The sequence below is a fragment of the Microscilla marina ATCC 23134 genome (assembly GCF_000169175.1).
GTDB classification, from domain to species: Bacteria; Bacteroidota; Bacteroidia; order Cytophagales; family Microscillaceae; genus Microscilla; species Microscilla marina.
In genome coordinates, this window is sequence record NZ_AAWS01000010.1 from 115,343 (window position 1) to 230,685 (window position 115,343).

The following is a 115,343-nucleotide window of genomic DNA, read 5'->3' on the forward strand; positions in this document are numbered from 1 at the left end:
CACTAACAACATAGATCTTAAAATCTTGAATTCAGATGTGTTTTTGCCTGAAAGCCCTGACCAGTGGGTGCCCATGCGTTGTATTTACAAAGCACCTGATGCTGGTGTAGAAGGCTACGATGTGAATCAGATCAATTTATGTATAGAAAACATTTCGGCTACTGCCAATGGTAATGACTTTGGTATAGACTTTATCTCGTTTCGTGAATGTACCAACTCCACCGACCCACAGGTAAGAAGTGTGTTGCAAAGTACTAACTGTGAGTTGACAGGTAACCCTACTGTACTGGGTATTCCTTTGAACATTCGTTTGATAGAGCTCAACGGAATATTGAGAGGTAATAAGGTGTTTTTAGATTGGATTACCTTAAGTGAGCAAGGAGCTGCACGTTTTGAAATAGAGAGGGCGGTTGCCGGAGGTGAGTTTAAAACCTTGGCAAATATCAATGCCAAAGGCTACTCTGATACACCTACTCCTTATAATTATGTAGATACCGACTTACCTTTAGGACAGCAAGTGGTATTTTATCGTTTAAAAGCATTTACTGTAAATAATACTTTTGGCTATAGCCCAATTGTAAAAGTGAGCATAGATGCCTTAAACGACATGAAACTCAAGCTAATTCCTAACCCTGCTACTACCAGTTCAGATAATGCTGTACTGCAGTTTGAGTCTCCAAAACTGGGGGAGGCTACCGTATCAATCTCTAGTATTATGGGAGTACAAACTAATAAATTTACTGTGCAAACCAATGCTGGTTTAAATCGTGTAGTACTTCCTGTTAAAAACCTGAAAGCGGGCATCTATATTATTCGGGTTACTCAGGGTTCGTTGATAGCCTCTAAAAAACTAGTGGTAAACCGATAACAACACTTTATTTATAATACATTACCAAAGCCAGGCTTTATGAAGCCTGGCTTTTTGTATATAAAAATAAATGTAAATTTGCCATGATTTCATAACACTACACCTGATTTACAGATAAAAGAAACGGGATAAAATATGCTCACAGATTATTGGGTAATTGCTTTATTATTGTCACAGTTAAGCTCTTTTGTATTATTAGCCGGAGCCGCTTTACTCAGTAGCCAGATCATTAAACGGTGGTCTGTAAACGGTTTCAGTGAGGAGCAACTCATGCTGGAGCGCAGAAGCTACTTGGTAGGCTCTATTGTACAGTTTGTGCTTATATTTCAGGTAGCAGCTCTGTTGATGTTTCTCAATGTTGCCAACCATCACCTAACAGGCGTAATCAAAGGTGCCATGTGTGCCGATGGAGTTTTAGGGGTGAATAGTTATGGCAAACCTTTATTATATATCAAAATGGGAGCAATGCTATTGTACATTGCTTATTTGTTACTAAATTATTTAGACAACAGTGAACCTACCTACCCTCTTACCCCAATAAAGTATTGGTTGATTTATCCTGTATTTTTGCTACTGGGAGTAGAGCTGGTTTATACCGTGTTATTTTTCTATCATATAAAACCTGATGTAATTGCTACCTGTTGTAGTGTTACTTTTGTTGCTCAAAGTGGTAAAACAGGTTATTTTACTTTATTTGGCAACGACTTTACATCATCTTGGTTGTGGGTATTTGGGGTGAGTGGTGCAGGGCTAACCACTATTTTGCTAACTAGTAAGCGCTTGGCTTGGCTAAACCTTATATTGGGTTTTGCCTTTATTACTTCAGGCATCTATAGCCTCAAGCAGTTTTTTGTAAAGTACATTTATGGTTTACCGTCACATAATTGTTTGTATGATATATTTTGGGCAAAGCACTACCTGATCGGATATGTCTTTTTTGGTGGATATTACCTGCTGGCTGGGGCATTGCTTGGGGCGTTTCTGTTGCAAATATTTAAGCCAAGACTACACCAGCAACACGCAAGCTTAGCACGTAAGATGCGTTGGGTGAGTATACTCACTACCATTATTTTAATTCTACTTCCTGTATATTATTGGTGGAAGTGGGACGGAACACTTTAAAAATAACTACCCGATGAACTTATTATATATTCATGGTTTAGACAGTAGTCCACGCCCCGACAAAGTGGCTGTGTTACAAAGCATTGCCGACAATGTGTGGGCTCCTCAGTTAAATTACCGAGAAAATCCACATACCTTTACCTACTTACTCGATGGAGCTAAAAAACGTGAGATAAACTATATTGTAGGTAGTTCGGCAGGAGGTTTTATGGGGTATTGGTTGGCGCCTCATTTGCAATGTAAAGCTTTATTGTTTAATCCTGCACTGGCTTTTCAGTCAATAATTCAACAAATAGTTACCCCAACTACTGTTGCGTCTTTTCAGCCATTTTATTCTATCATACTAGGAGGGCAAGACGATGTGATACCACCACAAACTACCCTTGACTTTTTAGTTGAGCATAACTCTCCGGCACAGTACCAGTTAGACCAAATAGATAGCCTTGGGCATCAAATAGATATGCAAACCTATGAGTATGCCTGTTACAAATACATTGTTAAATAATTGGTCAATTGGAAAAGGCAACATCTACTTCTTTATTATCATTAGTTGTGGTTTATCGCAATCGTGATATTACACGAGTAAAAAAATGTTTGGAGTCGTTGGCTTGGCAAACTAACCAAAACTTTGAGTTAATTTTTTTAGATTATGGTAGTAGCGACAAGTATAGCATGCAAGTACAGCATTTGGTAAATTCATTCTCTTTTGTTCAGTATTTTTATACGGATACAAGAGGCATGTTTTGGAATCGTTCGCGGGCACTCAATACAGGCATGAAGTATACAAAGGGTACTTATATTGTTACTATAGATATCGACCTTATTTTTTCACCTGACTTTATTGAGGTTACTTATTCTGCCCTTTCAGCTACCCACTATATAAGATATAGCTATTATTACTTACCAAAAAAATTTAAACAACACCATTTATTATTTGATGACACTGTTTGCCTGTGGAAAACCCTCAAAAAAACCTCTGATGTAACCAACTATGGAGTGTTGGGATTTCAAAAAGAAGCTTTTGAAAAAATAGGAGGGTACGATGATTTTTACAAGCTATGGGGGCTCGAAGACATAGATTTTGCTCGCCAACTAGAACAAGTAGGCGTGGTTTCAAAGGGTTTTCTTCAAAACCTGCTTATTTACCATCAATGGCATCCAAAGTCTAAGAAAGCGTTGCCCAACGGTTGGTATGATCAAATGTATAAGTACTATAAAGCAAAAAAAACTGCTGAATCAGGCACATATGCCAGGACAAGCTTGTACCACACTAAAAATCGTGTGGCACTGCATTTAGCGAAAAAAACAGGTGTTGCCAACCAACTTATTTTTGAGTTTATGTATCCCAAAGAGCAGGCTTTTGTGAGTTTTTTGTACCAGTTTAATAAATTGGCCGCAGGAGAGGCTTTAGTGGTAAGCCAAACTTTTAATCTAATTAAAAATAATAGGACAACCTGGGCAAGTAAATTTTTGCATCGTATGAATCAAATGCTTTCTAAAATAGGTGTTTCATATAGGTGGGTCGATATGGCAACATACAATTTAGAAGTGATAACCAAGCAGGAGGTGAGAGATTTTTTATTTTATTTCTTGATCAACCATCAACCTCAAGTTTTAGATTATTACTTTAACCACGAGGCTGCCAATGATCACTTATGTTTGGTAGTGGTTAAGAAGTAACTCAATAGACTAATGAGGAGTACCTAAGTTTATTTCAGCGTTATCACCAATGTTTAGGCTTTGGTTTAAACCTGTAAGTGATGTATCATTGCCAATGATAGAGCTTTCTAAAATTACATCTTTCAACTGGCTAAATGAGCCAATAATAGTGTTTTTTACTATAGTGTGCTCCATAATGGTATTGTCACCAATGGCCACGTTAGGCCCTATAATAGAGTGATGTATCTGGCAGTTTTCGCCTATACTTACTGGGGGGATAATAATAGTCTTGGGGTATTCTGGATATTTTTTATTTCTATACTCACTTAAGTTCAGCAATATAGCATTTGCCTCAAGCAACGTTTCTTTTTTACCACAATCAAACCAATTGTCTACCTGAATAGTATCTATACGTTCATCTTGATTAATCATTTGCATTAGAGCATCTGTCAAGTGAATCTCATTGTTAGTGCGTATGTCATTTTCTATCAAATGCTGTATAGCATTTAATAAAGTCATGGTATTGGTAATCTTGTAAATACCCACTAGTGCAAGGTTTGATTTAGGAATGCGTGGCTTTTCAACCAGCCGTTTAATTCTTCCTTCTTTGTTGGTTTCTACAATACCAAAATTTAGTGGATTACTTACTTTTTTTACTCCAACAATAGAGTGGGGTGACTTGAAAATCGCTTCCAGGTTTACATTGGCTATAGTATCACCCAATACAATCAACACTTCTTTTTCATCTTTGATATGTTCACGGCTAATCCATATCGCATGGGCAGAGCCTTCTCTGGGTTCCTGTACCACAAAGTCCATAGTAATGCGATCGCCATATTCGTGCAATAAAAAAGACTCGATTTTGTCACCTAAATATCCTAAAACAAAAATAAACTCCTTTATACCACCTTCTATAAGTTGATCAACTATGTGTGCAAGCATGGGCTTGCCTGCAATAGGTACCAGTGTTTTAGGTTGTGTGTGTGTATGTGGGCGAAGTTTAGCTCCTATGCCAGCAACAGGTATAACCACCTTCATAGATAAGAGTAATTTATAAAGTTTAAAATATTATTATGTTTTCTCCAAAAAATCAACTATTATGCATTAATGAATAAGGAAAGGCGAGAAAAACTTAACAAACGTATTTTCAACTAATTATTAGTTTAAAACAAGCACAAAGTTAAACATTTAATTGATTCATGGTAGTAACCATAAGTAAAATACTAACTAACAAAAAATGAACTTGTCTGTTTTGTTATACTAATCAAACTTTTACATAGAAAATACCAAATGTTTTTTCTTTATTACATACTTTTGACAATCAACACTCACTTATACAATGTATCAGGGGTGACTCAATTTATAACATCAATTATTTGTTTTAGAAATTATATAAGTGTAGAGTAATTGTGAAATTTTAACTTCAAGCTTCTTTCTTTAAGATCGCAAAACATATAACATCAGATTAAAAATAATTTCAAATTATTTCTTAATATTACAAAAAGTTTGTACCTGTATTGTCTTGTGAATAGCAAACAAAGTGAGTTACAAAACTCTATCTTTGACTACTAAATTGTACTACCATATTTAAAATGAAGTTTGTTTCTTGAGGTAAAGTCAAAAAGCAAAAATCATCGAAATACCAGGTCAGGGATTTAGTGTGCTAGTTAAGTCAATTACATACTCAAATCATACAAGCAAGAAGAGTTTCATCAATAAAAAAATCATAAATGTTCACTACTTACACTTGTGTAACAATATGCGCGAATTATTATGCAAGAGATTGAAATAACACAGTTACGCACATTGGTCGACATAGTAAAAAAGAACTATGACTACGACTTTTCTAATTATGCAATGTCTTCTTTCCGAAGGCGCATTCAGCGGATCATAGAACTGTACAAGTTTTCGTCAATAGAGGCTCTCTGTGAAAGACTATCAACGGGCGATGAGAAATTCTTTCATGATTTTTTATCTGAAATCACTGTCAATGTTACAGAAATGTTTCGTGACCCTTCGTTTTGGAGAGAACTACGCGACAATGTGATTCCTAACATTTTGTTGAACAACAAAAACATTAGCATTTGGCATGCGGGTTGTTCTTCAGGAGAAGAAGTCTTTTCGATGGCTATTTTGCTTAAGGAAATGGATTTGTTAGACCGTGCCCGGATTGTAGCTACTGACATAGACACTGCCATCTTAGAGAAAGCCGGTCAGGGAGCCTACTCCTTGAAAAACATGGAGCTTAATCAAAAAAACTACATTCGCTTTCAAGGCAATTTTAGTTTAGACAAGTACTACAAAGAAGAGAACAACAAAGCTGTAATGGACAAATCCTTGGTTGAGGGGGTACAGTTTAAGGCACATAACCTCGTAGAGGGTGCCTCATTTTCTAAATTTGACCTCATTCTGTGCCGTAATGTGATGATTTATTTCAATCAGACATTGCAAAATCAGGTACTGAAAATGTTTCACGAAAGCTTATACAAGTACAGTTACTTAGTAGTTGGTTCAAAAGAATCCTTGATTTGGTGTGAAATAGCCAACAAATTTATAGTAGTAAGTAACGAGGAAAAAATTTATAAAAAAGTAAAAGATTAAATTGCTCTTAACAGAAGACTACACTTTACGTATCTTATGACTCATTTCAATATAACAAAAACATATAAGGCAATTGTCATAGGTGGGTCGGCTGGAAGCTTTCAGGTAATAAGTAAAATCTTGAGTAGTTTGCCTAAAGATTTTGATATTCCTATCATGATGTGTTTACACCGATTGCGTCATGTGCGCAATGGGTTTGTAGAAGCACTGAATATTAAAAGTAATATCAAAATAGAAGAACCTTACGACAAGGAAACTATTAAAAGGGGGAAAATTTATCTGGCACCAGCAAATTATCATCTTTGTGTAGAATTAGGCAACACTTTTGCTTTATCAACCGAAGAACTCATCAATAATTCGCGACCTTCAATTGATATGATGCTGCAGACAGCAGCTTATGCTTACCGCGATAAACTGGTTGGCATATTGTTGTCTGGTGCAAATAAAGACGGCGCACTTGGTATGAAAAAAATTCATGATAGGGGAGGGCTAACTTTGGTACAAGACCCCAAAGAATGTCTGATTGACACAATGCCAAGCTCTGCTATAAAAATTACAGAAATAGATCATGTGCTGAGTGTGAATCGGATTATTGACTTTTTACTTGAGTTACACAAAACTTGTAAAATTGCTTAATTACTAATGATTGCATGAAATCGGTTTTCAGAATAATAGGTGGGGTTATGGTTGTCTCCTTTATTGTAGGAGTAATTCTTTTAGTGAATTATTACTTCAGTTGGATGAGTGACCTGAAAAGCGACTTACAACTTGTTGACGACGAACAAAAGAAGACGCTTGGTAAAGCTATGGGGAAACTCATGATTATGATATGCGTAGAAATTACGCTAGGCTTTCTGGCATTTCTCTTCTTTTTGTTAGGAGGGAGAGATTCTACACAAATTGTAAGTTTTTCCAATAATCAAGGAAACCAATACTCATCCGATCAAGATGGTGTAGACAATATCACCAAAAGCCATACATCTGTGAAAAGTATTCAAGAGGTAGGGGCTATTCTGGAACAACACTTTGATTTACAACATAAAAAAATGGAAAAAGTTCTTTGGACAGTTGCTAATGACTTGGAAGCTGTTCAGGGAGCTATATTCTTGACCAAGCAAAAAGAAAGTGAATTAAAAGTAATAGAGCTTTTTGCGGGTTATGCTTACTATTTGCCCGAAAGTAAAGTCCTTACTTATGAATTTGGTGAAGGACTTGCTGGTCAGGTAGCTAAAGATGGTAGACTGGTGAATATTTCTTCTATTCCAGAAGGGTATATATCAGTAATTTCAGGATTAGGAAAATCATCTCCTACCAATCTGATTTTAGTGCCTATCAAAAACGAACAAGAAAAAGTACTTGGGGTAATTGAAATTGCTTCTTTCCAAAGTTTTAATCAAAAAGATGAACTCTTTTTAAAAGAAGTGGCACTACTTTTGGCAAACGAAATAGAAACGAATAAAATAACTGCTTAATCAATATAAACAAGCCTAAAGACTAACATTGAGTTTTAAGTTATGTTTAAAAAACTAAAAATAGGTACTAAAATTACTGCGTTGGTTATTGGAGTGGTGCTTGCCTCTGTGATTGTGGTGAGTATTATTGCTTATAACCTGAGTAAGGGCTCCATCAACAGTCGTTATGCTGAGGCAATCAATGTAGTAGCCAACCTTAAAGCTCAAAAGATCGAGACCTTTTTCGATAATATCAAAAACGAAATACAGTTTGGAAAAGAACTTCAGGTTGTACAACAAAAAATACTTGCCGAAGCCAACCTTTCTCAAAAAGACTCCTCCATTACTACCGAGAAAAAAGAAGCACTCAATACTCAACTCAACATCATTGTAAACAATATCATCGGTTATAAAGATGTAAAAAACGTTTATTTGACAGATAACACAGGGAGCCTGTTGTATCAAGCCGAAGACAGAGGGCAAAACATTGACTCCATACTACGTGGTTTTGGTACCGACGTAATGCGAGGTACCAGTCAAGGCGGCGTTTTGTTTAGTGGAGTAAGTCAAAAAAATAGAACTCTATACGCGCTTGCCCAAGTAGATGGAGCAGATGCCCGCAATGCCAATATAGGCAAGATTATTTATGAAATTAATCTGAACTATATCTACAATCTTGTAAAAGACTCGACAGGGTTGGGTTCAACAGGAGAAACCATGTTGGTGCAAAAAGACAGAAACTATGCAACCTTCTTGAGCCCTTCACGTCATAAGTCTGGTTTAGAAAAAATTAGAATAGGAAGCCGTACTGGTATTCCTGCTCAGCGCTCAATTCGTGATAAAAATACAAAAAAATCAGAAGTCACATTAGACTATAGTGGAGAAGAGGTATTGGCCACTTGGCGTAATATTAAATCCATTGATTGGGGGGTTACTGTAAAAGTTGACCAAAAGGAGGTAAACGAACCTACTGACAAGTTGTTTGAGACTTTCTTGATTGTGGGAGCAGTTATTACACTACTGTCAATTGTAATAGGTTTTGCTTTCTCACGTTTTCTTATCCGTCCACTATTGGTGTTGAAAGATACAATCAACCTGTTAGCAAAAGGTATTCTACCTGACAAACTAAGACAGTCAACTACTGATGAAATAGGAGAAATGACTGTACAGTTAAATGAGTTGGTAGGTACATTGAAGAAAACAGCTGACTTTGCCAGGCAGATTGGAGAAGGAGATTACCAAGCTAACTTTAAACCCGTAAGCGACAAAGATACTCTTGGTATAGCTTTGCTTACCATGCGTGATAGCATTCAACAATCGGCACACCGTGACGACGAGCGTAACTGGATTGTAACTGGTTTGGCTGAAATCGGTGATATTCTGGGAGGGGTAAGTGGTATTACAGAACTTGGAGAGCAAGTGATTGCTTATATAGCCAAAAAAATAAGTGCAGTTCAAGGAGCTTTTTATACTGTAAACGATGAAGACCCAGAAGATGTGTTCCTTGAAATGAATGCAAGTTATGCCTATAATAAAAAGAAATATTTAAATGTTAAGTTCAAGTTTGCTGAAGGTCTGGTAGGGCAAGCTGCTATAGAGCAAGCCACTATTTTAAGAACCGAAGTTCCAGACGACTATGTAACGATCACTTCTGGATTGTTAGGCGACCGTAAACCTAAATCTATATTACTTACTCCTTTGATTACTGATGATGGAAATGGAGAGAAAGTATATGGAGTACTCGAGTTTGCGGGCTTTGAAAAGTTTAATCAACGTGAAGTCAACTTTGTAAAAGAAGTAAGTGACTTAATTGCACGAGCGGTATTTAATATCAAAGTACGTGAAACAACAGAGCGCCACCTGAAAGATGAAATGAAAATGCGTGGAGAGCTGCTGGATAAAACCAAGGCTTTGCAACAAAGTGCAGAAATAACAGAAGCTACTGCCGAAGCATTAAGAAAGAGTAAGGCTGAGCTTGAGATAAAAGTAGACGAAGTACAACAGGCAAGTAATAGAACACGTCTGTTACTTGAAAATGCTTCTGAGGTAATTACCATTTACGATGAAGATAAAACTGTAAAGTATATCAGTCCTTCGGTAGAGAAGATTTTGGGCTATTCGCAGAACGAGATGATTGGTGTAAAAGACATTAAATATGTACACCGTAAGGGAGTTCTTGCCGTAGAACAAATGTTTGAAAAACTAATTGCAAATCCTTATGAACAAGAAACCATTCAGTTTAGTTATGCTACCAAGCAGCTGGATGAAAATGGTGATAAAATATGGATTTGGTTGGAAGCAACCGGCACCAACTTACTTTCTGACCCGGCAATTAATGGAATTGTGGTAAATGCACGGGATATTACAGAAAGAAGAAGGGCTGAATCAGAGCAGCGAATGAGAGGACAAATGCAAGCATTATCCGAAAATTCGCCTGACTTGATTACACGTATTAATAAAGAAGGAAGGGTATTTTATATCAACCCTATCATTGAGACATATACAGGGAAAAGCAAAGATGAATACTTGCAAAAACACCTCTCTGATATTGATTTGAATGAAGAGATCATTAGTTCTTGGCGTAATATATTAGATGAAGTACGTAATAAAAACAAGAAAATAAATATGGATGTTGAGTTCCCGTCTATTATGGGTAAACGAAACATGCTGATTAATGCCATTCCTGAATACAATGATCAACACAACATCGAGTCTGTACTACTGGTATCGCATGATATTACTGAGCGTAAGATTATCGAGTTAGATATTCAAAACAAAAATAAGAAAATTACAGAAAGTATTAACTATGCCAAGCGTATCCAAGAAGCCATTCTGCCGGATACAAGGTATATACAACAATATTTAGAAGAATCATTTATTATGTATCGCCCACGCGATGTGGTTTCTGGTGATTTTCCTTGGTTTTTAGAGAAAAATGGCGATATTTATTTAGCCGCAGTAGATTGTACAGGACACGGTGTTCCAGGAGCATTAATCTCTTTGATTGGTTATTTCTTGCTCAACAATATAGTAAAAGAAGAAGGCGGAGGAAGCCCAGCCGAAATTCTTGACCTATTAGACGAAGGAGTAACTAGAACACTTAAACAAAACGAAAGTAACAATTCTACACAAGATGGAATGGATATAGCCCTTTGTAAAATTAATAAGGAGAAAAATCAACTTGAATATGCAGGGGCTCATCGACCATTGTACTTTACATCTAAAAATGAATTGTACGAAATAAAAGGTAATAAATTCCCTATTGGAGGCGCCCAGTACAAGAATAGAGTTAGGTTTACAAATACAACCATAAACTACGAAGAAGGTGACTATTTCTTTTTGTTTTCAGACGGTTTCCCTGATCAGTTTGGCGGACCCAAAAATAAAAAATTCTCTCCTAGAAGAATTAGGGAAATTATAAAAAATAATGCTAATTTGGGATTAAGTCAAGTGGAAAGAGTGATGGATGACGAATTTGACAAATGGAAAGCAAATAATAAACAAACAGATGATGTATTGATGATAGGCATCAAATTCTAGACGTGATTTTTAGAAGATTTCGAGAAGAATTGTTACATTTAAAAGTATATTATCAACCTCACATACTGCAAAGTTGAAGTGGGTTTCAAACTAACTTGATATTATAAGATAGTCTTAAAAAAAATTATTAACATAAAGACTTATGAAGTATATCTATGAGTTACATAAGACGATGGTGGAGCGGAGCCTAATATTGGTTTATGAAGGGGAATTTACTCAAGAAATTACCAAATCTGTGCTGGCTATGGCCGAAAGAAATATGGATGCCATCGGTGAAACTTCTAATATCAAAAGAAAAGTCTTCAACGTAATGGTAGAGTGTCTTCAGAATATTGTAAAACACGCAGAAGACTCAGAGGAGGAAGAAGAGATAGAATTACCAAATGGTAGTGCAGTCTTTATGATTGGTCAAGAAGAAGATAAATACATCGTTACGTCTGGAAATCCGGTGGTAAATGCCAAAGTAGAAATACTGCAAACCAAACTGGAACACATTAATAGCTTAGACAAAGATGGGCTAAAGACTTTATATAAGGAGATTATCAAAAAAGGACGCGAACAAGGCGAAGGAGGAAAAGGGCTTACCCAAAAAGGTGGCGCTGGCTTGGGTTTTGTAGACATGGCCAGAAAGTCTGGGCAAAAATTGCACTTCGATTTTGAACCCATTGACGACCACTTTTCATTCTTCTCACTGAAGACAATCATTAGCAGAAATAAAGAAGAAAAAAAGTAGATTAGCTACTGATTTTCATTATTATTGCCAATAATTTACAGTGCTTTGAATAGTACCCTCATTCTCTCTTTATGAGTATAAAAGCACTTAGTTTATAGATAAAAATTAATCAAAATAATAGTAATTCATACGAATATGGAAGTTATAAACCAAGATGGTACTGAGGATACTCCAAAAATAATCTTAGATAAGAACAATGGCATTTTTGAGATCTCTGGACGATCTTTACCAGAAGACTCAGCTGAATTCTATCAACCGATATTAGATTGGCTTGATCAATATGGAGCAGACCCTAACCCAGAAACGGTTTTTATTTTCAAGCTAGAATACTTCAATACTGCTTCATCAAAGTTGATCTTGGATATTTTATCTAAACTGGAAACAATTGAAAGTACCACTATTAATTGGTATTTTCATGAAGATGACGAAGATATGGAAGAAGCTGGAACAGAGTTTTCTGAGTTGGTAGAAGTGCCTTTTGATTTTAAAACTTATTAATTAAAATATCATTAGGGAAAATAACCTTATTTTCCCTAACCTTTCTATGGGCACTCTTTGCTCGTATGTGTTAGTAGCAGAAACATCTGTAACCTAACAAAAAATAATTTTCACCGGACTAATTCTAAAAATCATCCATACTGGGTAGTAATTTGATATGAGTGAAAAAATATTAGAAGCCCTTACACGCCTTTTTGGTATCATCACAAAGCAAGATGGTGGAGCCAGAAAAGGAGAGCGCGATTTTGTTGTTAGCTATTTTAGGCAAGAACTGGATCAAGACTCTGTTGAGGCATACACTAAATTGTATGATGATGTTTCTAATTACCCAAATCCTGGTTTTGATAAAATCAAAATGAGGGAGATGGTAAGAATATTAAGATATTGCCGGGATATTAATAAAGAATTAGCCCAACCTCAAAAAATAATTATTCTTGTAAAGTTACTCGAATTGGTAGCTTCTGATGGTAACTTTACAGACCAACGAAAAGAGATTATTAGTACTGTATCAGATGCTTTTAATCTAAAAAGTGATTATAAACTCATCGAAAGTTTTGTAATCAAACCCACTGCGTCCATTCCAGAGCTTAACTCTCCTAATATTCTTGTAGTAAGCAGTAGTGATAAACTGACCAATCCTGAGGCAAAACACATCTTGTCAGAAAAGCTGCAGGGAGAAATTATGATTTTGAGAATTTCCCTGGAAGAAGGAGACGCTACTTACTTTGTAAAATATACTGGTGCAGAAGATGTAAAACTCAACGGTTTTACAATGAAAACCAATCAAGTATACTTATACTCTACTGGTAGTAATATCAAAACTCCCTTTGGCACTACGCTTTATTATAGCGATGTACAAGGTAAGTTTCTGCAAACACTTCAGGATACTAAACTTTCTTTTACAGCAAAAAATCTTGAGTTTCGTTTTCCCAACGGTACCATAGGTGTACAAGACATTACCATATCAGAACCACAAGGAAAGCTCATGGGAATTATGGGAGGTAGTGGAGCAGGTAAAACCACCCTCTTAAACGTCCTGTCTGGTATTGAAAAACCTTCTAAAGGTCATTTATATATCAATGGCGTTGACTTACATGAGAACAAAAGCGAAATAGAAGGAGTCATTGGTTATATAGCACAAGATGACCTTTTGATTGAAGAGCTTACTGTATATCAAAACTTATATTTTAATGGAAAGCTTTGTTTCAAAGATTTAAACAAAGAAGAGCTTCATAAAAGGGTAATGGATACCCTGAAAAGCCTAGGTTTAGATCATATTGCCTCGTTGAAGGTAGGAAGCGTTTTGAATAAAAAAATTAGTGGTGGACAGCGTAAAAGGCTGAACATAGCACTTGAACTTATTCGGGAGCCTTCAGTATTGTTTGTTGATGAACCCACCTCTGGTCTGTCATCTAAAGACTCTGAAAATGTAATAGATTTATTAAAAGAGCTTACCCTGAAAGGAAAGCTTATTTTTGTGATAATTCACCAACCATCTTTAGACATTTACAAAATGTTTGATAAGATGATTATCATGGATAAAGGAGGCTATCCTATTTATTATGGCAACCCGATTGAAGCTGTATCTTATTTCCGAAGAGCAACCAATCAGGTAGACAATGAAACAGCCAATATCAACCCTGAGGAAGTCTTTAATATTATAGAAGATGAAGTAGTTGATGAATTTGGGCGATATACTGGTAAGAGAAAAATCAACTCTAAACAGTGGAATATAAGGTATAGGGATAAATTTGAACCTGTTCCAGAAACAGAGGTGGTACACGAAAAGCCCCCTGCGTCTTTGAATGTACCTAATATATTCAAGCAGTCGGTCATTTTCACCACTCGTGATTTTTTAGCAAAGATTAGTAATACTCAATATTTGTTAATAAACCTGCTTGAAGCACCCGTACTGGCATTTTTATTAGCTTATGTTATTCGTTTTCAAAATGGACCTGATGGCAGCTACATCTTCCAGCATAACGACAACGTTCCTGGGTATGTTCTTATTTGTATTATCATATCGCTGTTTATGGGGCTCACTGTGAGTGCCGAAGAAATAATAAAAGACAGGAAAATTCAAAAGAGAGAGGCTTTTCTGAACTTAAGCAGGTTTAGTTATTTGTCTTCAAAAATTATTATTCTATTCTTATTATCAGCCATTCAAAGTTTTTTGTTTGTGTTGATAGGAAACTCAATTTTAGAGGTGCACGGCGAACTTGTCAATTATTGGGTGGTGCTGTTTTCTGCGTCTTGTTTTGCCAATGTATTAGGGTTAAATATTTCTTCAACCTTTAATTCAGTCATTACGATCTACATTACTATTCCTATACTTCTCATACCCCAACTTATATTGAGTGGACTGATATTTCATTATGATAAGATGAACGCCGACATAGCAGACAAAGGGGTGGTGCCTTTTGTGGCAGACATCATGATTTCGCGGTGGGCTTATGAAGCCATTGCTGTGAATCAATATAAATCCAATCCTTTTGAGGTTGATTACTATGATTATGAAAAAACAGAAAAAAGATATTCTTACCTAAGTAGTTTGTGGGGACCCACAATGGAGCAAATTGTCTATAGAATTGCTGATAACACTGAGGTAGAGAAAAAAAATGACTCTATTAATCAGAAGATTCAAGACGATCTAGAGCTGTTAAAGGCAGAAATAGAAGCTGATAAAGAGTTTAAAGCCAAATACCTGAAAGGGGTAAACTTGGACAAAGACTTGACTCCTAAAGGGTATAACCGTAAAGTAGCAGACAAGATCAAAGTATACCTTGATTCATTGATGGATGTATCAAATAGGAAAATGATCAAGGTAAGCCGTGAGAAAGAGACGAAAGAAATTGAAATGGAAAAAGACTATGAAAATTATAAAATAACTGAGTATAGAAAGAAATACTTCAATGATCAATTGTATAGAGCTGTTACTATACCAGCAAAACCATTGGAGCATATTTTGGAATATAAAGGTAGGTTATTACGACAAAAAAATGCAGTTTACAAAGACCCTACACCTACTGCCTGGTATGATTACAGAGCGCATTTTTATGCTCCTCGCAAACACTTTGCTGGCAAGTATTTTGATACGTACTACTTTAACATTGCTGTAATCTGGCTTTTGACATTTATGATGTATATTACTCTTTACTTTAATTTCTTTAAGAAATTTTTAGACTCTTTGGGAAAGCTTAGATTGTATTTCGGATTCTTTGGTAGTTTAAAAAGTTTATTTAGAAAAAGTAAAATACAAAAGAAAGATTAGTCCTGTTTGGTGAGATTTTTGTAAAATTGTATCGAACTGAAAATAAAGTATTTAAAATAATTTAACCTGTTGAAAATGAAATCGTTACTGTATCCTCATATGAAAACAAAAGGTATAAGCATAGTTCTGATTTTATTTGTATTTCTTGTGGCTTGTGATGGAGGGAAGAAAAAGAAAAAGAAAGATCCTGAGACTGCAAAAGATACTACTAAAACTGAAGCTACAACTAAAAAGAATGCGCATCCAAAATTATCGAGGGAAGTATTGAGTGATATTGTAAAGTCTATACCTTCGCCTCTTGAAATCTCATTTCTTATCAAGGACTTAGGGATACAGTATGACAAAAAACTGTTGAACTCGGCAGATAACATTTCCAGTTATAACACTAACTATAAGAAAGCGTTGAACCTGGGAATTTATAGTACTGACCTTGGGTATGCCAATATCTATGAGCAAACTCAAGATGCTCTTTATTACTTAAACTCAGTAAAGGAAATGGCAGATGGGTTAAATATTGGTCAGTTCTTTGATTTTAAAACAATCAAAAGGTTAGCCACTAAAAGTAACAACTTAGACTCATTACTTTTGGAGACCAATACCAACCTTGAAAAAATCAATGACCATTTACAAGATATAGGTCGTGCCGACTTAACAATCCTTATTTTAACTGGAGGTTGGTTAGAGTCTTTATACATTACGTGCGAAATTGCCAAGAAATCGCCTAATGAGTTATTAAACAACCGTATTGGTGAGCAAAAAATTATCTTAGAGCAGTTGCTTCTTTTACTGTCATTCTATGAGGAATTGCCCAATGTAAAGAATTTAATTGTAGACTTAAATAAGTTACAAAAGATATATGAAAACGTGAAAATAGATTTTCAGTACAACGATCCTACAACTACTACCAAAAAAGATGAGGATAACAATGAAATCTTAATTGTAGATGATAATACTTCTACTAAGATTAATTTCACTGCCGATGATCTAAACAAAATATTACAAACATCAAAAGAGATTAGAGGTAAGATTATTAACTAAAATATTTTTTGATACATATAAAATACTCAGTCTTGTTTATAAGAGACTGAGTATTTTTTTTGCCCTTATTGTAACTCTTACATAACAAGTAGGCAGACAATAAATATCAATCATTGTACTACAAAAACATAAATAAATGGACGGGTCTGTTATGTGGCGAAAAATTGGTAAATTGATCCAAAAATCCATATAATTACAATAGTTATTATCAAATATCGTTTTTGTAAGAGATTTGATTAGTGCTTTTTGTTACAATAAATAATTAAACCTAAATCATCTTAGTTTTTTTGGCTGTATAAAGTATGTTAATTTTGACATATTTTATGGAGATGATTTAAACATAAACTAAAATAATGTCAGTGTTATGAATAAAGTTATTATTTCTCACCTTACAAAAAAGCTTTTTTTGGGAACCTTCTTAATACTTTTGGGAGTGAATGTACAAGCTCAAAAAAACAACGGCGAAATACTGGGTAATATCATGCCTTCTCCAGTAGAGCTATCTGCGTTGATAAAAGATGTAGGAGCAAGCTATGATAAGTCTATTCTGAACTCTTCGGATAAAGCAGAAGGATATAGCAGCAAATATGCACGAGCACTTAATCTTGGGGTATACAGTACTGACTTGGGTTATGCTGCTATATACAAAGAAAATACTGATGCATTTATGTATCTGAACAGTGTGAGAAAAATTGCAGAGTCTTTAGGTATAGGTAAGTATATCGATTATGCAAATATCACGAAACTAGCCTTGGAAAATGATTTAAATGCGCTATTAGATGAAACCACTCGTACTTTTGAGGAGATCAATAAGCACTTTCAAAAAAATGGACAAGATGAGTTATCGGTAGCTATGTTAGCTGGTGGCTGGATTGAGTCTTTATATTTAACTTGTGAAATAGCAAAAAAGAAACAAAGTAAAGTATTAGATGTTAGAATAGCAGAGCAACAGTTAGTCTTGAGTCAGTTGTTACCTATTTTGAGAAAATATAAAAGCTCAGATATGAAAGCTTTGACTTATGACTTGACAAGTTTACAGAAACTTTATAAAAATCTTAAAATAGATTACAAAGAAGGTGAAGTTACAACAAAAGAAGTAAACGGTGAATTGATTGTTCAGGAAAGTACTACCAGTAGTATTAAAATTAACCCAAATGATTTGAAGAAGATTTTGGATATGACTGGTAAAATCCGGGCAAAAATTGTAAAGTAACCTTAAGGTTTGCCAGGCAAACGAAAAATATAACCACAACTAAAGCAAATAGCCTCAACATTGGGCTAATTGCACTTTTGAGCTCTCTTATAAGAGTAATGTATGAAAAACTTATACAGATGAAGAAAACACTTTACATTGTAGTACTTTGTTTATTGACAACACCTTTTGGGTGGTCACAAAAAACAGAGAAGACAGACGTATTGAATAAAATGATACAGTCGTTTCCTTCCCCTGTGGAGGTGTCAAGTATCATAAAAAAAGCAGGGTTAAAATACAATGAAAAATTGTTGAATGCTGCGGCTAATAAAAACAAGTATCAAGGCGACTTTAAAAAAGCACTGAATCTTGGCATATACAGTACCGACTTAGGATACATTAATATTTATCAGAATAACCAGAATGCCTTTAGCTACCTGAGTGCTGTAAAAACAATGGCTGATGGCTTAAAACTAGGCAAACATATTGACCTTGGCGCTATTACTACCCTGGCACTTGAGAACAACCTCAATGCATTGTTGGCTGAGACAAGTGGTACATTTGAAAAAATGAATAATGATTTGTGGGAGCAAAAAAAAGCCAATTTGTCAGCTTTGATACTTACAGGAGGGTGGTTAGAAACATTATACTTGACTTGTGCAGTAGCACGCAAAAAACCAAATGCAGCTAAAGCTTTTGAAATAAAAGAGTTAAATGAGCAAATTGCCCAGCAAAAAATTATTTTAGATCAACTCTTAGAAATACTTAAAAAATATAGCAAAGGGGATGAAACAAAGAAATTGATTGGGGAATTAAAAGATTTGCGTAAATTGTTTAATAACTTTAAATTGAAGGGAGGAACTACTGTAAAAACAGTATATAAAGCTGAACGTATGGGTAAACTCAACGTATTGGTGTACTCTTCAAAAAGACAGAAAACAGAGTTTAAAATAGATGCGAAAGATTTAGAGAAGATTTATACTAAATCGAAAGCGATACGCAAGAAAATAGTAAGTTAAATTAATAGCAATCTGAGGCTGAATGATGAAACAACTACTTTGGGGCATAGTATTCTTTGTAGGGTTAAGTAGCCAATCCGTATTTGCACAAAAGTGCAATATGAAGCAATTTAAAGATAAATGTGTGACAGCTTTGCAACGACAAAGAGGGTACACTTTTTTAAAAAGCTACCCCCTCGATGGACAAGGAGGAGTAAAAAAGAAAATTAAATATTCATATATACTTAGTAGGGGCAATACTTACTTGCTTACAATGGCAAACCGACGAGCCGATGCCAAAGGAATCTCTGTGACAATTACTACTTCCAGTGGCAAAACGCTTCTATCGAGTTATGATGAGAGTAAAAAGAAATTTCACGCAGTGGTCGGTTTTAAACCAAAGGTAACAGGTATTTATTACTTTACTTTTGAGTTTCAAAACACCAGAAATTATTGTGCTGCCAGTGTACTAGGATTTAAGAGGTAAGGCAAAATTGTATTAAAAAATATACAAGCGGTTGTTGTGTTTTGAGCACAGCAACTGCTTTTTTTGTTCGAGTACAAATAACCCCATACATAATATGATTAATAACTATCACATGAAGGTAGAGCGTACCGCTCAATATAGTACTTATGGTATACTCACTAGCCAAACTGAAAATATATGGTGGGTTTGTCACGGATATGGACAGTTGGCCCGTTATTTTCTCAAAAAATTTGAAGTATTGAATCCGCAAAAAAATTTTGTAATAGCACCAGAGGCATTGTCACATTTTTATCTAAAGGGGCATCAGCGGGTAGGTGCTAGTTGGATGACTAAAGAAGACCGTTTGCATGAAATTGAGGATTATTTATCTTATTTAAATACATTATATGAACAAGTTTGTCAACAAGATGCCTTTCCAAAAAAAGCGAAATCCTTAGTATTGGGTTTTTCTCAAGGTGTAGCTACTGCAGTAAGGTGGGTATACGACCAGAAAATAAGTTTTGATCATTTGGTGATGTGGGCAGGAGGATTTCCACCAGATGTAGACTTTTCTAAAACTCAAACAGTGCTGGCAAACAAATCATTGTCGTTTGTATACGGTTTACAGGATGAATTAATTACCACAAAACAGTTTGAAACAGAGAGGCAACGTATGCTTGAAAAGCAAATTTCACCAAAGGTGGTCACTTTTGAAGGCAAACACGAACTCAATGGTGAAATTTTACAACGTATGATTGAATAATCACCTCAGTTTTTTTTATTGACAATTGTTGCCGAAGCTTGAGCGGTGGGTAAGATTAATAAGTCGGCAATATTGACATGTGCAGGGCGAGTGACCATAAAGAGAATAGTTTCGGCAATATCTGTAGCAGTAAGTGGTTGATAGCCCTGATAAGTCTTTTTTGCTTTTTCGTCATCCCCTTTAAAACGAACCTTTGAAAACTCAGTTTCTACCAGACCAGGGTTAATGGCAGACACTCTTATGCCGTGTTTGTGCAAATCCATCCTCATTCCTTTATTAATAGCATCTACCGCGTGTTTAGAAGCACAGTATACATTTCCGTTGGGGTATGCTTCTTTGCCTGCCAGGGAGCCCACATGTACCACATGTCCTGTTTTTCTGTTTACCATTTGCGGTATAATTGCCTTGGTTACATAAAGTAAGCCTTTTATGTTGATATCAATCATCGCATCCCAGTCGCTCACGTCACCGTCTTGGATAGGAGCCAAGCCATGGGCATTACCTGCATTATTTACCAGTATATCTATATTTTGCCAACTTTTAGGCAAGGAGCCAATGGCCTTATTTACTTCTTGTTGATTACTTACATCAAATGTGAGCGTATAGACATTTACCTTGGTTTGTAGTTCATCTGCCAGTTCTTCAAGCCGATCTTGTCTTCGTCCACAAATTATTACGTCAAATTTATAATCAGCAAAAACCTCTGCTGTAGCTTTTCCTATACCTGAACTCGCCCCAGTAACGAGAGCTACTTTATTTGTCATAAAAAATAGGTTTAAAAAGTTGATTACTTTGAATATGCATTTGGTTGATTAGTGTAGATAGGGTGGTCAAAGTTGCAAAAAAAAGCAAGAAACTCATAGTAATCAAACAACTATGAGTTTCTTGCGCTATATATTCTCTATAAATAAAATCAGTTTTATTCAAAATGTAGGTACAGCGTTACATTATGAGTACTGAGCCTCTGTAAAGGAGTACTTAGGCGGTTGTTATCTTGAATAAGGATATTGCCAAGCCCATGTGAAAACCTTATTTCAGGAGAGAAACGGAAGAATGAAAAATACACATCAAACCCAAATCCATATTCGATAGAAATGTTGGTATTAGCCACACGTAATATTTCTTTATCTTCGGCTTTTTGGGCTGATACTGAGAAAGCAGGTTTTACCCCAGCTACCAAATACATACCTTTGGTTCCTCTGAGTTGAGAACGGTATTTAAGCAAGAGAGGTACTTCTACCATATTGGTGGCAACCACGGCAGTGGTGCTGCTCGAATCGGCAAATAAGTAGTCTATGTTTCGTTCGTAAATACTATAAGTAGGCAGTAAGCGAATCCCCCAGGTTCGATTAAGGTTAAAATTCATTACAAAACCCAGCGATAACCCAATAGAGTTTTTTGGGGTTACTAATAATGACGTATTACTGGATGTATCGGCCGAAGTACCAAGGGCATTCGAATGTTCGCCAATGTATTTGGTGCTACCTGCGCCAATAAAAAAACCATAGTTTAAGAATTTCATTTGTTTTTTATTACGCGATCTACCAGTAATGGCACGAGAGCCTGCATTACGGCTATTTTTTTTGTAGCTATTGCTATATACACTTCGGGTTGCCCTATTTTTTTTTGTTTGAGCAAATGAGTGCTGACCAGATAATAAAAAAGCAAGCGTAAAGCAACAATAAACTATTTGGTTCCGGTGTATATTGAGCTTATGCCAAATGTTAGAGGTATGCATTTTGTATGATTAAATCCAGTATTATTAAGAATATTCACGAACTCTTTACCATAAGGAAAAGCGTGTACAGATTCGGGCAAGTAAGTATAAGCTGCCTGGTCTTTTGAGACAATCTTTCCAATTAATGGCAAAATGTATTTGAAATAGAAACTGTAAATTTGCTTAAAAGGAAAACTGGTAGGTTTTGAAAATTCCAGAATAACTACTTTGCCACCAGGTTTGGTTACTCGGTAGATATCCTGAAGACCTTTTTCCAGATTTTCGAAGTTTCTTACTCCAAAAGAAACGATTACAGCATCAAAATAATTGTCTTCAAACGCCAGTTTTTCAGAATCTCCCAACTCAAGACTGATCACATTCTCCAGACCTTTCTTTTTAATTTTTTGTTTGCCTACTTCCAACATACCAGCCGATATGTCTACTCCTGTTACTTTGGTAGGTTTTGCTTTGAGGGCAGCAATGGCAAAATCACCTGTGCCAGTGGCAACATCAAGTATGTGAGAGGGTTTATGAGGTTTTAAAAGTTTGATGGCTCGTTTACGCCAGTATATATCTATACCTAAGCTAAGGAAGTGGTTTAAAAAATCGTATTTGGGAGAGATATTGTCAAACATTTTGGCTACTTGAGCCTTCTTATTATTTTTATCTTCTTTATAAGGAACTACTTCAACCTTGTTCATATAAAAAGTTATTTCAATTGAATTACAAAGAACCGGAATTTTTAAATCAAAACACAACCTTTAATAGAATTGTTAAAAATCCGAAGGAGAATTTTGGAGAAATATAATTGTAGTAGCCGAAACACCCCCATATTGTGTGTTTATGAGGGTGTTAATAGTATTTTTCAAACAATTTCTTCGTGAGGAATAAACTTAAAAGGAAGGTTAGTAAAAGAACTAAAGTAGGTTCCAAGGTCTTTCATATCCTCATCGTCTGACTCAAAAGACCATACTACATTTACCTGGTGACCTTTAGCCTGAATAGACTCAAATATCTTAAGTATACGAGAGACCATAGCTGAGGTACTGGTGTTGATGTATAAAAAAGTAAAGGTGAGATGGTGCTTTTTTGCCGTTGGGTTTTGCCCATACTGCTCAAGTGTTTGTGCTATTGGGTTATAAAAACCTTGGGTATCTTCTGGAATGGATAAACCCTTGAACTCAAAAAGCCCTTTTGCAAAATCAAACTCTACTCTTGGAGTAGTATCCGTCTCTTCTATAACAACGTTTTTCATAATGGATTTTTTTCACTATACACTTGTAAACTGTTTGTTGTTAGACAAGTACACAAAAGTACAAATTACAACCTAAAAAACTAAATTATAATTTGGGTTTTGTAAATAGGTTAATGGTATGGTTTTCAAAAGATTGTACAATGATTTTAGTTGAAAAGTTGTGAGAATAAATTTATTTCTGAAAAGGATGTAAGATTATGCCAGAAATAAATGTTTTCGAACTCTTTTACCTAAGATAACCATTAATATTGAGTTTGTTCAACTTATTATTTACTTTTTTGCTTATACTATATGTGTTTAGAATTTTATCATATCTCAAATAACTAAAAATAAAAATGTTTACTGTACAACAAATCACCAAGCATCTGGAAGACTTTGCTCCAAGGGTATACCAAGAGAGCTATGACAATTCGGGACTGATTGTAGGTGATCCAGCAATGAAAGTAACAGGTGTACTGGTATCGTTAGATACAGTGGAAACTGTGGTAGATGAGGCGATTAAACGGGGGTGTAATATGATTGTAGCACACCATCCTATTGTTTTTAAAGGACTGAAAAAGTTTAATGGGCGCAATTATGTAGAGCGAACGGTGATCAAAGCTATTAAGCACGACATTGCTATTTATGCTATTCATACCAATCTTGATAATGTAACAGGAGGGGTAAACTTTAAAATAGCAGAAAAGTTAAACTTGGAAAAGGTGCAAATTCTTGCTCCTAAAAAACAAAACCAAATGAAACTCACGGTATTTGTGCCACCAAGTAATGTAAATGCTTTGATAGATGCATTGAGTAAGGCTGGGGCAGGGCAAATAGGTGATTATGACCATTGTAGTTTCAGAGCTACTGGTATGGGTACTTTCAGGGGTAATAAAAATACTAATCCCACCATAGGGGTGAAGGAACAACTGGAAGAAGTGAAAGAAGAACGCCTTGAAATGATTTTTCCAGCTTATTTGGAGGGTAAAATAGTGCGTACTTTGCAAAAGCATCACCCTTACGAGGAAGTAGCCTATTACTTACAATTACTCGAAAACACCAATTTAGCAATAGGTGCTGGAGTGGTGGGTTATTTACCCGAAGCTTTGTCTGGCGAAGCATTTCTGCAGTATTTGAAAGAATGTATGGAGTTAAAATGTATCCGTCATACTCACTTAATTGATACACCTATTCAAAAAGTAGCCTTATGTGGAGGTTCAGGTAGCTTTTTGCTGCGCTCAGCCATGGCACAAAGGGCTGATGTTTTTATCACGGCTGACTATAAATACCATGAGTTTTTTGATGCCGAAGGGAAAATTCTGATTGCTGACATAGGGCATTATGAAAGTGAGAAGTACACTAGTGAATTGCTAAGAGATTATTTGAAACCTGCTTTTGAAGCACTTAATATTTATATTACTGAAAATAATACAAACCCAATTCACTATTTTTATTAAAATATAGCAGAATTAGTAGGTTTTTATCTTAAAATTTTACGAATATTGTGGTTTTGTTATTGATACATCAATATAACCCTATCAACAATTCACGAATTTCATGGAAAGGACAGTATCGCAAAAGTTAACGGCACTTCTCAAAATGCAATCTATCGATTCTAAAATGGACGAGTTAAAGAAAATGCGAGGGGATTTACCAGAAGAAGTACAAGATTTAGAAGACGAGATTGCAGGGTATGAGACCCGTATCGATAAGTTCAATAGAGAAATCAAAGGTTGGGAAGACGAAATATCTGCCAAAAAGCAACGAAAAAAGGACGCTGATAAACTGATTTTGAAGTACAAAGATCAGCAAATGAACGTTCGTAATAACCGTGAGTACGATGCTTTGAGCAAAGAGGTTGAGTCTGAAGAACTTGAAATACAATTGGCAGATAAGAAAATAAAGGAAGCTAAAACCAAAATTGAAAGCAAAAAAGGGGAGGTTGATAAAACCAAACAAATATTGGATGAGCGTCAGAAAGACTTAGCTGGTAAGAAAGAAGAACTTGACAGTTTGTTAAATGAAAGTCAGGACGAAGAAACCAAATTATTAAAAGACCGTGAAAAACAATCTAAAAATATTGAAGATAGATTGATGCGCTCTTATAATAAGATCAGAAAAAACGCGATCAATGGACTTGCCGTAGTATCAGTAAAAAGAGACGCTTGTGGTGGTTGTTTCAATGTGGTTCCCCCACAAAGACAAGCAGAGATCAGAGAGCGTAAGAAAATTATTGTTTGTGAGCACTGTGGTAGAATATTGGCAGATGTAGAGGAAGTAATAGTAGAAGAAAAGCCAAAGAAAACCACGCGCCGTAAAAAAGCTGCGAAGTAAGAAACATCATTTGCTTATAAGATATAATCCTCCCTAACCCATATAAGGTTAGGGTTTTTTTATGCCCTAAATATACCAAGCTGTACCAGTTTATACCTAAAGCAGTACGGTTTAGATGGTTGTTTCTCTTATTTTTATTATCTTGATAGGGATGAAAACTGCCAAAAGAAGATTGTTGATTTCTATGATTGTGGGTTTAAATTTATTCAATGCTACAGTGATATATAAGCTATGGTGGGCAGAGCTACAGCAAGTAAAAAATACTAAGAAAAAAAAGTCAACACAACCTACGAAGGTAAAGTCTCATTTAGCTACAGATACTGCCATACGTGCGCAAGTGTTTATGCCTATCAAAGGGCGTTCCTATAAACTAAGTACTGTTGCCATGCAAAAATTACAGGATTATCGGATACGACAACGAAAGTTGGCAATGAGGTACCCTGGACTTATTTTTTTTAATGGCGATACTGCCAAAAAAGAGGTAGCACTTACGTTTGACGATGGTCCTGATGGACAAATAACGCTTCAAGTGTTAAAGGTATTGGCAAAGTATAAGGTAAAAGGCAGTTTCTTTTTTGTAGGTAACTATGTACAAAAGTATCCACAAATTGCTCGACAGGCATACAAACAAGGACACTTGATTTTGAATCATAGCCATACGCATCAATCATATATAAACAAAAGCAAGCAATGGATCAAACAAGATTTATTGGCCGCAGAAAATGCCATAGCTCAAGCCATTGGCAGGCGTCCTGCAATGTTTCGTCCCCCGTATGGCGACATAGATTCGGTAATCATAGGAGAGGTACACGCAAATAAATATAAAGGTATTATTTGGTCGTATGACACCCTCGATTGGACAGGAATAGTAAAAGACTCTATAGCTCAAGGAGTGAAGAGTGGCATACGTTCAGGAGAAATTGTTTTAATGCATAGTCGCCAAGGTACTATGCCTACTGCTCAGGCATTACCCGATATTATAATGTATTTGCAGGATGCAGGGTATGCGATTGTGAGTTTAGATAAAATGCTAAAGGTAAAAGCATATAAATAGGTGTGCATAAAGAGATTTTTTGTAAAAAAAGGACATTTTGCAGAATTTTTACGCCCTCATAGATTATTTTTTGCCTAAAAATGTTTTAATTAGAGATAGCAGATTATGACACCATTACATATTTATGCCAAATCAGAAAATAGTTTTTTTGAACCTGCTGATTTGTGTGCTGTTATTTTGGAAAGGCGTGCAGGCACAGGCACCGCAAAAAATTACGCATCAGCAAACTTCAGTATCGTTTAATAGCAATACTTTGTATTTTTTTGAAGACACTCAAGGTGCACTTGATTTTACACAAGTCAAGCAACGGGCTTTTGTGCCTGTGAAGCATCCAGGTAATAGCTTTGGCGTTTCAAAATCAGTATTTTGGTTTCGTTTTCATTTACAAAATCACCATCCTACCCAAAAAAAATGGTTACTAAAGGTTGCACACCCCTTGTTAGATCATCTTACGTTGTATTACAAAGCAAATGAAAAGTGGCAAAAGTTATCTTTAGGTGATAAAAAAAACTTTGCTCAAAGACCCATTGATAGCCGTTATTTTGTGATCCCGTTACAGCTCAATAGTACCAAACGGCAAACTTACTACTTAAGGGTTCAAAGCGAAAGTACTATACAAGTACCCCTGACATTATATATACCCAAAGCATTTTATAAGCAGCAAAGCAATGAGCAGTTTTTGTATGGCATGTATTTCGGAATATTGTTGGTGATGGCACTGTACAATTTACCTATATTTTTAAGCACCAAAGACCAGTCATACCTGCTGTATGTATTGTTTATATTTGCCACTGGGTTGTTCAATGCCGCACTTGAAGGGTATACTTTTCAGCATTTATGGCCAAACCAAGTGTGGTGGGGGAGCGTTAGTGTGATTTTTTTTGGAGGCGTATCAGGCATGTGTTTATTTTGGTATACTAGTGTGTTCTTAAATACAAGAAAGTATGCCCCACGTTTGCGAAAAATGCTATTAGGAGCTGGGGTCTTGTATGGGTGTACCAGTTTACTTTCGTTGTTCAGTGTAATACTGTCTACTCAAGTATTGCCTTTGCTTTATGTATTTAGTTTGCCTACCATTCTATATAGTGCTATTGTATGTTATAAGAGAGGAATGGTAGCCGCAAGGTTTTTCTTACTCGCCTGGACATTGGTGGTATTAAGCGTAGTGATCTATAGCTTATCAATTACTGGTCTGTTACCATCCAACTTATTTACGCATCACCTCCCCGAAGTTTCATTAGTAGTAGCTATTATATTATTGTCATTAGCTTTGGCAGACCGTTATCGCCAATACAAGCGAGAAAAAGAGCAAGTGAGTAACCGTATTTTAGAACTACAAAGTCAAACCAATGAATATCTCGAAACAAAAGTAAAAGAGCGTACTCGTGAACTGCACAAGAAAGGGGAAGAAATAGCTACCCAAAACGAAGAACTTAAACAGCAGCAAGAAGAGATTGTTGCCCAGAGTGAGTTTATTGCTGAAACCAATGTCCAGCTTAAAAAAGAAAGCAAGAAAACCAAAGAAAGTATCCAGGCTGCTCAAGCAATTCAAAATGCTATATTGCCAGGAAGAACTCGCCTGCAAGAGTTGTTTGATGATCATTTGTTTGTACTTTATCAGCCTAAAGACATTGTTTCTGGAGATTTTTATTGGGTAAATAAGGTAAAAGAGCAGCCACAAGTAGAAAACTTATTGGCAGAGGCAAAAGTACACGGGCAAGAAGGCAAGTTTCCTTCGACTGTCAAGCCCTTGCAGTATACAGAAGCCACCTTTGTAGCTGTGGTAGACTGTACTGGACATGGTATTCCTGGGGCTTTCATGAGTATGATTGGTAATTCTTTATTGAATGAAATTGTCAATGAAATGCAAATTTATGAGACCAACCTAATTTTAGACAAGCTGCACGAGAAATTGGTAGGGGGGCTTAACCAAGAAGAGGATGCCACGATGGATCAAGGAATGGATGTGTGTTTGTGCAAATGCGAAAAAATGCTGGATGAAACCACCAAGGTTACTTTTACTGGATCTAAACGCCCATTGTATTATATAAAAGATGGTAAACTGGGAGAGTTGAGGGGAGACCGTACCCCGATTGGAGGGTGGAGTTTTCGGGCAAGGAAAAAATTTAATGCCAACACCTTGTACCTCAACTCTGGTGACATGCTGTACCTTACTACAGACGGTTACATAGATTTGCCCAACCGTAAGCGCAAAAGTTTTGGTACACGTCGTCTTAAAGTGATGTTTGAAGCCAACGCCCATTTACCTGTTGACCAACAAAAAGAAACATTCACTCAGGTAATGAAAGAGTTTTTGTTAAACTCTGAACAAAGAGATGACATTACCATAGTAGGGCTTAAGGTATAAAAGACCAGTGTTTATGGAGCAAGTACCAAGGCATCAACTACACCATAAAGAACAAGGAGGGCTCAAGATAGAAGATATTGCTTATTCCAACCCTTATGATTATACTCAGCTACATCGCCACGACTATTATGAAGTCTTATTGATTAGGCAAGGAGGAGGAAGACAAGTGATTGACTTTGAAGAAAGTAAGCTCCAGTCGTTGAGCGCATACATAGTGTTTCCAGGACAAGTACATTTGCTTCAGCGTGCTTCTGGTGCCAAAGGTAGCGTAGTGCAGTTTACCCAAGAGGTGTTATTTGAGTCGTTACCATTGTATAATATAGAATCTATCATAGCACAGCCCGCTGTTTTTGAAGAATTACATACTGTGCTTCATTTGCTCCAGCAAGCATTAGCCTTGCAAGACCCGGTGTCGCAGCAAGTAGCCAGGCACTACCTACACATTTTATTATGGAAAATGATCCAGGCACAACCCCTCAGTACTACTCCAGCCAAAACTCCTGCTTTGTTAAAACAGTTTCTAAGCGTGCTTGAACAACACATTACTCAAAGCAAAGCTGTCAAACAATATGCTGAATGGCTGGCTGTTTCGCCACGTAAGCTAAACGAAATGTGTAAAAGTCATTGGGGCAAAACGGGCTTACAAGTGATTCATGAGCACTTGTTGTTAGAAATTAAGCGCTTGCTCATGACACAAAGTTTGTCACACAAAGAAATTGCCTATTTGTTAGAGTTTGACAGCCCGGCAGCGTTTAGTGGCTTTGTCAAGCGAAAAACCAATCATACACCCACTGATTTACAAGCACAACTTGAACAAATTTATAAGTGATTTACCCTTTTTTGTAAGCTGCACATGTAGTATATTTTATACATTTGTTTTCAAACAACAATACAAGCAATGAACAACCAAGAGTTTAGAAAAAACGCCCACCAATTGGTAGACTGGATGGCTGACTATTTCGAAAACATAGAACAGCATCCTGTCAAGTCGCAAGTAGTACCCCGCCAGGTATACGATAGTTTGCCCAATGAATTACCCTTGAAAGGCGAAAGTTTTGCCGATATTTTTAAAGATTTTGAAGAGAAGATTATTCCAGGAATGACGCATTGGCAACACCCTTCGTTTTTTGCTTATTTTCCAGCCAATGGCAGCTTTCCTTCGTTGCTGGCAGAAATGCTCATGTCTGCTCTGGGAGCCCAATGTATGATCTGGGAAACTTCGCCAGCTGCTGCTGAGTTGGAAGAAAAAATGATGCATTGGCTTAAGCAGTTGATGGGGATACCAATGCATTTCGAGGGAGTAATTCAAGACACAGCATCTACCGCCACTTTGTGTGCCATACTCACTGCTCGTGAATACTATACCGATTACCAAATAAATATACGAGGTTTTCGGGCAGAGAAATTTACCATATATTGCTCTGAGCATACCCATTCATCTATAGACAAAGCCGTAAAAATAGCCGGCGTAGGAAGTGCTCATTTGCGTAAAGTAGCAGTAGACGATACATTTGCTTTGCGTCCTGAGTCACTCGAATCACTTATTCAGCAAGACATTGCTCAAGGGTACACCCCACTTTGTGCAATTGCTGCAGTAGGTACTACCAGCTCTACTGCAGTAGACCCAGTGCAAGCAATGGGAACTATTTGTAAAAAGTACAATGTATGGTTGCATGTAGATGCGGCTTATGTAGGAACCGCTACTATGCTGCCCGAAAAACGATGGACAATTGATGGATTAGAAATGGCTGACTCTTACGTGTTTAATCCTCACAAGTGGATGTTTACCAATTTTGATTGTACAGCATATTTTGTCAAAAGCAAAGAAGCACTTATTAGAACTTTTGAAATAATGCCCGAATATTTGAAAACTAAGTCTGATGGGCAGAAAATCAATAATTACCGTGACTGGGGGGTACCTTTAGGGCGTCGTTTTCGTGCGTTGAAATTATGGTTTGTAATGCGTTCGTTTGGAGTAGAGGGGTTGCAACAAAAAATAAGAGGGCATATTCAGCTGGCGCAAGATTTGACCGAAATAATCAAACAACGAGAGGATTTTGAGATTTTGGCACCAGTAGAATTTAACTTAATATGTTTTCGTTATAGCCCGGCAAACACAAGCGAAGAAACTTTGAATCAAATCAATGCGCAAATCTTGCATGCCATCAACGACTCAGGAAAGGCTTACCTGACTCACACCAAGCTTAATGGCAGATATACTTTACGTTTAGTAATAGGACAAACCAATGTGACTAAGAAACATGTAGAGGCGGTATGGGCGCTTATTTTGGCTGAGGTAGCTAAAATACAGACGGCTTCTTTGGTATAATGTGTCACCTTTATCTATATGAAAGAATATCGAATGCTGGTTAATGAAAGTGGTTGGGTATACCTTACTGTCAGTAAATTAATCAGCGTTTGAATCGGGCGACCAAGCCTTTTAGTTTCTTAAAACTTCATAAAATAAGTGCCAATGATATGACTTTCGGGCAGTAGCCCCCAATGACGCGAGTCTTGGGTGTTGTGGCGGTTGTCGCCCAACATAAAGTAATAGTTTTGTTTGAAAGTATATACTTTAAATTCCTGCCCATCAATTACTAGCTTATCTGTGTAAACCTCTACTTTTTTATTTCCCTCATAATGTTGGATGAGTTTACCGTACAACAATAGGTTTTTAGCATTGATAGGCAGTCGCATTCCTTGACGAGGAATTTTTAGCGGACCGAAGTGATCAGCATTCCAGGCAATGTCTTGGTGGTAAGGGTATACAGCCGGGTCAAAACTACCTACTGTTTTACGCTGCACAGTGGTTTGAATGTTGGCATTCTTGAAATCTTGCTTTATTTTTTGAATAAGAGCAGGGCGGGTATGTACCAAAAAGTTTTTATCCATATAGCCTTGTTCTGGCATCATTCTGTTGACAAGCAACGATTTTTTAGGAATAGCCACATTGCTTACCATTTTATATAAATATTGTGTTTTTGGAGGAGCAACCTGTTTGCGACCGTTTACAAATACTTCGCTGTTGCTTATTTTTATTTGCTCACCACTAACGGCTGCACACCTTGCTACAGCGATGTTTTTGGGTGATGTATTCAAGCTTCCCGATTTTTTTGGTAAACGAAAAACTGTAATGTCGTCTCGTTGAATAACCGGGAAAAATGTATAAACTAAAAAGCTGCTCTTGGCAGTCAAAGTTCCTTCCATCGAGGAGGTAGGTACTACTACTTGTTTTAATGCATACAGGGCAAAAGCAGCAGTGATTATCACTACCACAAGTAGAAACATGAAAAAACGTCTCATAATCTTGTAATTCCTTGAGTTACTAAACGTCAAAATTTATGTTTTTCTGAATAGCCTTACGAAATTTCTCTGGCTTATGAATGTAGGTAAACTTAGTGGCTGCCCCTCCCGAACCAGTAATTTCGATATGCCCAAAGTCTAATAACCTTGCGGTCAGCGTTTGGTCTACCTCTACTGCTTCTATTTGGGTGAGCATCATAGAAGTGGTTTTTCGGCGAAATACACCTTCTTGAACAAACACTCGTTGGTTGGTTACTACAAACTCTGATGTATGATGATGGATATATTCTTTCAGAAAACTGATAAGTCCTATACCAGCTGTAATGAGTCCCAGGTACAATATATAGTCAGAAAAATCGCCCAGATTGAGCTTCTTTTGTAATGTCATGAGGGCTAGTATACCACCAAATATAATGACTAGAGACGGTGATATGAAGTATAACCAGTGTAAGTGAGTTCTGAAAATCACCTTTTCCTTAGCAAGTAAATTCTGTTTTATGCCCATGGTGTTTAGCTGTAACTATTGTGTGATGAATAAGCCTATGTATAGTGAGAGTTAAAAAAGCCTGTGAATTAGAGGCTTTCAATGAAGAGCAAATATACCAAAAAACTTAGACCTTGTGGGAATTTTATATTTTGAGAGCAAAAAATGTAATTCCTGCCAAAGATGAAGTGTAAAAAGTGGAGTTAAATGACTTTTTTGCAATAAAATATATGATGAAAATGCAGATAGAATTATTCGGGTAAAACCTTAATGGGTGTTTGACTAAAAACCTCAGGTTGCTAAAATTGAGTCATCTGTGAACTTATCTATACTATACTAAGTAAAATAACTGCTTTATGAAACCAAACCCTTGGCTTATGTGTATAAACTTGTTCCTTATGAATTCACCCACATTTTATTCATCATTATGTGTTTACTTTGCAATACGAAATATAACAAAATAAATCACTTACAATAATGAAAAAGGCCTTAATATATTTGTCAATTTGCATCACATTACTTGCTTTTAATAGTAATTTATTTGCCCAAAAGTCAGGAAAGTTCTATGCATTTGCAAGTAAGAGAAAAGTAAAAAGAGCAAAAGTAAAGTATAATACTCAGAAAGATGTAGTGGAAGTGAAGCTAGCTGGAGTAAATTATGTATTTAAAAGAGAACGTGTTAAAAACCTAAAAGAAAAAGTATATTCTGCTGCAAACAAGAGGATGTTTTACCTGGAAGACGATGGTTCTTGGATTATTACAGGTAACTTACGAACTAACCCAAGTTGTAAAATTAAATACAGTGAGAAATCATATAGTTTTGGTATTGCTTACCTTTCTACTGACAAAGCAAAAGTGTCAAGTATGAATAAAGAAAAGGGAGTCAAGATAGTAGAAGAAGCTTATGCAAAGCTTTGTCAGGCATATCGTGTGATTGAAGAAGCTAAAATAGCAAAGGTACCATTACCAGAAGAAGGAATGAAAAATGCTAAATTATTACCAGAAGCCATTAAAGTTTCAAAAAGGTGGATTGCAGGCAAGCGTTGGAAAGAAAAAATTATAGGAGGTTATTTCTTTTCTAAAGAATGGAATACGATCCGTCATAAACGTTCAGGAAGAGTTTTGGGGCGTCGTGTTCGTTTAATTGGCTTGATGAAAATGCCTGATGGAAGATGTAAATTTGGTCATTTCTTTATCAGACAAAATTTCAATGGAACTAAATATGGAGTTACATTTTGCGAAGCAAACTCTCGCGTATTTGAGGTAAGCTGCGATAAAGTACAAGCAAAAATAGGAAAGTAATTCTTTTAAATATACGATCAAAAAACACTACTTGATGCCAAACATGGCATCAAGTAGTGTTTTCTTATTTAATGAGGTGTTTAAATTGCATTTAGAGTTCTGTTTCACCATTGAAAATGAAACAACAAACTAATTTTTAAATACACTCTAAAAATGTAGACTCTATTGTAATAAACAGCGTATGGCAGTAATGGTGATAAAATGTGTAAATAATTGATAATTAGCACTTTAGTGTTTTTAATGAAAAAAAGTAATTAAAAATGTCATTTTTTTGCACCAGGGGCATTGTTATAAGTGAAATCGCCACCAGCATAATGCATTCAGTTTTTTATCCTAAGATCCTGAAGCCTAATAAGCAACCAATAGTTATGCAAATCAGCAACCAAACATGCATCCTGCGATTTCAAAATCAATAACCAGTGTGCACATCCATCAACAACAAAAAAGCAAAAGCGTGAAAATTAGCTAGTTTTCACGCTTTTTTGCATTTATAAGCTTTTACAATTTCCTACTTTACTCCTCTGCGTCATTATAATCTTCCAATATTGTTTGTTTCTCTTCTGGGCTTAGCATAGCATCATCCAGAATACTTTCAAGTTCTTCCTTTGAAATGCCCCACATGACAAAGTTCAAAGGAGGGGTAACTTCTTGTTTCATTGGTTTTGAAGTTTTTAGGTTAGTGATCTGGAAAAAATAAGATGTGTCAATTTAAGAAAATATATTGTTCTCAGACGATTCAAAAAAAACGGTGCATAGCCAAAGCTATGAGGCTTTTTTTTTGAGAAGAATGAGGGCAATAGATACACTTTAATGGCTCAAATTATTTATGAAAGATCACTTAGCAGAATGTTTGTTTCTATTATGATGTATTTTGCCTTATGAGCCAAATACGATACGTCTTATGCACGAAAATATAGATTAAATATTGTACATAAGATTGAGTAATACAACTAAAATATCCTAAAAGAGTTAAACCTATAGAGTCAAACCTACAAGTGGTGTTACTTGAGGATAGTGCAACTTGTATAAAAAAACATTGTCTATGAAAGTAGGTAAAATAAGAGAGCTAAAATCACCTTTGAATACGGGTTCATTGACTATGGCGCTACTTTTGTCTTAGTAATCAGTACGATAGCAAAAAAAAGGTTATCTTTGGACTTGAAATGAACACAGTACAGATAGAAAAAAATACTCGACTTGTAAAAAAGAAGGCTAAAGACCTGGGTTTTGAGTTTTGTGGTATATCAGAAGCTACTTTCTTAGAGGAAGAAGCGCCTCGCCTTGAAACTTGGCTTAAGCAAAAAATGCAAGGAGAAATGGGGTACATGGCAAATCATTTTGACAAACGCCTTGACCCAAGGTTGTTGGTAGACAATGCTAAATCGGTAGTTTCGTTGTTATACAACTACTACCCTCAGGAAGATATAGCCCAAACACAACAAAACGAAAGTTATAAGGTATCAAAGTATGCGTATGGTACAGACTATCATTTTGTAATCAAAGATAAGCTCAAAGAGTTATTTGCTTTTATTCAGCAGGAAATAGGTGAAGTAGGGGGAAGAGTTTTTGTAGACTCGGCACCAGTAATGGACAAAGCCTGGGCACAAAAAAGTGGGGTAGGCTGGATCGGTAAGCATAGTAATTTGCTTAACCGAAAAATGGGCAGTTTTTTCTTTATTGCTGAGCTTATTTTAGACTTGACACTGATGCCCGATGCACCTACTCAAGATTATTGTGGTACTTGTACCCGCTGCATAGATGCTTGCCCAACTGATGCTATTGTGGAGCCTTATGTGGTAAATGGCAGTCAATGTATTTCATACTTTACCATTGAGCTAAAGGATGAAATACCCCAGGAAGTAAAAGGGAAGTTCGAAAACTGGATTTTTGGCTGTGATATATGTCAGGATGTATGTCCCTGGAATCGTTTTTCCAAGCCTCACCAAGAGCCATTGTTTGAACCAAAACCTGGTCTTAATCAGATGACTAAACAAGATTGGGAAGAAATTACAGAGGATGTTTTTAGAGACTTGTTTCGTAAGTCTGCCGTGAAAAGGACAAAAATAAAGGGCTTGAAAAGAAACATAAGTTTCGTATCAAACCCCTAAGAATTTATGAAATGCTAAATCTAAATAAAGTTACATTAAGTAAAAAAGTTTAAACCATTGAGTGATTGAAGCAACGATCTAATATTTGAGGGTAAGTTGGATTAAACATTTGGTAACACCAATCACGGAATTCTTCTACTTCATTGGGTTTTAAGTATTTAGAAATAGATTTATTTAGCTCTTTTTCAAATAGAATTTTGTCAAAACTGACTTTTTGGAGAATGGTTTTTACATATTCTAACATATTGAAAAAATTAATTTTTGGTGTGTGTAAGTTGAAAAGTACAATATTACTACGAAGTTTAACCGGAAAAGTTCGGTAAATGTCTAAGTATTTTTTTAGTCTAATTATATGTTGTAAAAATACAATTTACTTGTGGTTTTACAAAATTAAATACATCATATTTTACAGTGGAATTATTAAATTATAAAAGAGTTTTTCTTGCTTTAACTATATTAACTGTCTGCTTGTCAGTTGGTTGGACACAAAAACCCCCCTATATAGAATTAGGTAAAACTACTATTGCGCTCAATGAGGCGTTTACAATCACAATTAAAGTAGAAAACGGAAAAGTGAAATCTTATGCCCCTTTTCCAAACATTCCCAGTTTTAAGAAAAACACCATAGCCTCAGTTACTTCATCTAACAATAAAGGCAATGGACAGGTCACTTCTATTGATGCCGTTATCCAAAATTATTATGCAGAAAAAGAAGGTACTTTTGTCATCAAGCCATTCTCTATTAAGGTGAACGGGCAAGTAGTAGAATCACCGGGTATCACAGTCAGGGTAGGGCCTTATGACAAAAACCTTGGGGAACCCTCAAAACTTACTCCCGAAGATTTTATTGACCTTGAAAAAAACAAAGAATATGTAGATATTCAGGAAGATGCTTTTCTGGGATTATCAACCAACAAAAGTCAAGTATACGTAGGGGAGGGGTTTACAGTAAGCCTTGCATTTTATGTGGCTTCAGTAAACAAAGCATTTATGGAATTCCCTCCAGATTTAGGCGATCAGTTGGGGGACATTTTAAAAAAAATACGTCCGGCAAAATCGTGGGAAGAAAACTTTCAAATAGAAGAAATTTCCCCAGTTGAAGTAAATATCAACGGAAAAAAATATAAGCAACATAAACTCTATCAAGCCACCTTTTATCCGCTGAACAGCGAACCCATTGTTTTTCCACGGGTGGGGCTTAAAATGATCAAGTTTAAAATAGCCAAAGACGAAAAAGACCCTACTTCATTAGAAGCACGCCTGAACATGAAGAAGTCACATAAGTATTTTTATACGCTGCCTAAGCGCATCGAAGTCAAAGAGTTACCCGCCCATCCTCTGAAAGATCAAGTACCAGTAGGTGTATTTTATTTACAAGAGTTTGCTCCCAAAAAACAAATACGTACCGGATCAAGTTTTGAGTATGGTTTCAGGGTATGGGGAGAAGGGAATATTGCCGAAATTCACGCACCTGAGATTGAAGAAAATGATCATTTTAATTTTTACCCGCCAAGCATACAGCAGTCGGTTCAACGTGCCGGACAAAGGGTGAGCGGCTGGAAAACTTTTACTTTTCACTCTATACCCAAGGAGTCAGGAGTGTATAACTTTAAAAACTACTTTAGCTGGATATTTTTTAACCCCAATACCCAACAATACGATACATTGCGCGCTAAAGCCAAGGTAGAAGCCTCAGGCGAAAGTTTGCGTAACCTTGAAATTTCGTCGGCAAATGTGGGTGATTTTTATGAAGATATCAGTACGCAAAGCAACTCCCTGAGTCATAATAACTTTAGGCAACAGGTAAGGCATATTGTCAATATAGTCATGCTGATCATGTTGTCAGGAGCGTTGTTTTTAATTTATTGGAGTTATAAAAATAAGCACCTTCAACAACGCAAAGAAAAAGAAAATTAGAATGGGTGAGATTTAATTTGTGACCTTTGTTGCAAAACCCATTTCTAAGTTTTTAATTGCCTGTTTTATAATACTTTATAAACGCATGGCAAAATACCTGACTTCCTTCTTTGTTTTTTTGATCATTGTTGGTGGCGACCTTACTGGGCGTATCATTCAATCTGAAACCCTGGATTATATTTTCAAGCCTTTGCTGATGATCTGGTTATTGGGGTTTTATTACCAACAATTGGGAGGGAAACTGGATACTTTTGCCAAGTTGATTGTTGGAGCCTTGGTGTTTTCCTGGGGTGGCGATGTATCACTCATGTTTGTAAAGCAGTCAGAACTTTTCTTTATGGTAGGTTTGGCCAACTTTCTGATTGCTCATGTGTTGTATGTAGTGGCTTATCAAAAGTCGGTAAATATGAGTGGGCAAAAGGGTTTTGTAAGCCGAAATCCCCTTTGGGCTTTGCCATTTTTGCTATTAGGCGTAGGGTTGTATGCCTACTTATTTCCCCACCTCAAAGAGCTGGCAGTTCCAGTATTGGTATATGCCTCTACTATTGTGCTCATGGCAGTTTTTGCGCTCAATCGAAAAGGATGTACTCATCCCATAAGTTTTCAATGGGTATTTTATGGAGCATTATTATTCGTTGTATCCGACGCTATAATTGCCATCAATAAGTTTGTGGTGTCTATACCACAAGCTGGGTTAGTCATTATGGTCACCTACATTGCGGCTCAATACCTCATTGTAAAAGGTTGTATTGCCCAAGTTCAAGGTAATTAACCTGGCTTTATGGAAAAAACAATGGTGCCAATGGTAAGACCGCTCTCAATGATACCATGTGACGATTGGTATTTGGTAGATTATTTCCAATAATAATGTTGTAGCCATACATCAAACTAAACAAATTGGCTCCTATCCCTATTTCTGGTCGGATAGCGGCAGCTTTTTGACCATCATCCAGGTAAAATGTCGCTTGCATTCCCAATGCAATCAGGGCATTCACCCAACCCCCAAACTTTACTCCCTGCATGTTGCCATTGAGGTTAAACTCACCACCTATACCATAGTGATAGGTAATAAAGTCTTTTTTGAAACCCTTGACCAATCCCGCCTCTATTACACTTTGACTACCCTGTTGAAACCCTGCGTATATCCCCCAGTATTTACCTGCATATTTAGGGGCGTATTTAAACTCGGTGTTGGGCTGAGCAGCTTCTACATCACGCTTATTTTTTTTAGAAAACCCCCTGTCCCAAAAAAACGCAATATGCAGATTATCCAATCCTTTGAGTTCTTGGGGTAGTTTTCGGAACCAATTATGGTTTAAGTCGAGCCAGTAGAGTGAGTCTAGCTGGTTAAACGAAGGAGGCAGCTTGCGTAAGCAGTTGTCAGGGAGGTGTAGCTCTTTTAGGTGTGAGAATTGTCCCAGGTTATTGGGTAGCTTTCTTATTCGATTACTACCCAACCGCAGGCTTTTGAGTTGGGTGAGTTGCCCAATTTCTGGAGAAATGGTTTTTACCCGATTGCCAAAAAAGTGAAGGGTTTCCAAAGTATTGATTTTAAAAATACTCATAGGTATTTGCCTGAATCGGTTATTTGCCAAATCGAGGTATTTGAGTTGGCGAAGGTTTTCAAACCCCTGAGGCAATTTTTTTAGCTTATTTTTCTGGAGCTCAAGGTGTTTCAGTTTGTTCAATTTTATAAAATTATCGGGCAATTTTTTTAGTTTATTCTCTCCCAGTAGTAGTTTTTGCAAATTGACCAACTGATCAATATTATGGGGAAGTTTTGATAGTTTTTTCTTACTAACATCTAATATATATACTGTTTCAGGGGTTTTAAATGCCTCCTCAAATGAAGTGTATACTTTGGTTTTATTGAGCAAAGCCTGCGCCTGGGCAATGGCAGGTATCCAACATGCGACTACTAAAGCTATAATTGTTTTTTTCACGGGTATTTGAAAAGCGTTGGGTAAATGTTATCAAAAATCAAAACTACTAAAGTTTTTCCATAAAAAAGCATCAGGCAGGGAAAGCTCTCCTAATGGTCATACATCAAATACTAGGGGTTTAGCCAGTGGGTAGCCTCTTGGGGAGTATCAAAACTTGTTACTTCTATAGGATAGGTTTTGATGTCTTCCAGGGCTTGATCCAGTGAAAGCTGTACATGCATATTTTGACTGATCACTATAGCCATATATTTGAGCTTGTGCATCAAAAAGTAAGGGAAAACTTCTTGGTTGAGCCAGTTTTGCGTGTGGGGCAGTATAGGGTGGCTCAGTGCCTGGGCGTTGATTAATAGTTTGAAAGGATGGTAAGTTTTTGCTAAATCGGTCAACTCGTCAAACTCTTGCTGAAGCTGGTGAACCTCCAGATTTTCTGTGTCAGCATGCCATATTTGTGTAAGTGTTTCGTTTGCCTGAGTATAATATACTATTTGGTAAGGTGTAGTGCGACAATCTATAGTTTTACCAGTAAGCCACTGGCTGGCTTGGGCTACTTGATCAAACACCTTGATTGTTTGGTGTGGGGCTGTTTCCAAGGCATCAAAGGTTTGCTCCATAGATACTTGTACCAATATGTGTTTACTTGTAACAAGTGCACTTTTAGCAATACTGCCTGATTTTATTCGGGCAAATACATGTTGGTTGTGCCAATCTTGCAAGTTAGGAGAAATAGGATACTCAAAGTTACGGGCATCAATCAGTACCTTGTCTATTTTGTCAAAGTAAGGTGCCAGTACTTCATTGGTCAATAAAAACTCTTTTTTATAAATTTCATCATTGAGATCTTCACTGGCACTGTTCCATATCTCTATCAAAAGTGCTTCTTTGGCAAATAACACAAAGGTTTGATAAGTACTTCGGTATATTTCTTCCATAATTAGTACAAACGAAAAGATAGAACAAATAGGTGTTACCCCGTTTTTTTCTCAGTTCTTCCAGCTATCAATACAGCCCCCAGCAACGCTACCATTAGTAAAACAGCAATTACCTCAAATACCAAGACATATTGGGTCATTAGTTGTATGCCTAAGCCTTGTACTGTAGATTGCTTGATCACTTGTTGGTTTTGAACAGCTTGCTTGATCCAAGGCATTTGTCCCAGGTTAGCCTTATGGATAGCAAACACCAGTATTGCTAATAACCCCAGCCCCAAGACTATACCAGCCAAATTATTTCGGGTTTTGGTCAAGGGCTGTACATCTGATGTTTCATCTTGTTGAAAAGGGTTACTGAATCTAATACTAAGGTTTTGCGGAGGTCTATTAGTAAGCATAATACCAAATAGCAGGAGTACCAATATGCCCCCTACATAAATAATGATTTGAGTCACCGCCAAAAAATCGGCTCCTGCAAACACATACAGTGCTGATATACCCAGCAAAATCAATAACAGCGAAAAAGCTGCATACAATACCTTACGTGTGCCCAGCAGTACCAAGGTTGATACACCTATTAAGGCAACAAAGCCAAAAAAAACTATCTTCAATATCATTGTTTTTACTTTAATGTTTCATTCTAAGTACTTTAGATAAATTTATAATTGACTGATAATAAGCATACTATGCATTATTAATTTGGTCTTGACTGAGTACTTAAATATTTACTAAAAAAGTGATGGTTGCCCCTTTTATTTTATGAAGATGTTCCTTCTTCGCCATCGTCTTTTCTTTTTTGCGTTGGTTTTTTAATAACTGGCCTCACCCTTTTTGGCTTTGCCTCAGCTTTTGGTTCATTTGCTTCCCCTTCTGACTGACTCGTTGGTTTTTTAATGACTGGTCTTGCTCTTTTTGGCTTTGCCTCAGCTTTTGGTTCATTTGCCTCCCCTTCTGACTGACTCGTCGGTTTTTTAATGACTGGCTTCACCCTTTTTGGCTTGGCGTCAGCTTTTGGTTCATTTGCCTCCCCTTCTGACTGACTCGTCGGTTTTTTAATGACTGGCTTCACCCTTTTTGGCTTGGCGTCAGCTTTTGGTTCATTTGCCTCCCCTTCTGGCTGACTTGTTGGCTTTTTAATGACTGGCCTCACCCTTTTTGGCTTGGCATCAGCTTTTGGTTCATTTGCCTCCCCTTCTGGCTGACTTGTTGGCTTTTTAATAACTGGCCTTGCTCTTTTTGGCTTGGCGTCAGCTTTTGGTTCATTTGCCTCCCCTTCTGACTGACTCGTCGGTTTTTTAATGATTGGCTTCACTCTTTTTGGCTTGGCGTCAGCTTTTGGTTCATTTGCCTCCCCTTCTGACTGACTCGTCGGTTTTTTAATAACTGGGCGTTTTACTTTGGGTTTAGCCGAAGGTATCACCTCATTACTTTTATCTTCTCCGGTGTTCGTTGTACCAGTTTTTGGCTTTATTTTAGGCTTCATGCGTGGCTTAAACCCTGTTTTGGGTTGAGCAGTAGCCGCATTTTCTTGAGCTTGTGCTCCTGCCTCTGTAGTTTTTTTAATAGCAGGACGTTTGGCAACCGGTTTTTTTACCGTTGGCTTTGCTTTAGTTTCTCCACCTTTTGCTTGTGCCATTTGTTTTTTGGTGGCTTCTTTTTCTTTCATGTACTGCTCAAACAAATCTTTCTTTTCCTGCACCTGGTCAGGGGTAAGGTTTGAGAAGTGATAAATCATGTCGGTAATATCTACTTCACTATAGTCATAAGCCTTGGTCATAGTCAGGCATTCAGTAGGGCACACTGTAGTACATAAGCCACAGTAGCAGCATTTAGCCATGTCTATATCAAAGGTAGCGGCATAAAGTCTGATGGGTGAGCCGTCAGAAGCAGTTCCTATTTGTCCGGTAGCCCTTATAGGTTCTATATCAATACAATCTACTGGGCATATTTTGGCACATTTATCACATACAATGCAATCATCCATTTCATTAAACAAACGGTATCTTCCGTTGTCAGGCACAGGAATCGCCTCATAAGGATATTGGGTAGTTACTCGTCCGGTTTGTTGCTCAAAATAAGCCGGAGTAGCTATAGAGTCGGCAGGTTTTCTTCGTTGGCGGGCTTCAAAAGCGTGTTTGATAGACAGCTTTAAACCTATGAGCGAAGAGCGAACTCCTTCTTTTATATTGCCAAAATAGGTGTTATTTGCTCCCTTTTTCTTCATTCAATAGTGTGTTTACTTCTACAGGAGCATTTTCCTGCAGAGTTTGTATAGTACAGCCCAATGCCTTCACTTATGCTATAAAGGAGGGGGATGGTATATAAAAATTGATAATTAGTGTAAAACTATGCTTAGTTTCTAAAATAAATATGGGAAAAAAAACACAAACTTGTTACTTTTCAGCTAAAATGCTTTGATCGAGCTAAAAAAAACAATATCCTAACTTCGCTTAAGAACAAGTAAGCATATATTTTATACTCAATGGTTGAAAAAACACTTAATAAAAACATGCAATCGACCCCAACTATTTCTTCAAAATTACCCAATGCAGGCACTTCTATATTTTCGATAATGTCGGCTTGGGCGCACGAGCACAAAGCAGTAAACCTGGCGCAGGGCTTTCCTGATTTCGACTGTCATCCAGAACTGGTACGTTTAACGCATCATTACATGCAAAAAGGAATGAATCAGTATGCTCCCTCGGCAGGCATCTTACCCTTGCGTGAACGCATTGCTGAAAAAACTGCCCATACTTATGGTTTTAGCCCTGACCCTGCTACAGAAGTTACCTTAACCACTGGGGCCACCGAGGCTTTGTTTGTGGCAATCAGTGCTTTAGTACAAGAGGGTGACGAAGTCATTGTTTTTGAACCTGCGTACGATGCTTATATTCCTGTAATAGAGCTTAATGGGGGCAAAGCGGTGCCTATAGCCCTAGAGAGAAATACCTATGCCATCAACTGGCACCAAGTAAAAGAGGCGCTTACACCTCAAACAAGGCTGATCATCATCAACACCCCTCATAACCCTTCTGGCTCAGTACTTAAGCCACACGACATTACCGAGCTTACCGAGATAGTAATGAATCACGATTTGCTATTGATCAGCGATGAGGTATATGAACATATCATTTTTGATGGAGTCACTCATCAGAGCATGTTACTTTATCCTATTTTGCGTGAAAAATCAATCGTGATTTCATCGTTTGGTAAAACATTTCATAATACTGGCTGGAAAATGGGCTATGCCATAGCTCCTCCCGAAATTACAGTTGAGTTGCGCAAATTACACCAGTATGTTACTTTTTCTAACTTTACTCCAGCCCAATACGCATTGGTAGATTTTATGGCAGAAACAAAGCATTACACCTCTTTGCCTGAGTTTTATCAAGAGCGTCGTGACAAGTTTCGTTCATTAATGCAAGCTACCGACTTTGAACTGTTGCCTTGCCAAGGCACCTACTTTCAGTTGGTGTCGTATGCTCACCTGAGCAGCGAACCTGACGTAGTGTATGCCAAAAGAATTGCCAAAGAAGCAGGAGTGGCCACTATTCCTACATCAGTGTTTTATACCGACAAACTAGACAGAAAAGTAGTTCGCTTTTGTTTTGCCAAGCAAGATGAAACAATGGAAAGAGCAGTAGAGTTATTAGTGAAAAATGCTCAGATACTGAAAGAGTAGCCATTACAAACAAAAGATTTTATTGCTTTTGGTCAACTACATTGATTAACGTAGGGTATATATTATGACTTGAATATTTATTACTACTCTACCTTACTATTTTGTGCTCCCACAAACCAAACCGCTTACAAGTCCCTTAGATACCGAGGCATATAGGTGCCCAAAAAACCGCTTATTTTAGGGTTTCGATGGGTTGGTGAGGACGGTATTTCTAAAACCGAAGCTACAGTTTTACTGTGCTGAGTTCAATGAAGTTAAAAGTTGGGTAGCGTAATTTATTACCTAAATATCATAAACTATGAGTAAAACTGTAACAGTTACCTTGATGCTACTTTTTGTAGCATTTTGGAGCTATGGGCAATCTACGTACGGACCTAAAAGAAGTGAAAGTGGTAAATATATTGTAGACCACGAGTCACACGTAATGCCAGGTGGAGGCTATAACTTTTACTTTCCTTCTTCTTCAGATAGCCTGGGCACCTTTAGTGGGTTTTCACCCGAATTTCTTATTTATAACTACATTCGTCAAAACGACAATCGGGGACCTAGTCATTTACGTTTTTATGGCACCATTAGTATTTTGCAAAGCAACAAAGTAGGCGTTTCTAATATGCTCAAATATGGTTTGGGGCTCAACCTCTCGGTTGAACGTAACCCCCGGCGTAATTTTTTAATTCCTTATTTTGGGCTGGAGTTTGGTGGTCTCAACCAACAAAGCTTCAACACCTTACAGTTTACACCAATGGGTGGGGTATTTTTATACTACGACCATAGACTGGTACTGAGTGCTTCTGGTGGGTATGTATATCCGCTTAAAGAGTTTGAAAAACTAAGCGGGGCATTTGTCAACGCTACGATTAACTTTACTTTATGGTAATTACAATTATTCAGTCAGAACTATACTGGCAAAATCCGGCAGCAAACCGTGCCATGTTTGAGGAAAAAATATGGCAAATCGATCAACCTACAGACTTGATCGTATTGCCCGAAATGTTTACTACCGGGTTTAGCATGAGTGTGCAGCCATTGGCAGAGCCTATGAACCTTACCACCCATAAGTGGATGCAGCAAATGGCTGCACAAACTGGGGCAGTGGTTACAGGCAGTTTTATTTGTGTAGACAAAGGACAGTACTTTAACCGTTTGTTATGGGTAGAGCCAGATGGTACTTATGATTATTATGACAAACGCCATTTGTTTCGGATGGCAGAAGAACATCATAGCTATACTGCAGGTGAGCGTTTGGTTGTAAAAGAGTGGAAAGGATGGAAAATAGCGCCTTTTATTTGTTATGACCTGCGTTTTCCGGTTTGGAGCCGCAACTTACACCAAGCCTATGATCTTGCTTTGTATGTAGCAAACTGGCCAGAGGCAAGGCGTTCCCCCTGGCGTACATTACTTAAGGCAAGGGCTATAGAAAACCTAAGTTATGTAGTAGGGGTAAACCGGGTAGGCAAAGACGATAACGGCATTACTTATTCAGGCGATTCGGCAATTGTTGATTTTAAAGGGGAGGTGTTGTTTGAAAAAACACAGGACGAAATCATTTATACCAAAATGCTTGATAAAGCAGCCCTGGAGCGTTTTCGAGAGAAGTTTCCGGCACACTTAGACGCTGATGAGTTTGTAATAGCAGCACATAATTCAGTAGAACGATAAACAATACGAATTATTTTATAGATAAAAATAAAGCCCTAGAGGTTTTGCCCTCTTTGAGTAACCCTGTAGTTTTGTCTTTGGGACTCAAGATGAGTACTTATTAAATGTCATTTTTAAATAAAATCATACACATGAAAAGAATTTACACATTCATTCTACTTGTTTTGTTAGGCACAGGAGTAGCACAAGCTCAAGTAGGTTTTGGTATTAAAGGTGGACTCAACCTGGCAACATTTTCGTCTTTGCCCAACGGTGTGAGCAACGATGGGGCTCGTATAGGACTCCACTTAGGAGCTTTGTTTCAGTTTCAAATATCACAAAGTTTCTTCTTTCAGCCTGAGCTGATGGTTTCTCAAAAGGGAGGGCGAGGAGCCATTAATTTTCTTAACTCATCGTATACCACCAAAATAACAACTCTTGACATTCCTTTACTTTTTGGCGCTAAACTCAACCCAGTACGTTTATATGTAGGTCCTGCGTTTGGGTTTGTAGTGAGTGCCAGAACCGAGTCGGGAGGTAATACCACTGATAATATGGATGATGTCAACGATATATTGGCATCGTTGCAGGTAGGAATAGGATTTGATCCTACCTCAAAGTTAGGCATAGACTTGCGTTATGAAGCCGGGCTTACCAAATTATCGAGTCGGGTAGCAGACGATAACACCAAAACCAATGTGGTTCAGCTTACCGTGAGCTACAAGCTTAAGTAGGTTTCCCTTGAGTAATCAAGCATATAAAAGGCAGGCAATAGTTTTATTGCCTGCCTTTTTTGGTATTCCTGCTTTGTACAACAGTAGTCCAAATATTTTGTTTGATGAAGGGGCTAAGTTTTGTTAAAAGTCCAGTGGGTCAAGGTTTTTAAAATGCCCATTCATGCGGATAATTTCTTTGGTGCGTTCCATTTCCTCCATCAAAGGGATAGAAGATTTGAGGTGATCCAGCAAATACAACTGTCGATCGTGTTCACTGGAAATTTTCAACATTTCGTATTGCTGTTCCAACGAAAGCCCTATTTTATGGGCTAGTTGATACGACAACACTTTGAAGCTTTGGATATTGATAGCTGCACCTACTTTGATGATTTCATACAACTTTTTTAAATTGCTGATAAGTTCCCGGCTTACTTCTTCTGGAGCAACTTCTTCGTGAGGGATCACTTCTACAGTGCCACCAGCGTATAGTTTCTCCTGTGTTTTTTGATCAAAGCTCAATACTTTAAATACCTGCACTCCTTTCGTCTTTATGTCCATTTTGCCATCATCATAAGTTTTTTCAACGTTTACTATCTTTACTTCAGTACCATAAGCAGCTACCTCTTCATTGATAAATGAAGGGATACCAAAGTTAGTATTTTGTTCTATACAATCGTGAATCAACTGTTTGTAGCGGGGTTCAAATACATGAAGGTTGAGGTTTTCGTCTGGATAAACAACCAGGTTTAGCGGGAAAAACGGTAAAAACTTTTCTTGCATTGTATAATATATATTAACATACGGACTTACACTACCCTTTTACAAAGAGAAAAGCTGAATCTATCATAGGACTCAGCTTTCTTGTTTTCTCTTCTAACTATCAAAGTTGTAAGCAGCTGAAAATAAACACTTTACAAACTTGATAGCTCCCTATGGAATAGGGAATAGCACCGATATTCATCGGTATCTAAGGACTTGCGACTTGTCACTTAAAGCTTGCCCCCTGTTAGTTGCCTGTAGAACAGGGTGTAACTTGAAGCACCGATATGCATCGGCATCTAAGAACTTGTCGCTTAAAGTTTACCCCTGTTGGAGCTTCTAATTATTTTAGTGGGGGCACCTTCTCTATGCGTAAACCCATAGATACCACCTCTGGCAGTGGGTCGCGGCGCATATAATGCTTTATTTTGAAAGTATACTTTCCTCTTTTCAAAAATTTAACATTTGATAAAGCTAAAAGTTGGTGCGAAAAAATATCACCCAAACCATCGCCATAAGGTTTGCCCGTTTTGGGGTGCATCAAATCTATATTTTGCAGATCAGAGGCAATCCTGCGATCGAGACTATCTACCAGGTAATAAGTAACATACATATTGTAAAAAGGGTATGATACTGTGTTACGAATATTGTAGTAAAACTTATACCTGCTTAAGGTATCTGTAATCTCGAAGGTAAATTTAAGCACACTGTCTTTATACCATTTACTTTGAACAATGTCTACATTCTGTTCAAATATTCGGCTACTGTCACAAGCATTTAGCCCAATAATGCATAAGAGCAAACCACACAAAAAACCCCAACGTTGTTTGGTCAGGTTATTTGTTTTTTCTGTGTTTTCGGTTTCGCCTACTATGAGGTTTGTTCTTACTTGGTTTCTTGTTATTCTTTCCATTCAATCTTTTTACACTTTCAGTGGGCAAACTTAAATCAACTTTAAACTCAGGTTCAATAACTTTTTCAACTTCTACCAATTCAAGGTCTTCACCTACTGGTTTTAGGTCTTCAGGTACTATGCCTTGTTTGTTGAGTTCTATCAGGTTGTTTACCTGTGGTACAGTAAGTGGATGCCAAACGGTTTCACCCTGAAACCCAAACCACATAATGCGCTTAAAAATATCAGTTTTCTGTAACTGCGCCAAACCTTTTTTTGTTTTTAGTGGCTCATCGAGATGAGGTATGTCTTCAAGGGCTTCCATGTAGGTTTCCAGCTCATAGTTGAGGCAGCATTTCAGCCGTCCGCATTGCCCCGATAGTTTGCTGGGATTCAGCGATAAGTTTTGGTAACGTGCCGCAGAGGTAGATACACTCTTAAAATCACTTAGCCAAGTAGAACAACACAATTCTCGCCCACAAGAACCAATACCTCCCAGGCGACCTGCTTCTTGCCGCAAACTGATTTGCTTCATTTCTACCCTTATTTTAAACTCCGACGCCAATACCTTGATCAGCTCACGAAAATCAACCCGTTCATCGGCAGAGTAGTAAAAAGTAGCTTTACTGTTATCTGCCTGAAACTCCACGTCAGACAACTTCATCTTAAGTCCCATATCGTGAATAATTTCACGGGTACGATACATCGTAGGCAAGTTGCGGGCTTGTGTTTGTTCAAACTTATCAAGGTCACGTTCAGTAGCAAGGCGTGTAATTGCCAATACTTCTTCATTATCTACTACCTTCTTTTTCATCATTTGTATGCGTACCAGTTCGCCCTGCAGCGACACAAAGCCCAAGTGGTGACCGTTTTGTACTTCAACCACTACTGCATCGCCTGTAATAAGGTCGAGACGCTCTACATTTCTGAAAAAATCTTTTTTACCGTTTTTAAAACGAACTTCTACCACATCATATCTTTCAACTGAAGGAATATCCATATTCCCTAACCAGTCGAACACATTCATTTTATTGCAGCCACCTGTACCACAAGAGCCGTTACTTTTGCAACCAGCCACTCCTGATGTAGTGCCGCAACCTCCGCCAGAGGCACATGCCTTGCATCCCATTTATATATAGTTTTTTAGTCCTTAATTAATAAAGCGATTATACTTGTCGTGCTATGACTTTGTTTAACAATTGCTTGTCAATTTTGGGTAATCGCTCATTTCTAACGAAATATTGAACAATTTAGCAAGATTTACTATGAATTAAAAGTTTGACTGTTGTTGGCAAGATATATTATCAAACTCAAGGCATTTATAAAGTAAACCCAAAAGGCTCAAATGATTAGTAATGGTCGCATATAGTTTTAAAATTGTTTAACCTTATCTGAAGCCTGAAATACTTGATAAAACAACAGTAGTATTTATAGTTTTTTAGTAAGACCTTCTTAGGAATTGTTCAAAAATAAATTTACACTCTGAGAGGTGATTTTTCGCCTTGATACTTCGTTATTTTTAGCCTTTGGCAGAGCTCGGCACAGCGTAGCTGTAGCCATCGGTTTTTGCCCGTAGCACTGCTATGGGCGCAAAAAATAGCCTCGTCTCAAAACAAAACCTCTACCTCAAGAATAGCAATTTAATTTCTCACCATTCCTTAGGTGTACTCATACATGTTTTTTGCTCAAGTATGGTTACCTAAAGCAAGTAAATACCACACCATTGGTCACCTATGGCTACACTCCAATTTTATAAAAGGCATTTATTTCCTTGAAAATTTATTTTATTCATCTTCTACCGAAAACTTATACAAAGTAGTAGAGACAAATTTTTGATCGGGCAGTAGCGTGGTAGGTGGAAACTGCGGTTTGTTGGGAGAGTCAGGAAAATGCTGAGTTTCTAAACAAACTGCCTGGTGAGGGGCAAAACCCAAAGCGGGATCTAAAAAATTGCCAGTGTATACCTGTATGCCTGGCTCAGAGGTAAACACCTCAAGCACTCTTTTGCTTTCAGGGTCGGTCAGGGTGGCGGCTAGTTTTACTTCGGGGGCGTTGATGTCTTTCAGCACAAAGCAGTGGTCTAAGCCCTTGGTTTTTTCTATTTCGGGGTGTTTTTGATCAAATATAGACTGTATACTTTGTGGAGTTCTTAAGTCAAAACTTGTATTGTCTACTGGCTTTAGTTCTCCTGTAGGTATCGATTCATCATTGGCGGGCAGGTAGCGGTCTGCCTTTATTGCCAGTTGGTGGTTTTTAATGTCGGCACGGTGGGCAAGATTGAGGTTAAAGTACGAGTGGTTGGTAAAGTTTACTACCGTAGGTTGGTCAGTGCTTGCTTCGTACTGAATGCCCAAACTTCCGTCTAAGGTCAGGTAATACGTTACTTTTACTTCAAGGTTTCCAGGGTATCCTTCTTCTCCATTGGGGCTGGTATACGACATTTGCAAGATTGCTTTATCTTCGCTAATGCCCGTTCTTACCTTCCATACCTTACGGTCAAATCCCTCGGTACCCCCATGGATGTGATGCTTGCCCTTGTTTTGGGCTAGATTATATGCCTTGCCTTCTAATTGGAACTTGCCCTGGGCTATGCGATTGGCATAGCGCCCAACAGTTGCTCCAATTTTGGGGTGTTTGCCCAAGTAACCATCCAGGCTTTTAAAGCCCAGCACTACATTTTCCGCTTTTCCGTTTTTACCAGGTACTTTAATGGCTGTAATAATCCCCCCATAGTTAGTGATTTCCACTTCCATGTTATAACCGTTCAATAGGGTATATAGCTCTACTGGGCGACCATCAGCCGTATTGCCAAAAGGCTGTTCTATAATTTGTAACATACAGGTTTTGATTTTGGTAATGAGTGTACTTGCCTTTGTCAAGGAGATACCTTGTGGCAAAAGTGTTAAAGATAGACGGACAACCGCAAGTTTGCAACTATGCGATCAGATTAAGTGTTGAAGTTAACCTAAAACGACAAGTACTTTTTGGTACTTGTCGTTTTAGGTTTTTTGAACTTGTTTTACAAATTCTATGTAACTAAAAGCCTATTTTTTGTTCGTCGCGCACAAAGTCAGAAAGGTCATCGTTGAGCGGTTGATTAAAAATCTGAGCCAAAGTCATAGGTTCAGCAAAAGTCTTCTTTAACTTATTCATTTCGGCAATCTTATTGGCATTTTCAATCGGAAGTTTGTCAAACTTATGAATGCCCAACAAACGACCCTCACGTAATAAAGCTTTGTCAAGGTTTTTAATGTTGGTGTTGAAAGTACATATAATTTTTAGGTTCAACACATCTGACAACAAGCCATCCGAAATATTCAATAAGTTAGCAATAGAAGCCTTGTCTACCGCGTTTCCTTCTCTGGTTTGCACCGAATCTTCTGATTCTTCAAGAATCAACACCGAATTTTTGTAATCAGATATAAAAGGAATAAGCTGAGGGCTGGTGAGTTCCCGCAATAAAGCGATGGGGTAAAAAATGAAGTTTACTTCTGCTTTACAACGACTAATCAGGTATCGTATATAGTTAGTTTTGCCACTACCAGTTGCCCCATGAAAAATCAACAAACCTGAACGGTCTTGCGCCGATACATTTTTTACAAACTGTTGATGTTTTTGAGTAAATCCATTCCCATAGTATAACTCAAGATCAGGTACACGTGGCTTTTTGATCTGATAACGGTTCATTTTTAGCCCTTTGCTGTTCGAGTTTACAATATTGATATAACGAATGTTATCATCTTCTACCTCTGTGATACAGCTTTCAGCAAGTTTCATTATTTTCATGAAACCTTCTACACTTACCGACTCAGTGGCAATCATATAGCTTAATCTAAATACTACTTTGTCAAGTTCCTTGAGTTTGTCCTGATCAATTTTGATGATAATTTTTTCGTCTTGCACAAACAGATACCAATAGACAGAAAAAAGTCCTTCTTTTTTGTTAAACTTTGTTTCGTTTTTGTACAAGCTTACTTTGCCAAAGCCATTGGCTTCTAACTCCTTCATAAAAGGGTACAAGGCTACTTGTTGGTTATCTTCAAAATATTCGTTTGCCTGAAATTCCACCACTTTTTGTTGAAACTTATTAATCAGGTAATAAGTCTCTTCAAAATAGCTGCCATCAAAGACATTGTATTTACCAAAAGGGAGAACTTCAGATTGATTCACTTGTGCCATAAAAATTACGAGACGAAAGGGTTATGTAGTTAAAATATTTGGGAATACCTTGCTAATAATTGCTCATTTCTGCGAAAGCATTCTATTAAGAAAAGTTGTTGGGTTACGCCGTTTATCATCACTAACTTATATTATCCACAACTTTGGTGTTCTTTTACTGACTGTCTTTAATAAATATCATTCATTAAGACATTTATGATAGCAAAAAGCAAGACTACAAAGATACAAGATTTATTAGGAATAGGTAAATGATTGTAAAAAATAGGAAACAAATACACATTGTTGTCGCAAGTTATAGAACTCGTCTCACCTTTTTGAATGTTTGTGAAAATCATGGCTTTTGTTAAGTGGCTAGAAGTTTTTTCCTGGCAGACTAGTGCACTGGGGATTAAATAAATGCGCTATTTATTCGAGGGTATTTTGTTTGCTGACGCACTTCAAAAAGTGCGCAGAGTTAGTTTACAATTCCGATGTATATCGGAACCGGAGCTACGCAAACTTTTTGAAGTAAAGTCAGCGAGCTAAAGACTCCGAATAACCGAGCCTATTTCTAAATCCCGATTCATTTCATCGGGGCAGCTCTGCTGTGGCGAGCTCTGCGAAGCTAATGTAGTAGGAATTTAGTTTCCAGTGCACTAGGGTTTAGCAAGAATAAGCATAGTCAATACTCCGCAGTACTTTTGGTGAAAGTTGGTTGCTGGTAATCAGTCATTGATGAATTTAAAAACTATTTAACTGAGCTTTCGCAGATTAAAAATTTGTTCTTTTGTATACTTTAGCAGTATATCAAAATTGGTTTAATCATTTAAGAATTGGTTTTTTGTAAGCCGTTCCTTTTGCTCCAGGTCAAAAGGAACCAAACCGAAGCCCCTTTGGGGCGAGCTCTGCCTACGGCTAAACCCCGCAGCTGTATTTTGTGATTGCTAAAATTTGTTTCATTACGCCGAAACAGCTCAAACTCGCCTGCGGCTCAAACAGTGATCTGTTTTTACGGCTTCATTCCTCAAACCGATAGCTACAGCTTCGCTGTGCTGAGCTCACCGAAGGTAATTTCTTAACGCCCACAAAATAAGGCTGAATCCAGCTGACGCACTCATAAAACAACGCTGTGTTTTTTCTGAATTAACCAAAAATATCCACTGCGAAAGATCAGTATTTAACTGGTTGGTGTAGGCTAAAACTGAAACCCTTTTAAAAATAAAGTGAGTAAGCAATCTTAATATAAAATACTGATTAACTTCGTTGAGCTCACAAGTTCGGTTTACAGTATTTAACAAGGTAAACATTTACTCGAATCAGCTATGGACTACCGACTAAATACTATGGACTATTGCATAGTAGCACTATGGTGATAAGGCAAGTTTATATTTTTAGCTGAAAAACCTTGAAGTCAATGGACAAAGTGAACGATTTGCCAATCACTATTTAAAAGTCGGGATGAGTTCATATTATAATGAAATAAGTATAAAGTAGCTTTAAATTCAACAAAAGCAAGACAATGTTTCTCAATCTCGTAATTTTCGTTATTTTTAAGTAACGAACATATTCTACACCTGATCAACAAACAATAGGTACTCATGGAATCCGAGCTAATTATTTACCAACGAGAAGAAATTATTGACCATCTTCAGAAAAAATTTCACGCTGTCCATTCTTTTGTCTACCCCCTCAGTGATGAATTTATTCGGCTTAAGCCCTCCGCTGAGCAGTGGTCAGTTGCCGAAAACTTACAGCATTTGATACTATCAAGCACACCGGTGGCCACCTCGCTTGCGGTTCCATCTATGGTGTTATGGGTATTTGGTTTGCCAAAGCCGCGTCAAAGCCGTAGCTATATACAACTGGTAAGCGACTACCAACAGGCCCTTGCTCATGGGTTTGAAGCCCCAAAAGAGTATGTACCTTATGTAGGCAAAGACAGGTCAGGGCTGCTTTCTACTTTGAAGCGTATGGAAGAGAAGTTGGTTCGTAGGCTTAACAAATGGTGGAAAGAAGAGGAACTCGACAAGTATATGGTACCTCACCCGTCGCTAGGCAAAATAACAATGCGTGAGCTACTGTTTTTTACCATTTACCACACCGAACACCACCTAAAAATAATAGAAAAACGAGCTGAGGAAGTGAGCCACAAAATAGTTTGACCTATTTTCTTAGATAAATACCTGAGTTTTGCCTGAGATATTACATAGCAATGAGTGCCCTACTTTGCCTAATCAGGGTAAATCACGTTTAATACTCAACTAATCAAGATAATAATGGGAAACTGTATTATTTTTGATAAATTTAGGAAACTATAAATGTTTGCGGATTTTTGGCAAGAATTTCGCAAACTTTGTGAAAGGGACAACCAAAATGATTTGCTAAAGCATTGCGATGAAAGACAAGTGGACGTTTACATACCGTTTTTATACACTATTATCAGGGATTTTTGCCTTTATCATCCTACAAAACACCTCTCTTAAGGCTCAATCACCTGTAATAAACTCAGTATCTGTACTTAGCTATACCAAAGTATTGGCAGATACCGCCGTAAGAGGAAGAGTAGTCACTAAAAATAAACTACCCGTAGATGGGGTAAAAGTACTGGTAGCAAATAGCCAAATTCCGCCTGCCACAACCGATGTTGGAGGATACTTTACGCTTGATTTACCCCGAAACTTTACTTTTGACGAAAGCAACAATATTGTTGTTTTTGGTGCTAAACTCAAAGGGGTAGGATATGTAGTCTCTAAAAGCAATAATTTTGTGCTGATTACAGTGAATCGTGAAGACGCTGAACGCCTCAACAATGTAGTTGTATTTGATAAAAGTAAAAAGCCCATCCCAAAAGTCAATATATTGATCAATGGTTTTAGTTATATCGCCAATAACAGCGGAAAAATCGTGCTTAAGGGTACAATTAATAAAACCGCTAAAATAGCCATTCGTGAGTACCGCATTATCGGAAAAGTTTTTGTGCAAAAAGATGCTTCTATGCATTTGTATGTAGCCAAAAAGGAAGCTGATAAAAAAGAAGTAACCCCCGAAAAAACAAAAGAGAAAAAAGATACTGCCAAAGTAGAAGAGAAGGACTCGCTGAATACCAACCAAGACAAGGGCAATGCTACGATTACCCGCAATTATGCAGATGCAGATTTCTCGGCGCTTGAAAAGGCAAAAATTATATTCAATCATAAATCTGAAAGCATTCAACGACAAATTAGTGCCATTAGAACACGCCTGTCGAGTGACGCCAACCTGGGTAGTGCCGACCGCCTAAGGCTACAGCGAGAGTTGGAAAGGCTGGAAAAAGCACTGAAGAAAAATACTGCAGACTATCTTAAGTTTCAGGCAGATGTGCGCAAGCGTATCTTACGTATGAAAGAGCTCTTGTCAGACACGCAGGCAGAGCTTGCCAAAGCCAAGCTCGAAAAACAAAAGCTTGAGCTTGAAAAAGAAGTAACCAAACAAAAGGTATTTATCCGTACCCTTATTGTTATATCTATAGCATTGCTGGCAATTCTTACGGCTATTTTTATGTATTTTATTAGCCGTCGTCGTAAGAAACAAAAAGAGCAAATGTCCGAAAAAGTGACCGAAATTAACCAGCAAAAAGAAGAAATTACAGCCCAGCGCGACATGATCGAAGAGCAAGCGGTAGAACTTGAAAAACGCAACGAAAAAATTACAGACAGTATTCGTTATGCCCAAACTATTCAAGATTCTATATTGCCTACCCCTGAGATGATTCACGAGGTATTTGCCGACTCTTTTATTTTTTACCGCCCCAAAGACATTGTTTCAGGCGATTTTTATTGGTTTACTCAAAAAGGCGACAATGTGATTATTTCTGCCATTGATTGTACCGGACATGGGGTGCCGGGTGGTTTTATGACCATGATGGGCAACAGTTTGCTCAATCAAATCATCAATGTAGACAACGTACTAGACCCTGCCGAAATTCTCAATCAATTAGACGCCAAGGTAAAAGAAACCCTGCAAACTCATTTAAGAGACGAAGATGATGAGCGGGGAGGTGATGGAATGGATATGGTATTGCTTAAGCTGAACTTCAAAGAGCGCAAAGCCGTATTTGCAGGCGCCAAAAACCCATTGTACTATATGCACGAAGGGCAAGACGACCTGCTTTATATAAGAGGCACCAGTATGTCTATTGGTAGTTTGTTTGCCAAAAAAGACCGTAAATACAAATCGCACGAGTTTGACCTGCAAGGCGACGAAACTTTTTATCTCATTAGTGATGGTTACCAGGATCAACTGGGGGGAGCCTCTAAACACCCCGATGGCAAACGAAAGAAGTTTATGCGACAACGCTTTATGGATATTCTCAAAGCTGGTAACAAACTACCTATGGCAGAGCAAGAGGCCATACTTGACCGGGAATTTAGAGATTGGAAAGAAATTGGCGACCAAACCGATGATGTCACAGTGATAGGTATCAAACTCAAGTCTGACTTGATTTAAGAACTTATAAATAATAAAGCCTCTCTGAAACGTTTCAGAGAGGCTTTATTATTATAAATAAAACAGTGGGGTATAAGTTTAAGTGGATAGTTTGTATACTCTAAAAAAATCAAATTAACTCGCCTTCGTATTTTGTAAGCGAGGCACCGCGAAGCCATACAACCATCTCCTAATTGCAAGAAACTGAATACTGAGTAACATCAATTACTAAGGAACATGTTCAAAATAAGTGTCGAGATTGAGGGCGTATACTCGAGGCTGGCTGAGGCACTTTTTGCAGTCGTAGCCATAGCTACGGCGAAAACCGATGGCTGCAGCCCTGCTGCGCCGAGCTCTGCCAAAGGCTAAAAGTAACGAAAGTCAGTAAAGAGGATATGTTCTAAACCGGACAGTTATTGTTGAGGGCTATGCCCGAAATCCCGTTTACGGGGCGATCACGTTCCTAAATAAATTCTGCACCTTTATTTTTGGCATCCGCCACAAAATCTTTGACTTTTTGCTCATCTTCTTTGCGGCAAATCAACAATACATTGTCATACTCAGCAACAATACAGTCTTGTAAGCCTTGCAAAACAACGAGTTTTTCGTGGGGTGTCTTTACCATACAGTTGTAACTGTTGTAGGTAATGGTATTGCCTAAAATTACATTGCGGTTTTCATCTTTGGGCAATTCATTATAGAGCGACTTCCAGGTGCCCAGGTCAGACCATTTAAAGCCCGCTAAAATCACGTATACATTCTCTGCCTTCTCCATGACCCCGTAGTCAATAGAAATACTCTTACAAAGCGAGTATGCCCGTCTAATGGCTTCGTCTTCCTGGGGGGTGTAAAAGCTTTTTTGAGCCTCAAAAAATATGTCGTGCAAGTCAGGAATATACTGTTTCACTGCCTTGATGATAGTTCGGGCGTTCCAGGCAAAAATGCCCGCGTTCCAAACAAACTCTCCACTGTCAACAAACTGTTGAGCCATTTCAATGACCGGTTTTTCGGTAAAAGTTTTTACCCTGCTCAGTTCATCTTTTTCTTCTTCAAACTGAATATACCCATAACCTGTGTCGGGGCGGGTAGGTTGAATCCCTAAGGTGACCAAAATATCTTTTTCGGCGGTGGCTGCCAATGCTTTAAGCATCGATTGTTCAAATGCTTCTACCTCAGTAATGATATGGTCAGCGGGTGATACAATGATATTAGCTGCTGGATTTTTAATAGCAATTTTATGTGAAGCATAAGCTATACAAGGAGCAGTATTGCGTTTGACAGGTTCAAGTAATATTTGATCATCGCTCAAAAACGGCAACTGTTCTTTGACCAGGTTCTTATATATCTTATTAGTTACGACAAATATATTCTCTGGTAAGCATATATTTTCAAAACGTTTGACAGTAGACTGGAGCAAAGTACCACCTTTTTCCAGAATATCATGAAACTGTTTCGGGAAAGAGGTTCGGCTAAATGGCCATAAACGAGAGCCCACCCCTCCTGCCATAATAATCACAAAGTTGTTTGCTCGGTCTTTTTTCGTTTCAGACATCTGATTTTGATTCATTACTCAAAATTTTTATATTAGATTAGAAATATAAAGCAATCACTACAAAGAGTGCAAATTTACTACACAAGAGATTTTTATTATCTTTTTTTACTTATATTTCTAAATAACTTTTAGTACCTTCGATATACGTTTTGCTAAAAATATAAGCACGTATTAATCATTGCAAATTCTCTAATAAGGGGATTTGATTTTTTTTATTTATGGTGTATTTATGCTTATTAAATACACACAAAGTTTATCTTCACTTCATCAATGAATATGGAGACAGTTAGTAAACTAGATTTAAAAGAGAAGTTAAAAGAGGTATTCGGGTATGGGCAGTTTCGTGGTGCCCAGCAAGAAATCATCAAAAGTATTTTAGGTGAGAAGAATACCTTCGTTATCATGCCAACAGGTGCTGGTAAATCCCTCTGTTATCAATTACCTGCCATTGTTTCGCCAGGTTCGGCCATTGTCATCTCCCCACTTATTGCTCTGATGAAAAATCAGGTTGATCAGCTCAATGCTTTGGGTATCAATGCACAGTTTCTCAACTCTACCCTCACTAAGGGAGAAATTACCCGTGTAAAAAAAGATGTGCTGAATGGTGAAGTCAAGCTACTGTATGTAGCTCCTGAGTCTCTTACCAAAGAAAGCAATGTAGATTTTCTGAAAAAAGCACAAATTTCTTTTGTTGCTATAGATGAAGCTCACTGTATATCAGAATGGGGACACGACTTTCGCCCTGAATATCGTAAAATTCGTCAAATTATCGACAACTTAGGCAACTTGCCCATCATAGCCTTGACTGCTACGGCAACTCCTAAAGTACAACAAGATATTCAGCGTAACCTCCAGATGGAGGATGCCTCGGTTTTCAAGTCATCGTTTAACCGCCCCAACCTTTACTATGAGGTTCGCCCGAAGATTCACGTTAAAAAACAACTCATCAAATACCTTAAAAATAAAAAAGGGGAATCGGGCATTATTTATTGCCTGAGTCGCAAAAAGGTAGAAGAAATATATGAGTTTTTGAAAGTAAACGATATTAAGGCGCTTCCTTACCATGCAGGGCTTGATTCAAGCGTGAGAATGCGTAACCAGGATGCTTTTTTGAACGAAGATGCCGATATTATTGTGGCTACTATAGCCTTTGGAATGGGCATAGACAAGCCTGACGTACGTTGTGTGATTCATTATGATGCGCCCAAGTCGCTTGAAGGCTACTATCAGGAAACCGGACGCGCCGGACGCGACGGGTTGAATGCAGACTGTATCATGTTTTACAGTCCCAACGATATCCAAAAGCTTGAAAAGTTTAACAAAGACAAGCCTGTAACCGAACGCGACAACGCGCGTCACTTGTTGCAGGAAATGATGGACTACGCCACTTCAGGGGTTTGCCGCCGCCGTCAGTTGCTTCATTATTTTGGCGAAAAAATGGATAAAGATGGTGGGTTTAACGACAACACCGATCAGCCTACGCCAAAGTTTGATGCCACTGAACATGTAAGTTGGGTGCTCAAAGCAGTAGCGCAAACTGGTGCCCGCTTTCATATCAGTCACATATCAGACATACTCATGGGTAAAGAAACTGATTATGTGAAGAGCTACGACCACAACAAGCTGGATGTGTTTGCCAAAGGAAGCCATAAAGATGCGGCCTACTGGCGCTCTGTTATTCGCCAAATTTTGTTATACAACTTTCTGGAGAAAGACATTGATAACTTTGGCGTAGTAAAAGTAGCACAAAAAGGACACGATTTTCTTGCCAGCCCTTATAAGGTGATGCTGTCTGAAGACCATGACTACAGCAAAGTAACCACCGAAGAAGAAGACGATAGAGAAATGGGCAATACAGTCAATACCAAGGCTTATGACCCGGTGTTGTTTGAAATGCTCAAAAACCTGCGTCGAAAGGTGGCCAAAGAAAAAGGGTTTCCTCCTTATGTGATTTTTCAGGATCCCTCGCTCGAAGAAATTGCCACCACTTACCCCACCACCAAAGAGGAACTTGCTCAGATCAACGGAGTAGGACGTGGTAAGGTAGAAAAGTTTGGCAGACAATTTATTGAGCTAATTATCAAGTATGTCAAAGAAAATGAGATAGAAACTGCCTCAGATGTGGTAGTGAAATCGGCGGTTAATAAATCAAAAATCAAGATTTACATTATCCAGCAAATTGACCGAAAGGTAGATCTGGAAGAAATAGCTGAGGCTAAAAATGTAAAACTGGCCGATATTATCAGCGAAATAGAGCATATTTGTTATTCGGGTACCCGTCTTAATCTCGATTATTACATTGATCAGATTTTGGAGGAAGATCGCCAAGACGATATTTATGACTATTTTATGGAGGCCGAAACCGATCACATAGGCACCGCCTTGTCAGAGCTTGACGAAGAGTACAGCGAAGACGAGTTGCGTTTGATGCGAGTGAAGTTTTTGTCAGAAGTGGCCAACTAAATATTTTTTAGCCCCACTACAAATAAAATACATACAAATATTTACCTGCTTACTAAAAGCAGTTAAAAGTAATAGTTATACCAACATTTTGATAAATTTGTGCTGCATTTAGTTAGTACATCATCAAAGGTAGGGCTATTACTTTTTTTGGCTTCAGGACAAGGGCATCACAGTTAAAACCTAATGCCTGATAAAATAGTACTCTACCCTACTATTTTTCGCTCTGATTTGTGTCTTCACAACCGGGTTTACAAATTCTTAGAATTGGTGCTCAGCGAAGCTAAATCAATCTACCCACAAGTCCTTAGATACCGATGTATATCGGTGCCCAAAAAACGACTTATTTTAGGGTTTCGATCGCCCCCGTATGGCGGGATTTATCAATTGGTGAAGACACACAACCGAGGCGAAAATGATGTTTTTTTAAAAAAGCTGGGTAGAGTAGTAAAATAGCCTGCCCTATACTAAAAATAGACACTTTTATGAATATTTTGATTCTTGGTTCGGGAGGAAGAGAGCACGCGTTTGCCTGGAAAATAGCGCAAAGCAAGCGGTATGATAAACTGTTTGTGGCACCGGGCAACGCCGGAACAGCCCAGGTGGCTACCAATGTAAATATTGCCGTAGATGATTTTGAGACAATTGGCAAATATGCGTTGGAACAACACATCGACTTGATTTTGGTAGGGCCAGAGGCTCCTTTGGTCAAAGGAATCAAAAATTACTTTGCCGACTCGCCCAAGTTGCTACACGTAAAGGTAATAGGGCCTGACAAGCGGGGGGCAATGTTGGAAGGGAGCAAAGACTTCTCGAAAAACTTTATGGCAAAGTATGGCATTCCTACCGCACAGTCTCAAACCTTTACTAAAGATACCCTCAACGAAGGCTTGGCTTATTTAGAAACACAAAGTTTGCCCATTGTACTTAAGGCAGATGGTTTGGCGGCAGGCAAAGGGGTGATTATAAGCGAAACCCTGGCACACGCCCAGGCTACGCTCAAAGAAATGCTCATGGAAGCAAAGTTTGGCGATGCCAGCTCTAAGGTAGTCATTGAACAGTTTTTGAAAGGCATAGAAATGTCTGCCTTTATTCTAAGCGATGGCGAAAGTTATTGTGTATTGCCCGAAGCCAAAGACTATAAGCGCATTGGTGAGCAAGATACCGGGCTAAACACGGGTGGAATGGGGGCAGTGTCGCCGGTACCCTTTGCCAAAGGTGATTTTATGCAAAAGGTAGAAGAAAAAGTAATACAACCTACTGTAGAGGGGCTCAAAGCAGAGGGCATCAGTTACACTGGGTTTATATTTTTTGGTTTGATGAATGTAGACGGCGAGCCTTATGTAATAGAGTACAATGCGCGTATGGGCGACCCTGAAACCGAGGTAGTAATGCCCCGCATCAGCTCCGATTTTGTGCAAATGCTACAGGCAACTGCCGAACAAAAGCTCAAAGACTTTGTCATCGAAACCGACCCACGTACCGCCGCTACGGTGATGTTGGTGTCGGGTGGCTACCCTGAAAGTTATGAAAAGGGTAAAAAAATGGCTGGGTTTGACGAAGTGGGCGAGGTCATCTTGTTTCATGCGGGCACCAAAACCAACGAACAGGATGAGGTGTTGACCAACGGGGGGCGGGTAATTTCGCTTACTGGGTTGGGCGATGACATTCCGCAGGCTTTGACCAAATGCAAGGCTGCCGCCGAAAAAATTGACTTTGAAGGTAAATACTACCGCAAAGACATTGGCTTAGACTTGATGAGTGAAGCTTAATATACTTATAGATTCACCCTTTGACAAATTGCCAAAGGGTATTTTTTTTATTATCAAATTACAAAGCTTCAAACAACATACCCAATAAATCTGGTACAAACCAAACTACCAGAGCAACACAGGCAGCAATGATGGCACGTCGCAAAAAGCGGCGTCCTTCGGCTACGGCGGCGTGTCCTGTCAATGCTTTCCCTGAACTGGTCTGAATCTCTTTTATGATTAAGCCATCGTAGGCAAGGAATATAAAGTATAAAAGAGGTATATTCACCAGAAGGCCTAATGCAATGTCTACATACATCATCATTATGTTAAAGGAATTTCTAGCTATTTTTTCATCCGAGGTTTCAAAGTTAGTTTCTACTATGCCATTTCTTACTTTCTGGTATAGGGTTTCTCCAGAAATATCCACCTCAAGGTCAAAGGAAAAAGCAATGCGAACTTTCTTGTTGCCAGACCATTGTGCTGAAAGGTTTACATTAGAAACGCTCCCCACAGTGCTTGACCTACTCTGGTAATTGTGTAGATAGATTACCTTCCAGTTGCCCGACTCGCTCCGAAAACAAAAGGCTTTATTGCCTGGGTAGCAGTTAATGTTAAACCTATTGTCGCTGAGGTAAATTAACCTTACATCTTTAGTAGTGATGGTTTTGCCATTTACTTCGGCTTTAAAGTATCCATTGGTGGTGTTGTTAGGTGTTACAAGCATTGCAACACTCCAAAACTCGACGAGAATTATGATAACCCAACGTGTGGTAGATATACGCAGTGGAAATATTTCTTGAAATTTGTGTTTGATCATTGTTTTGTAGTATGATGAGTAATTGTTCGGAATATAAGAAATAAATCTTAGCTTTTCAGCAAATAAGCCGTTTGTCGCCAAATGTCCAATGTTTGGAGGCGTTGTTCATAAGCTTGCCAAAACTCTTCGTGGTTGTTACTATGTTCATAACTTTGCCAAAGTTGGAGTATGCTGTCTTCAGTGTTTTTATCAAATGCATATTTCAATTGTAGTGCTTCTACTTCTTGCGTCAGCGCCTCTATATCCTGTTGTGTGGTCGCTTGTTTTGACTTCATCTGGGCTTGGTGTTGCCTTTTTTGGCTGAATTGCTCCAGCTCTTCAGGATAGTGTTGCTGAAGAAAAGCTGTTAGTTTTTGTGTATTGTGTGTATTACTATTGGGGTGGTGTTGCGCATACTTAGCCCAAAGCCCCTTGAGATGCTCATTGACCGCGTTTTGTGCCTCTTCATGCTTTTGCTTAAACAAAGTGTAGGCTTGTTGTTTTTGGCTCAATTGCTCCTTTTTTGCTTCGTATTGTTGTTGCTGATAGGCTGGGCTTTGTTGTATGCGTCGCCTTTTAGCCTGTTCGCTCATTTTGTGTAGTTTTAGCTGGGCACCTTGTAGGCGTGTCACCAGAGTTTGGTGGGCGGTTGCCAATGATTCATATTCAGCAGTAGGGGGAGAGTTGGGAGGCAACAACTCGTCTAATTTTTCGGAATTTTGTTGAATCTGATCTATCAATAGCGTGAGCTTTTGCAAAGTGTGTTTGAGCTTAGCATAAGGGCTTCGGGTGGATTGGTTTGTCAACCGATGCACCGTTTCTAATACCTTAGTGGCTCGTGGGTTTATTTGCAAGTATTCAACCTCTGCTTTATTGATGCCTTCTTGAAGTTGTTTTTGGTCATAAGCTTTAATAAACGCCCCCATTTCTTGTCGGCTGGTTTGCACTAACTTTCCTTGCGTGTCCATTGCTTGCCTCAATTGCGCGCACCTTGCTTGCTGGGTCTTAAGTGGGGCAAGCATATCCTTAACCCGTGCCAACTCGTGAGTAAATTCGTCGTGTAACAAGGCTAATTGTTGAGACGCGTGGTAAAGTTCAGTGCGGTAGCGTTTCAGTTTTTGCGGCGGGTAATGATAAGGCAGGTTCCAAACAATCGTTTTTAGTTGTTCAATGCTTTGCAAAGTGTCTGCTACACGTTGGTGTATGTTTGATTGTATCGTTTCGCATTGTTTGATTGTTTCAGCTTCTTGTTGTTGTACCTTTTTGGAAACTCTCTGAGCGGAGGTTGTTTCAGGTGAGCTGGGATTGACCAGGTCAAATAATTTTCTGACCATGCCAATGACCAAAGGAATCACTAAGCCTCCTCCCCCTGCCACAATTGCCAAGTCTCTTGAAGTCATTTGATCCAAAACAATCAAAAGCACTACAAACAAGGGGGCAACTACCCACGAAAACACTATAGCCACCCCCTTATCGGTCAAGTGTCCGTCGGTGGTTGTCCATAATAGGGTACTTATAAACAGTAAAAGAAAGATTAAATAGGATATGTGAGGCATTGGTTTGATCAAACAGCTTTATTGCTTATACGTGTAACAGGTAAGAAGGTATAAGTGTGTGACAAATTTAAGTTTGAGTGTTTGGTTTTTTTTCAAAAACCTGTGGAGAAATAGAGGAGGGGATAGTTTACTGTTGCATTTGTTGTGGGCTGCAAGCGTATTGGTGCAAAACACCCCATTTATCAGGCGTTAGCCCATTCGTAATTGCACCATTCATAATTTACTCCTGTTTTTTTTCATTCTTTTGTATGTTATTTAAAGTGTATAATCATGGGCTTGAGAATTACGAATTGGGCAAAGCCATTCATACTTTAGTCCGGAGTTGGTAGTCGGTAGACCATAGTTTTTAGCCTCGCTTTGCAAATATTAGGAATTACGAATTTGAGAATTACGAATTAGCTAAAGCAGAGCTTGACCTAAAGGTCTGCGGTTACGAATTGGGCGAAGCCATTTATACTTTAGTCCAGAGTTGGTAGTCGGTAGACCATAGTTTTTAGCCTCGCTTGGCGCCCATTCGTAATTCGTAATTAGCTAAAGCAGAGCTCCCTGCGGTCGGTTCGTAATTGATTCACTCGTAATTAAACTATTCGTAATTAAACCATTCGTAATTAAAAAGCCCCTTCAAGCCTTCCACCGCTTTACGTCCGTCATCATCATGCCCATAGCAGCGGGTGGTGGTGGAGGGGTTTCTCCACCATCATCCGAACCACAGCAATTTCCCCCCTTTATTTGCTGCATTTGTTGGGGGCTACAAGCGTATTGGTGCAAAACACCCCATTTATCAGGCGTTAGCCCATTCGTAATTGCACCATTCATAATTTACTCCTGTTTTTTTTCATTCTTTTGTATGTTATTTAAAGTGTGTAATCATGGGCTTGAGAATTACGAATTACGAATTGGGCAAAGCCATTCGTAATTCGTAATTAAGCCATTCGTAATTAAAAAGCCCCTTCAAGCCTTCCACCACTTTACGTCCGTCATCATCATCGCCATAGCCTGCGGCGGCGGGGGTGGGGTTTCCCCTCCATCGTCTTCCTCACAGCAATTCCCCCCCTTTATTTGCTGCATTTGTTGGGGGCTGCAAGCGTATTGGTGCAAAACACCCCATTTATCAGGCGTTAGCCCATTCGTAATTGCACCATTCGTCATTCGTAATTTACTCCTGTTTTTTTTCATTCTTTTGTATACTATTTTAAGTGTTGTACATTAGGTATATTTGCAAAAATACTGCCTTTGGTACAAACAAAATTTTAGTCGGTAGTCCATAGTCAGTAGCCGATAGTGGTTACACTTCGCGTGCTTGCCTCTTCTTAAAGCTCACCCCAAAAAAAAGAGGGCTCACCAAGCCCCCGTTCATTCAATACTTTCTAACCCCCCTTAAGCTTGCCACAATTTTGTGGGCATCATCAGACCCATAGCAGCGGGCGGCGGGGGTGGGGTTTCTCCACCTTCTCCTTCATCGCAACAGTTTCCCCCCTTTATTTGCTGCATTTGTTGGGGTGTACAAGCGTATTGGTGCAAAACACCCCATTTATCAGGCGTTAGCCCATTCGTCATTCGTAATTTACTCCTGTTTTTTTTCATTCTTTTGTATACTATTTAAAGTGTATAATCATGGGCTTGAGAATTACGAATTGGGCAAAGCCATTCGTAATTCGTAATTGACCCATTCGTAATTAAGAAGCCCCTTCAAGCCTTCCACCGCTTTACGTCCGTCATCATCATCGCCATAGCCTGCGGCGGTGGAGGGGGGGTTACTCCTCCATCGTCTTCCTCACAGCAATTCCCCCCCTTTATTTGCTGCATTTGTTGGGGGCTGCAAGCATCTTTGTAAAAATCCCGCAACATTTTGTGTTGTTTTCTGTTTTTTTTCATTCTTTTGTATACTATTTTAAGTGTTGTACATTAGGTATATTTTGCAAAAATACTGCCTTTGGTGCAAACAAACGAAACATCTAAAATATATTCACCCAAACCACTTATTATTTAACTATAGTTATGTTATCCATTACCCTACGCCTATCCCTTGCCGGGCTTGCCCTATGTGTTGCCTTTGGCTGGGCTTGTGCTCAAACCACCAACCACCCCCAACCCAAAAGCCGGTACGATCGCCTCTACGCTCAAGCCTACCGGGCGGGTAGTGCTCAGCCCGACTCGGCGATATACTACGCCCGCCAAGCCGCCAGCGCCACCCAAAAGCCCCAGGAACAAGCCAATGCCCATAACTTGTTGGCTTTTTATGGACTTAACCAAGGTTATTATGGGCTTGCCATCCAGCATTACCAACAAGCCTACGACTTATACAAGCAACCGATACAAAAAGCAACGATGCTTAAAAATATGGCTTTTTGCCACAAAAATACGGGTAATTATCAGGCAACTATCCCGATAGTCCGTCAAGCAATACAAATCTTTACTAAACTTAAAGAAGTTGATTACCATATAGAAGCCTTAAATCTACTTGCCAATTGTCACAATGCAGAAACTAATTTTGGCAATGCCCAATGTATTTATATGCAAGCTGTAGAGTTGGCAAAAAGACACAGTAAGCCTCAAAAGTTGGCAAGCATTTATACTGATTTTGCTAATTTTAAAGAAAACCAGCACAAATACGATTCGGCGGTGTACTACCAACGCCTTGCCCTGCAAGCCCCCCAGCTTCACCCTAGCAAAGAGAGTATTCGTTGGGTAAAACTTGCCTGGTATTATTTGCAGAGCAAAAACCTACCCGCTGCCGAGCAAAGCCTACGGCAAGCCCAAAGCCTGGAGCACACCAGCCCCAAGGCGTGGGCATACTATTGGGGGGTGCAAGGTTTGGTGCATTATATAAAACTACAAAAAAGCCAAGCCAAGCAAGCCTACCATAGGTTCGACTCGTTGCTGCAAGTACTGGGGGGCAATACTGCGCAGCCCATTCAACAAAAGTTTGCCCACAAAACCGCCTACGACATGTACCACAGCGGCTATAGCCTCATAGGGCGAATATGGCCCCGTGAGCACGAAAAAGCCTACTTTGCCCAGGTGCGGCAGTGGTATGCCCAACGCAAACGCACCGAGCATAGGCTACTCCAAAAAACCAAAGTAAATGTAACCCTGCGCGACTCGCTGGTAATAGCCCGCACCGCGCCCAGAGTAAACGTAGTGCGGCAAATCACCCCTTGGTGGTGGTTGGTAATGGTGGCGGCTATAGCTATAGCGGGGCTGTGGCTATACCAGGCACGCACCCAAAAACTACGCGCCGAAACCCGGCAAGTGCAAGCCCAGGCCAATTTTGTAGAGACCATCAAAACTAGCCCCATTAAGGGAATGGGCGACCTAAGCAAGGCAGAGGTAGACATGCTTGCCAAAATAGAGCACCACCAAAAAGACAAACTCACCGCTGACGAGGTCAGAATGTTTGTAATGGTGGGGCGGGGTGGCTATACCTACAAAGCCATTTCGTTGCGCACAAACTTTACAGAGGGCAACATAAAAACCAAAGTAAGGCGCGCCAAAAAAGCTTGTGGAGTAAGCAACCTCAAAGACCTGATGTAGAAAAAAACAAACCCCTTGCCCCGGGGTTTGCGTTGGTAACAGGGGTAAGGGAGTTTGCAATCAATAGTCTCCCAAGTTTTGGTGAATGGTTTTGATCAAAGACCAGGCGCATTTTAAGGGCATAGCAGCGCTATGGCCGCAACATGCAACGAAGTATTTGGACAAAAAAATCGCTAGAAATGGGTAGCTTATTTTTTGGATGCTCCCTCAAGTTTTGTTTTACCTTTTATCAACCCAAACTCAGTCATTATGTCACAAGAAAACTACGAGCTAAAGCTCGACACCCTCCAAACGATTGCCAATGCCGAACTTGCCCCCCCAACCGCCCTGTAGACACGGCACTGCAAGAAGCCGAAAACCTGTTTGTATGGGCTCAAGCCGACCAAGCCGCCCTGGAAGGCATAGGCTTTGATTGGGCCACCTGGGGCGCCGACCTACCCCTGCGCACCGGGGCGCTGCGCTATGCCCAATCGCTGTGGGTGAGCGAACGCAACACCAAAGAAGAAGCCCAGATAAATTGGAAAAATGTAGCCCCCGATGCCTACGAGCTACGCGACGACTTGCTTGCCAGCTTTAGGTATGCTTTTCGCAAACGCGACGACCTGCTCAACCGGGTGCGCGAAATAAGCGAGGGCAGCGGCAACGCCGACATGATACAAGACCTAAGCGACCTGAGCGCCCTGGGCAAGGCCAACCTAGCCGAGCTAAACAAGATAAAGTTTGACCCTGCCCGCCTCGACTTTGCCGCTGCCCAAGCCGACCAACTAGCCGACATGCTGGCGCTTGCCAATGGTGCCAGCCACGACACCAACCAAGCCAAACTACTACGCGATGCTGCCTTTGCCCACCTCAAAGAGGCAGTAGACGAGCTACGCACGGCGGGCAAGTATGCTTTTCGTAAACAAAAAGACCGCTACCAGGGCTACACCAGCCAATACCATAAAAAATAAACCAGGGCTTGTATGCCAACTGAGTGCGCCAAAAGCGGGGGTGACTATACAATGGTTGTTCCCGCTTTTTTTGGGGCTTGGCAAACCAGTCAAAAACAAATAATATACTGTAGGGGTAAGAGATACAATACAGGGGAGAAATATTATTTTGTTTTTGGTGTTCATGCACTACAGGGGCACTGCCATTTACTACATGGATGCTGCGATTTAGTACAGGGGCACTGCCACTTACTACAGGGATGCTACGATTTACTATAGGGGCACTGCCATTTACTACAGGGATGCTGCGATTTAGTACAGGGGCACTGCCACTTACTACAGGGATGCTACGATTTACTACAGGGACACTGCCACTTACTACAGGGATGCTACGATTTACTACAGCGAACAAGTTTGCCCCTATAGCGCATACACCCACCTGTATACATTGCCTGCTGTGGGGAGAGATATATTGCAATTTATCGTTTTTATCCTGTTAATTTTAGCGCAGCACTCAAAAATATCCGCCCTTCTCAACTGCAAAACCACCCTAACGCAAGTACTTATAAATCTGACACTTAGCCCCAGTTTGAAACTTTTTGAAACCTACCTTGCAAAGAGTTTCAAAGGGTAAATTAAAAGTAAACACCCCACTTTAGCCCTTGTTTTACGTTTTTTGCCCCCCTACTTTTGTTGCATCATAGTTTCTGATTTTGGGCGCTGAAAACCGCAGTGTGTACAATCTCAGATTCGGTTTTTCTTTAAAAACCAGAGAGGGTGCAACGTGCCCTCTTTCCCTTGAAGTATACAGCACCCGTAGTGTGGTGTTGTTGCATTAGGTATGGCTTAAGGGGTAGCCACTGGCTGCCCTTTAGCTTTTTAGTCGGGAGTTTTTTAGTCGGGAGTTGGTAGTTGGTAGTCAGTAGTTAAAAAAAGGCTAAAAGCTAAATCAAAGCTCAAATAAAGGCTAAAAGCTAATGGCTAAATCAAAGAACAAAAAAAACTAAAAACCCAAACAAATGAAAAGAATCTTAAACCAACTCAAAAAACGCCTGTTGCCAGGCAAGTTGTCAAAAGCAAGTAAAAAACAAAACAAAAAAGACAAGGTAGAGTTGCCCCCGGTGCTGTTGCCCATAGATGAGGTAGCCCAAATGCGTGAAATCAAACTTGCCCATTTGCGCGCCACCTGTGACGAAGTAATAGCCAAACTGCGCAACGGCGAAAAGCTTACCCCTTACGACCAGGCGCGTACTCAAATAGCCATTCAAGAACTGATTAATAGTCGTTTTAATTACGAGTGAGCCAATTACGAATAGTTTAATTACGAATTACGAATGGGCGCCAAGCGAGGCTAAAAACTATGGTCTACCGACTACCAACTCCGGACTAAAGTATGAATGGCTTTGCCCAATTCGTAATTCCTAATATTTGCAAAGTTAGGCTAAAAACTATGGTCTACCGACTACCAACTCCGGACTAAAGTATAAATGGCTTCGCCCAATTCGTAACCGCAGACCTTTAGGTCAAGCTCTGCTTTAGCTAATTCGTAATTCTCAAACTCGTAATTGATTCACTCGTAATTCCCTCATTCGTAATTTTTTAAAAAAACAGTAACTTTATATTCGATATATCACAAACAGCAAGTAAATGCACAAAAAAATACAAACAGAGGGCAACCAAGCCCAGGATCAAACGCAGGCACAGCAACCTGTACAGAAAAAACCAAAAGCTACCAATAAAAAAACGGTGCAAAACCACCGAAGTAAATATGCGCCCCATAAGGTAAAACACCTACCCATAAGCAGAAGTGGGAGGCAACGGCAAGAGGTGGAAGAGTCTACGACTCCAAACAGCACAAAAAATGAAAATACTTATTTAGAAGAGCAGTCAGAAGAAAGTACTATCAAAAGCGATACAGCATATATAGATAGCTTAAAAGCACGTATAGATCAGCTAATTAGAAGAAATAATGAAAGAATAGAGAGAGACCAAAGAACAATAGCCAATTTGGAAGCAAGAGGAAGAGACGAAACTAGAGCTGCCAGAAGAGCACGTGCAAGAATTACAAGAAATGAAACACAAAATGTTGGTTTAAGTAAGGTCTTGGATGAAATCAAAGTACTGGAAAACTCTACTCAAACTTATAATATAACTACAGGAAACGATGCAGGAAATGAGGGTAATTCGGGGGCAGCTACGTTTAACTTTCAGACAGGTGCTGTGGATATCAAGTTAGGGAGTAATTTGAGTGGGAATGAGGCATTGGCTATTTTTGCCCACGAACTAAAGCATGCATACCAGTTTGAAATTGGAGAATTAAGTTTTGTTCAAGGTGATAGAGGGGGAGCCGCATCTTTACATGATTTAGTTGACGAATTGGCTGGTTATGAGCGCTCACGATTGCTGGAGTTGCCCACGAGAGCCTCTACAAACACGCTGGACGAAGTAAAAAACAGTAGATATAGTAACGGAGCTCCTGGACCTTATACTAATTTGCCAATGGAAAGTCAAAGTACGCAAACATCCTTTGCCTTGCGTAAGTTTTCGACAGCTGATTATGTGCTTACTGACGATGACAAAGCTTTTTTACAAGCGTATGTAAACACCATTAAAGAAGCCATTAGAATTAAAGGAGTTACTTACCAACCTAACAATTGAAATAATGAAGAAACTCGTCCTTTTGTTTTGTGCTTTGTGGGTGGGCGCTCACCAAAAAACTTGTGCTCAGCAAGTGGTAAGAGTAGCCTCCCACGTGGAGCTTTACCACGTAAAAGCTTTTGTAGATGCTCAGGGAAATTTGCCTAAAACCATTCAAATAGATACTCAGAGAAGATACTCTCCAGACCGGGCGTATTATATTGAAAGTAAAGCGAGGGCAGGCAAAAAGCTTTATAGGCAACGGTTGGTGGCTTGTTTAAAGAATAAAAACCACAAATTGTTACATACCTTTCAAGCAGTAGATCATAGGTTTCCGGTGGTATGGATGAAAGGTTACTGTATGATAGAGGGGCACTGGGCTACTGACCCATTCTTACAAACAACTCCCTATAAGCAAGGGGGGAGAATTCGTGTTTACAACAAAAATGATTATGTTTATTTGGGTACAAAAGTAGCTCAGGTAATTTATGCCAAAAATCCTTACCGGAACAAAGACGCTCCTAGTCGCTCAGTCGTTTTTTTTTCAAAAACAAATAAAAAAACAGCAACAGTTTCTGCAAATATTGTAGCCTTGGCAGGTGACTATACAATTCGTAAAGAGTCGGATACGAGTTATCAGGTATTTTATAAAAACTACTTGCTTAAAAGACTCACATACCTTAATAAATGGGCGTTTTCGGGTAAACAATTAATACAAAACAGATGGGGTACCTTTATAGTAAACAATGCTGCAGGAGAGATACATTTATTACACAAGAAAGGGGTAAGTGAAATATTCAATTTATCAAGTTTTCCAAAGTTTTTACCTGATAGTGCGTTGAGCAAGGTTTATTTCAAACACTTTCAGAATAGTATTGGCTATAATGAGTTTAAAACAATGTTTGGTAAGTTTAGCTCAACATTGACTTCGGTAGAGTTTCATGGAAAATACCTGGTAGTGCTGGTGAATAGATCGACTGACCCAATGTTTGCAAAGTATCAGACCAAAGAGTTGTTGGTATTGAACAGGGAAACCAAACAACTGGAAGAAATACCCAAAAACTGGCACAAACTATTGACTATTAGGTAGTATTATGGCATACATTACAATATAGAATTAGACACCGAAACCAGCCTCCTGAATAGGCTTGGGGCGGGACCGTCTGAAGGGATTGCCCCTAAGGAAATAAAAAACAAAGTTAACATAGGATCAAAAAACAACTACTATGGGCTCGATTAAATATTATGTAAGCATCTGGGGTTGGTTGGCTTTGTTGTGGGGTTGTGGCTCAAGCAGCCCGCGCTATACGGTAAGCTATGGCACCCAACCCCCTACCCAATATGAGCAAGTTGCGAAGCATTTGCTCGACTCTTTGTTGAACAAAGCATTGGTTTATGACCAGTACACCTTCAACGACCAGAAGTTTTATAAGCGTTTGAAGGAAAACTCAACCAAAAGAGCCAATAGTTGGCAGGCTTTGTTTAATGCCCACACCCCTTCGCAAAAAACGGGTGACTACTACTTGCAAGTAAAACCAAATGGACAGATAAAGGTAGGGTGGCCCGAACCTAATGGAGGGCGTGAGGGGATATTACATTATTTAGACCATAACTTTGCCTTCTTTGCTCCGCTTTATATGCCTCCTAACAACCACCAAGGCAATGTAATGATCATGGTAGATTTGCAACAACAAATGACGCTTGCTTTTGCAAAATATGCTTGGAAATACAAATACATGGGCAAGCATCTGAGCAATGTATATTTGCTTGACGAAGTAGGTATGCCGCTCTTTATGTTGGTGAATAATCTCCCTAACGAGGTGCCAGCCAAACTAAACCTGCTTGAATATTTATATGAGGTGCCCTCCACTGGTTTGACTTCTCAACATATATTGCTACAGCCTCGCCCCCCCCAAACCCGGCTCTCCGATTTTACCTATGCAAGCCTGAGGCAAGCATTTGCTTTGGCTAAAGCGGGTAAGTATAAGGTGATTAAATTTCTTGAAGGAAGCGATGACGAAGTATTTCATAAGCGCCCTCTATGGACAGAGGATTAGTTACAGGTTTTGGTATAGCAGCTTACAATATTTATGATGAACCAACTTTAGAAACAGTTACAGGAGAGTTGATGGCTATGCTAGGCGGAGCCGCTGGTATGAGCCTGGGCATGGGATAGTAGCCGCAGGGTTGGCTGTAGCTGGTTCGTTGCCTGCAATGGCTATTATAGCAGGAGCTGCTATAGGAGGTATGGCTTTAGGAATTGTTACAGCCACTATAGGCAAAGCTATAGGGCGTGAAGTAGGCAAGTGGTTAGATGGTTTATTTGACTAGTACAACAAACAAGACTGAACATATCAAGTAATACGTTTAGCCTTGCTTATTTACAAACTATATAAAATATCAAGTTTTACATAGTTCTCCACTATACTTATAAATTCATTCCCTATATTTTTTTGTTTTTTGAGGTGTATTTCAAGGGTAAATACTCCTGTGTGATGTGTAGGTGTATCATCAGCCGCAAGTAGTGGTTTTAAGCGTAAGCCAAACCAAAGCAGTAGTTTCATTATAAAACTGGCTCTATTTAGAACTGATGGGCGATTTTTGATCACAAACTTTAGTTCTATAAGCTGAAGTTGTGCTATAGGTTTCTTGTTATAAGTACACCACTCTCCATTGACTTTTTCTAAGGCAGGGGTAATAGAACAAAATTCAATTTCATTCCAGGCAATTATAAGCTTACTTCCTAAAAAAGAAATATGGATGCCCAAATGGTCATAAAATATTTTGGCATTACTGGCTTTATGGTGATACATATACTTTGAGTTAAACTGTTACACTACCAAAACAACTTGTGGTAAGTTAAATAGCTTTTGATAAAAAAAAAGAGAGTAAAAACTTATTTTAGAAAACTAAAAAATACCAATGGATAATAGATCAAAAGACAGAGTAAACATACCTTTTATATCTCGCAATGTGTGCGCAAGCACAGGGGGTGTTGTATTTTTAATCATAGGTTTGCCTTTCTTTTTGGGCGAAGGGGTGATGTTGTTAGAGCAAACCTTAAAACAAACGCCTTCTACCATTAACTATTATATTTTAATTGGGTCATTGTTGGCGACTTTGTTAGGAGGTTTCATGTTTATGGTGGGGCTTAGCCCAAGGTATAGGTTTAAAGATGATACTGAAGAGGAATTGACTGATTGGGAAATAGAGAATGAAATGCACCAAGCGAATACTTTGAGCAAACGTAAGCCTCGCAAAAGAATTACTTTTTTTATGTCGCGTAGTGTCTTGGGTATTCTGGCTGTTTTTACTTCAATTTTGGCATTGATAGGACTTATGTTAGTGATAGGTGACCTACCCTATATTAGGCTATCTATTTGGAGCTTTTTTGCTATCACATTGTTACTAAGTATAGGCTTGTGGTATATGGGGCTATCTGACCGTTTTTATTTTCGAGGCGATCCTTCCTTCATGAGTGATGGGATAAGAAAAGATTAAAGTCATGCAAAACGGTACAAAAAATAAATCAAGATGACCAATGTAAAATATTACATACTTTGGCTTTTTTTCCTTGTAGGGGCTTGTACATCATCACCAGAAAATAACACTAATCAAGATAATTTACACCAACATCATAAGCTACACCCCAAGGCTGCAATAGATACTGCCCAACAACGCCAAATGGTAGATTCGTTGTACCAACGACTTCAGAGAGCTTATGAAACAAAATCTACTATCCGACTAAACACTTTTGTTCAAGATTGGGCAGCTTATTCGGCAAAACAAGCCCAAAGTTACCCTACATCAGACACCATAGCTCAAGCCCTTATTCAAGTATTTATGGCTATGTTGTCGTCTAATGATTTTACCTCGGTAGATTGGAAGTCATACCAACACAAAGTATTGTTTACTGACGCTAAATACTTGCTTATGCAAGGGAGCGTACCCTATAGCATTGGCTTTGCCAAAAATGCTCACCGAGATACACTGAGAAATTTTAGCTTACCCATAAAGTATCCAAACCTCACTATGTTATATTGTGATGAGGTGTATACGCAAGCTTTTAGCCGTTTTTTGGCAAAGGATATTGATTATAGCAAAAAAAGTTTTTTAGGTAAAATATTAACTCTACCCCCTTGGGCAATTAACAGTATTGGCTCTCAGGCTTCAATCGAGCGCATACAATTAAATCATGAACTCACAGGGGCGGTAGTAGACTATTATTTGGGAAACCTTATAATTAAAAGTTGGCTTATGAAACAAGGCAATGATTGGGTGATAGTACGTAGTATACAAAATTTAGCAGAATATGACTAAGTATTTTTTTGTTCTACTTCAAATTAAAGTTAAACGAATGTTATACGACAAATTATTTTTTATGCTCTTAATTTTGTTGGCCACCTCTTGCCAAAATAAGACAAAGGTTATACTGCCACAAATGGTGTTTGTAAAAGGCGGCAGTTTTGAAATGGGGCAAGCCACACCAGATACTAATTCGAATATTAAACGTATAGGTGCACGCCCTGTACATGAGGTTGTCTTACAAGGTTTTTATATGGGCAAATTTGAAGTAACCAATGCTGAATATGTGTTGTTTTTGAACGACAAACTAGCTCGAATAGACGAGTTTGAATATTGGATAGACATCCCCCTAAGCAAGTGTATACCAGATACTACCAAGGGCAAGCTTTATGTAGAACAAAAGTATAAAAACCACCCCGTAGTAGGTGTTACCTGGTATGGAGCAGATAATTATTGCCGTTGGTTGTCTGCTAAAACCGGGCAATACTACCGATTGCCCACTGAGGCGGAGTGGGAATATGCTGCCAGAGATAGAGGTAAAAGCCATACCTATGCCGGAAGCAATTATTTAGACGAAATAGCTTGGTACCGTGAGAATACCCGGAAGGTGAATGAAGTAGGAGCCAAACAAGCCAATGGGCTTGGTTTGCACGATATGACTGGTAATGTACAAGAGTGGTGTTTTGACTGGTACGACAAAGTTTTTTATATCCATAGCAAAAGAAATAACCCTATTAACTATGCTCCTACTGGGTTTAAATGCATACGTGGTGGAAGTTGGGCAAGTGCTGCTAAATATTGTAAAGTAGTGAATAGATTGAGTGCTTTGCCTCTTGATGGGAGTAATAGAGTAGGGTTTCGGATAGTAAGAGAAAAATAACATGACAAATCTTAAATATTATATACTGCTGTTCTTTTTGCTGCTGGAAGCTTGTCAAACACTGCCAGAAGGCAATACCAGTAGAAGTAAAGCTCATTTACGCCAAGTTATGCCACATAGTACTACATTACGCCCTAGGGCTACGGTAGATACCATAAACCAACACAAAATGGTAGATTCATTATATAGGCAACTTCAGACAGCCTATGAAGCTAATTCTACAAAACAATTAGAAGCTTTTTTGCAAAGTTGGGCAATTTATTCGGCAAAGCAACACAACCATTACCCAGCTTCAGATACGGTTGCACCTGCCCTTACTCAACTATTCATGGATATGTTTTCACCCTTCGATTTTTCACCTTTTGGCTGGAAACAACGCAAAGAAAAGACAGATTTTACTGGTGTCAAATACCTGGTCATTCAAGGACAACTGCCCTATGCAATAGATTTTGCCAAAAATATGCCTTGGGACACCCTTAGACACTTTAGCCCACCTATAAAATATAAAGGTGTGATTACTTTATATTTTCACGAAATATACCAAAAAGTATTTGATAAGTTTTTGGCTGATGAGGTTTCTTACAAAAAAAGAGACTTTCTGGGTAAGCTGTTAAATATGCCGCTTAGCTTGGTAACTGATATTACTGCACAACCTAAGATTGATCAGATACAACTTAATACTAGGCTAAATGGTGCAGTAGTAGATTATTATCTGGAAGGTTCCTTTATGAGAAGTTGGTTAATGAAGCAAGGCAACCATTGGGTAATAGTGCACAATGAACAGACAGGAATAGAATAATAACCTTGGATGACAAAGCTTTTTTACAGGCATAATGTAAACGCCATTAAAGAAGCCATTAGAATTAAAGGAGTTACTTACCAACCTAACAATTGAAATAATGAAGAAACTCGTCCTTTTGTTTTGTGCTTTGTGGGTGGGCGCTCACCAAAAAACTTGTGCTCAGCAAGTGGTAAGAGTAGCCTCCCACGTGGAGCTTTACCATGAATTTATTGAGTTTCAATCCTTGTTTTAGTGGAAGTAGCTCTTAAAGTACAGGCAAAAAAAAGTTCATCCAAAAACTCAATAAGTTTCAATCCTTGTTTTAGTGGAAGTAGCTCTTAAAGTAGCTTTGCTAGAGTTTATGAAAATAAACTGAAATAGTTTCAATCCTTGTTTTAGTGGAAGTAGCTCTTAAAGCACTATATCGGGGTATCGATCCACGGTATCGGAATGTTTCAATCCTTGTTTTAGTGGAAGTAGCTCTTAAAGTTCATCGCTTTGCCATAATAAACCTGTGCAGAATCAAGTTTCAATCCTTGTTTTAGTGGAAGTAGCTCTTAAAGTTCATCGCTTTGCCATAATAAACCTGTGCAGAATCAAGTTTCAATCCTTGTTTTAGTGGAAGTAGCTCTTAAAGTTCAGAACTCAGATGATAACGTACTGGACTACAGGGGTTTCAATCCTTGTTTTAGTGGAAGTAGCTCTTAAAGGTGATGGAGAACACTAAAACTACTTTACCACCAGAAGGTTTCAATCCTTGTTTTAGTGGAAGTAGCTCTTAAAGTTCGTATCTTTATTTTACTCGAAAACACTGGAACAAAAGTTTCAATCCTTGTTTTAGTGGAAGTAGCTCTTAAAGAAGATTTATTTTTGAAATTTATTATACTGTTTTTCTAGTTTCAATCCTTGTTTTAGTGGAAGTAGCTCTTAAAGAACTATAAGACACAGATACATGCAAACTATAATTTGTTTCAATCCTTGTTTTAGTGGAAGTAGCTCTTAAAGCCCTGATAAACTGCACCTTTACATTGAGCCTACCAAGTTTCAATCCTTGTTTTAGTGGAAGTAGCTCTTAAAGCTCAAGCCCTCCGAGGTCTTCAAGCGCGCCCCCGCCGTTTCAATCCTTGTTTTAGTGGAAGTAGCTCTTAAAGTGATTCTACGTGCAACTAGGGTCATTATTTTATAGCTGTTTCAATCCTTGTTTTAGTGGAAGTAGCTCTTAAAGTTTTTTCATCGAACTTGACCAGGCCTGCTTGGTTCAAGTTTCAATCCTTGTTTTAGTGGAAGTAGCTCTTAAAGTCTATGCATTTTTTGTAAGCACTTAAAGAGGTATTGTTTCAATCCTTGTTTTAGTGGAAGTAGCTCTTAAAGTTTTCGGATCGGTTCGGTAGGACAGCAATTTGAAGGGGTTTCAATCCTTGTTTTAGTGGAAGTAGCTCTTAAAGTAGACATGTCAAGCTCATTATAAACATCTGTAGCAGCGTTTCAATCCTTGTTTTAGTGGAAGTAGCTCTTAAAGTGTTATGCTTGCCACGCGTTGAAATTCGTCATACCCGTTTCAATCCTTGTTTTAGTGGAAGTAGCTCTTAAAGACAATCTGCTAGATGTTATGCTAAACAGAGCAAGTTTCAATCCTTGTTTTAGTGGAAGTAGCTCTTAAAGACCCGTAATTTGTATGAAACAAACAGAGTTATTCAGTTTCAATCCTTGTTTTAGTGGAAGTAGCTCTTAAAGGCTCGATAGGTGCCTGATGCAACTATTGCTTCAGAGTTTCAATCCTTGTTTTAGTGGAAGTAGCTCTTAAAGGTCATTCTTAATGTGATGAACCAAATGTTCATACTTGTTTCAATCCTTGTTTTAGTGGAAGTAGCTCTTAAAGTATTAGTTTGACCTTGTGCTTTGACTGTACGTAGAGGTTTCAATCCTTGTTTTAGTGGAAGTAGCTCTTAAAGGTGATAACCTTTGTAGGCTATTGATATACGCATTTGTCTGTTTCAATCCTTGTTTTAGTGGAAGTAGCTCTTAAAGGAGGACGCGTAATGTACGGAGAAAGGTAATATTGTTGCGTGTTTCAATCCTTGTTTTAGTGGAAGTAGCTCTTAAAGTTAGTACTCAAAAACTTAACGATTGGTGATGTTACGGGTTTCAATCCTTGTTTTAGTGGAAGTAGCTCTTAAAGCCGATGGTTGGAGCCAAAGAGCCGGGGAACCCCCGGGTTTCAATCCTTGTTTTAGTGGAAGTAGCTCTTAAAGACGTCTCAAAGTATGCCGACCCGTTTTGTATAGCCGGTTTCAATCCTTGTTTTAGTGGAAGTAGCTCTTAAAGCGCAGATTTTGAGGAAGCTGCGCGCCAACTGTTTCGTTTCAATCCTTGTTTTAGTGGAAGTAGCTCTTAAAGAGAAAAAGAGACGTTGAAAAATTAGAACGCGTAGTGTTTCAATCCTTGTTTTAGTGGAAGTAGCTCTTAAAGGGGGCGCATGATGCATTAGTCGACGTTGAAGCCCTTGGTTTCAATCCTTGTTTTAGTGGAAGTAGCTCTTAAAGTCGTCTTTCTTTGTTATCAACTAATTACCAGTGAGTTATAGTGAAATCACTAGAGGTTAAAATCAAAAAAATCAATACGTCAAAGTGCTTTTTAAGCCCATTTTGGCAAGTTTTCCGAATAGGCAACCTGCTTATAGTCAGCTTGTTAAAGGGGGATTTGAGACAACCTCAAATAAATTGCCCTCCGGCAAAGATTTTCTTCTTATTGAGGGCACACGTTTCGATGGGTACAAGTTGCACATCTTTTTTTAGATTTGGTAGCTTTTGGGAAAATATTTTCATTGGTTACCACCACCATTTCTTGTACCGCCGCTTTTACCAGCTGTTTGGCTTGTGGGCTTATCTCTACGGGTACTACTTTATTGCGTGAACGCGTATACACCAAAAACCCCTCGGTTACCTCCACGTAAAGTCTTTGCCCAAGGTATAGGTTTAAAGATGATACTGAAGAGGAATTGACTGATTGGGAAATAGAGAATGAAATGCACCAAGCGAATACTTTGAGCAAACGTAAGCCTCGCAAAAGAATTCCTTTTTTTATGTCGCGTAGTATCTTGGGTATTCTGGCTGCTTTTACTTCAATTTTGGCATTGATAGGACTTATGTTAGTTACTGACCTTTCGCAGTACGTATTTTTGTTTTTAAGCAAAAAAATACAGTTTAGGACTAGGGTTGCGTCAGCTGGATTCAGCCTTAGTTTGTTGCCGTTAAGTTGAAAAATTCCGAACTTGTATTCGGGGAATCTGTGAAACGAAGCCGAAAAGGCAGAGCTTGGGCTTCGGTTTTGGTTACTTTTTTACCTGGAGAAAATCCACGATCCTCCGAGAGCAAGCTCGGAGTTGTGAACCGAACCTGATTCGGGGAAGTAACGGCTTATAGATACCCAAATCATTGTATTTTATTAGCTTGTTTGCTGACTGGTATATTATTTTATTAAACAATTTTTTGACCTGCGAAAGGCAAGGCCTGCGTATAAAATACCTAGTAAAAAGATTGCAGTATGGCGACGCTATGCTTTATTTTTACAATAAACAACCCAAAGCAAAACGCGAAACAATAGACAAACAGCTACAGATAAATAAATATGCCAATCCTGAGATAGGGCAAGGTTATACGATGGCGTCTGGTGGTGAAAAAGATTCGAATAGAAGATACTGGATTTATCACTGGGCAGGAGTTGTTATGAAGAGCGACGATGGTGCAGATAATGTAACATTAGAAAATTACTCTGTAAGCCGAAGAAACGAGCAAAATAAAAAATGGAGTTTCTCAATGTATGGAACCCAAAAGGAGGGGCAAACCTTTCATGAACAACACAAGGAATCTCAACAACATGGTAAAACCCCTACAACCCTTACCATTCAAAAGAAATGACCCCTAAAATGTTAATATGTTGTGTAATCATTGCCTTAAGTCTAATGGGTTGCAACAGGTCGCCTAAAAGTTACAAACTGACTAGTCTAAGTAAGCTCAAGTTTGGTCAAACAGCTACATTGATGGGAGTTTATACCAAAAATGTAATTGCTCAAAAAGCACCTGGCAAACACATAGGGCTTTACAAAATAGTAGTAAACGATACACTTGAGGTAATGCTTTTGCCCCCTTACGAAAAGGCTGCATTACGCTCTCCAACAGAAGTAAAACGTTTTGAAGGTCAAAAAGTGGTAGTAACAGGGCGTATTGAAGAAGTAACCAGTGTGTATGATCCTCTTAAAGAAGAAGACCCACCTCTAGTATGGATACCTAACTTTGCTACTATAGAAAAGATTTGTTTGGCTAGATAGACAATAGTAGTTTTTGACTTTCGTGTAATATCGAACTACAAACTTGCCACTATTGGCAGGTGTTAAGTCTTAATACTTAAACCAGTGAGGATAGTTTACACCTGATGGGGTTGGTTGTTAAAACAAAACCATCAGGTGTTCAACCTACTGCGTCACTGCCTTTTTCTTCCAATAACGCATGAGCCCGGTTACACTCATAAAAGCAGGATTAGCCGCGTTGTATTGTGCTACCTCTTCTTTGCTAAAGCCTAGCTCTACCAAAGGCTTGGCGGCAAAAGCCTCAAATTTCTGAATCATTTTGGGCAATTCAATTCCCTCATGCATCAGTTCTTTTACATAAGCCGCGTATTCGTGCAAACCCTTTTCCAGTTGGTCGAGGTGGGGAGCATAGTCAGTGACACAACCATAATGAGTCAAATACATTTTGGCAGGTTTGAGCGCCCGCAATGTATTGATAGAAGTCTCCCATTGTTCAATATTGATGTCGGGTGGAGGACAAGGCGCCACTACCGGACCACGCCCAATGCGCACCCCTGCCACATCGCCCGTAAACACTGCATCGCCGAGCTGCCAGGCAATGTGGTGGCTGGCATGCCCCGGAGTATGCCAGGCTTTAAATGTACAATCGCCCACCGTAAGCTCTTCCTGGTCAGCTGTTTCGTGAATCAATGCCTTGTCTATAGGGCGAATGTCGCCCCAGAGCACATCCATTTGGTCTTGGTATATTTTGCGTGCCGACTCGGTTAGTTTGCCCGGTTCGGCAATGTGTTTGGCACCAAAGGGGTGTACATATATTTGAGCGCCCTTTTCGGCCAGTGCCCAAGCTGCCCCCGCGTGGTCAAAGTGAATGTGCGAAAGCAGTACATGGCGTATATCATCTAATTTAAAGCCGGCTTCTTCTACGCCTTTTTGCAAATGTGAGAAGGTAGAGTAAGGTCCCGTTTCAATCAATACGGGTCCAACGCTGGTTTCTACCAAAAAAGCGGCAATGGTTTCGTTGTTTTTAAGAAAATGTAAATCTATTACGTGTATCATATTTTTATTGGGAGCAAAAGTCATAAGTGATCTGGAAAAAATAAGATGTGCCAATTTAAGAAAATATATTGTTCTCAGACGATTCAAAAAAAACGGTGCATAGCCAAAGCTATGAGGCTTTTTTTTGAGAAGAATGAGGGCAATAGATACACTTTAATGGCTCAAATTATTTATGAAAGATCACTAAGTAATGCAGTCAAAATAACTTCCCCATTTTAACTGTATATTTTAGTCGCTATACATCGTTGAAAAATAGCCGAATAGCGCTGCTATTAGCCGATTTTTCGCCTTGTCTAGCGAAAAAATATTTACTTAAATGTGCTGACATTATTTCGGCAACATTACTAAGGTAATTACAAAGTTCAATTTACAAGGTTTTCGCAGAAATGCATAAAAAAACACCTCCGCCCAAGGCAAAGGTGTTCTCATTGATATTAAAATTAATCTTTTGAATGGCTACACTATGCTGCGATGCATTGCGAAACAATAGAGCAATATAACCATCCAGTTACTGAAGTTACGCAGACCTACTTATTTTGATGGTTATATGGCTTTATTGCTCAATGGTTGGGCTACGCATTGCGCAACAATATAGCCATTCAACAATAGAAGCAGGTGACCTTCAGAAAACTGCGTAACTTGAGTTACTTACTTACAATCATACGTTTAGAAGCCACCTTTTTACCGTTCGATACCAACGTATAGATATATACCCCCGCTTTTAGTCCTGCCGTGTTTACCTCTACCTGTCCTTTGCCAGTGGCATTTACCAAAGCAATTTCTTTTACCTTTGCCCCTTGTTGGTTATAAATATAAATGTGGTTAGGTACGCCCGCATTGTTTTTATCAAGAAAATACTGAATGGTTGTTTTTTCGCCCAAAGGGTTAGGGAAATTATTATAAAGCATAGATGAAGACGTGGTGGTGTTGCGTTCAGTACTTCTTTTGCTTGCACCCGATTTGAGGTCGTTCAAGGCATTTTCCAAGGCATCAATTTTGGCTTGTTGTTCTTTCATTGCCTCTACCAACAAAGGAACCACCTCGCTATAATTTACACTCAAAAAACCCTTTTCATCTTTTGCCACCGCTTCTGGCAGTACTTGTTGCAGGTCTTGGGCAATAAACCCCAGGCGTTGTTTGGCTTTCGATGTATAAGGCTTGTCAGCGTCAATTGTTTTTTGCTTGATCTCAGTAATTTTCTCTCCCGAAAGGTCGCCATATTTGTTCAACTCAAACGTATATTGGTACGACACCCCCTTGAGCTGCAACAACTTGGTGAGGCTTCCTTCAATAGGGTTAATGTTAGACTTCAGGCGTTTGTCTGAGGTAGTATACCAACCCGTGCTGCGGGCAGTTCCTGCCACATCTAAACGGTAGGCATTGCTACCCGAAGTACCCATGCCAATGTGATTATCATCTCGCAAAAACAACACATAGTTGGCAGTGTAAGGTGTAGGCCAGGGTTTCCAAAAATTGAGTCCCCCTTGCCAGTACTCTATAGCATACTTGCCATTGTTGGGCGTGTTAGACTCTATGCCAAACGACAGAGTGCGGTAGTCTTCATAGCCAATCTGGATAAACTCGTCGTTTCTTACTTGTAGTTGGGCTTGTACAGCCGTAGCTCCGGTAAGCAGCAACAACGCTGCAATCAATGATTTTATATTTTTCATAATGGTTTAACTCTTAAGATGTTTTGTGTGTGTAGATTTAGAAACAGGTTGATTGATAAATTTTGGCTTTGAAAACGGCGTTGTTTTCTATTTTAAAGTTTTCGCCAAAAACGATTTTGTGGGTAGCTCTAAAAGTAACATTGCTGCCCGATTTGATAATGACATTGCCAAAGGGTTGGCTGTTGTCTACATTGTACCCCGCCTTGAGCATCGTTTGCGCCGTTTCGGTGTTGGTAGTGCCATTGTAGGTTTGGTTTTGCACATACACCGTACCCAGGTCAAAGGCACGTTTTACTGCTGCTTCGGCGTCAACCCTACCCGTACCGAGCAAGCCCGTATAATTGGCGTTTTCGGGAATGAGGTACAAACTTGGGTCAGCGGTAGACAACACAATGTTTTGTATTTCGGTGGCAGTAAGGCAAGGGTTTACTGCGGCTACCAAGGCACAAACTCCGGCTACTATAGGCGAAGCAAACGAAGTACCCCAACCGTAGCCATAGCCGTTATTGGCATAAGTGGTAAATACCTGATAGCCAGGCGCTGCAATGTTTACCTTGTTGTTGTGGTGGTGCGTACTCGCTACACTGCCTATGGTTTGTTCGTGGCAATCTTTCCAGTTCATTTTATTGCCGTTGGTTGGGTTTACATGCCCCACATTGTTGGTGTGCCCCACCGAGGTAACCGAAACCACACTGTTATAAGCAGCCGGGTATACATAAGCATTGTCGCCGCAGTGCGTAGGCTTGTTACCTGCTCCTGCCACTACCAATACATTGTGCACATTTCTTATTTCGTCGTATACCGCCTGTTGGGTTACACTATGCGAGCAGTTGTTGATCCAACTACAGTTAATCACCCTTACCCCTTGCATTTGAGCCATCTGCAACACTACATTGTCGCTGAAAGCTTGCGATGAAAACACAATAGACGAATGAAATCCTGCCGCAGCGATGCCTATGCCGTTGTCGGTGTCTGCTGCAGCACAACCTGCCACTGCCACCCCATGATGGTCTACAAAACTACTGTTTTGCAACAGGGTAAGTTTGTTTTTAAACTCATCGTGATTGGGGTCCATGTAGGTGTCTGTAATACCAATGGCTATGCGCGAGTCTCCCTTGCTAATATCCCAGGCACCAGGGGCTTTGATCAGCTCCAGGTGGGTTTTGGGGTGGTTGCCACCAATGGCAAAGTCGTTGGGTTCGTACAGCAACATATCTTTCGGAAAGCAAAGCTTTTCTACAAATGAAAATACATCTTTGAACTGTGCCAATGCTTCGGTAAGGTTGTCTTTAGCTGAAATCATCGTGACCGACTTTTGCAGCAAAGCAGTTTTGGCAGTGGGAAACGACTTAGCAGCTGTTTCAATGGCTGCTTCAAGAGTTTCCAGGCTGGTTTTGCTGACAGCTTTCGACTGGCTCAACAGGTGTATCAGTGTAGCCTTATTAAAGGTTTTGGCTACATCTCCCTGCATATTCAGGTAATATTGATACTTCCCCGCTTGGTTGGGGTAGCACTCTTGTGCATAGGCTACACTGCCATACATAAGCAAGAGGCAATACAAAATAATTAACTTTTTCATTACTTGTTTTGTGTTAGTAATATGCCCTTTCTTAGAGCTTATTTAAAATTCATTGATTAGGTCTTTTACGTGACTTTTCTGATTATATATTGTCAAATTTATCGGCAATAGCGCTGCTATTCCTTCAAAATTTGACGCATCTAATCCAAAAATTCATCATAAAATCTCCTGTAAACGAAAATTTAAACAAGCTCTTATTTTAAGTTGATGCGGGCTTGTCAACCACCAAGTGCCCAGGGGACATTTGATAATATGGGCAAAAGCACAGCTTTATGTTGCACTTATTTGCTTCATTACAATCAAGTAGTGTTTATTATTTTATCCTCAATAGTATGTAGTTGTGTAATGCAAACCTAAATGGATTTATTGAGGGGTTTGTACCTAAATTTATGAACCGTTGGTTTGAGTTTATCAAATGAAGTTTTGAGTTTATAAGGTGAAAATAAGGGGGAAGTGCAGTGTTTAGTTAGTGACAAGCAAGCAATACGGCTTGTTTATAGGGTGTGGTGATTGAGATGTAATGTGTTGGTTAATAGTGTTTTGTGGCTAAGAAAAGAAACTGTATAAACAAAAAAAGCACCCTCAATGGTGAGAGTGCTCATTATCTTATGAACAATGTCTGGCAGTAGGGCTTATTTTTTTACATATACTTGTATCTCGCTTCCTTCGGCGGAAGATAGCCCCATGCTTTTTTTGTTGATGTATACAATTTTTTGGCTAAAATCTGCCCCTCCTTTGATGTTCTTGAAGTACATCCGCTTGTTTTTGATGTGGTAACTATAGTTACCCATCATTCCCATATCTACTTGTTTACCCCTAAAGCTCAGGTAAGACGGCATCCCTTGGTCGGCAGGGCGGTACACCCAATCGCCCTGGAGCAATGCTGCATCATTGCTGGGAATTTCCACCACCCGCGTCCACTTTATTACGTTGCCACTACTGGTTTTTTCTACCAACCTGTCAAAGGTAAGCGTCACTATCTGACTGGTATAAGTTTGCCCCATTCCTTTGTAAATAATTTTGTTGCCTTTGACCTGATAGTTGATAGGTTCGGCTTCGGTATAAGTCACTTGCCCGTTTGTGAATACTGCCCTGGGGGCAGCAGTGGCAGACTCCCACACACCTATAATGAGGGTGGGGTTGGGCGATTGTTGGGCTTGTGCCAATGCCATACAACAGCCCAGCAACCAAGCGCAGAGTAATGCTTTTTTCATCGTTAAATTTATTAAAAATTCTACAAGTAATTACCTTCTAATTTATGAACAGTCAATTTGCGTAAAGCAAACACCGATGTGAGTTTATAAAGCCCTTTTACCCCTCCGAAAACTGAGATAAATCGTTTTTCGCAGATGTTATAAAATCTTCTATCTCCTCAAAAAACACTTGATCAAATACAGTACCTTTGGGCATTTCTGCCACTGCTTCTACCAAATTGGCAAGTGGAGGCAAGGCAAGCTGATGTTGTGCCAGCAAGCTATTTACTTGAATGAGCAATTCGTTGGTTTGTGTGGCATCGTACACCTCCCAAAAACCTCGCTCCGAAAACTCAGCCCCTACCATAGAGAGCATGGTCATGAGCTCAGGGTGCTTTTTTCTCAAAAGCTTCAGTTGCAATCGGTCTTTAGTATCAAAGCCCGTCAGCACATGATAACTTTCTGTTTGTGTTGCCCAAGCCATTATTTCTACGATTGTATCTTTTAATGCTGGATTGGGTGCTTGTATATATAACTCCATTTGTACCATTATTTTATCCATCACTGTGGAGCTTTCGCCCAATTTAGTCCGCAAGCGTGTCAAGGCGTAGGTTACAAAACCCACCTTAAAAGCCTTGTCTACCCGATTGATTTTTTGGGCAAGTTCTATTTCGGCTTTAGCTTCAGCTTGTTCCCGTTTTTCTTCTTCGGTATACACAATTTTGGTAGGCACCTCATCAAAATGTAATGCATCAATACCAATGCGTTGTACCGAGTGTCCTTTTTGCCGGGCACGAATCAGCCCTACAGTATGAGCATAGTTGGGCAGTTGGGTGTTGGTTTTGAGCATAGATTGGATAAAGTGAAGGGTATTGCCTTTGTTGCATTCATAGATTTTAGCTTTAAATTCGAACAGGTGCACAAAGCGGCTCAATATATCTTCAAAAATTCGTGAAACCTCTTCTGCCACTGCTGCAAACTTACCTTCGGCAGGTAGCTCGTCTTCTTCAAAAATATTGAGTAACATTTCTATGTATTCTCTAAAGTCTTGTACCAGTAACTGGTTGTCAAACTCCCTCTCGGTAGCAAGTTCTGCCCATATTTGCTCAATAAACACCTGTACCTGATCGTACTTGAGTGGGTGTTGGGCAAAGGTGAGTTCTAACAGCAACGTGGCAAATACAAAACGCTCCTGGCCACTGAGGTCAGCCAGGTTTTTGTCGTATACTTTATAGGTGCGCTGGTTGAAGTGTTCTAAAAAAACATCTTTAGAATGTACAGGTGTGGTAAATATTCCTTGAAAAAGCGTTTTTTGCGTAACTGTGTCTACTATGCGGTACAAAAACGGGTGATCTGCCTCAAAAATAATCATTTCGTGCCGTTCAGGTTCTTCATAAAAAGCCGCGCCTCCTACTGCCACCATATAACTCACCGCTGCCGCTTCTAATCCCTCTTTGGTTACCTTTACTTTCACCTCTTGAGCTATGTCATCTACCTTTAGGAGTTCGGCACTGTCGAGCATAGGCGCAAAATCGTCCGACGCGGCAAACAATGCTTCCAGCCCCATTTGTTCGGCAAATTCGGCTAGTTGTATACTGCTGGTGGTTTCAAATTTGGGCAGCAAAAAGTAAAAATAAGGAGCAGGTACAAACTCCTCTTGCCAAGCGTCCAACTCGTGCCCTTGGAGCGGGTTTATAAAATCAGCCAGGCCTGCTTTTTCATACGGTAAGTATACCTCTAACCCTATCCGCCCATCGTTGAGCATCAGCCGCAAGGCGTGAAAGCGGTCTTTCTTGAGGTAATAAGCCTCCGCTCGTCCTTCGTCGGTATCTTGGGTGATGTTCATATATTCGCACAGGTCTTCGCTCCCGTCTAGCTTATAAAAAAACTCGGCACTGTTGCCTATCTCGCTAAACTCGCGCGACCAAAACCCCTTGAGGTATAAGGCACTGAGCAATACCGCTACTGTTTGCTCGTGCAAAGGAATGGGCAATTGCGGAATCATACCATTGGTTTGCTCGTTTGCCCATTGGTTTATCCTATCTATGCTGGTGGGGGGCGGGTCATCCAGCGCAAACCACTCCATCGGAAAACGCGTGTTGAGGGTGCGGGCGTAGTGGGGGTGTACTTGAACATGGGCAGCGTACCACAAACTATTGGCAAGCTGTACCTGTGTATAGTTGTGGTGGTATTCAGTGGCAGGTTTTGCTATGCCCAACAACGATTCAGTAGTGACTTGTAGCTCTGCCAAATAACTGTTTACTTCCTCTTCTGTTATCTCCAGTGCTTGGAGCAAGGCTTGGCGACTTGCCCCTTGGGTGCCGGGCAAGGCCAGCCCCAGCAAAACCTCAAGGCTCAAGGGCGAAAACAATAAGTTGCTATAGCCTTGCTTGGCTATTTGTAGGCAGAGTAGTTTTTGAGAAATTTTTTGCATAATTTTACTTTATAACTGACCCTTCGCAGTAGATATTTTTGGTTAATTCAGAAAAAATACAGCGTTGTTTTATAAGTGCGTCAGCTGGATTCAGCCTTATTTTGTGGGCGTTAAGAAATTTGAGTAATGAAGCCGTAAAAACAGATCACTGTTTGAGCCACAGGCGAGTTTGAGCTGTTTCGGCGTAATGAAACAAATTTTAGCAACCACAAAATACAGCTGCGGGGTTTTGGTTCCTTTTGACCTGGAGCAAAAGGAACGGCTTACAAAAACCCGATTCTTGAATTATTAAATCAATTTTGATATACTGCTAAAGTATACAAAAGAACAAATTTTTAACCTGAGAAAGCTCAGTTTATTATTTAGGGAGCAACCAGTAAATAAAGTACGTGTTTTCAGTGAAAGAGCACCTCCAAACTGAAAACTTACAGCCCCGAACTTGATTCGGGGGTTATTTTTTTTTCGTTCCTTAATTCAACTCTTTGATATAATCGCGGGCAGGCACAAACTGCACATATTTGAGAAACAACGGAGTAAGTTTCTTGATCAAAGTTTGGTTACCCTCTTGCACCAAAGCCCCATAATTTTCGGCAAGCATCAAGTCACGGGCAAGCCCTTGCTCCGTGTTTTTTATAATCCAGGCAAGTTCTTTTTCCCGGTCAATTTTTTGAGAGTCCAATACCTTTTTGCTGTAGGCAATGTAGCGCCAGTGTTGGTTGTGTTCGTGGATGTAGCTACAGTAGGGGAGGGTTTTCAGGGCGCGGGGTTGGTTCAGGCTAAATTTGTAAGTAAAGCTATAATTGTAACCTTTGGGTATTACTTTGAGCGGGCTCTTGTTGTTTGCCACGGGCTGATACCACCGAAAACGCATCAATTGGTGGGCTTCGGTATATAATATAGCTGTTCTTGCCCACTGCAAAAACTCTCCCGAACATTGGCTACTCAGGCAAAATTGCTGTAGGCGCTTAAGCTCAGATCGGGTGTATTGGGTCACGCTGTCTTGTAGTTGGGCAAAGGTCAAATCACGCATCCACTCATGATAAGGTGCTGAGCGAGTTTGGTAGTTTTTCCACTGAGTGATAGTTTGGTTGAGGCTGGTGCTGGGGCTTTCGCCCAAAAACTCTACAAGGTTTTTTGTATTACCAATGGGCATCCAGTTTACTTGTAGCTTTTCGCCAGGGCGTATGTATATGCTTTGGGTGTGCGAACGATACTTTAAAAATACCCGTCCCTCGTAGTATTTCTGAAAACGCACCTTATAGCTGCCATCACCATTTATATAAGCGTGGTTGGCTTGTTGATTAAAAAAATCCTGTGTTACTACGGTCAGCTTTTTGGGCAGCTTGAGGGTTTTAAACTGTGCTACCTTGCCATATATTTCAGTAGTGTATTGGTTGTTTTGAGCAAAGCCATCTGTAGCACTCAGGCATAACAAGGCCCCCAGGGCAATGATGTAGTTGATCTTGTACTTCATTTATCTTTTACTTTCCTTTCTTGGTTGTTGTCTGTTTCGACGCCTGAATATACACAAAAACTTCACCGTAAAGCTTATCCAGTTTTTGCTCTAGTACACAATAGCGAGTAAGCAGAGTCAATAAAGCCTTGGCAGTAGTGTTGGGGCGGGCGTTGAGTTCTTGTTGCCACCAATAATCTGTAGCAGGTGCGCTCAACCTGGTTAATTGTTGTTGCAAATCGTGCACAGTAGCGAGTTTTTCGGGTAAAGGGGAGGCCAACAAAGCCAATTGCTGGGTGGCGGCCAAACGATGGTATTGGGCAGAGCGTAAAACAGGGGCAAACATTCCTTTCCATAATTGGGCAGGAAAATTAAATTGCTCTTTTTGTTGCAGCAATTGGCTCAAAGTATCTTTCATTACCTGGTGGTAGTCATAGCTTAGCCCCAACTGCCCCGCATTGGTTTGTAGTTCTTGTAGCAATTGAGCTTTTGCGTTTTTGACCACCTTTTTTTGGGCGCGTTCTTTTTTCAATGCTGCGCTCGTTATTTTGTCATTTTCTACTGCTTTCATCCCCAAATACACCCCTGAAGTAACAGCAGCAGTCAGTACAAAAAACCAGACAATCCAAGCATATATTCTTTTCATAGTTTGTGTTTTTTCTTAGCTACAAGGTTCACATGGCAGGCAAAAACGTCATTTTTTTTGTTGAATAGTTGCGTGTGAGGCAGCCTTTGGTATTGGTGCCTGGCTCGGAAAAGGAGTAGGTTGAAAAAAAGTTTTGTAATTTTTTTCATAAAAAAACAAGTTGATTGCATGAGTGTGAATGTCGGTTTAGCAATTGATTAACAATTTATAAAAAATATTGAAGCGTGGTATAGAAACCATAGAATATCAATGCTTTAGCTTTGTTTACCACCTATACATTGGCGATATGGGGAGCTATAAAAATGGCGTAATATGGGTTTTAGCTTGAACACTTTTGCCAAAAAACGGTTGCCATTTTTTTTCAAAAAGCACCAATCCGTTTGCCTTAGACACCCCGTAAGTAGGTCAGTTTTTAGTTGTTCCGGATCAATCAAAAATTGTTTTTAATTCAAAAATCAATCATCAACTCTAAAATTTAGACCAATGAAAATCAGATTCGTTTTCGCTTTATTGACTGTATTTGCTTTATCGTTTCAAGCCCAAGCCCAAAACAAAGACATTGTAGACCTTGCTGTAGGCAATAAAAACTTGTCAACCCTGGTAGCTGCCGTAAAAGCAGGAGATTTGGTAAACACGCTAAAGAGCGAAGGACCATTTACAGTATTTGCACCAACGAACGATGCTTTTGCTGCTTTGCCCAAAGGCACGTTGGATTTTTTGCTAAAACCTGAAAACAAAAAGGCTTTAGTAAAAGTTCTAACCTACCACGTGGTAGCCGCCAAAGCAATGTCAGGTGGTCTCAAAGATTACCAAAAGGTAGCATCGGTACAAGGAGAAAAAATTAAAATAGTGAAGAAAGGCGGCAAAGTTTGGATCAATGGAGCCGAAGTAGTAATTGCCGATGTAAAAGCCAAAAATGGCGTAGTACACGTGATCAATAAAGTGATATTGCCTCCTTCTATGGCAAAGAAGAGTAAATAATAGATGTTTGTTTGTATTAGTTTAGTTTAAGACAGAAACTAAATACGCGAGGCGGAATCCGCCTCGCGTATTTTTTTATATGTAAAGTTCTGGTGACTTGCTCATATTGCCACACCATTGATGCTCCTATTTACTTGCTTAGGCAGATTGTTAGGTGCTGGTAAGCATATTATATATGAACAACATAGATTGTTTTTACACCATAATTACTTTAGTTTTGACTCATTATTAAACCAAGACTTTTTTGTCTACTAATTCAAAACTAATTTATGAAAATCTTACCTAAACTATTTTTAGTATCCAGTTTATTTATTTTTATGATCATGGCGGTGCCTGCATCTGCCCAAAGTAAAAAGAAAATAGGGGAGGAGTGCACCAAAGACGCAGACTGTAAAACAGGAAAATCGGTAATGGTTACCGTAAAAGGGCGCAGAAAAAGGATATGCGCCGACTGTAGTCAATCGTCGTTGGACAGTTATACGCGCAAAGTAACTACTTTTTGCAAATCATTTGATGCTGCCTGGACACCCGCTAAGAGCCCGGAATATCAACGTGCTTTGGCAAAAGATGGTAGAGTACAAGTAAAAGTATATGATCTGATTGCTGACAAAGCAAAAAAATGTAAAAAAGCCCGTGAAGATCGGGAGAAAGCTTGTTTTGGGGGAGGCGATGCCGACCATATACGTGCAATTAACCACGTGAAAGGCAGCATTAGCAGAATTGTAAAACACAAATACACGCAAATAAAAGACAAAAGAGTGTTTTATTGTTCTGTAAGCAATTATAACAGCAAACTGACTCGTTTTAAAGACAAGTGCAAACTTCGTTTTCAGGACATTAAGCGAGACCTTACTATTATGAAGAAAGACTACGACAGTGGCAAAAAGGTGAATTGTAGTAAGATACAGCGGTATGAAAGTGATTGTGAGAAGTGTTACGAAAAAGCAAAAGAGTTGTTAAGTTATGGGTTTTCGGGTAGCACCTCTAAAATGCCTGATGACTACTTAAAAACACTAAAAAAAGCAGAGAAAAATTTTAGGCAAGCAAAAGATTTGCACAGCAAGGTAAAAGGAAAAAGCCTGTGTAATTAATAAGCACAGCCGACATCAATTGCATAAAATACGCGATATGGATTTTGTTCCATTCGCGTATTTTTTTATCAAAACTTGACAAGCATGGCGTATCACTGAAGCCATTACTTCAGGTACTTCCAACTAAATGTAGCAAGCACCGCCCCCAGTATAGGCGCAGTAAGGTATACCCAAAGGCTGTTGAGGTTGCCTGATGCCACTGCTGGAGCAATAGATCGTGCCGGGTTCATTGATGCCCCCGATATGGGACCGGCAAACCAAGCCTCAAACAATACTACCCCACCTACAGCAACGGCCGTAAACTGACTGACCGATGGGTCGTTTTGGCTTACCATAAGTATCACCAACATCAACAGATAGGTCAGTATCACCTCCAGAATAAATGATTGCAAATCGCTGCCTGCCGGAATAGTTTCGCCCAGTCCCACACTTTCAGGAAACATGAGTCGCAGGCTACCCGATGCAAGCAAAGCCCCAATAAGTTGGCTGGTAATATAGGGAACGAGTTCTTTTTTAGGAAAAATATCAGTCAGCGCAAAGGCTATACTCACGGCTGGGTTGATATGTGCTCCAGAGAGCTTACCAAATGCAAAAATTAACGCCATTACTACCAAACCAAAAGTAACGGCAATGCCTGCATGGGTCACTGTTCCCTGAGTATGCTGGTTGATTACTATTGCTCCGGTTCCACAAAATACCAAGGCATAAGTGCCTATGATTTCAGCCACGTATTTTTTCATCGCTTAATTGTCGTCAGAATTGTTTTTAAGTCTTAATTCATAGATTTGTTTTTCGAGCGCCATCGCTTCGTTTACGTCCTGCAAACCTTCTTGCGCTTCGGTGTATTCGGGGGTAATGGTGAGCGCCTCCATAAAAGCTTTTTTGGCAGCGTAAAGCTTGCCCTCGGCACGATAAATAAGCCCCAGGTTCAAGTAAGCCTCATCGGGGTCGCCTTCTAGTTGGGTGGCGTGGTTATGCAGTTCTTTAGCTTCTTCAAACTCTCCTGCTTTTGCCAAACAAGCACCTTTTAGTATATATCCCAAGGTTTCGTCTGGCTCAAGGTCAATCAATTTTTGATAAAAATCAGCTGCTTCGTTAAACTTACCCTGTAGGTCTTTCAAATCACCTTTTACCTGATAGTAATGCTTTTTGATGACGTGATTCAATCGTTCGGGGCGGGGCACATCCATCGGAAACTCATCCAATATGCGTTCTGCATCTTCAAAGCGGTGTAAGCCAATCAAAATATTGGCTTTGAGTAACTTAGCTGGCTCTGAGTCGGCATCAAGCTCTTCGTAATATTCAATACACAGCAATGCCTGACAGTTTGCTCTGTTTCCAAAATGCTCCAAAGCTTTGTCATACCAATCCATTTCATTGTCATCTTCCATAAAGAGCTTTTTATTTTTTACTTAAATAATTAGTCCAGCTGCCAAATATAAGCAAGGTAAAAAAGAATTATATCAATTATCAAAAACAATCGGGTATACATATTAGCTCTAAGAGAAGCTCAACACGACAATTGTTGTGGGAGATAATGTAAAGCAATTGTAACTTGTGGCCTTATTTAGGAACATGTTCAAAATCAGTAACGAAAGTCAGTGAAGAGAACCGCAGAACGAAGTTCAAGCTCTACGAAGCTAATAGGTTCTAAATCGGACAGCTTCAAAGTCCCGATTTCTTATCGGGGTTATTGTTGAGGGCTACGCCCGAAATCCCGTTTACGGGGCGATCACGTTCCTTAGTTACACCAACCCAATAATGTACAATGCAAAACAAATACAAAGATTTTCAAACCCTGTTTTTATTTATTGTTCTGTGGTTAAGTGCGCTTTGCCCTATGGCAATACAAGCACAAGACTATATGCCCAAAATCTTGTCGATGCAGTCACGGGCAAAGTTAATCAACGATTGGCTCTATATTCGAGCTAAAACGGTACTCCCTGCATTGATGAAACACGAAGACATTGATATGTGGATTATCATGTCGCGCGAGTACAACGAAGACCCTGTCATTGAAACCATGTTGCCTGCCGAGTGGATGGCGGCTCGTCGTCGTACTATTTTGGTGATGTACCAACCCAAACAAGGCAGTCTAGAAACCCTTGCCATTGCCCGTTATGATGTAGGCAAGGTGTTTAAACGTGCCTGGAACCCAGAAAAACAACCCAATCAGTGGAAAGCCCTTGCAGACGTAATAGCTCAACGAAACCCTCAAAAAATTGCCTTGAATTATTCCAAAGAGTTTGGGCTGGCCGATGGAGTAAATTGGAAAGAAATGGAAGAGTTGAAAGCCAACCTTTCGGCTAAATTTGTAAAAAAAATAGTGTCGGGCGAGCGTTTGGCAATTGGTTGGCTGGAAACGCGCACTCCACAAGAAATGGCAGTATATAGCCAGGTGATGCGCATTGCTCACCAAATTATCAGTGAAGGTTTTTCTGAAAAAGTGATTCAACCTGGAGTGACTACCACTCAAGATGTGCAATGGTGGTACCGCGACCGGATTGCCGAGCTCAAACTACAGGCTTGGTTTCACCCCTCGGTAGATATACAACGCAACGATGCAAATCGCAACGAACAAAGCCGGAGTTTTGCCTCCAAACCAGGCGAAGAAGTCATTATGCCAGGCGATTTGATCCACGTAGACTTTGGCATTACCTATTTACGCCTCAATACTGATACCCAGCAACACGCTTACATTCTTAAGCCTGACGAAACCGAAGCACCTAAAGGTTTGCGCGATGCTTTTAAGGTGGGTATGCGTTTGCAAGACATTCTCACCGATCAGTTTAAAGTAGGACGTACTGGAAACGAAGTGTTGAAACGAGCATTGACACAAGCCAACCAAGAAGGCATTGAGGCCACCATTTATACCCATCCTATTGGGTTTCATGGGCACGCTGCCGGACCTACTATAGGGCTTTGGGACCAACAAGGGGGCGTTCCTGGCAAAGGAGACTATCCTTTGCATTACAACACGGCTTATTCTATAGAGTTAAACGCCAAAGTAAAAATACCTGAATGGAATAATAAAAAGATAAGAGTAATGTTGGAAGAGGACGGATATTTCGACAAAACAGGGTTTCAATACATTGGTGGCAGACAAAAGCAAATTTTACTGATTCCACGCCCAATGAGGCATTTAGATGTGAAAAAACGTAAATAGGAGAGTAGTGGTTTTAGTTTAGCCTGTGTTATACGTGGTTAAACAATTCATAGTATGCTTTTTTTCAGTAGTTGATGAATTGTATAGAAAAGTGTTTAAAAGCTATGATGTTCTGTTTTACAGATAATCATTAAAGCCCCCGAAGGGGCTAAAAATTAATGATAGCAGTGCTTTGCAAACAGTTTAAACCCTGTAACAGTACTATCGGTTGTCTGCCTAATCTTCAAGCAATATATTACCCTCAAGGTATAAGCTAGACTTTCCGGCAAGTTTTACCCGCTCGCCTTGGTGTTGGCAGTGTACAATGCCCCCTCTGGGCGAAACCTGGTGGGCTACCAAAGTAGTTTTATTGAGGCGTTTTGCCCAATAAGGAACCAAACTGGTGTGTGCCGATCCGGTGACAGGATCTTCGTCGATGCCCGATTGGGGAGCAAAAAAGCGTGAAACAAAATCAATACTGGTATCTTTGGCAGGAGCGGTTACAATGATGCCCCGTGCTTCTACCCTTGCCACCCAGTGAAAATTAGGTTGTAGAGCTTCTACTTGATCTTGAGTATCAAATACCAGCATATAATCTGTTTTGCCTTTCCATATCTCAGTGGGCACCACACCAAAACCTTGGATAAGTGCTTCGGGCAAGTCTGTTTTTTCCAATACATCTGTCGGAAAATCAAGCTCTAGCTGCTCTTTATTTTGAGTAACCGTAAGTGTACCGCTTCGGTGCGACTGGAATACTACTTGTTTGTTTTTTTGTTCCAGTAAGTTTAGAATCACGTGTGCCGAGGCCAAAGTAGCGTGTCCGCATAAGTCAACCTCAGTAGCAGGGGTAAACCATCTGATGTCGTAATGGTCTTTTCGTTTGATAATATAAGCTGTTTCGGCAAGATTGTTTTCAGCTGCAATGTTTTGCAGCAATTCGTCCGACAACCAGTCTTTTTCTAAGGTAACCACTGCCGCAGGATTTCCTTTAAACACTGCATCGGCAAAAGCATCCACTTGGTATATGGGCAATTTTTTCATTTGTGTTAACACGAAAGGCGTTATTTTGTTGAAAATATGTGAGCTGATTCCGCTACTTCTTTTAATGGAAGTAAGCGTATTTTATATGCTATATAATGTCTAACTTATGGGTGTCTCTGCAATAAAGACAACCATACAAGGGTCAAACAATTTAATCAAGGTTTTGGTTTGAAGAATTACTTGACATCAGGCGGAAACCCTAGTTTAGACGCACGGGCTTTCCACTGTTCCCGTGCCAGGGCCTGCATATCTTGGGTGCTGTCAAACTCATCAACAATTTCCAGCCCAAGCAAGGTTTCCAGCACATCTTCCATAGTTACAATCCCTGACATACCCCCGTACTGGTCTACTGACAGGGCTATGTGTTCGCGTTTTTTCAAAAACTGCTCAAATAACGCCGGGATACGGGTTTCTTCAGGAATAATCATTATTTTTCGTTTAATGGCACTCAGAGGCACATTGCGTTCATCAGATGCCATTTTATCAAGCAGGTCGTGTTTGTGAATAAAACCCACCACCTGGTCTATGTTCTGCTGGTAAATAGGAATACGCGACACACGTAAAAATTTCTTATCATCAAAAAGTTCCTGTACGGTCAGGTTTTCATCAGCAGCAAGTACTACTGTGCGCGGAGTCATCACATCTTTGACCAAAATAGAGTTAAAACGCAACATGTTTTTTATTACGCGCGACTCTCCTTCTTGAAACACCCCTTCTTTTTCGCCTATGTCGGTCATTACAGCCAGTTCACCTCTAGTAATAGAGGCTTCTTCTTTGCTGCTGGCAAGCCATTTAGTGATAACCTGAGAGATAAGCACCAATGGGTACAACACCTTGGTAATTACATTGAGTACATTTACCGTAAAGGGCGTTAACTGTTTCCAATAGGCGGCTCCAATAGATTTGGGGATAATTTCTGATAAAATTAAGATCAGTAAAGTTAATACTCCTGATACATACCCCAAGTACTCGGCACCAAATACCAAACTAGCTTGTGCACCCACCCCCGCAGCACCTATAGTATGCGCAATGGTATTGAGCGATAAAATAGCCGAAAGAGGCTTGTCAACATTTTGCTTGAGTTCTTTTACCTTTACCCCCAAACGACTCCCCTTTTGCGCCAGAGATGCCGCATAAGAAGGCGTAATACTTAATAAAACAGCCTCTAGCACTGAGCAAAGAAAAGAAACCAAGATGGCAAGGCATAAATAAAAAATCAGTAATAACATCGCAAGATGAATTTAGTTGGGTGTTTATATATTATTTATAAGGAGTAATAAAAGCCCCGGTTTGTATAAGTTGGGGTATATGTCAGGGGCAAAGGTATCTTAAATTGATTAGTCTGACAAATGGCAAACGCATCAGATGAGCTTTTTTGTAGTATACTAAGATCAATTATTTTCAGTTAAAGAGTTAACCTTTGGTTGTTTTTGGTCTATAAATGCTCAAAGAACTACTTTTTGGGCATAAAACCAGTCTCAATCAGGGTAAACTGATTTTTTGAAAAATTATTGTTTTTTCTGCGACCTTTTTCCTCGGAAAGTCGTATATTGATGTAATAAAGAAAACTGATTTATACTTTAACACATATCCAATGTGAAGTAATGTACTCAAAATAAGTTTTCAGCCTTACCAGAAAAGACAGTTAATTGTGAATATGTTACTAAGCACCACTAAACTATCATGCATAAATTTATACTATTAATATCATTGGCAATTTGGGTGAGTGCATGCAATTCTGATCAAAAAGATAAGCAGCAAACACAAGCACATAAAAAAAAGCTGGAAGAAGCTTCATTGGCTCAAAGTCAGGAGAAGCTACCTCAAAAAAATGTGAAGGAGGCGCCAGAGGTAAAAGAAGGAGATGAAGGGTACCTTGTAGAACATCCGGAAAAAAAAGATGCAAATGCTCAGAGTAGAATGAGCGCCATCGAGCGGTTGAAACTAAAAGGTTCGGCTCAACTTGAATACGCCAAAAAAGACTTTCAGGTCTTAAGAGAAGATACCACCATTACCATTGACAATAATGCGTTTGTGATTCATTTCCAAACTACTTGTTTGAACGATGGTGGAGTAGCACAGGAGGTGATCCCAATGGATGGAAGAGATCATCGTACTTATTTGATTTCTCATAATTACAAAACAGAAGTTTCGGTGAAGCTCAACGGGAAATCTACCGGAAAAGATATTATTCAAAAAGATTTGTTCAAAGGGCATTTAAATGCCGACTTTCTGAGAAAGTCTATCATCAGACATCCTCAGTTTGTAAAGTTTAATGAAGACAACGCTGAAGCCATTTTTTCGTTTATGGTAGGAGTGCCTCACACCGATTGGGTGGCGCTGGCTACAGTAGGCGTAGGGCAGTTTGGCAAAAGCAGGGTAATCAAAGTAGAGAGCCTTGGAATGTAAGATGTGAACTAATTTTAAACGGGTTTTATATATATTTTAATTATAAATCTCATCCTAGTTTTAGGATGAGATTTTTTTATGTTTAAGATGCTGTATCAAGAAGCAATTTTCTCTTCCAGGTTACTTTTCACTTCTATCTCCAGGGTTTGCATAGACGACAACCCGTCTTTTTGGGTTGTTTGTACTGCCACCGTGTATTTGCCGGGAGCAAAACTATAGGTAAGTTCTGCTTGTTGTTTGAGCATTTCCTGTGGGCGAAATGCCTTGTCAGGCTGATAGTCAAAATCCCAGGAATAAAAAGCAATGTTTTGTTGATCAGCCACTTCTAGCTTAAACTGTACCTCTTGCTGGTCGTTGTCTGATGCTTGTATGGTATATTGTATTTCGGGTTTTACAGGCACTGGCGTAAGGTCATCCAATGTTACCAGTTTTAAACGAATATTTTCATACGTATTCAATCGTTGCACCTCTTCTATGGCGTATTTGCTAAACTGATCGCCTACCAATACTCCATGGTACAAATGCTCAGGGTGATTTTCATAAAACCACTTTTTTCTGAATGGCTGGATGTGGTGCTTGACCATGTGGTCTATAGCTGACAACCCTAAATTACTGCCCAACCTTATAATAACAGAGGCATCGTTCAACAGTTGTGGTTCAAACTGCTCTATTATCCATTTTTCAAACTGTCCAGCTTCGCTGTGCAAACGTGTATGAGATTCGTATTGATAAATACGCAATGAAAAATCTTGTGAACTCTCTTTATTGAGCAGGTATTCTGCTTGCTTGATATTGTCAACCAATGTATTGGTACCTATCCAAAACCGTTTGTACTGGTCGGCCAGTCTTAGCAAACGCCCGTTTTTTACATTGATACTAAGCAATGTATCTCCCTCGTTGCTGGCATACTGAATAATTCGCCGGAGCAAATGATAGGGATTTTTTGATTGGTAAGTAAAGCCTTTCTGAGGAGCGTTAAACGGCGACACTTGACAAGGACGGTTGGTTTGGTCTTTGGGAGCAATGTAATATTTTTTGAAAGTAATAGGATCATCATTGTTTGCCGGAATGTTCAGCAAACCAAGGTGTTCCCATTCTATGAGGGTTTCTTCGGGAAACGCCCAACCACTGGTGGGAGCTTCGTGCCCCTTATAGCTATAAAAAAAACCATCAGCGTGCACCGAGTTCAAACTATCGAGTCGATAGCGTCCCTTGCTGTCTTCATAGCGGTATATTTGATTCAGGTAATGTTCGTTGTAGGGGTAGTTGCAAGTATATTGCTCTGACCTGGCATAATACAAAATAGTGGTATACTGCAATGACGTGTGTACAGAAAGGTTGCCGGTGTTTTGGGTTGGCTTCCATTTAATTTCTCCCTTGTAATGCGCTTCTTCAAAGTGCTTGGGCAATGCGGTATTTACTGCCCACTCTTTAAGCGAGGAAGGAATATTGACAAATACACTTGCGGTACTTTTTAGCAACGGCAAAGTGTGTTTGATGGTGTTTTTGAGCCACTTTTGATAGTTTTTGGCTTGTTTGTTACTACTGGTTACTGTAGCAGGATCAACAATGTGAGGAGGGAGGTCTATGTAGACCAAATCAATACTTTGAGATTCGAGTACAGCCAACACATTTTGAGTGTCTCCTAATATGAGTTGGTTCATAGTATTATTCGTTAAATAGTTTGTTGAGTGATATTTACCACTGCTTAAAACATCTCAACAATAATACCACCTAAGTCAATTGTGGAGCTATAAATCGAAATAACTAAAGTTTGTAAGGTCTATTTTATCTTCAAAAAATGCCATATCTTGTTCTAACCCAAAAGCTCGACATATTTTTTCAGCGTTTTTCTTGGCTATCTGCAAAATGTCATCATCGGTAAGTTGCTGAGGGTAAAACTTTTCTATGAGCTTAAAGTTAGGGTCATACTTATTCTGATACTCATCATAAAAGTAGTAAAGTCGTGAGTTAAAGTATTTGGAGTGAAAGCCCGACAAAGTATAATGGAGAACATTTACAAAGCTCAATTGCAGACTTACCTCATCATGATAGTTGGCCATGTCAAAGAAGTTACGTGAAAAATCAAGCAACATCATCTGGTACCCGACAATATTGGTCAGGTTGATAATGCCAATTTGCTCTTCGCGGTGTTTGGCGCGTTCTTCATAAGCTACATGCTGCGACATACCCGATTCTATGTAACCATTGTTTAAAATCTCGAAATAAGAGGTAAGCTCATGGCGGTTTTTAATATTCTTGAGCGTCAACCCATGCAAACTGGTGTCTATATCATAAGTAGAAAAGAGTTTAGATCTTTCCGAAGGTTTATAATTGCGGGCATTGCGCTTAAGCCATTCTTTAAATTCTTTTACCCCAAAAGGGATTTTTTCTACCTTAGGTGCCTTGGGTATTAATGAAAATAAAATGAAAGGTTTTTTTGCCCGGTTAATGAGGTTATGCAGCTTACTAGAGTTGATATTATAGCCAAACTTAGGATGGGTTTCGTCCCAAAGGTTACGTTTATACAAAAAATCATCCAGTGCCGACGCTCGGTGTTGACTATGGGCAAACATTTCTTTGAGCTCTTGGTGCGAGGCAGGTTTTATTTCAGTATTGCGTCGTAAAAAGTACTTGTTTTCTGGCACTACCATGTGAGGTTTGTCAGCACTTTCGGGTATATGCATGACCACTACAGCTTGGTTGGTTTCACTGTCAGGAATATCAATCGTGACAATGTCATAAGTGGGCTGAACATCGACATGCAAAAGTATAGTTTGAGCGATCCATTCTTTGATGGGTTGCTTGTTTATTTCTTTGTCGATGCCTGTTACCTGTAGTTGTTCTTCATTTACTCCTATAATCAGCCAGCCCCCTGCACTATTGGCAAATGCACTGGTGTTTTGGGCAAGGTAAAGTTCAAAGCTACTGATGTTTTCAAGGTAAGACACCGCATCAATGGCTGGTATTTGGTACTCCAAATATCGGTTAGACGGTGTTTTTCTCGTGTTTACCAATTGATAAACATCCTCGAAGGTAATATCGGAAATAGGTTTATTAAACATTATACGCTTAATTTTGAGCGTTTCAAGGTGCTAATTGGCTAATGATTGAAGTAGTAAGTAGTAGCAAGCAATGAGCTATAAACTACAAGTAACGCTAATTACACCTGCTTGTTAGGTATATTTAATGCTGCCTTAGTATTTATTTTCATTCTAATTTAGAAAAAAAAACATCTTTGCCCAACAACAACATGGTTTTTCAAGAATATTCAATTGTGTGTTTCTGCGAAAGTGGGGGCAAATGAACCAGCAATCTGTCAGGGTGGGCTTAGTTTGCGGGATCAATAACCTCACACTACAGTAAGTAACGGTTGTTTTTAAATGTATGCATTCCGTTGAGGGCTTATGTTATCATGGGAAAAATGCCATAAAAAAAGCAAGCATCCCTTAGATAGAAATGCTTGCTTTTGCAAAATATGGGTAACAATACCGTGTTGTTAGAAATTATTACCAGGGTAGTAAGCTGTATCGCCTAACTGCTCTTCAATTCTTAACAATTGGTTGTACTTGGCCATACGGTCGGAGCGAGACGCCGATCCGGTTTTTATTTGTCCAGTATTCATGGCTACGGCAAGGTCGGCAATGGTTGTGTCTTCGGTTTCGCCCGAACGGTGCGACATTACACTGGTATAGCTATTACGGGTAGCCAACTGAATAGCATTGATGGTTTCGGTCAGTGTACCAATTTGGTTTACTTTAATCAAAATAGAGTTGGCTACTTTAGTATCTATGCCTTGTTGCAAACGCTCTACATTGGTTACAAACAAATCGTCTCCTACCAACTGGGTTTTGTCACCTATAGTTTGGGTAAGCAACTCCCAGCCTTTCCAATCATCTTCGTGCATGCCATCTTCTATCGAGCGGATAGGATACTTTTGAACCCAATCTTTCCAGTAAGCCACCATTTGGTCAGAGGTAAGCTTATCGCTGGTAGACGATAAATGATACAAGCCAGTTTCTTCGTCATAAAACTCAGAACTAGCCGCATCCATCGCAATCCACATATCTTCGCCAGGGCGGTACCCCGCTTTTTCTATAGCTTCCAATACTATTTTAATAGCGTCTTCATTAGATTGAATGTTAGGAGCAAATCCCCCTTCATCACCTACATTGGTAGCAAAGCCTTTGTCTTTCAACACTTTTTTGAGGTGATGAAAAACCTCGGTACCCATTTGCAATGCTCTGGAGAAGGTGGGTGCATTGGTAGGCATTATCATAAATTCTTGAAAATCAATGGCATTGTCAGCGTGAGAGCCACCATTCAAAATGTTCATCATAGGTACCGGAAGCGTAGTAGCATTTACCCCTCCTATGTACTTGTAAAGTGGTTGATCAAGCAAATTGGCGGCTGCCTTTGATGCTGCCAGCGAAACTCCCAAAATAGCGTTTGCACCTAGCTGTCCTTTATTGTGTGTATCGTCAAGCTCAAGCATGATTTTGTCGATCAAGGGCTGATCAAACACCTCTATGCCAATAAGTTCGCGGGCAATGGTTTCGTTTACATTATGAACAGCCTTCTGTACTCCTTTGCCTAAAAAGTAATTAGCGTTACCGTCACGAAGTTCTACTGCTTCGTGTTTTCCGGTAGACGCGCCAGAGGGAACAGCAGCACGCCCCAATACACCTTCTTCTGTAATTATGTCTACTTCTACTGTTGGATTGCCTCGTGAATCCAAAATTTGTCTTGCGTGAATAGCATCTATTACACTCATTATCTTTTTTAGTTTATAAGTCAGTCAACTTTGCTTGAGTATTTTCAAACTTGAATGACCTTGTGGGAAATACAGATTTTTAAAGGCGCAAATTTAATTGTTTTTTTTATTTTGAAAATACTTAAGAGAGGCAAGGCGCGGAAAAAACAAAATAGTATAATTAATTAATACTATAGTGAATTTAAGTAGCTACTTTTTATTCATGCTACTCAACTTTATTATTTTTCGGGGAACTCTTAGGAGAAAATTATTTTTTGATAAGTGATCTGGAAAAAAGAAGATGTGCCAATTCAAGAAAATATATTGTTCTCAGACGATTCAAAAAAAACGGTGCATAGCCAAAGCTATGAAGCTTTTTTTTTGAGAAGAATGAGGGCAATAGATACACTTTAATGGCTCAAATTATTTATGAAAGATCACTAAAGCAATTACGCGTGTTGAATTGAGCCAGGGCTGGTGTTTTTGTAATGGGGCAAACTCTTTTGACATAAAAAAAGAGCGGATGGTACCATATCCGCTCTTTATAATTACAATAATTTGTGCGCTAATCTAACGAGGCATTGCATAATGGACTTGCCCTTTTTTGTTAAAATACAACTCTCTACCATATCGGTATTTAGTAGAAGTACCATCTTGGTTTTCCAAAGTATGACTTTTGCCTAAAACACAATTCCACACACCTAGGTAAGAAGGGTTGTTAGAATAAGTAACATAAGAGTTTGCTTTAAGAGTTAGACTTACATTAGGGTTACCTTGTGGGTGTACAACATCGCTTGAAAGGGCGAAGCCTCCTACTACTCCTACCACATTTGCGTCAAAGTATACCTTTTTACCCCCTTTGAACTTGGCAAAGTGATTACCAGCAGTAGCCACTTTGATGTCAGTATCATAGGCTATTGTTCCTTTCAGAACTCTGCCGTGACTGTCTAATACCAGACCATTGGTAAAGAAATGAATGAATTGGTTGAGTCCCACTGGGCGGTATTTTTCAATTGCCGATTTTGAAACTCGATTGGTTTGAGTGGTGAGAGGTTTTTGAGGATCAACTGTTTCCTCTTTTTGACATGAAAATGTCATCATTGCCAACATTAATAGGGCAAATAGTTTGATCTGATTAGTCATTGTATTAATTAAATTAAGTTTGATAAAAATGTGAATAATTGATGAGATGTTTAATTAGCATGCTTATGTCTGACCTCATATTTTTTAATTGTGTGATGCAAATGTATGTAATACTTTTTAAATAAAAAAATCGTAAATATCTGTTTTTTAAGGATTTTAGAATGGTTTTTAAAAATATTTAAGTGTAATATTCTGAAGAATATCTGATTTTTGTTTGTTAATATTATGAGCAGATGTTTTTGTAGAATAATATTTTTAATTGTATTACACAATGTGTAATGAATAAGTTGTTGATTTTTAAGTCTATATAATACAGGCATTCGTTTTAGTATTTTTGGTGTTTACTCAAACACCCATAAGGGTTGGAATCTCAATCAATAGGCAAAATTAGGGGAGGGGTTTATATAGTTTCTTGAAGTATACTTATCACTCAACTTCAATTGGGTAGGTGGGCACTGTTTGGCATCTTTGTTTTTTGATACAGCAATGCCTTGAGGCGAATTTATGGAACCTGACACTTGAGGGTTTAGGTAGGGGTGTTTACCAAAAAAACTTTAAGCCTAGTTGTAGGTGTTGGAGGGATGATAAAAGCGAGCCACCCAAAAGTGCCGAGCTGAAGTTGGTTTGGTTGCGACTGGCTAAAACAGGAGCGTGCTGATTGCTGATATTGGCATCCAATATCAAATAATTGAGTTTAAATAGTGTCGTGCTCATATCAATCCCCAGTTTTTTGCCAATCATAAACAGCAAACCAACCTCTGTGTTGACATAAAAGCTTTGCGATGCCCCTTTTTCGGTATAGGTTGGGTGGCCAATAGCGTGAGAAGTATATTCAAAATGTCGCTGGTTGTAACCAATGCCAGGTTGAGTAAAAAAAGCCCATTGAGAAGTAAACCAATGGTGGTGAGTGGCAAACGCTTCGAGTCCCCAGACAGTATTATCGCCTATGTTTTGGTAACGAAGTGTTTTGTAATGATAATAAGTATAAGAGAAAGAAGCACTTACGCCTACTTTCCATTGGTTGTTTACAAAATAGGCAATATTTGGGGCAATTGTCCAACTGTTGCGTCCATTGGCCAAACTGTCCAGCCCTCCATTATTTTCCAGTTTGTGGGTGCCCAGGCTAAGACCAAGGCTTTTTCTTCCTTTAAAATCCTGTGCTTGGGTGTAGTTAACAAGTATTGCCAGTAAAACACTGAGAGAAACTAGTTTTTTCATAAAACTATAGGTTGTGAAAATAAAATATTGCCCCTTTCACGTATTATTTGAGTTGCGTTTCATTGTTTTTATATCAATCATTGTTTTCTTTATACATTTGGTAAGGTTTTCGGCCACACATCAAAAATACCCATCAGTTTAGGCTTCATATTTCTAAAGATGTAATTACTTTTGTGGGTACATTCTATTTTAACAGAATTTGTATAAAGCCTATGAGCCTCGACATTATTGAACTCACCCGCGCCCGTGAATCACGCGCTGCCATTGAAAAACTATACATAGAAATGCGCCATATTTTCAACAGTGGCTCTTATAGCCCCTCTACCATTTCGGGCAGAGTATTGTTGGAAGCATTGCATACGTTACGCCCCGAAATTTATGGATCTATCGACGATATGGAGAAGGTAGAACTCAATGGGTTGGTGTATGTGATGGAGCGTCTGCCCAAAGGCATCGAACAATGTCGTTTTTTGCGTCTTATATCCGACGAGGGCTACAGCCATTCTGGTTTCGAGGTAATTATTCCAGCCAAACGCCGTCGTAACTGTTACAAAGTAGACAATGACCTCATGTTGGTAGAAGTAACCAGAGGGCGTAGCGAAATTTATGATATTCTGACCCACCTTACTTTTATGTACAATGAGGCAGAAAAGATAAAATCGCACGCGTTTGACAAGAATGGAAACAAAACCAAAGAATGGGAACAATTGGAGAAAATCGTGGAAGGTAACGTAAAGCTTACCGAACATAACCGTGATTTGGCCTTTAGTCATTTAAGCACCCTATTGGGGCGCACCTTTGAGCAAACCAAACAAGCTTTTTTCCGTTTCGAAGACACTGCTCCTCAAAATAGTGGTTTGTTCCGTATTGTATACTGGCTGGGCAAGGTGGCGCACGCTGCCGAGTTTGAAAACCAACCCATTCAAATTACTTTTACACCTACGCTTCGCGATCGTATAGGGCACCATATTCACGGTGAGCAGTGGGCAACCAATATCAAAAAACATTTAATTGAGCATAAATTGCTTGATCGCCCCATTCATATCATTAGTGCCAATATGCACAGTGTCATGAACTCGTTGTGTGCTTTGAGTGCTCTCAAGGAAGATTTTCCTGACCATAAACGAGCCGAAGACCTTGCCCAGGAGTTGAGCAAACCCAATAACCAATCTCTTAACAATCGTGTACGCCAATATGCCGAACAGTGTGGTATGTTGTATTTAAATGATAATTCGGGTACAAATATTTCAGTGCAGGTTTTTGATACAACTTTGCTCGACCTTAGCAACCTACCTGTAGAGTTGAAGGTAAACAAGGAACACATCAAAAAAGAAAAGCCTGTCATTATAGTGATGGACTATGCTTTTGGTGAGCAAGCCTATGAAACAATGGATGAGTTGCTTAAACCTTACAAAAACGCCAACTTGTTGGTAAAATCTATCTCTGTGATGGGTAAGGCGGGTATTTTGCACGGAGGCAAGGGCGACTTGATGATTCCTTCGGCGCATGTATTTGAAGGAACTGCTGACAACTATCCGCTTAAAAACGAGTTTACCAAAGATGATTTTAAAGGTTCTGGGTTGAACGTGTACGAAGGAGCCATGATTTCGGTGTTGGGCACTTCGTTGCAAAATCGCGATGTATTGGCTTACTTCAGAAATTCATCGTGGCGTGCAGTGGGGCTTGAAATGGAAGGAGCACATTACCAAAAAGCTATCCAGGCAGGGTCTATGATTCGCAATAATGTATCGTCAGACATTACCTTGCGTTATGCTTACTATGCATCTGATAACCCTTTGCTTACCGGAGGTACCTTATCTTCGGGTAGTTTAGGAACAGTAGGAGTAAAGCCTACTTACTTGATTACTACCAAAATTTTGAATAAGATTCTGAATCCAAAATAGCAAGAACAGCACTTGAATGCTTTCTTAGTATTATATATAGAAAACCCCCTGTTTGCTCAATGGCGAACAGGGGGTTTGTTATTTTCAGTAAAGTCTGTAGAGCACAGCATTACTTTTTAGACTCAGAAGAATCTTTTTTGCTTTCGTCTTTTTTGTCTTCGTCTTTACCTTTTTTCTTATCGTCTGCAATCTCTCCGGTTTTACCGTCTGCATATTCTTTGTTCAAACCTGTTACTACGGCATCGGTTACGTCAAGTTTGGCAACACCATACAATACAGAAGTAGATACCGCGCGTTGTGGCAATACTAAGTCATACCCATTTTTCTCACAAAACCTTTTAAGAAAACTTTCTACGTTTTCTCTTAATTTTTTCATCATTTTGGATTGCTCATCTGCCAACTCTTTACCACGAACCTGGCTATAACCCTGCAAGTTGCGTTGCTTTGCTGCTAGGCGTTGTTCGGTAGCCTTGGCTACATTCATAGTCATTGTGCCAGCAGTACGCTGATAAGACGCCACCTCATTCTTGAAGTTTTGCTCTCTTGACGCCAGGTCAGCCTGAATTTCTTTCCCTTTAGTAGTCAAGTCTTTTTGGATTCTTTTGGCAAACTCATATTTAGTAAGCAAAGAGTCCTCGTTGATATACACAGTCTTAGAAGCAGCTACCGCATTGTCGTTGGCAGTGTCCATAGATGCCTTAGCTGTTTCGGTAGTATTATTGTCTTGGTTATTAGTCGAATTTTGGTTTCCACACCCATACAACACAGTTGCTACAAGGGCAACTACTAGTAATCGTCTCATCATTGAATATCTGTTTACGCTAAAAATCATTTTTTCAAAAAATTTCGGGCAAATATACAAAAATTAGCCTACGATGGTACTTTAGCCCCTTAGTATATAGTATATTTGTTTTGACACCCACCTACAATAGTCCACCATATTCAGATGATCGTTCATAGCTGCTGTGTGAAAGTCAATGCCTATGATTATGCTGAATATCAGTAGCTTATACGCTTTCTTTGAAAACATTTTATTTTGCCCTTATTGCCCTGGGCTATTTTGTCATTTTTATGACATTGTCCTACATTTAAAAATCATAAATTGCAGTTTTTCATCTACCAATGCCAACTCTGCCAATGGCAAGCTGGGTTGAACGTTTCCAGTGATTGGTATGTTAAGTGGGTGAAAAATTGAAAATATTCATTCCCATTTACTAAAATTTATGACGGCGTTTATTATCCTGTCTTTATATGGTTTAGCCATGTTACTTATCTTTTGCTACAATGCCATGCAACTTCAGTTGGCATACAGTTATTGGAAGTTTAAGCGCAAAGCAAAACAAACTGTAGTACAAGTACCCACCTCAACTTCTGCCTTGCCGATAGTGACTGTGCAATTGCCCATATACAATGAAAAGTATGTGGTACAACGGCTCATCGATGCAGTAGCAGCACTTGATTACCCTCAGCATAAGCTAGAGATACAGGTATTGGACGACTCTACCGACGAAACTATAGACCTCATTGCCGAGAGAGTAGCATACTGGCAACAACAGGGCGTATGGATAAGCCACGTGAGGCGTCCAAACCGTGAAGGCTTTAAGGCGGGAGCACTGGCTTATGGGCTTACCCATAACAAAGGCAAATTGATCGCTATTTTTGATGCCGATTTTGTGCCGCCTACCCACTTTCTTAAAGCTACAGTGGGGGCTTTTGCCAATGCTGACATAGGTATGGTGCAAACCCGTTGGGAACACCTCAACGAAGATTATTCTTTGATGACCCAACTTCAGGCTTTTGGGCTCAATGCGCATTTTACTGTAGAACAGGTAGGGAGAAATGCACAAGGACACTTGATTAACTTTAATGGTACTGCTGGAGTGTGGCGCAAGCAGTGCATTGAAGATGCGGGCGGCTGGCAGTCTGACACCCTTACCGAAGACCTCGACCTCAGTTATAGGGCACAGCTCAAGGGGTGGAAGTTTAAGTACCTCGAAGAAGTAGGCACACCTGCCGAATTGCCTGTGGCAATGAATGCCCTCAAAACGCAACAATTTCGCTGGACCAAAGGAGCAGCTGAGTGCGCCCGCAAAAACCTTTGGAAAGTTTTAGGTGCTGCTGACTTGAACTTGAGTACCAAAATGCACGCTTTGTTTCACCTACTCAACAGTTCTATGTTTGTGTTGGTAGTATTGGTGTCGGTGCTTAGCTTGCCTTTATTGTTTATCAAAAATGCTTTTGTCGAGTATACTCAAGTGTTTATATACTTTAGCTTTTTTCTAACGGGTACCGTCTTTCTGGGGGTGTTTTATTGGGTATCTACTTCGGTCAAAGGTTTGAGCAAACAACGTAGGCAAAAATACTTTTTTATGCGCTTTCCCTTATTCTTGGCAATGTATACCGGGTTGTCGCTCCACAATGCCTTGGCAGTGGTTGAGGGACTCTTGGGCAAAAAAACACCTTTTATCCGTACCCCTAAGTTTAACATTACCAAGCAACAAGACCAACCCTGGAAAAGCAACCAATACTTGAAAAACAACATTAGCTTGCTTACTGTGCTTGAGGGAGTGTTTATGGTGTATTTTCTGGTGGGAGTTGGGGTGGGCATTTACCTGCACGAATACGGTTTGTTGCCTTTTCATTTGATGCTGGCATTTGGTTTTGGTTATATCTGTTTTTATTCTGTATGGCACTCATTGGTCAACCCCGCGTAACGCTCAACCTGCGGTTAGTGATTTTTGTATTAGGCTCAGCTATAGGCTACATCTGGGTAAGCTATTTTACCCATCGGGTATGGTTTTACCAGTTTATTGCATTATACGCGGGCTTGTTTGGCGTGTATGGCTGGTTTGTACATTGGGTGCTTAAGCCTGGCAATGTGGTAAGTGTGCGCCAAATCCAATGGCTAGGAGTATTGCTTAGACTCATACCTTTGTGGATGATCCCTAATTTGTCGGATGATTTTTTTCGGTTTTACTGGGATGGTAAGCTCCTTGTCAATGGCTATAACCCTTATTTGTTGTTGCCAAAAGATTTTATCCTGACTCCTGAGGCGTCAACGCTGGGCTTTACCCAAGTGCTTTATGAGGCAATGAATTCACCCACTCATTATACGATCTATCCGCCGTTTAATCAAGCCTTGTTTGCTACAGCCCCCTGGTTGTTTCCGCATAGTTTGTTGGGGGGTGCTGTGGTTATGCGTTGTTGGATTATACTAGGCGAAATAGGCTTGTTGTGGTTATTGCCAAAACTGTTGCAAATGTTGGGCAAACCACCCAAAGCAATGGCGTGGTATGTGTTCAACCCTTACATTGTGCTAGAGCTTACCGCTAATTTACATTTCGAGGGAGTCATGATTTTTATGTTATTGCTGGCCATTTATTGGTTGGTTAAAGGTGGGTATTTGCACACTACCTCACACCCTCCAAAAGACAGACAAGCACAACCTATTTACTTTATTTTGTCAGTAGTGGCTTTTACTCTGGCAGTCAATACCAAACTCATTCCCTTGATATTTTTACCTGCTTTGTTTTGGTTTTTAGGCTTCAAGCGTAGCTTACTTTATTATAGCCTGGTAGGTTTACTCACGGCTCTATTATTTATGTTTTTTATTACCCCCGATTTTATTGCCAAGTTTCAGGACAGTTTTAACCTCTACTTTCAAAAGTTTGAGTTCAACGCCAGTGTCTATTATGTGCTCCGCTGGATAGGTTACCAAACCCATGGTTACAATCGTATTGCATTTTTTGGCATTGTGTTATCTATCATAGCTAGTTTGGGAGCCTTGGCTATGGCACTTTATCCGGTGCGCAAGGTAGTAGTACACCAGTTGCTTCACAAAATGTTGTTTATCCTTACCTTTTACTACCTGATGGCTACAATAGTGCACCCCTGGTACATTAGTGTGATTGTAGGCTTGGCGGTATTTACTCCCTATCGTTTTCCTATGGTGTGGTCGGCTATGTTGGGGCTTACTTATTACGCCTATAGCACTACACCCTACCAGGAAAACCTCTGGTTGGTAGCCGTTGAGTATGCTGTAGTATTGGGTTGGCTGGGAATGGAGCTGGTAAGACATTGGCCAGCAAGACGTTCTTTACATAAGTTGTAGGCTTGGTTTTATGTTTGCTTGGCATCTAAAAACCTTGAAAAACAATGACTTGTAGCCCATTCTCTGAATTAGATAGGATAATCTAAAGTTTAGAAATATATTTACTAATATGCAATTAGGAGTGTACGAAGTCTTGTAATTTACTGATAATAAATGTTTTACAGAATCAAAACGAATTCAAGTAAGGTCGTTTATTCCTTTAAAAGACGTTTTATGTAATCAGGTTTGCTCTTCGCGTGGGCAACCACAAGGGATTGCCCCTACATTTAGCCCCTTGATTTAAATATAAACCCCTGTATATCAAAGGTTTTTAAAACTTCGTACAGTTCTAAATATGCAATGTTCAATTTTTATTTGTAAGAGATGGATACCACCACATCATTTCACCCAACTACCAGTAAAACTGGACCTTATTCAATGCGGCTGTTACAACCACATGAACTTTTGCAGCTTTATGACCTTAATCAACTGGTAGCCCATGATCCAGCAAACAAAGCTTTTTTAAACCCCCAAACTCAAGATTTCCTTGCGCAATGTATACAACCCACTACTGGTTTTACTATTGGTGTATTCGATCAAGATCAATTGATTGGCTATCGGGCGGTGAACTATACCAGCAAGCATATAGAGTTGGTGCCCTCTCCTTTGGTTGCCCCAGTGTACTACCCTAAAACGGCTCACTTTGCTGGTGTGGCAGTGGCGCCAGCTTACCAGCGGCAAGGCATAGCCCGGCACATGGTTTCCATGGCTTTGTATAGGCTATACAACCAAGGGTTTCGCTATGTTACAGTACGTGTGCGTCCTACCCATGAGCAAAGTATTTG

At 39.3% G+C, this 115,343-nt stretch carries 101 protein-coding genes and 1 CRISPR repeat array (2 of these 102 running past the window's edge); of the genes, 57 read left to right on the forward strand and 44 right to left on the reverse strand.

What is annotated here, in order from left to right; all coding sequences use genetic code 11:
- The 4 genes from M23134_RS11040 to M23134_RS11055 form a co-directional block, all read left to right on the forward strand.
- Positions 1 to 868, forward strand: partial view of a T9SS type A sorting domain-containing protein gene (locus M23134_RS11040; RefSeq protein WP_082226543.1) — the 3' end only. It extends 3,953 nt beyond the left edge of the window; 868 of the gene's 4,821 nt are visible here — the last part of the coding sequence; its start codon lies beyond the left edge, outside the window; the stop codon is at positions 866 to 868.
- Positions 869 to 1,003: 135 nt separating this feature from the next.
- Positions 1,004 to 1,990 (forward strand): hypothetical protein, encoded by a 987-nt coding sequence (locus M23134_RS11045; RefSeq protein ID WP_002695990.1) that lies wholly within the window; start codon positions 1,004 to 1,006, stop codon positions 1,988 to 1,990.
- 13 nt (positions 1,991 to 2,003) lie between these two features.
- Positions 2,004 to 2,495, forward strand: coding sequence for a YqiA/YcfP family alpha/beta fold hydrolase (locus tag M23134_RS11050; protein WP_002695991.1), 492 nt, complete (start codon positions 2,004 to 2,006; stop codon positions 2,493 to 2,495).
- Positions 2,496 to 2,503: 8 nt separating this feature from the next.
- Entirely contained in the window at positions 2,504 to 3,670 is a 1,167-nt protein-coding gene (locus tag M23134_RS11055; protein ID WP_075164013.1) for a glycosyltransferase family 2 protein, read from the forward strand.
- A 9-nt stretch (positions 3,671 to 3,679) separates the two neighbouring features.
- Here M23134_RS11055 and M23134_RS11060 read toward each other — a convergent pair whose 3' ends face one another.
- Positions 3,680 to 4,687 (reverse strand): sugar phosphate nucleotidyltransferase, encoded by a 1,008-nt coding sequence (locus M23134_RS11060; protein ID WP_002695995.1) that lies wholly within the window; start codon positions 4,685 to 4,687, stop codon positions 3,680 to 3,682.
- A 735-nt stretch (positions 4,688 to 5,422) separates the two neighbouring features.
- On the opposite strand from M23134_RS11060, the gene M23134_RS11065 reads away from it, so the two are divergent.
- The 12 genes from M23134_RS11065 to M23134_RS11120 all read left to right on the forward strand — a co-directional run bounded on the left by M23134_RS11065 (position 5,423) and on the right by M23134_RS11120 (position 20,200).
- Positions 5,423 to 6,250 (forward strand): CheR family methyltransferase, encoded by an 828-nt coding sequence (locus tag M23134_RS11065; RefSeq protein WP_002695996.1) that lies wholly within the window; start codon positions 5,423 to 5,425, stop codon positions 6,248 to 6,250.
- A gap of 36 nt (positions 6,251 to 6,286) precedes the next feature.
- Entirely contained in the window at positions 6,287 to 6,886 is a 600-nt protein-coding gene (locus M23134_RS11070) for a chemotaxis protein CheB (RefSeq protein WP_002695997.1), read from the forward strand.
- A gap of 14 nt (positions 6,887 to 6,900) precedes the next feature.
- A complete protein-coding gene (locus M23134_RS11075) occupies positions 6,901 to 7,722 on the forward strand; it encodes a GAF domain-containing protein (protein WP_045113383.1) in 822 nt (273 codons plus the stop codon).
- Between the two features lie 42 nt (positions 7,723 to 7,764).
- The gene (locus tag M23134_RS11080) at positions 7,765 to 11,241 is read left to right on the forward strand and encodes a PAS domain S-box protein (RefSeq protein WP_002695999.1); all 3,477 of its coding nucleotides are present in this window, start codon (positions 7,765 to 7,767) and stop codon (positions 11,239 to 11,241) included.
- A gap of 142 nt (positions 11,242 to 11,383) precedes the next feature.
- Positions 11,384 to 11,974, forward strand: coding sequence for a SiaB family protein kinase (locus M23134_RS11085; protein ID WP_002696000.1), 591 nt, complete (start codon positions 11,384 to 11,386; stop codon positions 11,972 to 11,974).
- Between the two features lie 135 nt (positions 11,975 to 12,109).
- Positions 12,110 to 12,472, forward strand: a complete 363-nt coding sequence (locus tag M23134_RS11090; RefSeq protein ID WP_045113384.1) for a DUF1987 domain-containing protein — start codon at positions 12,110 to 12,112, stop codon at positions 12,470 to 12,472.
- 157 nt (positions 12,473 to 12,629) lie between these two features.
- A complete protein-coding gene (locus tag M23134_RS11095; RefSeq protein WP_002696003.1) occupies positions 12,630 to 15,743 on the forward strand; it encodes an ATP-binding cassette domain-containing protein in 3,114 nt (1,037 codons plus the stop codon).
- Between the two features lie 75 nt (positions 15,744 to 15,818).
- Positions 15,819 to 16,781 carry a hypothetical protein gene (locus M23134_RS11100; RefSeq protein ID WP_232296801.1) on the forward strand — a complete coding sequence of 321 codons (963 nt, stop codon included), beginning with the start codon at positions 15,819 to 15,821 and terminating at the stop codon, positions 16,779 to 16,781.
- Between the two features lie 364 nt (positions 16,782 to 17,145).
- On the forward strand, positions 17,146 to 17,994 hold the full coding sequence (locus M23134_RS11105; protein ID WP_002696006.1) for a hypothetical protein: 849 nt from the start codon (positions 17,146 to 17,148) through the stop codon (positions 17,992 to 17,994).
- A 119-nt stretch (positions 17,995 to 18,113) separates the two neighbouring features.
- On the forward strand, positions 18,114 to 18,992 hold the full coding sequence (locus M23134_RS11110) for a hypothetical protein (protein WP_053337289.1): 879 nt from the start codon (positions 18,114 to 18,116) through the stop codon (positions 18,990 to 18,992).
- 100 nt (positions 18,993 to 19,092) lie between these two features.
- Positions 19,093 to 19,458, forward strand: a complete 366-nt coding sequence (locus tag M23134_RS11115; protein ID WP_157558437.1) for a hypothetical protein — start codon at positions 19,093 to 19,095, stop codon at positions 19,456 to 19,458.
- Positions 19,459 to 19,552: 94 nt separating this feature from the next.
- Positions 19,553 to 20,200, forward strand: a complete 648-nt coding sequence (locus M23134_RS11120; RefSeq protein WP_045113385.1) for an alpha/beta hydrolase — start codon at positions 19,553 to 19,555, stop codon at positions 20,198 to 20,200.
- 5 nt (positions 20,201 to 20,205) lie between these two features.
- On the opposite strand, the gene M23134_RS11125 is transcribed toward M23134_RS11120, so the two are convergent.
- The 4 genes from M23134_RS11125 to M23134_RS11140 all read right to left on the reverse strand — a co-directional run bounded on the left by M23134_RS11125 (position 20,206) and on the right by M23134_RS11140 (position 23,172).
- Positions 20,206 to 20,964 carry an SDR family NAD(P)-dependent oxidoreductase gene (locus M23134_RS11125; RefSeq protein ID WP_002696010.1) on the reverse strand — a complete coding sequence of 253 codons (759 nt, stop codon included), beginning with the start codon at positions 20,962 to 20,964 and terminating at the stop codon, positions 20,206 to 20,208.
- A 155-nt stretch (positions 20,965 to 21,119) separates the two neighbouring features.
- On the reverse strand, positions 21,120 to 21,938 hold the full coding sequence (porT, locus tag M23134_RS11130) for a type IX secretion/gliding motility protein PorT/SprT (RefSeq protein ID WP_082226545.1): 819 nt from the start codon (positions 21,936 to 21,938) through the stop codon (positions 21,120 to 21,122).
- Positions 21,887 to 22,618 (reverse strand): bifunctional demethylmenaquinone methyltransferase/2-methoxy-6-polyprenyl-1,4-benzoquinol methylase UbiE, encoded by a 732-nt coding sequence (ubiE, locus tag M23134_RS11135; RefSeq protein ID WP_002696015.1) that lies wholly within the window; start codon positions 22,616 to 22,618, stop codon positions 21,887 to 21,889. Before ubiE ends, porT begins: the two co-directional genes overlap by 52 nt.
- A 164-nt stretch (positions 22,619 to 22,782) precedes the next feature.
- The gene (locus M23134_RS11140; RefSeq protein WP_002696016.1) at positions 22,783 to 23,172 is read right to left on the reverse strand and encodes a DUF1987 domain-containing protein; all 390 of its coding nucleotides are present in this window, start codon (positions 23,170 to 23,172) and stop codon (positions 22,783 to 22,785) included.
- Between the two features lie 335 nt (positions 23,173 to 23,507).
- Between M23134_RS11140 and M23134_RS11145 the strand changes: the two genes are divergently transcribed.
- From M23134_RS11145 to M23134_RS11170, 6 genes are all read left to right on the forward strand, one after another.
- Positions 23,508 to 24,608, forward strand: a complete 1,101-nt coding sequence (locus tag M23134_RS11145; RefSeq protein ID WP_002696018.1) for a Nif3-like dinuclear metal center hexameric protein — start codon at positions 23,508 to 23,510, stop codon at positions 24,606 to 24,608.
- Positions 24,609 to 24,708: 100 nt separating this feature from the next.
- Entirely contained in the window at positions 24,709 to 25,485 is a 777-nt protein-coding gene (locus M23134_RS11150) for a zinc ribbon domain-containing protein (protein ID WP_002696020.1), read from the forward strand.
- Positions 25,486 to 25,636: 151 nt separating this feature from the next.
- Positions 25,637 to 26,539, forward strand: coding sequence for a polysaccharide deacetylase family protein (locus M23134_RS11155; protein WP_157558438.1), 903 nt, complete (start codon positions 25,637 to 25,639; stop codon positions 26,537 to 26,539).
- A gap of 124 nt (positions 26,540 to 26,663) precedes the next feature.
- The gene (locus M23134_RS11160; protein WP_002696024.1) at positions 26,664 to 28,907 is read left to right on the forward strand and encodes a 7TM diverse intracellular signaling domain-containing protein; all 2,244 of its coding nucleotides are present in this window, start codon (positions 26,664 to 26,666) and stop codon (positions 28,905 to 28,907) included.
- Between the two features lie 13 nt (positions 28,908 to 28,920).
- The gene (locus M23134_RS11165; protein WP_002696026.1) at positions 28,921 to 29,736 is read left to right on the forward strand and encodes an AraC family transcriptional regulator; all 816 of its coding nucleotides are present in this window, start codon (positions 28,921 to 28,923) and stop codon (positions 29,734 to 29,736) included.
- 69 nt (positions 29,737 to 29,805) lie between these two features.
- Positions 29,806 to 31,236 carry a pyridoxal phosphate-dependent decarboxylase family protein gene (locus tag M23134_RS11170; RefSeq protein ID WP_002696028.1) on the forward strand — a complete coding sequence of 477 codons (1,431 nt, stop codon included), beginning with the start codon at positions 29,806 to 29,808 and terminating at the stop codon, positions 31,234 to 31,236.
- A gap of 119 nt (positions 31,237 to 31,355) precedes the next feature.
- On the opposite strand, the gene lepB is transcribed toward M23134_RS11170, so the two are convergent.
- Both lepB and M23134_RS11180 read right to left on the reverse strand, forming a co-directional pair.
- Positions 31,356 to 32,210, reverse strand: a complete 855-nt coding sequence (gene lepB / locus M23134_RS11175; RefSeq protein WP_082226546.1) for a signal peptidase I — start codon at positions 32,208 to 32,210, stop codon at positions 31,356 to 31,358.
- A 22-nt stretch (positions 32,211 to 32,232) separates the two neighbouring features.
- Positions 32,233 to 32,598, reverse strand: a complete 366-nt coding sequence (locus M23134_RS11180) for a PH domain-containing protein (protein ID WP_002696034.1) — start codon at positions 32,596 to 32,598, stop codon at positions 32,233 to 32,235.
- Positions 32,599 to 33,171: 573 nt separating this feature from the next.
- Between M23134_RS11180 and M23134_RS11185 the strand changes: the two genes are divergently transcribed.
- Positions 33,172 to 33,996: a hypothetical protein gene (locus tag M23134_RS11185; protein ID WP_002696037.1), complete on the forward strand. Its 825-nt coding sequence runs from the start codon at positions 33,172 to 33,174 to the stop codon at positions 33,994 to 33,996.
- Positions 33,997 to 34,509: 513 nt separating this feature from the next.
- Here M23134_RS11185 and M23134_RS41065 read toward each other — a convergent pair.
- Entirely contained in the window at positions 34,510 to 34,653 is a 144-nt protein-coding gene (locus M23134_RS41065; protein WP_002696039.1) for a hypothetical protein, read from the reverse strand.
- 506 nt (positions 34,654 to 35,159) lie between these two features.
- On the opposite strand from M23134_RS41065, the gene queG reads away from it, so the two are divergent.
- Positions 35,160 to 36,104 carry a tRNA epoxyqueuosine(34) reductase QueG gene (queG, locus tag M23134_RS11190; protein ID WP_002696041.1) on the forward strand — a complete coding sequence of 315 codons (945 nt, stop codon included), beginning with the start codon at positions 35,160 to 35,162 and terminating at the stop codon, positions 36,102 to 36,104.
- Positions 36,105 to 36,153: 49 nt separating this feature from the next.
- On the opposite strand, the gene M23134_RS11195 is transcribed toward queG, so the two are convergent.
- Positions 36,154 to 36,348 (reverse strand): hypothetical protein, encoded by a 195-nt coding sequence (locus M23134_RS11195; protein ID WP_002696042.1) that lies wholly within the window; start codon positions 36,346 to 36,348, stop codon positions 36,154 to 36,156.
- Between the two features lie 167 nt (positions 36,349 to 36,515).
- Here M23134_RS11195 and M23134_RS11200 point away from each other — a divergent pair, with 167 nt between their 5' ends.
- Positions 36,516 to 38,021, forward strand: coding sequence for a BatD family protein (locus tag M23134_RS11200; RefSeq protein WP_075164014.1), 1,506 nt, complete (start codon positions 36,516 to 36,518; stop codon positions 38,019 to 38,021).
- Between the two features lie 85 nt (positions 38,022 to 38,106).
- Entirely contained in the window at positions 38,107 to 38,793 is a 687-nt protein-coding gene (locus tag M23134_RS11205; RefSeq protein WP_002696046.1) for a lysoplasmalogenase, read from the forward strand.
- Between the two features lie 7 nt (positions 38,794 to 38,800).
- Here M23134_RS11205 and M23134_RS37915 read toward each other — a convergent pair whose 3' ends face one another.
- From M23134_RS37915 to M23134_RS41070, 4 genes are all read right to left on the reverse strand, one after another.
- Positions 38,801 to 39,964: a leucine-rich repeat domain-containing protein gene (locus tag M23134_RS37915; protein WP_002696048.1), complete on the reverse strand. Its 1,164-nt coding sequence runs from the start codon at positions 39,962 to 39,964 to the stop codon at positions 38,801 to 38,803.
- Positions 39,965 to 40,074: 110 nt separating this feature from the next.
- On the reverse strand, positions 40,075 to 40,893 hold the full coding sequence (locus M23134_RS11215; RefSeq protein WP_002696050.1) for a hypothetical protein: 819 nt from the start codon (positions 40,891 to 40,893) through the stop codon (positions 40,075 to 40,077).
- Positions 40,894 to 40,928: 35 nt separating this feature from the next.
- Complete coding sequence (locus M23134_RS11220) at positions 40,929 to 41,510, reverse strand: NADH-quinone oxidoreductase subunit J family protein (RefSeq protein ID WP_002696051.1); 582 nt, start codon at positions 41,508 to 41,510, stop codon at positions 40,929 to 40,931.
- A gap of 140 nt (positions 41,511 to 41,650) precedes the next feature.
- Entirely contained in the window at positions 41,651 to 43,117 is a 1,467-nt protein-coding gene (locus M23134_RS41070; RefSeq protein WP_002696053.1) for a 4Fe-4S binding protein, read from the reverse strand.
- A 285-nt stretch (positions 43,118 to 43,402) separates the two neighbouring features.
- On the opposite strand from M23134_RS41070, the gene M23134_RS11230 reads away from it, so the two are divergent.
- The 4 genes from M23134_RS11230 (at position 43,403) to M23134_RS11245 (ending at position 46,947) form a co-directional block, all read left to right on the forward strand.
- Complete coding sequence (locus M23134_RS11230; RefSeq protein WP_045113388.1) at positions 43,403 to 44,575, forward strand: methionine aminotransferase; 1,173 nt, start codon at positions 43,403 to 43,405, stop codon at positions 44,573 to 44,575.
- Between the two features lie 298 nt (positions 44,576 to 44,873).
- Complete coding sequence (locus tag M23134_RS11235) at positions 44,874 to 45,452, forward strand: hypothetical protein (RefSeq protein ID WP_002696057.1); 579 nt, start codon at positions 44,874 to 44,876, stop codon at positions 45,450 to 45,452.
- The gene (locus tag M23134_RS11240) at positions 45,446 to 46,234 is read left to right on the forward strand and encodes an amidohydrolase (protein WP_002696059.1); all 789 of its coding nucleotides are present in this window, start codon (positions 45,446 to 45,448) and stop codon (positions 46,232 to 46,234) included. The genes M23134_RS11235 and M23134_RS11240 overlap by 7 nt, the downstream gene beginning before the upstream one ends.
- A 131-nt stretch (positions 46,235 to 46,365) precedes the next feature.
- On the forward strand, positions 46,366 to 46,947 hold the full coding sequence (locus M23134_RS11245; RefSeq protein WP_045113389.1) for a porin family protein: 582 nt from the start codon (positions 46,366 to 46,368) through the stop codon (positions 46,945 to 46,947).
- Between the two features lie 123 nt (positions 46,948 to 47,070).
- Here M23134_RS11245 and M23134_RS11250 read toward each other — a convergent pair whose 3' ends face one another.
- The 5 genes from M23134_RS11250 to M23134_RS11270 form a co-directional block, all read right to left on the reverse strand.
- Positions 47,071 to 47,709 carry an LON peptidase substrate-binding domain-containing protein gene (locus tag M23134_RS11250; RefSeq protein WP_002696067.1) on the reverse strand — a complete coding sequence of 213 codons (639 nt, stop codon included), beginning with the start codon at positions 47,707 to 47,709 and terminating at the stop codon, positions 47,071 to 47,073.
- A gap of 322 nt (positions 47,710 to 48,031) precedes the next feature.
- Positions 48,032 to 48,601 (reverse strand): gliding motility lipoprotein GldH, encoded by a 570-nt coding sequence (locus M23134_RS11255; protein WP_157558439.1) that lies wholly within the window; start codon positions 48,599 to 48,601, stop codon positions 48,032 to 48,034.
- A complete protein-coding gene (locus M23134_RS11260; protein WP_045113390.1) occupies positions 48,525 to 49,709 on the reverse strand; it encodes a PSP1 domain-containing protein in 1,185 nt (394 codons plus the stop codon). Before M23134_RS11260 ends, M23134_RS11255 begins: the two co-directional genes overlap by 77 nt.
- Before the next feature lie 655 nt (positions 49,710 to 50,364).
- Positions 50,365 to 51,417 carry an aldose epimerase family protein gene (locus M23134_RS11265; RefSeq protein WP_157558440.1) on the reverse strand — a complete coding sequence of 351 codons (1,053 nt, stop codon included), beginning with the start codon at positions 51,415 to 51,417 and terminating at the stop codon, positions 50,365 to 50,367.
- Positions 51,418 to 51,616: 199 nt separating this feature from the next.
- On the reverse strand, positions 51,617 to 52,759 hold the full coding sequence (locus tag M23134_RS11270) for an AAA family ATPase (protein ID WP_002696075.1): 1,143 nt from the start codon (positions 52,757 to 52,759) through the stop codon (positions 51,617 to 51,619).
- 1,577 nt (positions 52,760 to 54,336) lie between these two features.
- Here M23134_RS11270 and M23134_RS11275 point away from each other — a divergent pair.
- Together M23134_RS11275 and M23134_RS11280 are read left to right on the forward strand one after the other, a co-directional pair.
- Entirely contained in the window at positions 54,337 to 54,900 is a 564-nt protein-coding gene (locus M23134_RS11275) for a DinB family protein (RefSeq protein WP_045113392.1), read from the forward strand.
- Between the two features lie 232 nt (positions 54,901 to 55,132).
- Positions 55,133 to 57,223: a SpoIIE family protein phosphatase gene (locus M23134_RS11280; protein WP_002696077.1), complete on the forward strand. Its 2,091-nt coding sequence runs from the start codon at positions 55,133 to 55,135 to the stop codon at positions 57,221 to 57,223.
- 442 nt (positions 57,224 to 57,665) lie between these two features.
- On the opposite strand, the gene M23134_RS11285 is transcribed toward M23134_RS11280, so the two are convergent.
- Entirely contained in the window at positions 57,666 to 58,769 is a 1,104-nt protein-coding gene (locus M23134_RS11285) for a mannose-1-phosphate guanylyltransferase (protein ID WP_232296802.1), read from the reverse strand.
- A gap of 261 nt (positions 58,770 to 59,030) precedes the next feature.
- Here M23134_RS11285 and recQ point away from each other — a divergent pair, with 261 nt between their 5' ends.
- From recQ to purD, 3 genes are all read left to right on the forward strand, one after another.
- Complete coding sequence (recQ, locus tag M23134_RS11290; RefSeq protein ID WP_002696080.1) at positions 59,031 to 61,217, forward strand: DNA helicase RecQ; 2,187 nt, start codon at positions 59,031 to 59,033, stop codon at positions 61,215 to 61,217.
- Positions 61,218 to 61,400: 183 nt separating this feature from the next.
- Entirely contained in the window at positions 61,401 to 61,670 is a 270-nt protein-coding gene (locus M23134_RS11295; protein WP_002696082.1) for a hypothetical protein, read from the forward strand.
- A 29-nt stretch (positions 61,671 to 61,699) separates the two neighbouring features.
- Positions 61,700 to 62,986 (forward strand): phosphoribosylamine--glycine ligase, encoded by a 1,287-nt coding sequence (gene purD / locus M23134_RS11300; RefSeq protein ID WP_002696084.1) that lies wholly within the window; start codon positions 61,700 to 61,702, stop codon positions 62,984 to 62,986.
- 58 nt (positions 62,987 to 63,044) lie between these two features.
- On the opposite strand, the gene M23134_RS11305 is transcribed toward purD, so the two are convergent.
- The 6 genes from M23134_RS11305 to M23134_RS11330 form a co-directional block, all read right to left on the reverse strand.
- Positions 63,045 to 63,785: a hypothetical protein gene (locus M23134_RS11305; protein ID WP_002696086.1), complete on the reverse strand. Its 741-nt coding sequence runs from the start codon at positions 63,783 to 63,785 to the stop codon at positions 63,045 to 63,047.
- Positions 63,786 to 63,832: 47 nt separating this feature from the next.
- The gene (locus M23134_RS11310; protein ID WP_157558441.1) at positions 63,833 to 65,320 is read right to left on the reverse strand and encodes a coiled-coil domain-containing protein; all 1,488 of its coding nucleotides are present in this window, start codon (positions 65,318 to 65,320) and stop codon (positions 63,833 to 63,835) included.
- Between the two features lie 621 nt (positions 65,321 to 65,941).
- Entirely contained in the window at positions 65,942 to 66,136 is a 195-nt protein-coding gene (locus M23134_RS11315) for a hypothetical protein (protein ID WP_002696091.1), read from the reverse strand.
- A gap of 135 nt (positions 66,137 to 66,271) precedes the next feature.
- Positions 66,272 to 66,496 carry a hypothetical protein gene (locus M23134_RS11320; protein ID WP_157558442.1) on the reverse strand — a complete coding sequence of 75 codons (225 nt, stop codon included), beginning with the start codon at positions 66,494 to 66,496 and terminating at the stop codon, positions 66,272 to 66,274.
- Between the two features lie 201 nt (positions 66,497 to 66,697).
- Complete coding sequence (locus tag M23134_RS11325; protein WP_157558443.1) at positions 66,698 to 66,904, reverse strand: hypothetical protein; 207 nt, start codon at positions 66,902 to 66,904, stop codon at positions 66,698 to 66,700.
- A gap of 105 nt (positions 66,905 to 67,009) precedes the next feature.
- The gene (locus tag M23134_RS11330) at positions 67,010 to 67,195 is read right to left on the reverse strand and encodes a hypothetical protein (RefSeq protein WP_002696093.1); all 186 of its coding nucleotides are present in this window, start codon (positions 67,193 to 67,195) and stop codon (positions 67,010 to 67,012) included.
- A 123-nt stretch (positions 67,196 to 67,318) separates the two neighbouring features.
- Between M23134_RS11330 and M23134_RS11335 the strand changes: the two genes are divergently transcribed.
- The 8 genes from M23134_RS11335 (at position 67,319) to M23134_RS41770 (ending at position 74,751) form a co-directional block, all read left to right on the forward strand.
- Positions 67,319 to 68,854, forward strand: a complete 1,536-nt coding sequence (locus M23134_RS11335; RefSeq protein WP_002696094.1) for a tetratricopeptide repeat protein — start codon at positions 67,319 to 67,321, stop codon at positions 68,852 to 68,854.
- 179 nt (positions 68,855 to 69,033) lie between these two features.
- Complete coding sequence (locus M23134_RS11340; protein WP_082226549.1) at positions 69,034 to 69,804, forward strand: hypothetical protein; 771 nt, start codon at positions 69,034 to 69,036, stop codon at positions 69,802 to 69,804.
- Positions 69,805 to 70,802: 998 nt separating this feature from the next.
- Positions 70,803 to 71,084, forward strand: coding sequence for a hypothetical protein (locus M23134_RS11350; protein WP_002696100.1), 282 nt, complete (start codon positions 70,803 to 70,805; stop codon positions 71,082 to 71,084).
- A gap of 346 nt (positions 71,085 to 71,430) precedes the next feature.
- The gene (locus M23134_RS11355; protein ID WP_002696103.1) at positions 71,431 to 72,441 is read left to right on the forward strand and encodes a hypothetical protein; all 1,011 of its coding nucleotides are present in this window, start codon (positions 71,431 to 71,433) and stop codon (positions 72,439 to 72,441) included.
- 4 nt (positions 72,442 to 72,445) lie between these two features.
- Positions 72,446 to 73,510, forward strand: coding sequence for a hypothetical protein (locus tag M23134_RS11360; protein WP_045113397.1), 1,065 nt, complete (start codon positions 72,446 to 72,448; stop codon positions 73,508 to 73,510).
- A 136-nt stretch (positions 73,511 to 73,646) separates the two neighbouring features.
- Positions 73,647 to 74,477, forward strand: coding sequence for a hypothetical protein (locus tag M23134_RS11365; protein WP_002696107.1), 831 nt, complete (start codon positions 73,647 to 73,649; stop codon positions 74,475 to 74,477).
- Positions 74,462 to 74,596, forward strand: coding sequence for a hypothetical protein (locus M23134_RS42480; protein ID WP_002696109.1), 135 nt, complete (start codon positions 74,462 to 74,464; stop codon positions 74,594 to 74,596). Before M23134_RS11365 ends, M23134_RS42480 begins: the two co-directional genes overlap by 16 nt.
- Positions 74,597 to 74,607: 11 nt before the next feature.
- On the forward strand, positions 74,608 to 74,751 hold the full coding sequence (locus M23134_RS41770; protein WP_002696111.1) for a hypothetical protein: 144 nt from the start codon (positions 74,608 to 74,610) through the stop codon (positions 74,749 to 74,751).
- A gap of 50 nt (positions 74,752 to 74,801) precedes the next feature.
- Here M23134_RS41770 and M23134_RS11370 read toward each other — a convergent pair whose 3' ends face one another.
- The gene (locus M23134_RS11370; RefSeq protein ID WP_002696112.1) at positions 74,802 to 75,233 is read right to left on the reverse strand and encodes a hypothetical protein; all 432 of its coding nucleotides are present in this window, start codon (positions 75,231 to 75,233) and stop codon (positions 74,802 to 74,804) included.
- 109 nt (positions 75,234 to 75,342) lie between these two features.
- On the opposite strand from M23134_RS11370, the gene M23134_RS11375 reads away from it, so the two are divergent.
- From M23134_RS11375 to M23134_RS11390, 4 genes are read left to right on the forward strand one after another with little or no spacing between them, the layout of a single operon-like run.
- The gene (locus tag M23134_RS11375) at positions 75,343 to 75,921 is read left to right on the forward strand and encodes a hypothetical protein (protein ID WP_002696114.1); all 579 of its coding nucleotides are present in this window, start codon (positions 75,343 to 75,345) and stop codon (positions 75,919 to 75,921) included.
- 33 nt (positions 75,922 to 75,954) lie between these two features.
- Positions 75,955 to 76,740, forward strand: coding sequence for a hypothetical protein (locus M23134_RS11380; protein WP_002696117.1), 786 nt, complete (start codon positions 75,955 to 75,957; stop codon positions 76,738 to 76,740).
- 37 nt (positions 76,741 to 76,777) lie between these two features.
- Positions 76,778 to 77,605 carry a formylglycine-generating enzyme family protein gene (locus tag M23134_RS37925; protein ID WP_002696119.1) on the forward strand — a complete coding sequence of 276 codons (828 nt, stop codon included), beginning with the start codon at positions 76,778 to 76,780 and terminating at the stop codon, positions 77,603 to 77,605.
- A gap of 1 nt (position 77,606) precedes the next feature.
- Positions 77,607 to 78,404 carry a hypothetical protein gene (locus M23134_RS11390; RefSeq protein ID WP_002696121.1) on the forward strand — a complete coding sequence of 266 codons (798 nt, stop codon included), beginning with the start codon at positions 77,607 to 77,609 and terminating at the stop codon, positions 78,402 to 78,404.
- A 216-nt stretch (positions 78,405 to 78,620) separates the two neighbouring features.
- Positions 78,621 to 80,929: a CRISPR direct-repeat array (repeat unit 37 nt; unit sequence GTTTCAATCCTTGTTTTAGTGGAAGTAGCTCTTAAAG).
- Positions 80,930 to 81,131: 202 nt separating this feature from the next.
- Here the strand turns inward: M23134_RS11390 and M23134_RS42055 are convergent.
- Positions 81,132 to 81,578: a CRISPR-associated protein Cas4 gene (locus M23134_RS42055; RefSeq protein ID WP_232296803.1), complete on the reverse strand. Its 447-nt coding sequence runs from the start codon at positions 81,576 to 81,578 to the stop codon at positions 81,132 to 81,134.
- A gap of 362 nt (positions 81,579 to 81,940) precedes the next feature.
- On the opposite strand from M23134_RS42055, the gene M23134_RS11405 reads away from it, so the two are divergent.
- A complete protein-coding gene (locus tag M23134_RS11405; RefSeq protein ID WP_157558444.1) occupies positions 81,941 to 82,303 on the forward strand; it encodes a hypothetical protein in 363 nt (120 codons plus the stop codon).
- A 122-nt stretch (positions 82,304 to 82,425) separates the two neighbouring features.
- Complete coding sequence (locus tag M23134_RS11410) at positions 82,426 to 82,713, forward strand: hypothetical protein (protein WP_002696130.1); 288 nt, start codon at positions 82,426 to 82,428, stop codon at positions 82,711 to 82,713.
- A 144-nt stretch (positions 82,714 to 82,857) separates the two neighbouring features.
- Here the strand turns inward: M23134_RS11410 and M23134_RS11415 are convergent, their stop codons facing one another.
- The 7 genes from M23134_RS11415 to M23134_RS11445 all read right to left on the reverse strand — a co-directional run bounded on the left by M23134_RS11415 (position 82,858) and on the right by M23134_RS11445 (position 92,723).
- Complete coding sequence (locus M23134_RS11415) at positions 82,858 to 83,748, reverse strand: MBL fold metallo-hydrolase (protein WP_045113401.1); 891 nt, start codon at positions 83,746 to 83,748, stop codon at positions 82,858 to 82,860.
- 644 nt (positions 83,749 to 84,392) lie between these two features.
- Positions 84,393 to 85,418, reverse strand: coding sequence for a tail fiber domain-containing protein (locus M23134_RS11420; RefSeq protein WP_002696133.1), 1,026 nt, complete (start codon positions 85,416 to 85,418; stop codon positions 84,393 to 84,395).
- Between the two features lie 37 nt (positions 85,419 to 85,455).
- On the reverse strand, positions 85,456 to 86,997 hold the full coding sequence (locus M23134_RS11425; protein ID WP_002696135.1) for a S8 family peptidase: 1,542 nt from the start codon (positions 86,995 to 86,997) through the stop codon (positions 85,456 to 85,458).
- Positions 86,998 to 87,629: 632 nt separating this feature from the next.
- Entirely contained in the window at positions 87,630 to 88,211 is a 582-nt protein-coding gene (locus M23134_RS11430) for a lipocalin-like domain-containing protein (RefSeq protein WP_157558445.1), read from the reverse strand.
- A 97-nt stretch (positions 88,212 to 88,308) separates the two neighbouring features.
- A complete protein-coding gene (locus M23134_RS11435) occupies positions 88,309 to 90,624 on the reverse strand; it encodes a serpin family protein (protein ID WP_002696141.1) in 2,316 nt (771 codons plus the stop codon).
- Between the two features lie 469 nt (positions 90,625 to 91,093).
- Positions 91,094 to 92,098 (reverse strand): hypothetical protein, encoded by a 1,005-nt coding sequence (locus M23134_RS11440; RefSeq protein ID WP_002696144.1) that lies wholly within the window; start codon positions 92,096 to 92,098, stop codon positions 91,094 to 91,096.
- A 7-nt stretch (positions 92,099 to 92,105) separates the two neighbouring features.
- Positions 92,106 to 92,723, reverse strand: a complete 618-nt coding sequence (locus M23134_RS11445; RefSeq protein WP_002696146.1) for a hypothetical protein — start codon at positions 92,721 to 92,723, stop codon at positions 92,106 to 92,108.
- A gap of 483 nt (positions 92,724 to 93,206) precedes the next feature.
- Here M23134_RS11445 and M23134_RS11450 point away from each other — a divergent pair, with 483 nt between their 5' ends.
- Both M23134_RS11450 and M23134_RS11455 read left to right on the forward strand, forming a co-directional pair.
- Positions 93,207 to 93,704, forward strand: coding sequence for a fasciclin domain-containing protein (locus M23134_RS11450; protein ID WP_045113402.1), 498 nt, complete (start codon positions 93,207 to 93,209; stop codon positions 93,702 to 93,704).
- Between the two features lie 269 nt (positions 93,705 to 93,973).
- Positions 93,974 to 94,795 (forward strand): hypothetical protein, encoded by an 822-nt coding sequence (locus tag M23134_RS11455; RefSeq protein ID WP_002696152.1) that lies wholly within the window; start codon positions 93,974 to 93,976, stop codon positions 94,793 to 94,795.
- A 104-nt stretch (positions 94,796 to 94,899) separates the two neighbouring features.
- Here the strand turns inward: M23134_RS11455 and M23134_RS11460 are convergent, their stop codons facing one another.
- Positions 94,900 to 95,535, reverse strand: a complete 636-nt coding sequence (locus M23134_RS11460; protein WP_002696154.1) for an aquaporin — start codon at positions 95,533 to 95,535, stop codon at positions 94,900 to 94,902.
- A gap of 3 nt (positions 95,536 to 95,538) precedes the next feature.
- Positions 95,539 to 96,186 carry a tetratricopeptide repeat protein gene (locus tag M23134_RS11465; RefSeq protein ID WP_002696156.1) on the reverse strand — a complete coding sequence of 216 codons (648 nt, stop codon included), beginning with the start codon at positions 96,184 to 96,186 and terminating at the stop codon, positions 95,539 to 95,541.
- A gap of 377 nt (positions 96,187 to 96,563) precedes the next feature.
- On the opposite strand from M23134_RS11465, the gene M23134_RS11470 reads away from it, so the two are divergent.
- Positions 96,564 to 97,961: a M24 family metallopeptidase gene (locus M23134_RS11470; protein WP_002696158.1), complete on the forward strand. Its 1,398-nt coding sequence runs from the start codon at positions 96,564 to 96,566 to the stop codon at positions 97,959 to 97,961.
- A 216-nt stretch (positions 97,962 to 98,177) separates the two neighbouring features.
- On the opposite strand, the gene M23134_RS11475 is transcribed toward M23134_RS11470, so the two are convergent.
- A complete protein-coding gene (locus M23134_RS11475) occupies positions 98,178 to 98,981 on the reverse strand; it encodes a PhzF family phenazine biosynthesis protein (protein WP_002696159.1) in 804 nt (267 codons plus the stop codon).
- Between the two features lie 176 nt (positions 98,982 to 99,157).
- A complete protein-coding gene (locus M23134_RS11480) occupies positions 99,158 to 100,210 on the reverse strand; it encodes a CNNM domain-containing protein (RefSeq protein WP_002696161.1) in 1,053 nt (350 codons plus the stop codon).
- Between the two features lie 454 nt (positions 100,211 to 100,664).
- On the opposite strand from M23134_RS11480, the gene M23134_RS11485 reads away from it, so the two are divergent.
- Positions 100,665 to 101,390: a hypothetical protein gene (locus M23134_RS11485; RefSeq protein WP_002696163.1), complete on the forward strand. Its 726-nt coding sequence runs from the start codon at positions 100,665 to 100,667 to the stop codon at positions 101,388 to 101,390.
- Positions 101,391 to 101,485: 95 nt separating this feature from the next.
- Here M23134_RS11485 and M23134_RS11490 read toward each other — a convergent pair whose 3' ends face one another.
- The 5 genes from M23134_RS11490 to M23134_RS11515 all read right to left on the reverse strand — a co-directional run bounded on the left by M23134_RS11490 (position 101,486) and on the right by M23134_RS11515 (position 108,504).
- Positions 101,486 to 103,054 carry a DNA methylase gene (locus M23134_RS11490; protein WP_002696165.1) on the reverse strand — a complete coding sequence of 523 codons (1,569 nt, stop codon included), beginning with the start codon at positions 103,052 to 103,054 and terminating at the stop codon, positions 101,486 to 101,488.
- Positions 103,055 to 103,141: 87 nt separating this feature from the next.
- Complete coding sequence (locus M23134_RS11495) at positions 103,142 to 104,455, reverse strand: AlbA family DNA-binding domain-containing protein (protein ID WP_002696166.1); 1,314 nt, start codon at positions 104,453 to 104,455, stop codon at positions 103,142 to 103,144.
- A 434-nt stretch (positions 104,456 to 104,889) separates the two neighbouring features.
- Entirely contained in the window at positions 104,890 to 106,164 is a 1,275-nt protein-coding gene (eno, locus tag M23134_RS11500; protein WP_002696167.1) for a phosphopyruvate hydratase, read from the reverse strand.
- Between the two features lie 549 nt (positions 106,165 to 106,713).
- The gene (locus tag M23134_RS11505) at positions 106,714 to 107,286 is read right to left on the reverse strand and encodes a hypothetical protein (protein WP_002696169.1); all 573 of its coding nucleotides are present in this window, start codon (positions 107,284 to 107,286) and stop codon (positions 106,714 to 106,716) included.
- Positions 107,287 to 107,826: 540 nt separating this feature from the next.
- A complete protein-coding gene (locus M23134_RS11515) occupies positions 107,827 to 108,504 on the reverse strand; it encodes a hypothetical protein (RefSeq protein WP_002696171.1) in 678 nt (225 codons plus the stop codon).
- A 212-nt stretch (positions 108,505 to 108,716) separates the two neighbouring features.
- Between M23134_RS11515 and M23134_RS11520 the strand changes: the two genes are divergently transcribed.
- Complete coding sequence (locus M23134_RS11520) at positions 108,717 to 110,408, forward strand: DUF6909 family protein (protein WP_002696172.1); 1,692 nt, start codon at positions 108,717 to 108,719, stop codon at positions 110,406 to 110,408.
- Between the two features lie 109 nt (positions 110,409 to 110,517).
- Here M23134_RS11520 and M23134_RS37930 read toward each other — a convergent pair whose 3' ends face one another.
- Positions 110,518 to 111,213: an OmpH family outer membrane protein gene (locus tag M23134_RS37930; RefSeq protein ID WP_053337291.1), complete on the reverse strand. Its 696-nt coding sequence runs from the start codon at positions 111,211 to 111,213 to the stop codon at positions 110,518 to 110,520.
- A 457-nt stretch (positions 111,214 to 111,670) separates the two neighbouring features.
- On the opposite strand from M23134_RS37930, the gene M23134_RS11530 reads away from it, so the two are divergent.
- From M23134_RS11530 to M23134_RS11540, 3 genes are all read left to right on the forward strand, one after another.
- Complete coding sequence (locus M23134_RS11530) at positions 111,671 to 113,122, forward strand: cellulose synthase family protein (RefSeq protein ID WP_232296804.1); 1,452 nt, start codon at positions 111,671 to 111,673, stop codon at positions 113,120 to 113,122.
- The gene (locus M23134_RS11535; protein ID WP_002696178.1) at positions 113,095 to 114,519 is read left to right on the forward strand and encodes a hypothetical protein; all 1,425 of its coding nucleotides are present in this window, start codon (positions 113,095 to 113,097) and stop codon (positions 114,517 to 114,519) included. Before M23134_RS11530 ends, M23134_RS11535 begins: the two co-directional genes overlap by 28 nt.
- A 363-nt stretch (positions 114,520 to 114,882) precedes the next feature.
- Positions 114,883 to 115,343: the 5' portion of a GNAT family N-acetyltransferase gene (locus M23134_RS11540; protein ID WP_002696179.1), read on the forward strand. 148 nt of this gene lie beyond the right edge of the window; 461 of the gene's 609 nt are visible here — the first part of the coding sequence; it begins with the start codon at positions 114,883 to 114,885; its stop codon lies beyond the right edge, outside the window.

What these genes read in the sequence shown, in the direction of transcription:
- M23134_RS11045 (WP_002695990.1), top strand. Translation starts at nt 1,004, where the DNA reads ATGCTCACAGATTATTGGGTAATTGCTTTATTATTGTCACAGTTAAGC.
- M23134_RS11050 (WP_002695991.1), top strand. Translation starts at nt 2,004, where the DNA reads ATGAACTTATTATATATTCATGGTTTAGACAGTAGTCCACGCCCCGAC.
- M23134_RS11060 (WP_002695995.1), bottom strand. Translation starts at nt 4,687, where the DNA reads ATGAAGGTGGTTATACCTGTTGCTGGCATAGGAGCTAAACTTCGCCCA.
- M23134_RS11065 (WP_002695996.1), top strand. Translation starts at nt 5,423, where the DNA reads ATGCAAGAGATTGAAATAACACAGTTACGCACATTGGTCGACATAGTA.
- M23134_RS11070 (WP_002695997.1), top strand. Translation starts at nt 6,287, where the DNA reads ATGACTCATTTCAATATAACAAAAACATATAAGGCAATTGTCATAGGT.
- M23134_RS11075 (WP_045113383.1), top strand. Translation starts at nt 6,901, where the DNA reads ATGAAATCGGTTTTCAGAATAATAGGTGGGGTTATGGTTGTCTCCTTT.
- M23134_RS11080 (WP_002695999.1), top strand. Translation starts at nt 7,765, where the DNA reads ATGTTTAAAAAACTAAAAATAGGTACTAAAATTACTGCGTTGGTTATT.
- M23134_RS11085 (WP_002696000.1), top strand. Translation starts at nt 11,384, where the DNA reads ATGAAGTATATCTATGAGTTACATAAGACGATGGTGGAGCGGAGCCTA.
- M23134_RS11090 (WP_045113384.1), top strand. Translation starts at nt 12,110, where the DNA reads ATGGAAGTTATAAACCAAGATGGTACTGAGGATACTCCAAAAATAATC.
- M23134_RS11095 (WP_002696003.1), top strand. Translation starts at nt 12,630, where the DNA reads ATGAGTGAAAAAATATTAGAAGCCCTTACACGCCTTTTTGGTATCATC.
- M23134_RS11100 (WP_232296801.1), top strand. Translation starts at nt 15,819, where the DNA reads ATGAAATCGTTACTGTATCCTCATATGAAAACAAAAGGTATAAGCATA.
- M23134_RS11105 (WP_002696006.1), top strand. Translation starts at nt 17,146, where the DNA reads ATGAATAAAGTTATTATTTCTCACCTTACAAAAAAGCTTTTTTTGGGA.
- M23134_RS11110 (WP_053337289.1), top strand. Translation starts at nt 18,114, where the DNA reads ATGAAGAAAACACTTTACATTGTAGTACTTTGTTTATTGACAACACCT.
- M23134_RS11115 (WP_157558437.1), top strand. Translation starts at nt 19,093, where the DNA reads ATGAAGCAATTTAAAGATAAATGTGTGACAGCTTTGCAACGACAAAGA.
- M23134_RS11120 (WP_045113385.1), top strand. Translation starts at nt 19,553, where the DNA reads ATGATTAATAACTATCACATGAAGGTAGAGCGTACCGCTCAATATAGT.
- M23134_RS11125 (WP_002696010.1), bottom strand. Translation starts at nt 20,964, where the DNA reads ATGACAAATAAAGTAGCTCTCGTTACTGGGGCGAGTTCAGGTATAGGA.
- porT (WP_082226545.1), bottom strand. Translation starts at nt 21,938, where the DNA reads ATGCATACCTCTAACATTTGGCATAAGCTCAATATACACCGGAACCAA.
- ubiE (WP_002696015.1), bottom strand. Translation starts at nt 22,618, where the DNA reads ATGAACAAGGTTGAAGTAGTTCCTTATAAAGAAGATAAAAATAATAAG.
- M23134_RS11140 (WP_002696016.1), bottom strand. Translation starts at nt 23,172, where the DNA reads ATGAAAAACGTTGTTATAGAAGAGACGGATACTACTCCAAGAGTAGAG.
- M23134_RS11145 (WP_002696018.1), top strand. Translation starts at nt 23,508, where the DNA reads ATGTTTACTGTACAACAAATCACCAAGCATCTGGAAGACTTTGCTCCA.
- M23134_RS11150 (WP_002696020.1), top strand. Translation starts at nt 24,709, where the DNA reads ATGGAAAGGACAGTATCGCAAAAGTTAACGGCACTTCTCAAAATGCAA.
- M23134_RS11155 (WP_157558438.1), top strand. Translation starts at nt 25,637, where the DNA reads ATGAAAACTGCCAAAAGAAGATTGTTGATTTCTATGATTGTGGGTTTA.
- M23134_RS11160 (WP_002696024.1), top strand. Translation starts at nt 26,664, where the DNA reads ATGCCAAATCAGAAAATAGTTTTTTTGAACCTGCTGATTTGTGTGCTG.
- M23134_RS11165 (WP_002696026.1), top strand. Translation starts at nt 28,921, where the DNA reads ATGGAGCAAGTACCAAGGCATCAACTACACCATAAAGAACAAGGAGGG.
- M23134_RS11170 (WP_002696028.1), top strand. Translation starts at nt 29,806, where the DNA reads ATGAACAACCAAGAGTTTAGAAAAAACGCCCACCAATTGGTAGACTGG.
- lepB (WP_082226546.1), bottom strand. Translation starts at nt 32,210, where the DNA reads ATGAGACGTTTTTTCATGTTTCTACTTGTGGTAGTGATAATCACTGCT.
- M23134_RS11180 (WP_002696034.1), bottom strand. Translation starts at nt 32,598, where the DNA reads ATGACATTACAAAAGAAGCTCAATCTGGGCGATTTTTCTGACTATATA.
- M23134_RS11185 (WP_002696037.1), top strand. Translation starts at nt 33,172, where the DNA reads ATGAAAAAGGCCTTAATATATTTGTCAATTTGCATCACATTACTTGCT.
- M23134_RS41065 (WP_002696039.1), bottom strand. Translation starts at nt 34,653, where the DNA reads ATGAAACAAGAAGTTACCCCTCCTTTGAACTTTGTCATGTGGGGCATT.
- queG (WP_002696041.1), top strand. Translation starts at nt 35,160, where the DNA reads ATGAACACAGTACAGATAGAAAAAAATACTCGACTTGTAAAAAAGAAG.
- M23134_RS11195 (WP_002696042.1), bottom strand. Translation starts at nt 36,348, where the DNA reads ATGTTAGAATATGTAAAAACCATTCTCCAAAAAGTCAGTTTTGACAAA.
- M23134_RS11205 (WP_002696046.1), top strand. Translation starts at nt 38,107, where the DNA reads ATGGCAAAATACCTGACTTCCTTCTTTGTTTTTTTGATCATTGTTGGT.
- M23134_RS11215 (WP_002696050.1), bottom strand. Translation starts at nt 40,893, where the DNA reads ATGGAAGAAATATACCGAAGTACTTATCAAACCTTTGTGTTATTTGCC.
- M23134_RS11220 (WP_002696051.1), bottom strand. Translation starts at nt 41,510, where the DNA reads ATGATATTGAAGATAGTTTTTTTTGGCTTTGTTGCCTTAATAGGTGTA.
- M23134_RS41070 (WP_002696053.1), bottom strand. Translation starts at nt 43,117, where the DNA reads ATGAAGAAAAAGGGAGCAAATAACACCTATTTTGGCAATATAAAAGAA.
- M23134_RS11230 (WP_045113388.1), top strand. Translation starts at nt 43,403, where the DNA reads ATGCAATCGACCCCAACTATTTCTTCAAAATTACCCAATGCAGGCACT.
- M23134_RS11235 (WP_002696057.1), top strand. Translation starts at nt 44,874, where the DNA reads ATGAGTAAAACTGTAACAGTTACCTTGATGCTACTTTTTGTAGCATTT.
- M23134_RS11240 (WP_002696059.1), top strand. Translation starts at nt 45,446, where the DNA reads ATGGTAATTACAATTATTCAGTCAGAACTATACTGGCAAAATCCGGCA.
- M23134_RS11245 (WP_045113389.1), top strand. Translation starts at nt 46,366, where the DNA reads ATGAAAAGAATTTACACATTCATTCTACTTGTTTTGTTAGGCACAGGA.
- M23134_RS11250 (WP_002696067.1), bottom strand. Translation starts at nt 47,709, where the DNA reads ATGCAAGAAAAGTTTTTACCGTTTTTCCCGCTAAACCTGGTTGTTTAT.
- M23134_RS11255 (WP_157558439.1), bottom strand. Translation starts at nt 48,601, where the DNA reads ATGGAAAGAATAACAAGAAACCAAGTAAGAACAAACCTCATAGTAGGC.
- M23134_RS11260 (WP_045113390.1), bottom strand. Translation starts at nt 49,709, where the DNA reads ATGGGATGCAAGGCATGTGCCTCTGGCGGAGGTTGCGGCACTACATCA.
- M23134_RS11265 (WP_157558440.1), bottom strand. Translation starts at nt 51,417, where the DNA reads ATGTTACAAATTATAGAACAGCCTTTTGGCAATACGGCTGATGGTCGC.
- M23134_RS11270 (WP_002696075.1), bottom strand. Translation starts at nt 52,759, where the DNA reads ATGGCACAAGTGAATCAATCTGAAGTTCTCCCTTTTGGTAAATACAAT.
- M23134_RS11275 (WP_045113392.1), top strand. Translation starts at nt 54,337, where the DNA reads ATGGAATCCGAGCTAATTATTTACCAACGAGAAGAAATTATTGACCAT.
- M23134_RS11280 (WP_002696077.1), top strand. Translation starts at nt 55,133, where the DNA reads ATGAAAGACAAGTGGACGTTTACATACCGTTTTTATACACTATTATCA.
- M23134_RS11285 (WP_232296802.1), bottom strand. Translation starts at nt 58,769, where the DNA reads ATGAATCAAAATCAGATGTCTGAAACGAAAAAAGACCGAGCAAACAAC.
- recQ (WP_002696080.1), top strand. Translation starts at nt 59,031, where the DNA reads ATGGAGACAGTTAGTAAACTAGATTTAAAAGAGAAGTTAAAAGAGGTA.
- M23134_RS11295 (WP_002696082.1), top strand. Translation starts at nt 61,401, where the DNA reads ATGCCTGATAAAATAGTACTCTACCCTACTATTTTTCGCTCTGATTTG.
- purD (WP_002696084.1), top strand. Translation starts at nt 61,700, where the DNA reads ATGAATATTTTGATTCTTGGTTCGGGAGGAAGAGAGCACGCGTTTGCC.
- M23134_RS11305 (WP_002696086.1), bottom strand. Translation starts at nt 63,785, where the DNA reads ATGATCAAACACAAATTTCAAGAAATATTTCCACTGCGTATATCTACC.
- M23134_RS11310 (WP_157558441.1), bottom strand. Translation starts at nt 65,320, where the DNA reads ATGCCTCACATATCCTATTTAATCTTTCTTTTACTGTTTATAAGTACC.
- M23134_RS11315 (WP_002696091.1), bottom strand. Translation starts at nt 66,136, where the DNA reads ATGAATGGTGCAATTACGAATGGGCTAACGCCTGATAAATGGGGTGTT.
- M23134_RS11320 (WP_157558442.1), bottom strand. Translation starts at nt 66,496, where the DNA reads ATGAAAAAAAACAGGAGTAAATTACGAATGACGAATGGTGCAATTACG.
- M23134_RS11325 (WP_157558443.1), bottom strand. Translation starts at nt 66,904, where the DNA reads ATGAAAAAAAACAGGAGTAAATTACGAATGACGAATGGGCTAACGCCT.
- M23134_RS11330 (WP_002696093.1), bottom strand. Translation starts at nt 67,195, where the DNA reads ATGAAAAAAAACAGAAAACAACACAAAATGTTGCGGGATTTTTACAAA.
- M23134_RS11335 (WP_002696094.1), top strand. Translation starts at nt 67,319, where the DNA reads ATGTTATCCATTACCCTACGCCTATCCCTTGCCGGGCTTGCCCTATGT.
- M23134_RS11340 (WP_082226549.1), top strand. Translation starts at nt 69,034, where the DNA reads ATGGGTAGCTTATTTTTTGGATGCTCCCTCAAGTTTTGTTTTACCTTT.
- M23134_RS11350 (WP_002696100.1), top strand. Translation starts at nt 70,803, where the DNA reads ATGAAAAGAATCTTAAACCAACTCAAAAAACGCCTGTTGCCAGGCAAG.
- M23134_RS11355 (WP_002696103.1), top strand. Translation starts at nt 71,431, where the DNA reads ATGCACAAAAAAATACAAACAGAGGGCAACCAAGCCCAGGATCAAACG.
- M23134_RS11360 (WP_045113397.1), top strand. Translation starts at nt 72,446, where the DNA reads ATGAAGAAACTCGTCCTTTTGTTTTGTGCTTTGTGGGTGGGCGCTCAC.
- M23134_RS11365 (WP_002696107.1), top strand. Translation starts at nt 73,647, where the DNA reads ATGGGCTCGATTAAATATTATGTAAGCATCTGGGGTTGGTTGGCTTTG.
- M23134_RS42480 (WP_002696109.1), top strand. Translation starts at nt 74,462, where the DNA reads ATGGACAGAGGATTAGTTACAGGTTTTGGTATAGCAGCTTACAATATT.
- M23134_RS11370 (WP_002696112.1), bottom strand. Translation starts at nt 75,233, where the DNA reads ATGTATCACCATAAAGCCAGTAATGCCAAAATATTTTATGACCATTTG.
- M23134_RS11375 (WP_002696114.1), top strand. Translation starts at nt 75,343, where the DNA reads ATGGATAATAGATCAAAAGACAGAGTAAACATACCTTTTATATCTCGC.
- M23134_RS11380 (WP_002696117.1), top strand. Translation starts at nt 75,955, where the DNA reads ATGACCAATGTAAAATATTACATACTTTGGCTTTTTTTCCTTGTAGGG.
- M23134_RS37925 (WP_002696119.1), top strand. Translation starts at nt 76,778, where the DNA reads ATGTTATACGACAAATTATTTTTTATGCTCTTAATTTTGTTGGCCACC.
- M23134_RS11390 (WP_002696121.1), top strand. Translation starts at nt 77,607, where the DNA reads ATGACAAATCTTAAATATTATATACTGCTGTTCTTTTTGCTGCTGGAA.
- M23134_RS11405 (WP_157558444.1), top strand. Translation starts at nt 81,941, where the DNA reads ATGCTTTATTTTTACAATAAACAACCCAAAGCAAAACGCGAAACAATA.
- M23134_RS11410 (WP_002696130.1), top strand. Translation starts at nt 82,426, where the DNA reads ATGGGAGTTTATACCAAAAATGTAATTGCTCAAAAAGCACCTGGCAAA.
- M23134_RS11415 (WP_045113401.1), bottom strand. Translation starts at nt 83,748, where the DNA reads ATGATACACGTAATAGATTTACATTTTCTTAAAAACAACGAAACCATT.
- M23134_RS11420 (WP_002696133.1), bottom strand. Translation starts at nt 85,418, where the DNA reads ATGAAAAATATAAAATCATTGATTGCAGCGTTGTTGCTGCTTACCGGA.
- M23134_RS11425 (WP_002696135.1), bottom strand. Translation starts at nt 86,997, where the DNA reads ATGAAAAAGTTAATTATTTTGTATTGCCTCTTGCTTATGTATGGCAGT.
- M23134_RS11430 (WP_157558445.1), bottom strand. Translation starts at nt 88,211, where the DNA reads ATGAAAAAAGCATTACTCTGCGCTTGGTTGCTGGGCTGTTGTATGGCA.
- M23134_RS11435 (WP_002696141.1), bottom strand. Translation starts at nt 90,624, where the DNA reads ATGCAAAAAATTTCTCAAAAACTACTCTGCCTACAAATAGCCAAGCAA.
- M23134_RS11440 (WP_002696144.1), bottom strand. Translation starts at nt 92,098, where the DNA reads ATGAAGTACAAGATCAACTACATCATTGCCCTGGGGGCCTTGTTATGC.
- M23134_RS11445 (WP_002696146.1), bottom strand. Translation starts at nt 92,723, where the DNA reads ATGAAAAGAATATATGCTTGGATTGTCTGGTTTTTTGTACTGACTGCT.
- M23134_RS11450 (WP_045113402.1), top strand. Translation starts at nt 93,207, where the DNA reads ATGAAAATCAGATTCGTTTTCGCTTTATTGACTGTATTTGCTTTATCG.
- M23134_RS11455 (WP_002696152.1), top strand. Translation starts at nt 93,974, where the DNA reads ATGAAAATCTTACCTAAACTATTTTTAGTATCCAGTTTATTTATTTTT.
- M23134_RS11460 (WP_002696154.1), bottom strand. Translation starts at nt 95,535, where the DNA reads ATGAAAAAATACGTGGCTGAAATCATAGGCACTTATGCCTTGGTATTT.
- M23134_RS11465 (WP_002696156.1), bottom strand. Translation starts at nt 96,186, where the DNA reads ATGGAAGATGACAATGAAATGGATTGGTATGACAAAGCTTTGGAGCAT.
- M23134_RS11470 (WP_002696158.1), top strand. Translation starts at nt 96,564, where the DNA reads ATGCAAAACAAATACAAAGATTTTCAAACCCTGTTTTTATTTATTGTT.
- M23134_RS11475 (WP_002696159.1), bottom strand. Translation starts at nt 98,981, where the DNA reads ATGAAAAAATTGCCCATATACCAAGTGGATGCTTTTGCCGATGCAGTG.
- M23134_RS11480 (WP_002696161.1), bottom strand. Translation starts at nt 100,210, where the DNA reads ATGTTATTACTGATTTTTTATTTATGCCTTGCCATCTTGGTTTCTTTT.
- M23134_RS11485 (WP_002696163.1), top strand. Translation starts at nt 100,665, where the DNA reads ATGCATAAATTTATACTATTAATATCATTGGCAATTTGGGTGAGTGCA.
- M23134_RS11490 (WP_002696165.1), bottom strand. Translation starts at nt 103,054, where the DNA reads ATGAACCAACTCATATTAGGAGACACTCAAAATGTGTTGGCTGTACTC.
- M23134_RS11495 (WP_002696166.1), bottom strand. Translation starts at nt 104,455, where the DNA reads ATGTTTAATAAACCTATTTCCGATATTACCTTCGAGGATGTTTATCAA.
- eno (WP_002696167.1), bottom strand. Translation starts at nt 106,164, where the DNA reads ATGAGTGTAATAGATGCTATTCACGCAAGACAAATTTTGGATTCACGA.
- M23134_RS11505 (WP_002696169.1), bottom strand. Translation starts at nt 107,286, where the DNA reads ATGACTAATCAGATCAAACTATTTGCCCTATTAATGTTGGCAATGATG.
- M23134_RS11515 (WP_002696171.1), bottom strand. Translation starts at nt 108,504, where the DNA reads ATGAAAAAACTAGTTTCTCTCAGTGTTTTACTGGCAATACTTGTTAAC.
- M23134_RS11520 (WP_002696172.1), top strand. Translation starts at nt 108,717, where the DNA reads ATGAGCCTCGACATTATTGAACTCACCCGCGCCCGTGAATCACGCGCT.
- M23134_RS37930 (WP_053337291.1), bottom strand. Translation starts at nt 111,213, where the DNA reads ATGATGAGACGATTACTAGTAGTTGCCCTTGTAGCAACTGTGTTGTAT.
- M23134_RS11530 (WP_232296804.1), top strand. Translation starts at nt 111,671, where the DNA reads ATGTTACTTATCTTTTGCTACAATGCCATGCAACTTCAGTTGGCATAC.
- M23134_RS11535 (WP_002696178.1), top strand. Translation starts at nt 113,095, where the DNA reads ATGGCACTCATTGGTCAACCCCGCGTAACGCTCAACCTGCGGTTAGTG.